This window comes from Capnocytophaga periodontitidis (assembly GCF_016126015.1).
Classification (GTDB): Bacteria; Bacteroidota; Bacteroidia; order Flavobacteriales; family Flavobacteriaceae; genus Capnocytophaga; species Capnocytophaga periodontitidis.
In genome coordinates this window covers 57,672-173,014 of the sequence record NZ_JAEFDB010000001.1, presented here as the reverse complement: position 1 = coordinate 173,014, position 115,343 = coordinate 57,672, and the positions used below count along the sequence as shown (strand labels likewise).

The following is a 115,343-nucleotide window of genomic DNA, read 5'->3' as shown; positions in this document are numbered from 1 at the left end:
TATAAAAGGTTGTGCCCCGCTGGAAGCAGTAGCATACACTACCCAGAAAGTGAGCGCCACTATCACTGCTTTGAAAAGTATAGGCATACTACCAAAGAAATTCTTCAGTTGATCGTTCATATTTTGAGGAAAGAAATGCCATACAAAGCCTATTGCCATTAGTAGAAATACATTTCTATAACCCTCAATAATAGTTTGCCACTTGTGCCAATCAAATTGCAGATCAGCAATATTATTCATCACTGTAAGGGCAATATCAAAGTCTTTTGCTCTAAAAAATATCCAACAGAAAGCCACAAAGTGAAAGGTTATTATCACAAATATTACATTGGCAGTACTACTGAAGAAACCTTTCTTCTCATCTTCTTTTTTAGCAGGGAAAAAGTCCATAAAAGTTTTATGCACAGCCAAGGCAAGTCCGTGAAGAGCTCCCCAAATGATAAAACGCAAATTAGCCCCGTGCCATAATCCTCCTAAGAGCATTGTTGTCATTTGGTTGAAATGGCTACGTACTGATTTTTTTCTATCTTTAGCTACTACTATAGCTAATACAAATACTATTATCGCCCCTGCTACAATGTAAAGCGGTATAGGAGTGGTATCGTACATTTTTACTGCCCAAAATAGTGTAGCCCCAAAAAACAAAGTAGGGAAAAAGTAACCCCAGAAAGTACCTCGTCTGTTTCCTCCTACCGAGAAATACAAATAGTCTTTCAACCACGTTGAAAGTGAGATATGCCAACGTCGCCAAAATTCGGTAATATTTTTAGATTGGTAAGGCGTACGGAAGTTTATAGGCAACGTAAAGCCCATCAGTAGGGCTAAGCCTATCGCCATATCGGAATAACCTGAAAAATCACAATAAATTTGCAATGAATAGCCGTAGACTGCCATTAAGTTTTCAAAAGGAGTATAACTATTAGGAGCCTCGAATACCCTATCTACAAAGTTTAGTGAAATATAATCGGAAATCACAGCTTTTTTGAGCAATCCTCCTATGATAAGGAAAAGAGCCAATGAGGTTTCTTCTTTAGTGAGAGTGAGCTTTTTGTATATTTGCGGAATAAAATCTTTTGCTCTTACAATAGGCCCTGCTACCAACTGAGGGAAGAAACACACGAAGAAAGCAAAGTCTAAAAAGCTCTTAGCAGGTTCTATTTCACGGCGATATACATCAATTGTGTAACTCATCGTTTGGAAAGTATAGAATGAGATACCCACTGGCAATATGATATCCATCAATGCAAAATTGCTTTGGAAAATAGCGTTAAAACTATCGATAAGGAAGTTCGTATATTTAAAATAGAACAATATCCCCAAATTGGTTATCATACTCACTGCCAAGAAGAATTTTCGCGCAGCAGGTTTTTGGGCTTTGTAAATCTGTCCAGCAAAAAAATAGTCTAATACCGAAGAGAGTATTAGTAGTACAAAGTAATTACCACCTGCTTTATAATAAAAAAACAGTGAAAATAAGGTAACATATACCGTACGGAAATGGACGTGTTTTTTAGTGATGATATACACTAAATAAAACACCAAAAATAGCCCCAAAAACAGACTGCTATTAAATAGTAGAGGGTGATTGGGGTTATAGGTAAACCATTGTTTTACTTGTTCAGTTGTGAAGCTAAAATTATCGGTAAACCACTGGGCTAATGCTGCTGTATTCAATTTAAAATGGGTTTTAAAGAGTGTTTGGATTGTTTTTTGTAGTTTAAGTAATTACTCATAAAAGCATCGAAGAAAAGCTCACCTTGTTCTAAGTAACCATCTCTGGTATAATGTACGCGATCACCGGCGATAAGTTTTTGTTGTATAAATCTACTCATTGCTTCATTACCACCTAAGGCACGATAGAGGTCGAACACGCTATAATTATCCTTTACAGCGTTGTCTATCAGTGTATCGGCGTATTCTACGCACAATGAGGTGGTACTTTTTCTTCTATACAAAAAAGGAGGAGGAGTTGTGAGTATGATAGGACAGTTGCCGTACTGAGTGCGTATAGTATTAATAAATTTCATCACCTCGGCATCGTATCTTTCTGGGGCAAGCCTACCATAAGCTTCATTAGTACCTAAGGAAATCACTATCAAATCGGGTTCGAGAGCACTTATCTGTTCAAAGAACAAATCGGATTTGTTGTAATCGGAAAAATGGGCTCCATTTACGCCTATTGTATGATAAATAATCCCTTTTTGGTCATTTTCGAGTACTATGCCATTAAGCGTAAACGAACTGCTTTCGGTATTAGGGGTTAAGTATATTTTATCAGAAACATTCAGATTGTCGTAAGCATAGTAGTTGTAAAGCGAATTGGCCTTGAGGATAGTTGCATTGCTCATATCCACTTTAGTTGCAGGGGCGGGAGCAGGTACAGTACCTGCAATTCCTTTAGCAGAAGCGATGTGTAACACCTGTCCTATACGGATATTACTCCCTTTCAAATGATTGTTTTTCTGCAATAGAGCCACCGTAGTGTGGTATTGTTTAGCAATGCCATAGAGGGTTTCGCCTTGAGTTACCTTATGTGAAATCATCTTAGGAACTGAAGGCTTTAAAGGAGCGGTTACCTTGCCTACATTGGTTGCTAACTCAAACTGACGTTGGTTTTTAGGGGTGATAATTTTAAGGGTATTAAAAGCGTAATCTTTATTTTTTAGGTTTAGTTCTATCACAAAATTTTTCTTATCGGTAGAAAGGGCATAGCCTGTGATTCCTGCCAATGGTGAAGATGTATTTTTCTGAGCTTCCCAAGAGATATTAGAAGTAAAACTCACATTGTGCCCACCGTTAGTACGGATAAGAGAGTATGGAAAGACCAAGCCTAATCCTGCATTGCCAAAACTTTCTTGCAAACGCTGTCTCATCACATTGGGCATCACATCGGCTTGGATGTGTGAGTCGCCTATGTGGACGATATTCAGTTTGCGGTTTTTAGATTTTTCTAAAGTAGCCAATTTTTCAAAAAAAGGAGTTAGCACCGAAGTGTTGTACATATTGTTGTACTCTTTCGGGGCATTGTTTTTGGCATAAACTGAGAGAGTATCTTTGGCAGCCAAAGGGGGGAAAACATTTTTTGCTGAGGTATAGTTAGCTCTTAAATAGAGTGTTACTCCCAATAGCATACAGCTCCCCATTATGATTTTCTTTACCAATTGTTTCTTTTTCATTATAATTGTGTCTTTTTAGTGTGTTATTAGTGTTTTTTTAGTATTACAGCTCGTACAAATCGGAGCTTTTAGGTTTTACTGAATCTTTATGTTGTGCTGCTGGTGCTTGTTGTACAGGATGTGCTGGTTGTTGTCGTGCTGGTTGTTGTCGTGCTGGTTGTTGTCGTGCTGGTTGTTGTCGTGCTGGTTGTTGTCGTGCTGGTGCCGCGGGCTGTACAGTACGTGTAGCTGTCGCAGTAGTGGCAGTAGCAGTGGTTGTTGTGGTTGGTCGCACTTCTTGTATTTCTTTTATTTTTTCACCAAAAACATCGGCTTTCTGACTGTTATGTGGGTCTTTGTAATGTTCATATTCCTCCATCAATTTATTATACAACAAATGAGCAACCTTTTTAGCTCCTCTTGCATTGAAGTGAGTATAATCCTTGCTTGCAAGTGAAGGATTGGCTTCTACCCATTGTTTCATAGAACCTTTTCCTCCCATCAATTCGTACAAATTGATAAAACCAGAATGAGTATTACGCGCGTATTTGTGTTGCGCATTTGCCAAAGGTACTACCGCTTTATCAGTTTGCATTTCCATATTCACCTTAGTTGATTTATCGGCGGTTGAGATGATAAGAATAGAGGTATTAGGAAAACAAGCGCGTATTTGATTTACTACTTTGGTCATTCCCCTTTCGTACCACGAATAATCTAAAGTGCCATAGTTGAGCACATTAGCACCAAAGTGCAACACGATGAGGTCATATCCACCAAGTGCGTCATCAAATCGGTTCATCAAATCTACATTGAAAAGGGAAATAGGTAAACCTGAATTACCACGACTTGAAAAGTTATCAACATACACTCCTTGTCGTTCTCCTGAGCTTACTCCATAAATAGGAATACTATCCGATTTGTAAAAAGTAATGCGTACTGCTTTGGTGTTATGCCCTTCGGTGAGAGGTAGGGCATTCAGTAGTTTATCGGTAGTTAGCGATTTTACCACCTTCACAGTATCATAGGTAATTTCAACTTTAGCTTCCTTGTTGCCCGATGAACCATAATAGAGTACAGGGGCATATAGTTGACTGATATGTTTTTGGTTAGATGATTTATACTGCACCCAAGTGCCATTGCCTTGAGTAAAAAACACTTGTCCGCACACTCCAAAAGGACGTTTGGGGCGTTTTACATTCACATACGACTGTGTTTTCCAAGTATTAGAATAAGAATGCCATACACTTCCGCGAGATTTAGCCGACTCGGAAGCGATGGGCAAAAATCCAATTCCTTGTCCGCCAAAAGCATCTTGAAAGAGGGCTCTTAAATCCTGTACGATTAAGTCACCGTCGGTCATTGAATCGCCGTAGTAGCCTATTCTTATCTTTCCTTTTTTAGTAGTTTCGAGTTCGTATAATTTTTTAAAAAAAGCAAAGAGATACTCATCGGATTTTTTCAATCTCTTAGCAGTAGCCATTGAATCGTTTGCCTGACTGAGCACTTTATCGATTTCCTTACCCGATATAGCTTCTAACATTAAGCTATCTACCACTACATTATCCATTGCTTTGACTTCAGGAAATATGCGTGCTGGCAAAAACTCCTTAAAGCCTATAAAGATGACCGTAGCCAGCAAAACAATAAAAAACGATTGTTTAAAATATGATGTGTTCACAAAATGGTACTTAGTTTTCTTTCAGGGGGCAAAATTACAAAATAATTGTGAACTATGTATCACTATTGAAAAAAAAGTATTACTTTTGCGTACATTAATTTTAGTAAATATGATTGATTACTATAAAACATTAGGAGTAGAAAAAACTGCTACTCAAGAAGAAATAAAGAAAGCTTACCGCAAATTAGCGCGCAAATATCACCCCGATATGAACCCTAACGACAAGACGGCAGAGCAAAAATTCAAAGAAATTAACGAAGCTAATGAGGTGCTCAGTAATCCTGAAAACCGTGCTAAATACGACAAGTACGGAGAACATTGGCAATATGGCGAGGAGTACGAAAAAGCTCAGCAACAGCAACGCGCTCGCGGTGGAGGCTTTGGCGGGTTCGGAGGTTTTGAAGGTTTTGAGGGCTTTAGCGGAGGCAATTACTCTAATGAAGATTATTCCGATTTCTTTAAAGATATGTTTGGCGGACGTGCGGGTGGCTTTGGCAGAGGTTATAGTAGCGCTTCAGGTAAATTCAAGGGGCAAGACCTCTATGCCGATATGTCCCTCCCTTTGCGCGAAGTGGCTACCACTCAGCAACGCACCTTTACTGTAAATGGCAAAAACATACGTATTACTGTGCCAGCAGGAGTATATGAAGGTTTACAAATCAAACTCAAAGGTCACGGACAAGAGGGCTATAACGGAGGTCCTAATGGCGATTTGTACATTACTTTCCACATAGAACCCGACGCTCAATTTGAACGCAATGGTAACGACCTGAAAACAACCGTAAATATTGACCTCTACACTGCTATGTTAGGCGGAGAGGTGCAAATAGATACTTTAAGTGGCAAGGTAAAAATGAAAGTAGCCCCTGAAACCCAAAACGGTACTACGGTGCGACTCAAAGGTAAAGGATTCCCCGTATATAAACAAAAAGACAGCTTTGGCGACCTCTTTGTTACTTACCAAGTGCAGTTGCCTAAGCACCTCACTGAGAAACAAAAAGAATTATTTGAACAACTTAAAAATTCATAGTTATGGAAGAGAGAATATCAAGAGAAGACATCGTTCGTTTATACAATATAGAAGTCACTTTTTTCGACGATTTAGCCTCCAGCGGGCTCATACAAACGGAGGTCATCAACAACACTACTTACCTTCATTATGACCAACTTTCGGATTTTGAACGCTTTACAAATTGGCATTACGACCTTGAAGTGAATATGGCAGGGTTGGAAATCATTCATCACTTGTTACAACAGATTGAAGAACTCAGAGGAGTAAAATTTGAATTAGCAAATTAACAAATTTTCAGAATTGCATTCTTACGCTCAAACCATAGCTTCTTACAAGTGGTAGTGAGGTATATTTTGGGCTATCAATATCATAAGTAGCTATTAACGACATACTAAGGTCATTCAAGCCTTTCATCTCAAATTTTCCCTTAAAATGATAAGTAAGGGCGGCTTCTTGCAAGCACACTTTCTTACCTGAGCGGGCTTTAAACAAGAAATTTAAATCAAAATCATTATAGTTCATTTTTCCACGCCAACCTAATTGTGTATGAGGATAGGTAGCTGCAACAAGTTGGGTCTCCCAATAGAATCCTGGAGTTTTAGGGTAAGGATTGGGTTTTTCGCTAATGTAGCCTAAAACAAGTTCTACACCTTGTTTATTGATTTGATTGCGATAAAAAGTAACCCCAGCAGAGAGACAATCAAACAACCATTTGCTATCTAAACCTATCTCATAACACATAGAGCGTTCTGACTGCCAATCGTAAGGGTCTGTTATTGGGGTATAACCAGCACGCAATTTAGCATAACCTAATGTTCTTTCATTCATATCTAAGAATTGATGCAAGAGCATTGCTATACTTACTGAGGGAGTGAATAGGAGTTTATTATTGTCATAAATATGATTTAAATATTTTTCAGTACGTCCTGAAAGAGTAAGAAACACTTTAGATTGCCAATCCACTTCGGTTACTGCAAAAGCAGCTTGGGTGTTATTTTCTTCGTACAAAGCCCCTAAATGACTCTCTAAGTTGAAATTGGTTGAGAGTTTTTTGCTATAGCCTAAGATGACATCAGCGTATTGTTGTTTATAAGTGGAGTGTGCTGTAATAAAATTGTTATCCATACGGAAATGCCCAGTGAAGGATAAACCTCTACCTACTACATAATTTGCCTTAGCTAAAAACATATAGCGGTCTTTCATTTCAGTGTATTGATTGTGATAACCGCTTGGAGTGCGCTCATACTGATGGATATAATTAGCTGAAAGATCTATGTTCAATTTATCATTCAACAAAGAAGTTGCATTGTGTAAATAGCTATTATAGCGATTATAGGAGTCGTTAGGCACAATACTTGTTGATTCTAAAGAAGCTAAAGAAGCATATATTCTATTTTTTGCTCCTTTCTTAAAGTTTTGTCCTCCTGAAAAACTCACTGCATTTTGGTATACATATCCCGTTCTATAAATATCTTCTGAAGAAAGTGGTTTTAACAACTCGGCTGATGAAGAGAAATTGACATTCAGTTTCTTACTTGTAGATTTTTTAGTGCGAATAAGTACTACTCCATTAGCTGCTGATGCTCCATAAATAGCCGCAGCTTGAGTACCTGACAAAACAGTAAGACTCCTTATATCCTCAGGGTTGAGATCAGAGGGATTGTCTATAGGTACCCCATCTACTATATAACGCACTTTGTTACCTCCTCTTATCTCTAAGGCTTCGTGTTGTAGCTGTATCCCTGCAATCCTACCTTCAAGACTATTGAGAAAATTCATCTGTTTTACTTCTGTAAGTTCTTGTTCTCCTATAGATTGTTGCGGGTAAGTAAATGTTTCTTCCTCTTTCCTTCGTTCGAGTGAAGTGTAGAAAAGTATGCTCATAGGTCCATAACAAACTGTTCCCACACTTTCTTCTTCTAAAACAATTTTAAAGTGTTTTTTCTTAGCTTTACCTTCTATTTTTTTGTATTGTTTTTCATATCCCATAAAGGCAATTTCAAGTACATCACCTTCTTTTGCTTGGAGCTGAAATTTACCGTCTAAATCTGTCATCACCACTTGTGGAGGTTCTGTAGGTGGAGAAGTTTTTACAACTATTGGAACAAAAGAAATTGGATTTCTTTCTTTTGCATCTATCACACGCCCAGTGATATTTTTCACTTGGGCGTGTAAAGTTGCTCCTAATAGAAAAAGCAAAAGTAAGAGGTGATGTTTGTTCAGTTTCATTGTCAATTTTCTGGTGGAAATCTATAACCATTGCCAGTAGCACTATCAAAAGAAGCTCCTGAGGGCAGGCTGATTATAGGCATTCCATAAGACGACCAATCCCAGAGCCCTGTTTCGTCGTCGGTTACCTCTTTGGTATTAAAATCTATTTTTTTGCCGTTGAGAGGCAAATAAAGTTGTAAATCTTTGTTAGTAGGTAAAGTATGCCATAGGTTAGCTTTAAGTTCTTGTTGAGTAAGAGCTCTTCGCCAAAAGCGTAACTCTCTCAAGCGCTGGTTACTACCTGCTATATAGAGATTTCTAAGTTGTACAGCTCCTCCTTGTAACAATTGGGTAGCGACAGTTTTGCCATTTACAAAAGCACGCAAAGTGTTACCATCATAAGTAAACGATAGAGCATACCACTTGTTTACTTGAGGAGCAAAAGCTGTTGTAGGGATTTCGAGAGCAGTAACAGCATTCAGTTGTACTTGTAATTGTCTGTTTTTAAATGCTACTTCTAATGGATTTGCTGTATTTTTATTGAGACCTATGATGGGTACTTCACCAGTAAGACTTTCCACATACACTGTAGTTTCAAAACTCCACTGCTCAAAAACATTACTTGAAGAAAGAATTTCGGTAGAAGTTACCGAAGTTGTGCCCATTTTTAACACTTTACTATATCTGTTAGGACGAATCACCAACAGCAAATGTTCTTGTCCTTCAATTGCTTGTATGCTTTTTCTATTCACAATTTGCAAGGGAAGGGCATACACTTCATCATCATCGAAAATGAGATTTTTTATAGTAATTTTTATAGGAGTTTCTCTTTCACCTTTGCCAAAGACAATAATTTCATCAACTTTGTATTTATCAGCAGGCAACAATTTATAATTTACGCCATAGCGTTCATTATAATCAGCGAGATATTGCGCATCCCCTGTAAGGAGATCTGCAAATAGGTTTTTCTCAGCCGGATAGATGAGTTGAGCTTTTACGTTTTCTAAGTTGTTTTCTTGGTATTCTTGCACAAATACCTCTTGCGATTTATTGCCTACAAAATAAACCTTTTGGTCAATATTAGGATGGGCAATTTTTTCGGTAGTTTCATCTTTACAAGCTACTATTGAGAGTAAGCTAAGTATTAAAAATATTTTTTTCATCATTATAGAATTTTAGAATTGCATTTTTACATTTAATCCGTAACTTCTTACGGAAGGCAACATAAATTTATCATAACCGCTGCCATAAGTACCTACTGAAGGCACTATTTCGGGGTCGAATGGTGCTTTGTTATAGAGCATTAGCAGGTTGCTACCTACTAACGACACACTGAGATCTTTCAATCCTTTCACAATAAAACCTTCTCTAAAGTGATAGGTAAGAGCAGCTTCTTGCAAGCGAATATTAGTAGCCGAATATTGATAATCGGTAGCAGTTCTATTAGCTACAAAAAGAACATAGTTAGCACCGCGATTAGCTGCAGAGGCTTTAGAAACCCCATAACGATCGAAATAACGTTCTGTTTCTGAAAGAACTATCCCACCTAAACGCGCTTTGAACAAGAAATCTAAATCAAAATTTTTGTAGCTCAATTTTCCTTTCCAGCCTAAGAGCCAATCAGGGTTTGTAGAGCCTAATTTATTGCCATTAGCATCGTATATATCGCCTATTTCACCTCCTTCACGCAAGGTGTACATACCATTGGTAATCTCACGAGGTAGGCTCAGTATCTTATTTTTATTAGTAGAAGCAATGATTTGAGTTTCACCTTTCAATGCTCTGTTATAAGTGTATCCAAGTGCTACTTCTACTCCTTGATTTTGTACCTCTCCCGCTTGTTGCCACAAAATGGGAACTAACTGATTGTTAGTACGGGTGTGATAGAATGTAGCATTCAATGAAAGATTGTTAAACCATCGGGTATCTAAACCTACTTCGTAAGAGGTGGTACGTTCTAATTGTAAATCAGCAGGGTAGTTAGGTAAAGTATACGAATCACCTATCCAAGCACGAGAAGTTTCGGCAACGCCTAACCCCGCATAGCTCATAGGGGCGGCTACTTGGCTGTAACCTCCACGCAATTTGGCATCTTTCAATATATCTTTATTTATATTTACAAAATTATATAACGGTATTGCTAATCCTATTGACGGACTGAAGACTGTACTTTCGCTTGTGTAAGGAAAATCGGATGGTTTATCAGCGCGACCTGAGAGAGTGAGGTATAATTTATTTTTCCAATCTATTTCAGCCATTGCAAAGAAAGCAGTATTGCTTCTTTTTCCCCATAACGGGTGAAAAATCGCCGTAGGAGCTGCAATATTGCTTTGAGTGAAATTGTTTACATTTGTCAGATTTCCTCTATAACCATCTACTTGAGTGTCATAGCCTTCATAAGAAGCTCCGAGGTGAGCATCTAAATCCAAACCTAAAACCGTTTTATTATAATGAACGATAACATCGGCATATTGTTGTTTAAAGGTTTCTTTCCAATGAGCATAATAACCGTTAGCAGCCGCATAAGCAGGAAGTGTGGAAGCATAACGCTTGTCGTCCATAGTAGAAGAAGTATTATCCATACGGAAACGAGCTGCCACTTCTAGATTATCCATAATTTTGTAGTTCGCTTTAGCTGAAAACATATAGCGATTTTTAGTAGCAGGACGCAAATTGCGATAGGCAATCCAATAAGGATTTTGGATATTTTCTCCTAAATTAGCAGGAGTATCAGGAGTTCCGGAACCTGCTATCCAATACTGTTTATCATAACCTGCTACAGCATCATAACGCTCAAAATAACGCTCTTGAGCAAATTGTTCACCTCTTGGATATAAATATAAACCTACTATAGGGTTGAAAGCAATGCCCGAAGCAACCTGATTGCGCTCATACTGACGGATATAGTTACCTGAAAGATCTATATTCAACTTCTTTTTTAACAGAGAAGTACTATTTTGTAAATAAGCGTTGTAACGGTTATATACGCTATTAGGCACTATCCCTCCTGACTGCAAAGATGCTACTGAAGCATACGTTTTATTATTGCCACCTTCAAAATTAAATCCACCTGAAACATTTAGTGAATTTTGGTATATGTGACCTGTTCTATAAAAATCATTGATATTGAAATCAGTACCCTTAGGTAAGGCTCGAGTAGAGAGAGAAGTGTATTGTCCTAACTCATTGCCATAGGTTTCTTGGAACTCAGGTTTTGTTAGTTTATTTACAAATTCTACTGAGGAAGACAAGTTTATATTGAGTTGATTGTCATTAGCCTTCTTAGTGCGAATGAGTAGTACCCCATTAGCAGCCGATGCTCCGTAGAGGGCAGTAGCTTGTGCCCCTTGTAGTACTACTACCTCTGCAATGTCTTCAGGATTGAGGTCGGATATACCTTCGCTGGTATCTCTGCCATTGCCTCCAAACCCTCTTTCAGCTTGATTAACTATAGGCATTCCATCCACCACATAAAGCACATTGTTATCACCAAAAAGTGAGCGAGCCCCGCGCATAGTAGCTTTAGTAGCCCCTCCTATACCCGTCGCATTACGCTGGATATGCAAACCCGCAACCCTACCATCAAGGCTATTCACAAAATTTGCTTGTTTGACTTGAGTGAGGTCTTTGCTTGATACAGCTTGTTGTAGATAGGTTAAACGATATGGGACTTTTTGGATCCCCAAAGCCATAGTTTTTGGAGGAATAGTAATAAAAGGGAGGATACAAAGGCCTATTTTTTCCTCTTTTAAAACCACCCTAAAATTGATAGTTTTATTTTTACCCTCTACTTTTCTTTTTTGGGTTTCATAGCCTAAAAAACTAAACTCAAGTATATCACCTACTCTGGCTTTGAGTTCAAATTTACCATCAATATCTGTTGAAACACTTTTAGGATTTTTTGATGAATTTGTGTTTTTAATAATTACTTCAACTGATGGCAGAGGCTCATTGTTCTCGTCGAAAACTTCCCCAGTAATGGTTTTCATTTGAGCTTGGAGGGCTCCTGAAGTTAGGAGCAACAGGGTTAAAAGAAGTTGTATTTTCTGTTTCATAGCGATATATTTATAAATATACCCCGCAAAAATAATACTTCTTAGTTAAAAATACAAAATTTTTATATTTTTTTAACGTTTAAAAATGAATTTTGAGCATCAAACCTGTGTTTTTGGGTGTAGAAGGAGGAGCAGAATAATAGAGCGACACATTGAGAAAATAGGCAACATCAAGCAAACCTCTTAAATTGTAACTAAGCGAAAGTTCTTGTAAGTGTAATTGTGTAGTGTCGGAAGTGAGTAGAGCTGTAAGTTGCCAATTATTATCACTCATATAGGTTTGCCACCCCAAACGCCAAGATGTTCCTATTTCTTTTTCGTTAAATGAAGTGATGAACTTGTTGCGCCAAGTATATTGTTTGTAGTAGTATACCCCTCCTATTCTCATTTCTGCTCCTTCAGTTTGTAAGCGATTGTTGAGTAAGGAAGTATCTTCTAATGAAGTGCGATATAGGGTAGCATCACAAAAGAAACTACCCCACCATTCAGTTTCAAATCCTATTTCATAAGAAGAATCTTCTCCCCAAGTATATGCCCCACGTAATTTACTATTAGTAAGTTTTTTATTTCTCTTTTTTTGTAATTTTTTAAAGATGTGATGTGGTAACACTGAAGCTCCTATCGTAGGTCGCCAATACAAGGCGTTCGCTGAGCTTACTGTAGGAAAATCACGCCTTGCCGAAAAATATAGATAGGCTTTCTCATCATATTCTAAAGAAGTAAGCCCAAAAACAGCTGTTTTATCTCTTTCATAAGAAGTTCCTAAATGAGAATGGAGTAAAAAACCATAATCTAAATAGCATAGATAATTGAGCAACACATCGGTATAATAAGAAAGTTTTTCAGAAGGCAAAGAACGATTGTCTAACCTAAAATGAGTCCCTACATTAAAATCACTCCCATTTCTATAAGTTAGTGCTCCTGAAAAAGCATAGAAATTTTCAGGAGCTACTAATGTTTGTTGATTTTGGTGAGAATACCCCCCTGAAAGATCTAAATTCAACCCCGCTCTACCGATATAACTATTATGGCGAGCAAAGAGTTGATAGCGTTCATAAGGTGAAAATTGATTTTCTCGCCCTGATTGCAAGGAAGTAGCTGATAGATAGGTTTGATGCTCATCATTATTACCCATATATAAACTAATTGCATTTTGTGCAATTGTTTTTCCGTTGCTATAAACGCCCGTAGCCGATGAAAAATTACGTTTTGCTTCCCAGTTTTTTCTTATTTTAGTAGTAATTACAACAGCTCCATTAGATGCCTCACCTCCGTACAAGGCAGCTGCCGAGGCACCAGGCAACACTTCTATTTGTTGTATATTTTGTGGGGTTAGATACGCAATATCATCAGCATTTTGGCTTATAGGAATACCATCAACTACATAAAGCACCTTCCCACCTCGGATTGTACTTGTACTTGCGTTGAAACTCAAGGCGCGTCCTTCCAAAACATCAGTCAATTGAACCGTAGGTAGCTCTCGATAATCTCTTGAATATATATTTTGTCCTTGATAAGGCAAGTTTTCCCAATATTCGCGAACACCAGGTGCTGCTGGAAACATCAATCGTGGAGCCCCTGGAATATCACAAAGCGTTTCAGTCTCTTCCTCTTTGAGAGTAATATTAATTTTTTTAGTATCTTCTTTGATAGTGCGTTCTATCTTTTCATAACCTAAAAAAGAAAATTCTAACACTTCACCTACAGACACTTCTATACTAAAATTCCCATCAAAATCGGCTACAGCTCCACGTTTAGTGCCTTTTACCCACACCGAAGCTCCAAACATAGGGATGTGCTCTTCATCTACTACTCTCCCTGTTACAGTAAGGGTTTGAGCCAATGAAGGTAAAGCAAAAAGCCCTAAAAAAGCAATTATAAGTATATTTTTTAGATTCATAGAGCAGAAATTTAAGGCAAAGATACAAAATAATTAGTAAATTTTAAAAATTAGAAAACTAGCAAATTAGTTTTTTTTTGCTATTTCAAAAAAATATTATACTTTTGCCTGATTTTTAGTTTATAAATAGAAAAAACAAGAATGGCTCGGTCTATTGATTCTTTTAACAAACGACGATTACTCACTTCCTATTTTTCGGTAATAGTGAGCATTACCTTAGTACTCTTCCTATTGGGATTCTTTGGTTTTTTAGTGTTCAGTACTAAAAAGTTAGCCAATCACTTCAAAGAACAAGTAACTGTTACTATCCTCATTAAAGACGAAGCTAAAAGTGCCGATATCGCTCAATTACAAAAAACACTCTCAGTAGCTTCATTTGTAAAATCATTGCGATTTATCTCCAAAGATGAAGCTGCTGAAACCTTTAGCAAGGACATAGGCGAAGATTTTGTGAGCTTCATTGGTACAAACCCCTTACAAAATGTTATCGACTTGAGCTTAAAAGCCGATTATGCTGAACCCGATAAAATGGCAGAAATAAAACGTGAATTAGAACAAAACTCTTTTGTATCGGAAGTAGTATACGATCAATCCCTCGTCGCTCTCATTCACGAGAACGTAAATAGAATAGGACTTATTACTTTAGTATTTAGCGCACTCTTCACCTTTGTATCGGTACTGCTCATCAATGCTTCTATTCGCCTATCTATCTACTCTAAACGTTTTATTATCAAAACAATGCAATTGGTAGGTGCCACCCGTAGTTTTATACGTCGCCCGTTTATCCGCACTAATGTACGCTTGGGTATTTTGAGCGCTTTTCTCGCTATACTGCTATTCTACGGGGCACTCTTAGCAATTGTAAAATCATACCCTGAGTTTTCTATATTATTAGACAACACGATATTATGTGTCGTTTTTATAGGAATTTTCGCTATGGGAATTCTCATCAGTTGGTTGAGCACTTATTTCGCTACACAACGATTCTTAAACTTAAACACAAACGATCTCTACTATTAAATAAACAACAGATATGAAACATCATTCAACTTCTATATTCGGAAAGAAAAACTATCTCATAATGGGAATAGGATTAGCGGTAATCGCTATTGGTTTTATACTGATGAGCGGTGGCGGAAGCGACAACCCCGCAGTATTTGATACGTCGATTTTTAATTTCAGACGCATTCACTTAGCCCCTGCTTTGGTGCTATTAGGCTTTGCTATTGAAATATATGCCATTTTAGTAAAACCTAACGAAGAAGAAAATACAAAAAAAAATGCATAAGGCTATGGTGATTGTGACTCTACAGCGCGAAAAGTGCATAGGATGTAACTATTGTGTAGAGATGGCACCAGAGCAGTTCCAAATGTCTAAAAAGGACGGCAAAAGTGTACTATTACGCTCTACCGAGAAAAAAGGTTTTTTTACACTCAAAAGTTATGACGATAGCATTTTTGAAGATTGTGAAAAAGCTCAAAAGGCTTGTCCTGTAAAGATTATAACTACTAAAAAAATATAATAACAATGAAGAAAATAGTATTATTATCAATATGTTTATTAGCTTCTTATAGTATAGAAGCTCAATATATAGGACTCAAAGCTGGGTACAACTACGCTACCCTAAAAGGCAACGTGAGTGACAGTGCTAGCTTTAAACCTTATCACGGTTATTTTGCAGGAATTACATTAGAGTTCCCGCTCTCTAATTTGTTCTCTCTACAAGTAGAAGGTATTTACAACCGACGTGGAGCAAATATCACCTCCAATACTTATGGCAAAGCTAAACTGAGTTTAGATTATATCTCTTTACCTGTGATGGCGCGCTTCAATGTAGGAAAAGGTATCAACTTGCACATAGGACCTCAGTTAGAATATCGTATCGACAAACCTAACTTTTACTTTGATGCAGGTACCGACCCTGTAACACGTGTAAAAGACGATGCATTAGACATTATCGATGGAGCAATGACTGTAGGCATTGGTTATATGACCGACTCTGGGTGGTTTTTTGAAGCACGCTGGGTACAAGGGCTCACCAGTATTTTTGAGTCAGATGAAACTAGTCTCACTCGCACAGGTATCAGTCCTGATTACAATTTCAAAAATAGGACACTTTCTGTAGGGGTGGGATATAGGTTTTAAGTAACAAATAAATTAAGTAATAGGTTACAGATGATGAGAAAATTTATAATTATTATAATACTTTTTATAGGATTGTGGGGTTGTGAAAAAGAACGACGTGCACGCAATCCTTACTTGGGTGAGGTGCCTATTAATCTTGATGTTACAGAACTTGATATGCTAAGATATCGACTCCAAAGTATTGGTAATAGTGCTTTTATTTCTCAACAAGGGCTCAGAGGCATTTTTGTTACTTGTTATGGTGAAGGACGTTATTTAGCTTGGGAAGCTGCTTGTCCTAATCACTCTTTAGACGGCTGCTACAGCAGGTTATACAGCGTTAAAACCCCTACTGAAGAAGCTAATTATGAACTCCACGATTATACTTATGTAAGATGCTCTTGTTGCCATACAGTTTACAGTCTAACTACAGGTAATCCTTTTGTTTTAGGAAATATTGCTAAACCTTATCCTCTACTCAACTACAATGTTACTGTATCGGGAACCTCTGGTAAATATTCGTTAAAAATCCGCAATAACTAAATGCTCTCAAAATACTTTGAAAATACAAAGCCCATCACCTTTATCATAGTACTATTAGCACTTTTGATAGGCGATGGGCTATATCAATTTCAGATATTACAACAGCCTTTAGAGGTTGGGGCACATCTTTTATTTTTGTCTATCAACCTTACACTACTTCTATTTTCCTTAATATTACTGCACCAAATAGATAGATGGAATGAACTCACCGAAACTAAAAACAGTTATTCTATCGCCTTCTTCAGTATTTTAATAGTGCTCTTTCCTACTCTTTTTGACAATATAAAATTAGTAGGAGCTAACTTACTGATCATCATAGCTCTGTGGAGAGTACTTACCTTAAAAACTGGAGAGGGGATTCCTCAAAAGTTATTGGATACCTCCCTACTCATTATCTGTGCGAGTTTGCTATATCCTTGGGCATTGGTATTCATACTAAATGTATGGACTTCGCTATTGTTCTATGGGGCTGAGAAGCGCCGTTATTGGTTTATCCCCCTCTTAGCTCTTTTAGTAATTGCTTTATTAGGAGGGGCTATACTTATAATATTACAAATACCTTTTTCTTTTGATAGTTATTACAACTTAGTAACTACCGATATAATGCGATTATTACAACTTTCCTCCTACCCTATTGCCACAACAATTGCTTTAATGAGTTTAGGATTGTTATTTTTAGTATCAATAGTAGTGTATTATTTCAGAAGTACTTATCACAGCATTAGCTCAATAGTGGTAGTACAATTTTTATGGGTAGGTTTGCTTGTAGCATTTTTATCAAAAGAAGTGATTTATATTTTTGCCCCCATAGCCATACTTTTTGCATTGTATATCGAAAAAATACGACTATGGTGGCTAAAGGAAACTGTATTATGGATACTATTATCTCTGCCTGCTACAATACTCTTACTCCATTTTATTACCAAAAGCTAAATCGCCTGCATCACCTAAGCCAGGCACTATATAACCGTGATCGTTGAGGAGTGGGTCGATAGTAGCAATCCACAAGTGAGTGGTTTCAGGAAATTTATCTTCTAAATATTCTATCCCTTGTTGTGCCCCAATTACAGCAAATAAGTGTATTTCTTTAGGAGTTCCTAAAGGCTTCAAAGCGTTGAACACATTGGCAAACGAACGACCTGTAGCCAGCATCGGGTCGGCTAAGAAAAGTATTTTACCATCTAAAGAAGGAGAGGCAAGATATTCTACCATTATATCAAAATCGGTTTCGGAAGTGTGTTTGCGATAAGCCGATATAAAAGCATTATCTGCATTGTCAAAATAGTTCATCAAGCCTTGATGCAATGCCAAACCGGCACGCAAAATAGAGCAAATTACAATCTCATCTTTGGGTAATTGTACTTTTTTTTCACCTAATGGGGTAGTAATTACCTCAGTTTTGTAATGTAGAAATTTACTCATTTCATAACACAATACTTCGCCTATACGTTCTAAATTTTTACGAAAACGCATACGGTCTTTTTGGATATTTACGTCGCGCAACTGGGCGATAAATCGGTTTAATACAGAGGGCTCTTCGCCTAAATGGTGTATAATCATTGGTGTGGTAACTTTAATATTTTCAAGCCACAAAAGTAGTATATAATTTATTAATTTCCAAATTTGCTAATTTGCTATTTTATTTTTTGGCACGCTATTTGGGATAATCACAGCGAAACATTAAACAATAATTAAGCGTATGAAAAAAACAATCACTAAATTAACAGCTTTTATTGCTATAATGCTACTCACCACTACTGCTTATGCCCAAGAGTTTCACTTAGGAGCTAAAGCAGGTGCTAACTTAGGAAAATTGGATGGTGTTGCCTATAGTAAAGGCTTCAAATTGGGATACCAATTGGGCGGCTTTGTAGAATATGACTTCAATGACAAATGGGGGCTACAAGGCGAGATTCTATTTAGCCAAACTAATACAAAGTTCCGTGATAGTTATCAATCAGTGTGGGATGAAAAGTTTGATAAAGAAAAGACTTTGAACTATGTAGGCGTACCTTTACTGTTTAAATACAATCCTAGTGGGTTGATTTCATTGCACGCAGGTCCGCAATTTAGTTTTCTTGCTAATAAAGATGATAGCACTTGGGAAAATGGTAAAAAACTTTTCAAAGATACCGACTTCTCGTTAGTTGCTGGTGCCGAAGTAAATTTAGGTCCGCTCTTTGCTTACGGTCGTTATGTATGGGGCTTTTCTGATATTAGCAATACCCTTAAAGAGAAAGCCACTACCCAACAAATTCAACTGGGTGTAGGCGTACGTTTTTAGACTTACGAATATATTAGTTAATTAGAAGATAGGTTTTAAGGATTAACAAGTATCACCTTAAACCCTATCTTGTTTTTTTAATATAGTAGATATTTTTTTCTTACTTCTTTAAATTTTCCTAACTCTTTTTGCCAGGTTTGGCGTATTTCAGCTTCAGTTTTACCTTCTATAATTTGTTTTTTTAGAGCATCGGTACCTGCTATTCTATTGAAAGAGGATGTGAAGAAAGGCATTTTTACCCCCTTACTTTGTTCAAAAGCTTTTTTAAGCCAAGAAAGATTGAGTTGGTTTAAGCGAGGTGTTTTGCTCAAATCTTCACCATAACACAATTTCCCATTAAACTTTGGATTTTTATCTCCTGCATTAGGGTGGGGTGTAAAACTAAATGTACTTTTCGCAAAATAAGGTGAACCATAAATTTGAAACTGCTGAGAAGTACCACGCCCCATACTCACATTAGTTCCTTCAAAAAAACACAAACTGGGATATAAGTTTATTGACACATCATTAGGCAGATTAGGCGATGGTTTTACTGGCAGGCTATAAGGTGTTTGGTGAGTATAATTTGCTAACGGAATCACCTTTAAATCAGCAATAACACCTTCGTGCAACCACTTTTCACCATTAATCATCTGGGCGTATTCACCAATAGTCATTCCGTAGACCACAGGCACAGGATGCATCCCTATAAAACTTTTAAATTGCGGTTTCAACACAGGACCATCAATATAATGAGCATTAGGATTAGGGCGATCTAACACTATTATAGGAATATGTTGTTCGGCACAAGCCTCCATCACATAGTGTAAAGTAGAAATATAAGTATAGAAACGCACACCTACATCTTGTAAATCGAAGAGTACAAGGTCTACCTCTTTCAGTTGTTCAGGGGTAGGCTTTTTATTTTTACCATAGAGTGAAATGATAGGTAAGCCCGTTTTGGAATCTTTGCCATCTTTTACCACTTCACCCGCATCAGCTTCTCCTCTAAATCCGTGTTCGGGAGCAAAAACCTTACTGATATTTATTTTTTTCTTCAATAGTGTATCTACTAAATGTACATAATTGTCTTTTTCAGTCTTCACAATTCCTGTTTGGTTAGTGACTACAGCTATATTTTTTGCACGCAAATCCTTAATATAAAGATACATTCGGTTTGCGCCTACAACTACTTCTTTTGTCTGTTTTTCAGCTTTTTGCACAGAAGAGTAGTCTTGCGATTGTCCATTATTTTTGCACGAAATGAACGTACATAAGAAAAAAAGTGTAATTTTGGCACTTCTAAAAGGCATTATTGTTTTGAATGTTGAATATTTCATAGCAAAAAGAGTTATTTTCTCAAAAGGGGACAAAGGTACAATTTCTTCTCCAATTATCAAAATGGCAATAGCAGCTATTGCTGTAGGAATGGTGATGATGCTCATCGCTATTGCTACGGGTATTGGTTTGCAACAAAAGATTAGAGAAAAATTAGTAGTTTTCCACGGTCACATACAAATTTTCGATTACGGCAGTAATGCTTCACAAGTTACTACCAAACCTATTAGCATACAACAGGATTTTTACCCTAATTTTTCGGCAGTACCCGAAGTTACTCATATTCAAGCAGTAGCAACCAAAGGCGGAATTATCCGTACCGAGAATACTTACGAATCCATTCTCGCTAAAGGTGTAGGGCAAGATTACAACTGGTCACTTATTCGCGATTTTATTACCGAAGGGCGCACTCCTAATGTATCAAGTGAAGAACTGACCGATGAGATACTGATGTCCACCTATTTAGCTAACAGACTACATCTTAAACTCGGCGACCACTGCCAAGCTATCTTCTTAAAAGACGAAGCTGCTCAAGCTCCTAACCAACGCAATTTTAAAATTGTAGGTTTATACAACAGTGGTTTTCAAGAGTTTGACGCATCGTATATCTTCACTGATATTCGTCATATTCAAAAAATCAACAAATGGAAAGCTGATGAGATAGGCAATTTTGAACTTTTTATCAAAGATTTTGATCGTATTGAGGCAGTAGGCAAACAGGTATACGGCAAAATCGGTACTTTCCTCGATTCACAAACAATTATTCAAAGATTTCCTTTTATTTTTGAGTGGCTCAGTATGTTCGATTTTAATATTTACCTCATCATCGGGATAATGATAGTTGTAGGTGGATTTAATATGATTACAGCTATTCTCGTGCTCATTTTAGAGAAAACCCCAATGATAGGAACTCTGAAAAGTTTAGGAGCTTCTGACCGCAGTATTCGCAAGATTTTTTTATATAATGCTACCTATATCATAGGTTTAGGTTTATTATGGGGTAATATTTTAGGTTTCCTACTATTGTGGTTACAGCAGCATTACAGTATTATCAAGTTAGACCCAGCAACCTATTATGTAAGCGAAGTACCTATTGCTTTCATTCCCTTATGGGTAATATTGCTCAACATAGGGGTCTTGTTGTTGTGCTTACTAATGTTGCTCATCCCTACCTACGTGATTACCAAAATATCACCTACTAAATCGATGAAATTCTCATAGTTCCTAATCCCCAACTCCTAATTTCTAAACTTAATTAATTATAATCTATATGAAACACTTTTTGTTAACTTTAGTACTTTTTTCAGTGACAACTTTAGCAATGGCACAAAGCCCAAACATTTTAGATCCTGCTTATCAAAACAGCCGCCCTAATCCTTGGACTTTTGGAGGAAATATAGGCTTTAGCTATTCTTATGGCTTAGGGGTAGATATATCACCACGTGTGGGGTATAAAATCACCGACGATTTAGAATTAGCCGCTATTGTAAATGGTTCACTACAACACAGTGAGTATTTTCGTAGCCTTTCAGTGTCAGTAGGTCCTGCTTTATCATACTATATAGGAAGGGTAGCCTATATAAGCACTAGCTATCAGCATTATTTCATCTCTCAAAAACACAAAACTACAAATATGAAATATAATACCGAAGAGGACGCTCTTTATATCGGGGGAGGATATATGCAGAACTTAGGAGGCAATGTGTATGTGCAAATAGGCGCAAGCTACAATGTGCTCTATAAAAAAGACAAAAGCATTTTTAGCACTGGTTTTATACCCAATATAGGTGTTGTTATAGGGTTGTAATTGGCTAATTGACAAATTATTCATACCTTTGCACCCTCAATCACTATAAATAATGACAAATACAGGAAAAATTGAACTAATGGCTCCCGCTGGAAACTTCGAGTCACTACAAGCAGCAATAGATAACGGTGTCGACTCAGTATACTTCGGGGTAGACCAACTCAATATGCGTGCAAGAGCAAGCATTAACTTCACCATTGCCGACCTTGACGAAATTGCTCGCCGTTGTGCCCCTAAAGGCATCCGCACCTACCTCACCCTCAACACTATCATCTACGACCACGATCTTTCTATTATCAAAACACTACTTGATGCAGCAAAAAAAGCAGGGCTTACTGCCGTTATCGCTATGGATCAGGCTGTCATCGCCTACGCCCGCCAAATAGGAATGGAAGTGCATATCTCTACCCAAATCAACATCACCAATATCGAAACTGTGCGCTTCTACGCTATGTTTGCCGATACGATGGTGATGAGTCGTGAGCTCAGTTTGCGACAAATAAAAAAAATATGTGAGCAAATAGAAAAAGAGCAAATCAAAGGTCCTTCAGGCAATCTAGTAGAAATAGAAATTTTTGGGCACGGGGCACTCTGTATGGCAGTATCAGGCAAGTGTTATTTGAGTTTGCACTCTCACAATTCTTCAGCTAATAGAGGTGCTTGCAAACAAAATTGCCGTAAAAAATACACCGTAATCGACCAAGAAAGCGGTTTTGAAATAGAACTTGACAACGAATATATGATGTCTCCTAAAGACCTCTGTACTATCGACTTTCTCGACCAAGTAATTGATACTGGCGCAAAAGTATTGAAAATTGAGGGGCGTGGACGCGCCCCAGAATATGTAGCTACTGTAATTCGCACCTATCGTGAAGCTATTGATGCCTATTACGCAGGTACTTATTCTAAAGATAAGTTTGAAGGATGGATAGAGACTCTAAAAACTGTATATAATCGTGGCTTCTGGGGAGGTTATTACTTAGGACAAAAATTGGGTGAATGGAGCGAAAACCCTGGTTCTAACGCTACCCAAAAAAAAGTGTATATCGGGCAAGGCAAGCACTACTTCCCTAAAACGGGTATCGCTGAATTTGCTATTGAAGCCTTTGATATAAAAATAGGCGATAAAATCCTTATCACAGGCCCCTCTACTGGTGTGCAAGAGCTTGAGCTTACCAGTATGATGGTCAATGATGTCCCTGCCGAACGTGCTAAAAAAGGGGATTCGTGTACCATTAAAACTGATTTCAGAGTACGTTTATCAGATAAACTTTATAAAATAGTTAAAAATAATTAACAATGAACACACTACAAGCTATTATAATTGCAATTATTGAAGGACTTACTGAGTATCTTCCTATCTCATCTACAGCACATATGGGCTTTACAGCATCCCTTATGGGTATCCCCGATGACGAATATTTGAAAATGTTTCAGGTATCTATACAATTTGGAGCTATTCTCTCAATTGTAGTACTATATTGGCGTAAGTTCTTCAACTTTACTCAATGGCAATTTTATTTCAAATTAGCTTGTGCTGTAGTTCCTGCTCTTATTCTTGGCAAACTATTCGATGATAAAATAGAAGCTGTTTTGGGTAACCAAAAAGCCATTGCTATTACACTTATCATAGGAGGAATAATCCTATTGTTTGTAGACAACTGGTTTAAAAATCCTAACATTCACGATGAGAAACAAATCAGTGTAAAGAAAGCTGTAACCATTGGCTTTTGGCAATGTTTAGCAATGATGCCAGGCACCTCACGTTCAGCTGCCTCTATCATAGGCGGGATGACCCAAGGACTCACACGTAAAGCTGCTGCGGAGTTCTCCTTCTTTTTAGCCGTCCCTACAATGCTTGCTGTAACTGTATATTCTATTTTCTTGAAGAAATGGGGGGGTGCCGAAGAAAAAGGTTACGAGTTGATAATGAAAACTGATGAAAGTTTTTGGTTGTTTATTATAGGTAATGTAATTGCCTTTGTAGTGGCTATGATAGCAGTGAAGTTCTTTATAAATATCCTCACAAAATTCGGATTTAAAGTATGGGGTATTTATCGCATTGTTATTGGAGTTGCATTGCTAATCTATTTTTCTATAAAATAACTACTGATACACCTAAAATGAAAATATTATTTCTGACAATAGCTTTTGTTTGTCTGCTCATTCACTCTATAAAAGCTCAAACAGATAGTTTATCAGTAATGGATGAGCAAGGAATCGTAGCCGACACTCTGGGCAGTGATGCCGAGAAACCACAACTCAAACAAGTAATTTTACCTGCTTCTCTCATTACCTTAGGAGTAATCTCTAATGCTACCTACATAAACCGCTACGTACAGCGCCACGTTTATAATTATTCTGGTGGACATAAGTTGCGTATTGATGACTATATGCAATACGCCCCCATTGCAAGTGTTTTTGCCTTTAGCAACTTAGGCGTAAAAGCTAAACACAGCGTAAAAGAACGATTGATTATAGGGGCTACTGCCTATGCTATAATGGGAGCTTTGGTAAACGGAGTAAAATATACTGCCAAAATACAACGCCCTGATAGTAGTGCTTTCAACTCCTTTCCTTCAGGACATACAGCTACTGCCTTTATGGGTGTGGAAATCCTATGGCAAGAGTACAAAGATGAAAATGTGTGGGTAGGTATCAGTGGTTATGCCATTGCTACTACCGTGGCAACCCTTCGTTTGTACAACAACCGCCACTGGATAGGTGATGTATTAGGAGGAGCTGGAATAGGTATTCTTAGTGCAAAAACTGCGTATTGGCTTTTGCCTTATACTTCAAAACTACTTACACGCAAGGAAAAATCATCAGCACAAATGGCAATCTACCCTGTATATTCTAACGAAATAAAAGGCGTAGGACTCACTTTATTTCGCTAAAAAACAGCTTCTAATGGCAATTATTACCACTATATTAAATAAAGTACCACGCCCTTGGCTCATCAAATTGAGCTATTGGGTACGTCCCTTTTTATCATTATATTTACGAGGTAAAAAATATGAAGACCCCATTGACGGGAAGACTTTTAGAAAATTCTTACCCTATGGCTATGGTAAAGCTCGTCCCAATGTACTCTCCCCTTCTACCCTATCATTAGAACGCCATAGGTTGTTATGGCTTTATCTTACCCGCGAAACAGACTTCTTTACCAAACCCTTAAAAGTACTACACGTGGCTCCCGAGCAAGCCTTCTACAAGCGATTTAAAAAGCAAGCTAACCTCGATTACCTCACAACCGACCTTTATTCGCCTTTAGCCGATGTAAAAGCTGATTTGTGCGCTTTACCCTTTGAGAATGAAAGTTTTGATGTAGTATTTTGCAATCACGTGTTAGAACACATCCCCGATGATACCCAAGCAATGCGAGAACTATATCGTGTAATGAAAAAAGGCGGTTGGGGCATTTTTCAAGTACCACAAGACTATAACCGAGCAGTTACTTTTGAAGACAACAGTATCACCGACCCCGAAGAGCGTACACGTATCTTTGGTCAGTACGACCACGTGAGAATATACGGAATGGATTATTTTAACAAACTCCGTGGCATAGGTTTTGAGGTAGAAGAAATACACTATGCTTCTAAATTATCCACTGAAGAAATTGAACGCTACCGCATTGTAGCAAATGAAATCATTCCTCTGTGTAAAAAGAGGTAATAGAGAGAAAAATAACAACACTTAACTTTCTTGTTGCTAAAGAGTTGTTAAAAATGTTAAGGAAAATATAAAAAATAATTGCAAAAATACTTGCAGATTTAAAAAATAGCTGTATCTTTGCCCTGCATTTATAAAAAAAATGAAATATTTATTATTAAGTATCCCCCTACTTTTTGTAGGTTGCCAAACTGAAAAATTACACTTTATAGAAGGGGAAGCACAAGGTTCTACTTATCATATTAAATATATAAGTAGTAGTAATGAAAACTTACAGCCCGCTATTGATTCTATTTTACAGGTGATAGACCAATCTATGTCTACCTACAAGCCAGATTCTGATATTTCTAAAGTCAACAACGGAGATACCACTGTGGTAGTAGACGAGCACTTTAGAAAAGTTTTTGAAGCTTCTAAACAAATATGGCAAGAAAGTGAAGGTTTGTTCGACCCTACTGTAGGAGTATTAGTAAATGCTTGGGGATTTGGCAAACAAAAAATAGCCGATAAAGATCTCCCTACCGATGAAAAGATAACAGAACTTAAAAAGTATGTAGGCTTTAATAAAGTACAACTTACTGATAATAATCATATCAAAAAGGAGTACCCTGAAATATTGTTTGATTTCAATGCCATCGCCCAAGGCTATACCTCCGATGTAGTTGCCGATTTTCTCAATTCTAAAGGTATTAAAAACTATATTGTAGAAATAGCTGGTGAAATGTTCTTAAAAGGAAAGAATACTATAGAAAATAAAGCGTGGACAATAGGTGTTGAAAATCCTATCAAACCCTTAGATGAAAAAGAATTAATCACCACTATACAGTTTGAAAATCAAGGATTAGCAACTTCAGGTAATTATCGCAAAGTATGGATGGATAGCAACGGACGCAAATATGTACACTCCATCAACCCCATTACAGGGCGTGCTACCCAAAGTGATGTACTCAGTGCCACTGTAGTAGCTCCTTCTACAATGTATGCTGATGGTTATGCCACAATGTTTATGGTAATGGGAATGGAAAAAAGCAAAGCTTTCTTAGCAAAACACCCTGATCTAGCTGTACTTTTAGTATATAGCAACGAAAAGAATCAAGAACTTACTTTTAAAACCCAACCTTTTGAAAAATTAGAAGAGAAACAATAAAATTTAATAGACTAAAATATCAATTTTTAAATATATGCAAATATGAACAGAAAAATTTTAACATTATGCTTGGGGGCTTTGCTCTTATTTTCTTGTGATAACACAAAGAAAACCCCAAAACTTTATGAAGTAGAAGGGAAAGGCGGTAGTGTAGCTTATCGCGTGAAATACATCTCTACCGATAGTACTGACTTGAAGCACAGTATCGATTCTCTTGTGAAAGTAGTAGATCTCTCTATTTCTTCTTACAATCCAGAATCTATTGTATCAAAAATCAATCAAGGGATTGAAACTACTAAAGTAAACGATCACTTTAAGAATGCTTTTGCCACTGCACAAAAAGTATGGAAAGAAAGTGGAGGATTTTATGATCCAACTATAGGAGTTCTTGTGAAGGCTTGGGGATTTGGTAAAGAACTCATTCAACCGGTCTCTAAACTACCTACCGAACGACAAATCGATAGCTTGAAAAGATATGTAGGTTTTGAAAAAGTACATATCAGCGACGACGATTATGTGAAAAAACAAAATCCTGCTATCCAGTTAGACTTAACTTCTCTCCTAAGAGGTTATACCGCTGATGTAATTTCAAACTTTTTAAAATCTAAAGGTATTGAGAATTTCTATGTGAAAGTAGATAGTGAAGGTATTGTGCTTGGTAGGGATATTGTGAACAATACTCCTTGGAAAGTAGAAGCTGAAGATCCTTACGAACTAAATAATAATTACCAAGAAGTAATTCTAAACCTTAATAATGAATCAATTTCTACTGATGAGAACTATCGAAGAGTATGGATTGACGGAAATGGTAAACGCTTTGTACACATTATCAATCCTTTCACTGGTTACCCAATGACAGGAGAAATGCTCAGTGCCACTGTAATTGCTAAAACAGCTGTAGAATCAGATGCTTACTCTACTATGTTTATGATTATAGGTCTTGAAAAAAGCAAAGAGTTCTTAGCTAAACACCCTGAGCTTAAAGCTCTATTAGTATATAGTGATCACAACAATGAGGTTAAAACTTATAAAACTCAAAATATAGAACCTCTTATTGTAGCTGTAGCACAAAATTAATTGAAAGTAAAATAGAAATGAAGGGGACTGCTTGACAACTCAAACAGTCCCCTTCTAAATTGCTAATTATTAATTGATATGATTGGAATTATTGGCGCAATGGAGCTTGAAATCAACACCTTAAAAGCTTCCATTGAAAATTGTAAAGAAACAAAAATAGGGCGCTTTGTATTTTATGGGGGAAAACTCTGCGGTAAAGAGGTAGTGATTTTACTATCAGGGATAGGAAAAGTAAGTGCCGCAGTAGGTACTACCTTGCTTATAGAGCATTACCACCCTTCACTTATCATCAATACGGGAACCGCTGGAGGATTGGACAATACTTCTGTACACGATTTAATCTTAGCTACCGAAGTACGCCACCACGATGTAGATGTAACAGCTTTCGGTTACGAAATAGGACAACAAGCGCAAATGCCTCCTGCTTTCAAAGCTGATGCCCGGTGGAATGAAAAACTAAGAACTGTAGCCTCTGCCCATCAGTACATTTTACATTACGGACAAGTAGTAAGTGGTGATTCATTTATCTCAGACCCTAAACGTTTTGATGAAATTTCACTTAACTTTCCTAAAGCTAAAGCTGTAGAGATGGAAGCTGCTGCCATTGCACAAACTTGTTATATGCTAAATATCCCTTTTGTGATGTTACGCGCTATATCTGATAAGGCAGGCGAGGGCAACGCTATTTCCTATAACGAGTTTGTAGAGGAAGCCGGACGTATTTCAGCTTCTATAGTTGAAGCATTCTTATCAAGCTACTAACATCCTATTTTGTGTAAAAATCAACTGTTTTGCGAATCGCACGTTCACATACAGGGCAAAAACCTTTCGGATCGTTAGATTTCATTCGGCAATCTTGCATAGGGCTATAAACCCCTTTACTAGTATACCCTCCGCCTTCAAAAGCGCCGAGGGTATTTTTGTATTTTGAAGTGCGAGGAGTAGGAATAGGAGTTCCTTTTTTTACCATATCTTTCCACTTGCTCTCAAAATTTACTAAGGTAGTGATGTTTTCTTCCCAAGGCTCTATCTTAGGGGAATAAGTTTCTTGAAAAGTAGGATCCCAATCGTAGTAATATTCATCAGCTAAGCCCACAAAACCGTGTCCAAACTCGTGTATGTATACTTTTTCGGAAAGTTCATTATCAGCTGATGCTAAATTGAGGTGATTATAAAAAGCTCCACCTCCATAAGTAGATGTATTTACCAATACATAAATTTGGTCATAAGGCACAGCTGAGGCAGCATCGGCAATGGCTTGCATACTATTAGTAGTAAGATAACGCTCTTGATTAAACGTATAGAAAGACGCGTTAAATGCTGTATTTTTATAAATATGTTTCCCTGGTACATCGATACCACTTTCTTTAGAGGGCACTGCAATGGCATAGACATTAAAATCTTTTTTGAGTTTATCAAAAGGGGGAATTGTGAACATATAGTCCGTCATACGTTGTGCATCGGCGTAGAATTTTTCAGTTTCAGTAGCTGTATAACCTTCTGCTAAAATCACAATATCCACTTTTTTAGCTGCATTGCCATTGTTGAGCAATTGCTTTATAGGGTAGCTGGGTTGGGTTTCTTCAATAATAAAATAATCATCTGGAGATAATTCTTTAGTAGCAATAGTGTGAAATACTCCTTGTTTATCGCGTTTATCGAGGTGCAAAAGGAGTTTTTTAGTAGGAAAAGGTAATTGCATTGCGTGAGCGAAAAGGCGTTTTTCAGTTTTTGCTTCTTCAAGAGTAGCCCATTCATTAGCTAAAGAATTAAACCCCTTAGAAAATACTAATTGAGTACCATCAAACACTTGCAGACGAAAATTCCCCAAATTAGGAGCAATGAGGTGTGAATGTGAACCTCCCCAATATGGTTCTTTCTTTAGCTGCCCAAAAATTACCTCTGTTTTTTGAGCATCAGAGAGTAAGTTAAAGTCTATACGAAGACTTTTATCGAAGGTAAAAACTGTGCTATTTTGAGCGAAAATAAACTGCGTGAGAAAAAAAAGTAAAAATAAATGCCTCATATTTAGTTGATATTAAAAATTATTTACTACATTTGCACTGATTTTAGTTAGAGATGGTAGCATTTCAGCTGCCAAAGATAATAATAAAAACATTCATACCAAAACAAAATGGAACATATCGCTGTATTTAGAATGTCGGCAATGGGTGATGTAGCTATCAGTGTACCTGTTGTAACGGCTTTTTCAGAGCAATATCCTGACGTAAAAATTACCTACCTCACACGTCCGTTATTTGCTCCAATGTTTTCTCATCTACCTAATGTAGAGGTTTTTAGCCCTGAACTCAACGGTAAACACAGTGGCTTAATGGGTTTGTATAGGCTCTATAAAGAGCTAAAAGCAAAAGGAATTCAGGGAGTGGCTGATATTCATAATGTATTACGCACTAATATCCTTAAACTTTTTTTTAAAGGCTCTAAAATACCTTTTAAACAGATTAACAAAGGCAGAAGAGAAAAGTACGCTCTTACACGCTATAAATTTAAAGTTTTTGAACCGTTAAAACCTTCGTACCAGCGATACGCCGATGTATTCGATGCCTTAGGTTTCCCTATTGATTTGAGCGACGACTATTTGCTCCCTCCTACCCCACTGAGTGAACCTGTAGAAAATTTGCTAAATGGAAGTGAGTTGCACATAGGGGTCGCACCTTTTGCCTCCTTTATAAGCAAACAATACCCTTTTGACAAAATGTGTGAGGTGATTGAAAAACTCTCTCAGCGCTACCCTAATAGTATAATTTACATCTTTGGAGGTGGCAAAGAAGAAGAGCAAAAAGTAGCTCAAATTCAGTTACCTAATACCGAAAATATGGTAGGTAGACTCTCGTTCAAACAAGAATTAGAACTCATTTCTCATTTGGATATAATGATAGGAATGGACAGTGGTAATGCGCACCTATCAGCAATGTATGGAATTCCAACTATTACTCTTTGGGGAGTTACACACCCTTACGCAGGCTTTTATCCGTATGATCAACCTAAAGAGAATGCCCTTTTAGCCGATAGAACACTATATCCGCTCATTCCTACTTCAGTTTATGGAAAAAAATACCCAAAAGGCTATGAAAAAGCCATAGAAACCATTTCAGTAGAAATGATATTAGACAAAGTAGAACAAATATTAAATGTATTATGAAAAAAATTATGACTTTTATGATGACTGCTCTATTAGTAGGAGTAGTGTATTGCCAAAAAAATACTAATGGCGAAAAAGAAATCAAAACTGAAGACCGAAAAGTAGCTACTTATGAGTCAGTCGAAGTATCGGGAGCTTATCATCTTGTGCTCACAGAAGGCGAAGGAGGTGCTTTAAAAGTTAAAGGACAAAAAGAGGTACTTCCGTATTTGAAAACAAGTGTATCAAATAAGGTACTCTACGTCAGTATAGACAATAAATACAAACTAAAAACTTCATTAACAGTATATGTACCCATTAATACTTCTTTGAAAAAGATAGTAACAAAAGGTGCTGTTGATGTTTCTACACAAGGAAAACTAAAAGTAGGTGAGTTACAGCTCAAAATAGAAGGCAGTGGCGACCTCGATGCTACTGTAGAGGCTACCGCTCTTGATGTACAGGTAGCTGGAGCAGGCGATGTAGATATAACAGGTACAGCCGAACGTCTCAATGCCGTAGTAAAAGGAGCGGGCGATATAGACCTTAAAAATCTCATCGCTAAAAAAGCTACTTTGCGTATAGCGGGCGCTGGAAACATTTCAGCTCACGTAACTGAAGAAGTAGACGCTTCTATAGCAGGAGCAGGTGGCATCACTGTAAAAGGAAATCCGCCTGTGTTTAAGAAAAGTGTAAAAGGTATAGGGCGCATCAAAATAGAAGAGTAGGATGTGTTTATGAAAAAAATAATGATTATCAATGGGCCTAACCTCAACTTGTTAGGAACTCGTGAACCTGAAATTTACGGCTCTCAAACTTTTGAAGCGATATTAGCCGAGTTACAAACTAAGTTCCCTCAATGTGAATTGCTCTACTTCCAAAGCAATCACGAGGGAGCTCTTATTGATAAAATTCATGAAATAGGCTTTACTTTTGAAGGAATAGTGCTCAATGCTGGCGCTTATACTCACACTTCTATCGCTTTAGCTGATGCTATCAAAGCTGTTAAAACTCCTGTAATAGAGGTACATATCTCCAATACTTTTGCCCGAGAAACTTTCCGTCATCATTCTTATTTATCAGCAGTAGCCAAAGGTGTGATTGTAGGGTTGGGAATAAAAAGTTATGAATTAGCAATACAAAGCCTTATCGACTAAATGAAGATATATCTACTTAAAACGCTGAAATACTTAGGAATAGTAGCTGGGTTACTATTAGCCTTTGTAATTGTTTTCCCAATGCTCTACCCCGAGTATGTTACCGAAAAAATAAAGAAATTAGCCAACGACAACCTCAACGGTGAACTGAACTTCTCTAAGGCAAATCTCACTTTCTTTACACATTTTCCCTCTCTTACTCTCAACTTAGACGATGTACTCCTCAAAGGGTCAGCTCCCTTTGAGAACGACACTTTAGTATCGGTAAAACGACTCTCTTTAGGGATTGATGTAAAAGAATTGCTTTTCTCTAAGAAAATTGATATAGAGGAGATTTATCTTAAAAATGCTTTTGTACATATTCAAGTTGATAAACAAGGAGGAGCAAGCTATAACGTGTATAAATCATCAGGAGATACCGATGAAGGTGATGACGACGATGCTCGCGTAGACCTACAACGTATTGAACTGAAAAACACCCAGCTGATCTACGACGATAAATCTACAGGAATTTATATCCAAGCCAATGGATTCAACTATTTAGGAAAAGGAGGTTTAGAAGAATCCATTTTTGATTTGCGCACCAAAGCCCAAATACAATCATTAGATTTTATCTTTGGTGGTGAAACTTACCTAAAGGACAAACACGTAAATGCAGAGCTTATCACTCAAATCAACACGCATTCATTATCGTTTATTTTTCAACAAAACGATTTAAAAATAAACCAATTACCCGTAGACTTCAAAGGAAAGTTAGACTTCTTGAGCAATGGTTATAATCTCAATTTTGAAATCAATTCTAAAGATAGCAATCTCAACGATTTCTTTACAGCTTTGCCTCCTCAGTTTACCCAATGGCATAAAAAAGCAACCCTTAAGGGAAAAACTGACATTTTCTTTTCAATGAAAGGAAAATATATTGCTTCACAAAACCTGAGCCCCGATATTTTCTTTAAAATGAAAGTGAGAGACGGCTATGTAGGCTATGAAGGTGTGCCTGCGCCAGCCGAACATCTCTTCCTAAATATAGAGACGAGTCTGCCCTCTTTAGATGTGAATAAAGTAGGGGTTAAACTCGATTCTATCTATTTTACAATTGGTAAAGAATATTTTTCAGGTATCTTGAATTTAAACGGTATCAATCCCCCAGTGATTGATGCTAAAGTACGTGCAAACATCAATGTAGCAAATGTAATGCACTTACTGGATATGAAGGATTTAGAGGTAAAAGGTATGCTTTTAGCCGATATAAAATCTAAAGGAACGTATGCCCCAGAACAAAAGTTATTCCCTATTACCAAAGGCGATTTAGAATTCTCGGAAGGTTATGTAAAAACACCCTATTACCCTAATCCTATCACCGACATACATTTTAAAGGAAAGGTAGAGAACACTGATGGCAGTATGAAAACGCTGGCGTTGAAACTCAATCCTCTCAATTTTCTTTTTGAGAATAAACCTTTTACAGTGAATTTAGCAATGGAAAATTTTGACGACATTCACTATGATATTCAAGCAAAAGGCGAACTCAACATTGCTAAAATTTACAAAGTATTCTCACAAAAAGGCTTGGAATTAGAAGGTTATGCCAATGCTGATGTATCGCTAAAAGGTACACAAAGTGATGCCACCAATGGGCGTTATCACTTATTGCAAAACAAGGGTAGCATTGAACTTCGCAATATCAAAACAACATCAGAATATTTACCAAAACCATTTATTATTCAGCAAGGACTTTTTAGATTTCAGCAAGATGATATGCGCTTTACTAATTTCCGTGCTACTTATGGTAAATCCGATTTTTTGATGAACGGACGAATGAGCAATGTCATTAACTTTTTATTCTCTAAAAATCAGATACTCAGAGGTAATTTTTCAGTATCCTCTAACTATATTGATGTAGATGAGTTTATGTATGCTTCCCCTGCTCCCTCACCTGAAGAAACAAAAGATCAATCTACTACAACCCCAACAGCTACTGTCGCTTCTGAAAAAGGTGTAGTGATAGTTCCTAAACCTTTTGATTTTAACCTGAATGCTAACCTGAAAAAGGTAGTTTTTCAAGGGCTCGATATTCTCAACCTCAAAGGAAGCACCCAACTAAAAAAAGGTACTTTATCTCTGAAAAATGTAAACTTCAACGTTATAGGAGTTACCGCTCAAATCAATGCCAAATACGGCGACGAAACCCCTAAACGCGCTCATTTTGATTTTGATATCAAAGCTGAAAACTTTGATGTGCAACGCGCTTATAAAGAGGTAAAACTCTTTAGAGAAATGGCTTCAATGGCTAAAGATGCACATGGTATTATTTCTTTAGATTATAAAGTAGCTGGAAAACTTAACGATGAGATGTCGCCCATCTACCCTTCACTTAAAGGAGGAGGTGTGCTTTCAGTGAAAGATGTACAAATGAAAGGCTTTAAACTTTTCAATGTGATTAGTGATAAAACAGGTACCGATGCGCTAAGAGATTCTAAACTTTCTACTATCGACATCAAAAGTGAGATTAAAAACAACCTCATCACCGTAGAGCGATTTAAGTTTAAGGTATCAGGATTCCGCCCACGTATTGAAGGACAAACTAGCTTTGACGGGAAACTCAACTTTAAAATGCGTTTAGGCTTACCTCCTTTGGGAATTATAGGGATTCCTATAAAAATAACAGGAACTCAAGAGAACCCAAAAATAGGCTTGGGCAAAAAATCTAAAGATTTAGAAGAAACTGAATATGATGTTAATAGCGAAGCTACCAATGAAGAAAAAGACACTGAAATTATACAAGAAGAAAATCATCACCCCGATAGGAGTGATGATAGCAATGGCAACGGATGAAGCTATTTGTGTATTAGATTTTCTCGACCAAACAACTTGGTATCGAGATCAAGCTGAAGTACTTTTGCGCTTGGAAGCTAAAGATATGGAGCAAGAAAACGCCTTGCTTTTAGAACTCGAAAAGCAACTAAAAGAGTACTTTGCTAAAGAACGCAAAGAGTTTACGTTACCCATTACCTTAGTGGGGACATCCTTTCAAGAAGAAGTGTGGAAGGTATTGCAAACCATTCCGTATGGCGAAACGCGTACTTATAAAGAACAAGCAATTGCTGTAGGAAATCCCAAAGGCGTTCGTGCAGTAGCCAATGCCAATAGTAAAAATCGCCTCTCTATTATCGTACCTTGCCACCGTGTGATTGGCAGTAATGGTACACTCACAGGTTATGCAGGTGGTCTTAGCCGAAAGGAGTTTTTGCTCAATTTAGAAAAAAGTAATTCCTAATACTATAACTATGGATTTTAGAACAATTGTACCTATCTCTAAAACAACAGAAAGCATTACTTACTATACCTCTATAGTGAGTTTAGGTTCGTGCTTTGCTGTGAATATGGCACAAAAGTTCGCTTATTACAAATTTTCTATTACAGTAAATCCGTTTGGAGTGCTCTTTCATCCACAGGCTATTGAGTATATCCTGCAACATACCATTGCACACACTCCTTATACCGCTGAAGATTTCTTCCTTCACGATGAATTGTGGCATAGTTTCTATTTTCATTCGGATATGAGTCGCTCTTCACTCAAAGAGGCTATTCAAGTAGCTAATACCCAACAAACGCAACTACAACAAGCTTTACAAGAGGCGAGTTTTTGTTTTATCACCTTGGGAACGGCTTGGGTATATATCTACAACAGCACCAATACTATCGTAGCAAATTGTCACAAACTACCTGCTCAACACTTCTCTAAACGCTTGCTCTCAATAGAAGAAATCACCGAGAGTCTCAATCATATTATTACACTACTCACACAGCTCAACCCCTCAATAAATGTGATTTTTACTATTTCTCCTGTACGCCATATCAAAGACGGCTTCTTTGAAAATCAGGTGAGTAAATCACAACTCTTCTCAGCTTTATACCCTCTTATCACCAACAACAAGAGCCTTTATTTTCCTGCTTACGAGTTGTTATCAGACGAATTGCGCGACTATCGTTTCTATGCCAACGATATGGTACATCCATCGGAAATGGCAATCGATTATATATGGGAGCGTTTGGTTACTACCTATATAGACTCGGCTACTCAAGCAGATATGAAACAAGTAGATAGTATCCAGAAAGGCTTATTACACCGTCCTTTTCATTCCGATACTGAGAGCCACCAACAGTTTTTAGCCCAGTTGCAACAAAAAGTAGAGGCATTTACTATGAAATATCCCCATATTAGGTTTTAGGAAGTCCTTTCCCCTTCAAGAGATACGAATATCCAAATAGATAGTATTAACTGCTAAAAAAAGAAAACAAAGAAAAATAAAGAAAAACTTTCTTTTATTAAAAAGAAGTTGTATCTTTGTGGCGATATAAGCTATTAAACCTAATGATTATGGATAAAAAGAAATTTATCACTGTTGTAACAGCTGGTTTTGCTCTATTTGCGATGTTTTTTGGGGCGGGCAATTTAGTTATCCCTCCCTATATAGGATTAAAAATAGGAGCTTTAAGTGGTGTGGCTTTTGCAGGTTTCTTTGTATCGGACATACTGCTATCGTTCTTGGCGGTGGTAATGGTAGCCTCCATAGGGCTCACCTTCACCGATTTAGGCAAGCGTTTTCCCCCATTATTCGTCAATGCGCTTGTTTTCATTATCATCGTTACGCTAGGGCCTCTCATTTGTGTGCCACGAACGGGTTCTACTACTTATGAAGTAGCTGTACAACCTTTCTTCCCTCAAATAGACAAGATTACCTTTGGTGTGTTCTACTTTGGTATTACCTTATTGCTTTCTATTTCAAAAGCTAAAATAGTGGATATCATAGGTAAAATCCTTACACCTTTTTTGATTCTTTCGCTTACAATTTTGATAGTTGTGGGTACTCTCAATGCCCCTAAAGAGTTGGCTGATAATGGTTATACCTTTAGAGAAGCCTTTGCTTTTGGTTTTTCGAAAGGGTATTTAACTTTAGATGTGCTGGCGGGGGTTATTTTCTCAGGCTTAATTATTTCATCTATAGTTCGTGAAGGGTACCAAAGAGAGGCTGATAAAAAGCAGGTTACCATACTCTCAGGGATAATATCTGCAGGCTGTTTGGTGTTTATCTACGGAGGACTATTATATTTAGGTGCGACCTCTAATCTTTCCCCTTCAGAAGAAGGCGTTAGTTATATAGATATCCTAAAACACATAGCTTACAATGTATTGGGTAGCAATGGAGGAATTGTTATCTCAGTAGCAGTAGCTTTTGCTTGTCTAACCTCAGCGATTGCTATTGTATCGGCTATGGGTGAGATTTTTGAGAATATCAGCAAAGGGCGTATTCCTTATAAATGGGGGGTATGGATTTGTAGTATAGTATCCTTTGTCCTTTCTATTCAAAGTGTTGAAGAAATCATACATTACGCCGGTTATCTGTTAGATTTTTCATACCCTATCACCATCGCGCTTACGCTGTTTGTACTTTTCTTTGGTAAACAAGTAAAAAGCAATACTCCTTATATAGTAGGAGTGACACTCACCGCTGTATTATCAGGACTTTTTATCATCGGCGATTTGCAGAATATAGAATGGATTATTAAATTCAGAACATTGTTGCCCTTAAGTAGTTATAAAATAGAGTGGTTTTTACCTGCTTTCTTATCGTTTGTCATAACAACAGTGATAATACGAATCCAAAGTTTCCCAAAGAACTAAGCTAATTCTATTTAACTAATATATAAAAAGGCTACCTACAACACTGTAGATAGCCTTTTTTCATTTAGGGATTTTTATAAGACATTATCTTTTTTCTTTGAGTGACCAACCGGTTTTAAGTCCAATAATGAAGTATACCAATAGCAATTCACCTATAGCTAAGAGAGTATCACCAGGTATACGCAACCAACGTATGGTTTGCATCAAATCGGTGTGCATAAATTCCTCAGAACGCGCTGACCAATAGCCGTTTTGAATAGCTTCTACTGCTTGCATAATACCTATAGGGAGCAAGCTCACTACTAACATCACAAGTAATCCGATGTTTATCAACCAGAATGCCCAACCAAGAATCTTGTTATTCCAGTGGCGATCGGGGTATAGACCGCGAAGTACAAACAAGATGAGACCTATACCAAGGATACCATATACCCCAAAGAGGGCGGCGTGACCGTGTACGGCTGTAGTGTTCAAGCCTTGTATGTAATACAAAGCGATAGGTGGGTTGATAGCAAAACCAAAGATACCTGCTCCTAAGAAGTTCCAGAAACACATTGCGATAAAGCAATAGATAGGCCATTTATAGGCTTTAATCCACTCAGTAGATTTAGAAATTTTATAGTTGTGATAAGCTTCAAAACCTATAAGTACTAAAGGTACAATTTCCAAAGCACTGAATGTAGCACCTAAAGCTAATACACCTGTAGGGGTCGCACTAAAATACAAGTGGTGGAAAGTACCTAATATACCTCCTGCTAAAAATACGATAGTAGAGAACAATACTGAAGCACTCGCTACTTTCAAGCGCAACAAGCCCATACGTGAGAATAAGAAAGCAGCTACAACAGTAGCAAACACTTCAAAGAAGCCTTCTACCCAAAGGTGAACTACCCACCAACGCCAGTATTCGGCGATAGCCATATGAGTTTGGCGACCATACATTAAGCCTGCACCATAGAAAGCGGCAATAGCTATAGAAGCCAATACAAAGAGTAATAACAAATGGCGGTTTTCGTCTTTTTTACGCAAAGCAGGCAATAAAGCTCTCACCATTAAGAACAACCATAAGAATAAGCCTACAAGCAATAAGATTTGCCAGAAACGACCTAATTCTATATATTCATAACCTTGGTGACCAAACCAGAAGTTTTCAACCAAGCCTAATTTTTGCATTACACCGAACCATTGTCCTGCTAATGACCCTAATACAACAATCAATAAGGCAATAAAGAGAATGTTTACACCTAATTTTTGGTATTTAGGCTCGTGACCTGATACAGCAGGAGCAATGTAAAGCCCTGTGGCTAACCAAGAGGTTGCAATCCAGAAAATAGCCAACTGTACGTGCCAACTACGTGAAATAGCTTGTGGCAATACCAAATCAAGAGGAATACCAAAGAACCCTTCACCTTCTACGCCATAGTGCGCTGTGATCACCCCAGCCACCATTTGTACTAAAATAAGCAATGATACAATCCAGATGTATTTAAGGGTTGCTTTCATTGAAGGTGTAGGTTTCATACCACGCATAGGATCTTCAGCGGGGAGGTGTTCGTTTTCTTCTTCTTCTTTGTTACTTGCGTGGTAGTACACCAAAAGTCCTACCCCAAATAGCAACATTAGCACACTAAATCCTGACCACATTTGTAGTGAGGTAGATGGATGATTACCTATCACGGGGTCGTAAGGCCAGTTATTGGTGTAGGTTACATCACTATTAGGACGATTAGTGCTACATACCCAAGAAGTCCAAGTAAAGAACGCATTCATTTGTTGCATACGTGCAGGGTCTTTGATTGCATTCTTAGGAATCGCATAATGGCTACGCGTTTTGTCTAACGATGGGTCGTTCATAAAGAGTTTGGTGTAATAAACTGCCAACTCTTTAGCTACTTGCGCACGTTCGGGAGAGAAAGTAATCACTCCTGTACTTTGGTCAAAAGTGTTTGAGCGAAGTTCTTTGCGCAACTGCACTTGGTATTTAGCCTGCTCTTCTTCAGGAAGGTCTTTGTAGACCTTACCATCTTTAGCTGCAAAAATATCCAAGAGCATTTCAGATTCGCGGTGTAGGTAATCAGCATTCCAGTCGGGTGCGATATAAGCACCGTGTCCCCAGATACTACCTACCGTTTGTCCTCCCATTGACTGCCAAACATTCTGACCGTCTTTAATGTCTTGCCCGTTATAGAGCAATTCCCCATCAGTAGTTACAATTTTTTCGGGGAAAGGAGGCGTAGTACGGTATATTTCTACACCGAAAAAAATCAGTACGAGGAATGAGGCAGCTACTGTTGCCCCAAGCCAAATCCATAATTTCTTAGCTGTCATAAATAAAATATATTAGTGTTTTTTTATTATTTGCGGGTACAAAGATATGAAAGATAATTGTATTTAATATAACACTTATAAGTTTTTTTTTAAACATCTAAGCTAATTTAGAAACATTAAAAAAGGTTATCTATTGATTTACAACAGATAACCTTATCTTTTTCTTCTTAATAGTTTTTAGTTATTGCACTAAAATTATTGTGCTTTAGGATTGGTAAGAACTATTAACTTCTCTGTTATCAATTCTTTTAAGTTTTTATCAGAAGGCATTGGTAGATTAGCATTGATGATATTTCCTTTTTCATCTATCAACATATAACGCGGGATACTCCTCAAATCGTACAAATCTTTGAATAATTCCTTTGTTTCAGGAGAGGCATATAGATGAATACCACGAAGTTTCTTTTCCTTTACCATTGCTTTCCACACTTCTTTATCGCGGTCTACCGAAATACTTACAAAGGTAATAGGTAGCGTTTTGTAATCTTCTTGTAAGGCTTCTAAAGCAGGCAACTCCTTACGGCAATCAGGACAATAAGTAGCCCAAATATCTATGAACAGCAATTTACCTTTCAGTGGTAAATACTTGTATTTCACCTCCTTGTCGTTTAAATCGGTGAGAACAGGAAGAGCAGGAAAAGGTTGTCCTGCTTTGAGTTTGTTTAGCAAGTCAATGTGATGGTCAAGCTCGTGTTGAAACTCTATTCCAGACATTCCTTTTCTATTTTTCAGTAACTCTGGCAATAAATCAATAATTTCTTCATTAGTGTCAGTTGCCGAAGTAGGCGATACGCCCTCTATGAGTAAAGGGGCTAATTCCTGCTTGATATTTTCCGATTTAAGCGCTTTGAAATCGGCTAATACTTTGCCCCAAGGGTCGTCAAACTCATATTGTACTTTATGAGAGTAAATACGCCACTGAAAGAGATTGCGTACTAAAATTTGATAATCAGGATAATCGTTAAAATCAGCGGCATTATCTAAATCTACAGTAGCACACAAGGCTTCCAACTCCTTGATAGCAGGAGCTTCTTCTTCGGTATATTTGCGGTGATTCAACAAATATTCCGATACTATAGCCAACTGTTGATAGCGGTTAGCTTTCTCTTCTTTAGCTGCGAAATCTGCTGGTAAGTTTTTCTGTATTTCAGCGTATTGTTGGGCTATTGCCTGCATACTTTGTTTAAAAGCCATAGGAGATTGCCCTAAGAGTTCATTTTGTTTCTCAGCTGATTGTAAACCTATGGTGTCTTTTTGTTGCTGATAAGCCTTTATTGCTTCTTCTGGATTGGAGCACGACACTAAGGCGCATACAAGGATTGCAAATATCTTTTTCATAACACTATGATTTAAAATAATGACAAAGGTACGATATTTTTTGAAATGTTCTCTAATTTTAGCAATTATTCCTATTTTTGCACTTCAAAAATCTTCTAATAGGAAACAATAACTCATTTATGAATATAAACATCGAAGATTTCAGTCTTACTAATTTTATTTCTTCTGTTGAAACTATGCCTTTTGATTATGCTGGTGTAGGAGGTATAGCTGATTGTTTGGGGTATTATATTATCTGCTTTAAGGAAAGAAACAGTGATATTCTCTCTGCTATCAGTTTTGAGGATATTTTACTATACGAAGGACTTACAGAAATAGCTAATCATATTTTACAAAAACTGTGTATTCCTATCCGTTTTGGAGATAATAGTCATCTTGTTGCATCTACCTTAGGTACCCCTTTTTTTATTGATGAAAACCTTTTTACTGACCGAAAAATATGGTATTATTATATCAATGAAGGAAAAGGACTTTTAAGTATTGGTATTAATTCAGTAGATAAAGTTATGAGTTTAGAGATTATCAGTCACTCCACAATTATAAAACAACGAAAAGAAACCTTATCTATATCATAAAAAATCCGACCTATTACTAAGTCGGATTTTTGTATAATGTAGGTAGTTATTAACCACCGAAGTCGTCGAAACGAATGTTTTCATCAGGCATACCAAAGTCTTGTCCCATTTTCTGAACAGCTTTGTTCATCATTGGAGGACCGCAGAAGTACAATTCTATATCTTCTGGAGCTTCGTGTTTGCTCAAATACTGTTCAATTACAGCGTTGTGAACAAATCCTAAGAAGCCATCACCTTCGGTATCATTTATATCTTTTTTCACTTTCCAATTATCTTCTGGCAGTGGTTCAGAAAGTACGATGAAGAACTTAAAGTTAGGGAATTCGCGTTCTAATTCTCGGAAGTGTTCTACATAGAACAACTCACGTTTTGAACGACCTCCGTACCAATAGGTAACTTTCCTATTAGTTTTTAAGGTTTTAAAGAGGTGATACAAATGCGAACGCATAGGTGCCATACCAGCCCCTCCACCTACGTACAACATCTCGGCATTAGACTCGTTGATGAAGAATTCACCATAAGGTCCTGAAATGGTTACCTTATCACCTGGTTTGCGAGAGAAGATGTATGATGAAGCAACCCCTGGGTTTACGTCCATCCAGCCACCTTTAGCTCTGTCGAATGGAGGTGTAGCGATACGTACATTAAGCATAATCTCACGACCTTCAGCAGGGTAAGAAGCCATAGAATAGGCACGTTCAGCAGGTTCAGGGTTTTTCATCACTAATGGCCATAGTTTGAATTTATCCCACTCCATTTTGAATTTATCGGGTTCACCTGGGTGTTCTACAGGGTGTGCGGTAATATCGATATCGGAGTATTTTACTTCACAAGGTGGGATTTCAATTTGGATGTATCCCCCTGGTTTATAATCCATATCTTCTGGAATTTCTACCACAAACTCTTTGATGAAAGAGGCAACGTTGTAGTTACGTACTACAGTAGCTTGCCATTTTTTGATACCAAACACTTGTTCTGGTACCCCAATTTTCATATCTTGTTTTACTTTCACTTGGCAAGCCAAACGCACTCCTTCTTTCAATTCTTTTTTAGTGAAGTGAGGAGTTTCGGTAGGGAGCGCTTCTCCTCCACCTTCGTATACGTGGCATTCACATTGTAAACAAGACCCTTTACCACCACAAGCTGATGGCAAGAAAATCTTTTCGTTACCTAAAGTAGAGAGCAGTGAACCTCCAAGAGGCACTTCAACTACTTTATCATTATTGATAGTAATTTTTACAGGTCCTGATGGCGTTAGTTTCTGTTTTACGTAAAGCAAAATAGCAACTAACAAGAGGATTACAACTAATAATCCTATCACCGTTACTGCAATAGTTGTTAATATTTCACTTGCTAATATCATTGCTTAAATCTTTTGTGTTATGAGCTAATTTATCAGTTTTAACTTCTTGTTGGATAGTAGTCTCTTGTTTAGGAGCATCTTTAGCTTCTTCTTTTTTGCTGCTACCACCTGTAAGCATACCACCAAAGCTCATAAAGCCGATAGCCATAAGCCCTGTTGTGATGAAGGTGATACCTAAGCCGCGCAAAGGTGCAGGCACGTGTGAATAACGTATTTTCTCACGAATAGCAGCTAATGCTAAGATAGCGATAGCCCAGCCCAATCCTGAACTCACTCCATAGGCTACTGAAAGACCGAATGAGTGAATTACTTCAGCACGTGATTGCATAAAGAGAGACCCCCCTAAGATAGCACAGTTTACGGCTATCAAAGGTAAGAAGATACCCAATGAGTTATATAAAGATGGTGAGAATTTCTCTACTATAATCTCTACCAACTGTACCATTGTAGCAACCGTAGCAATGAACAAAATATAAGTAAGGAAGCTCAAATCGTAATTAGCGTACTCTTCGCCTAACCAACGCAAAGCACCCTCTTTGAGTATGTACTCATTAAGCAACCAGTTCATAGGTACAGTAAGGGTTTGTACGAAGATAACGGCAGCTCCTAAGCCTATGGCAGTAGATACTTTTTTAGATACAGCCAAGTACGAACACATACCTAAGAAGGTAGCGAAAATCATATTCTCAACGAATATTGATTTAAAAATCAGTGTTAAATATTCTAACATTTTCTTTTCTTTTTAAATGATTAATGACTGTCTTCTATCAAGGCTTTGTTGCGTGAACGTTGCACCCACACTACTATACCGTAAGTTACTAATGCCATAGGTGCTAACAACATAAAACCGTTGTTTTCATAGCCCCAAGCATATACACCTGTTTTCTTAATAGGATCTCCTAATACTTGGAAACCGAGCAAAGTGCCTGAACCTAATAGTTCACGGAAGAAGGCGACGATAAGCAAAGCGATAGAATAACCACCTGCATTACCAATAGCATCTAAGAACGATTTTCCTGGAGGGTTACCTAAGGCGAACGCCTCAAAACGTCCCATCAAAATACAGTTGGTGATGATAAGCCCTACATATACCGATAGCTGTTTGCTAAGGTCGTACACATAAGCTTTCAGTACAAAGTCCACCACGATTACCAAAGCAGCTGCTACAATTAGCTGGGCAATGATACGGATTTTAGGTGGTATTACATTTCTAAGTAAAGAAATGGTTACATTACCCATTACAAGTACAAAGGTAAAGGAAAGGCTCATTACGATAGCGGCTCTCAATTGGGCTGTAATCGCTAAAGCTGAACAAATTCCTAATACTTGTACCGTTACGGGGTTGTTATCCCATAGAGGGTCGGTTACTAATTTTGTATCTTTTTTTGATAGTCCCATAGTTTCTTATTTGTTTAAACTTTTAATATAGGATATATAAGGCTCTATGCCATCGCGTATCATTGCTTGCACTCCATTACCAGTAAGGGTAGCTCCTGCAATAGCATCTATTTTCCCATCTTCTTTACGTTTATTTTCAGGGTCACCATTGCTTTTTGAAATTTGAATGCTTTGGAAGTTACCAGTAGCATCCAATAAATGTTCCCCAATAAAGTCGTCCATAAAGAAACGTTCTTTTATATTAGCTCCCAAACCAGCAGTTTCTCCCTTGTGGTCGAAGAAAACGCCACGTACGATAAGGTCTTTATCTACGGCTATATATCCCCAAATAGCATCCCACAAACCACGTCCGCTTACGGGAATGATGTAGAGGGTAGTTCCATCTTTTTCACCTACATAAAGAGGCAAACCTTCACGATGACCGTTGAAGTTGATAAGGTCATTAGCACCTTCTACTTTTTCAGCGGTATTCCCTTTGATAAGGTATTGTTCTTTCACATAGTTAGGGAACTCTTTTTCAGCATCAGTTGTAGAAAGAAACTCTACTTTACCTCCTCCGAGCTCACCTTGGTTGTGATTTACCCCCATAGCGTAGAGGATGTTTTGTTTCTTTTCTAACTTTTTATTGTTACTGATATCACTGCTCAATGCTGATGAAATACCAGCGAGCAAAGCTCCTACGATTACCACCATTATAATGGCGAAAATCACTGTATACGAATTACTTTCTGTTTTTACTGCCATAATTTATGCGGTTTTAGTAACTGTTTTTAAACGTTTTTTACGACGAGATACATTAGCTTGTACTACGAAGTGGTCGATAGTAGGAGCTAGTACGTTCATTAATAGGATAGCGAGCATTACCCCTTCAGGATAAGCAGGGTTGAAGCAACGGATAGCAATAGCAATGAAACCAGCTAAGAAGCCATAGATATACTTACCAGTATTCGTTTGTGCTGCTGTAACTGGGTCGGTAGCCATAAATACAGCCCCAAAAGCCAAACCTCCAATGAGCAAGTGCTGATAAGCTGGTACGCTCCAAATAGCGTAGAAAGAAGTGCCTACCATACTTGGTGCTAAAGCGTTGAAAATAGCACCCATTACCCAAGCTCCTATAAACATACTAACCATCACACGCCAAGAAGCGATTTTGGTATAGATAAGGAATAAACCTGCTAAGAGGATAAGGATAGTAGAAGTTTCACCTACTGAACCTGGAATAAACCCGAAAAGGAGGTCAGAATCGGTGTAGTGAATAGGGTGTCCTTGTGCCAAGTTACCTAAGATAGTTTCTCCTGAAACAGCATCTAAGTTTGCTCCAGCAGCAATTTCTTTAGAACGATCTAATACACCTGTTACCCATACTTTATCTCCTGTCATTGAAGTAGGATAAGCAAAGAATAAGAAGGCGCGAATGGTAAGCGCAGGGTTTAAGATATTCATACCTGTACCCCCGAATACCTCTTTACCGATGATTACTCCAAAGGCTACTGCTACAGCAAGCATCCAAAGTGGAATATCCACTGGAACGATAAGTGGCACCAACATACCAGTTACCAAGTATCCTTCTTCTACTTCGTGACCGCGGATAGTAGCAAAGATAAACTCAATGCCCAAACCTACTACATACGACACTACTACCAAAGGAAGTACTTTAATAAAACCAATACAGAAGTTTGTCCAGCTCCAAAAATCACCACTACAGAAAGCTAAGCCTTCAGCAGGATGCGTTAAGTGACCAAAAGCCACTTCGTGCTGGTAACCTGCATTGAAAATACCAAAAATCAAACAAGGAATGAGTGCTAAAACCACCATATTCATTGTTCGTTTTAGGTCGTCGGCAGCCTTAATATGGGTACCTCCGTGAGTTACCTCATTAGGCGTATAGAGGAAAGTGTGGAGCGCATTGAATGTTGTCTCCATCTTCGTTCCTTTATACTTTTCTTTTAATTTATTTAATTTACTTTTTAAACTCATTTTCTTAATGAATAAGTTAATTATTTCTTTTTATTGATTTGCGAATTAGTTTTAAAGCCCAATCGTAATGGCTTGACGTCGATGAAACTAAGTAAGAGCCGAGTGAGGTCGTACCCGTCCAATGATACTTCTTTTTGGTAAAAAGCTCTTCATCTGAGTGTTTCTGTATAAGTTGGAACACTTTATTATGAGAAGCTTCAAAAAGTGAGAGTATCTCAGCAAGTGATACTTTTTGACATTGCTCCCATATTTCTCGGTTGAGTTTAGGAGTGTCAGAAAAAGTATAACCCTCTTTGGGTATTTTAGGTTTTTCACCTCGCATTCCTACCTCATACCAATTTAGGAATAATAAATGCCAATGATACAAGTGTCCTATAACATCGCGAATATTTCTATTCATTGTACCTTCTGGAAAGGGGTCTTCTCGCTGCCCCTCAGGTAGTGTTTCTATCAAAGAAAGTAACTTTTGGTAATTTTCTTTAGCTAAAAACTCTAAATCTTGTTTCGTTGCAGGTCTTGCCATAATTTAAGCTTTTGACTTTAGCATATCGTAAACAGTTTTGTCAATACGCAGATGTACTATAAAATTATCAGAGTCAAACTCTACTTTATCCTTGTTGTTTACTTTAGCTCTTTCATTAGTTACTGAAAGGTAATATTCATTACCTGAAGCAAACAAAGTGAAAACGCTATGACTTTGCTCTTTGCTACTTCTTTGAATCATAGGTTCTAATTGCTCCCAATTACCTTGCTCTGCTTGTTGTTTGAAGCTACTTGCATTTTCTATATAAGAAAAAGCAGGTAATTCTACTTCTTCAAACCACTCGTCAAGAGTTTCGTTGAAAGGATGCTTAGAATGAGGTATTGCTATAAATATGGCTACCCCAATGATAATTAAAAGCTCTATTATCCAAATAATAGTAAGAAAAGTTCCACTCACTACCGCACCTTTAAAGCTCCAAGTTCCATTTTCGTTGATAAATCCTATCAGCTGGAAAAGGTCAAAAGGATTGGATAACAAGTATAAAAGTTGTGATTCTTCACCACTTGAAGTAAGTACTAAATTAGTCCATACCACCCATTGGAAGTAATAAGCAGCAAGTGCAGCAATAAGAGCTAACAAAATTGCAAGCCCATAGTTGCGGACTTTACCCAGTTTAATTACTATCTGCCAAACAGCAATACCTATAGCAAAGCCTAAACCAGCAGTAATTAAAAAGTTGATATACACAAATGGAATATACCATATTAAGTATGCATAGATAGTTGCTAATATAGGCATTGCTATCACACATACCAATAATAAGTATACGAATGATATTGGAGAGAATTTGCCTGAAGGTTTGTAATAATTAGACATTTTTCAATTATTTAAAAACTGTTACTTTTTCTATAATTTTAGGTGTTTATACATAAGACTTTTCTCTTTTTAAATCGGTGATGAGCAGAGGATTGTCCTCTCGCATTTTATTGATAAGCTCCTCCACCTTATAGGTTTTGGGTTCTTGCCAAAGCCAGTCCAATTCCTGTTGTGTAATCCCTACCATTTGCAAAAAAGCTACTTCGCCATTAGAGGTTTCAATAGTGCCCAACTGAGGGTCAGGGGCAAAGGCTATCCCTACTAACTTGGTATCACTCTCCAAACGTATAGGTCCATTAGCTGGAATAAAGTGATAGGCTTCAAACCATTTTTTGCTATCAAATACATAGCGAGCTAAATTCTGCATCATATTCATAACCCAAAAAGGTTCGTTTTTAGTACCCTCCGCATCTTTATCTCCTTCAAAAGGTACCACGCGAAAAGTAAACTCAAAACCCCATCCACTAAATTCATTTTCAGCACTTTCAGGAGAATAATACAACTCACTCATTCCGTAAGAAACTATATGACGGTGGAAAATTTGCTTGTGGTTGTCGTAGATACTAATACCATCAAGTGGGTCTTCTCCTCCCAACATATATTTTAGAATAGTGCCATAGTGGCGAGGTTCTTGCTCAGGATAAACCTTCAATAAAGCCTCATCTATAGCGTCCCACCCTACAGCATCTTCTTCTTCAAATTGTGTTTTGTATTGTTCTTCTGTGTATCTCATCGTTAAAAAGATAAAATTCTTTTTTATAAGCTATTAGCCTAATTCTGCCATCATTAAATCAAGTCCATCTCTGATGATTTGCTGATGTGGTTGTTTAGACACACACACAAATTCAGTAAGGGCAAAATCTTCAGGTGCTACTTCGTAAGCTCCTAAGTTTTCCAACTCGTCTAAATCCTTATACAAGCAGGCTTTAAGCAGTTGCATCGGATAAATATCCAATGGGAAAACCTCTTCGTACATACCTGTTACCACAAAAGCACGTTGTTCACCATTGGTATTGGTATTGAGGTCGTACTTTTTCTTAGGATTTAACCAAGAGAAGGTAAGCGAACGTGTAAGCGAAATCTTGTTGGCTACTGGTTTTGCCCAACCGAACAAATCATAATCATTTCCTTCAGGAATTGCTGTAATTTGATCGTCGTAAAAACCTAAGAAGCCTGTTTCGCTCACCTTAGTACCAGTAAGCACATCGCCGCTAATAATACGGGTTGCAACCACATCTTTTACTTGGCTACCTACGACGCCACTGATTTGAGCTCCAGCAAGGGCTGTAACATAGTGAGGTTTCTCAATGTGCGAACCTGTAAGAGCTACTGTACGGGTGAGGTTCACTTTACCTGTTAAGAAGAGTTCCCCTATCACCACCAAATCTTGAGGAGTTACTACCCATACCACCTCACCTTTGTTAATAGGACTAATCTGTGCAATTTGAGTACTGACGTTCCCAGCAGGGTGAGGTCCAGATACATTGTGCACTACGATGTCCTTAAGGTTGCGGAAAGGCGACAACGAGCTGTCTTTGAAAACAGACACGTGTACTTTACCTGTAGTAAGTTTAGACAAGGCAGTAAGAGCTGTTTGCAGTGCTTGCTCTTTACCTTTAAGCACATAGTCGTAATCGGGAGCGAGCGGATTGGTTTTGCAAGCCGAAACGAAAATAGCTTTAGGCTTTCCGTCGGGATTGGCAATCACGTCGTAAGGGCGTTGTTTGATAAAAGGCCAGCAACCTGAAGAAAGGAGGTGAGCCTTGATGTCTTCGCCCTGCATCTCGTTTACATTTTTCTTTCCATAGTCTTTGAAGGTTTGTTCTTGGGCTGGTGCAATGTGTATTTCCAACACTTTACGACGTTCACCCCGTACAATCTCCTTGATAGTACCACTTACTGGAGAAGGGAACAAAACACGCTCATCACTCTTTGAAAAGAACAGTGCTTCACCTGCTTTCACTTCATTACCCTCACGCAATAAAAGCTTAGGAATAACACCGTGAAAATCACTGGGTTTGATGCCATACAAAGCAGCAAGAGGAAGCTGTTGTGTAGTTTTATCAGCTTCTCCTTCTAAATGTATGTCCAACCCTTTTCGAATGCGGATGTCGTTTGACATATCTAAATAATATTAGTTAGTTTTATTAAATTGGCGACAAATATACGAATAATTCTTTACAAAAAAATAAAGTCTATTTTTTTAAAGCTAAAAAAGAATCATTCTACATTAGATGTGTCTTTTGAAAATCTTGAGACTTTCGCGAGAAAATGTGTAAAATGATTCTTTTTATTTATCAAAAAAAGTTATTATTCTTTAAAGAAGGAATCTACAAACTCGTATTTATTAAAGATTTGCAAGTCGTCTATTCCCTCCCCTACTCCTATGTATTTCACAGGAATTTGAAACTGATCAGAAATACCTATTACGACACCGCCTTTAGCTGTGCCATCGAGTTTGGTAACCGCCAGAGCTGTAACTTCAGTAGCTTTGGTAAATTCTTTGGCTTGTTCAAAAGCATTTTGTCCTGTAGAACCATCGAGCACTAAGAGTACTTCGTGAGGAGCATCTGGCAATACTTTTTGCATCACGCGTTTGATTTTAGAGAGCTCATTCATCAAGTTGATTTTGTTATGCAAGCGTCCTGCTGTATCAATAATTACCACATCGGCATTTTGTTTTACGGCAGAGCTCAGCGTATCGTAAGCTACTGAAGCAGGGTCGCTCCCCAATTGCTGTTTGATCATTGGTACCCCTGTGCGGTCAGCCCATACTTGCAATTGGTCGATTGCAGCCGCACGGAAAGTATCGGCAGCGCCTAATACTACTTTCAAGCCTTTTTTAGCAAACTGACTTGCGAGCTTACCTATAGTAGTGGTTTTACCAGCGCCATTCACACCTACTACCATCATCACATAAGGTTTTTTGTCGGCTGGGAGGACAAAATCAGTTGCCTCACCGGTATGTGTTTCGGAAAGGAGACCTGCTATTTCTTCACGAAGAATGGTATTAAGTTCGGAAGTGCCTAAATACTTATTTTTAGCCACACGCGCCTCAATACGGTCGATAATCTTAAGTGTAGTATTCACGCCTACATCACTGGCAATGAGGACTTCTTCGAGGTCATCAAGCACCTCATCATCTACTTTAGATTTTCCCATAACCGCTTTCCCTAAACGGTCGAAGAAGCTATTTTTAGATTTTTCTAAGCCTTTATCTAAAGTTTCTTTCTTTTCTTTAGAAAAGATATTTTTTAGAAATTGGAATGCCATAACTTATTGTATATATTTAGATATGAGTGCAAAGGTAATAAAAAAGTTTATATATGCAAAAAAGCCGTCTCACGACAGCTTTTTTAGATATGATAAAAATAGAGAAAATTTAATTATTTCTTCTTCAAAAATTCATCAACAAGTTCAGGAGCCATTACGCTTTCTACGAAAGTGTAAGCACCTGTTTTAGGTGATTTCACCATTTTGATAGCTTTAGTAAGCTTTTTAGATTTACCTTGTAGGGTTGCTACTGTTTTCTTTGCCATAACGTTTTAATTATTTAATTTCTTTATGAACAGTTACTTTTTTAAGGATAGGGTTGAACTTTTTAAGCTCTAATCTATCGGGTGTATTTTTTTTGTTTTTGGTAGTGATGTAACGTGAAGTTCCTGGAAGGCCAGATTCTTTATGCTCAGTGCACTCCAAAATAACCTGAATTCTATTTCCTTTTTTAGCCATTTTAGTATTGTTTTAAAATTTAGTTAATATATCCGTTACGTTCTACTTCTTGTAGTACTGCATAGATACCTTTTTTATCGATAGTTTTAATTGCAGCTGCTGAAACCTTGAGGGTAATCCAACGATTCTCTTCAGGGATGAAGAAACGTTTTGTACGGAGGTTTACATTAAATTTACGTTTAGTTTTGTTCATTGCGTGCGACACGTTGTTGCCCACCAATGCTTTTTTGCCTGTTAAGTCACAAACTCTTGCCATTTTTTCTCTATTTATTAATGTGTTATTTATATTCAGGGCGCAAAGGTATAACTATTTTTTGAAATAGCAAAACTTTTTTTGCTCAAAACATACTATTTTTGCTCTTTCTATTTATTTTCCGTTAATAATCAATAGGTTAAATAGTTATTTTTTACAATTCACTGATAATTTTAGCTTTTAAATTCTGGTATTCGCTATCTGAAATTAACTGTTGGTCGTACATTTTTTTCAGCTCAGCCAAGCGTTCTGAAACACTTCTTGTACTGTTGGTTTCGGTAGAGCTTAAAAAGCCTTGGGGGGACACACTGCCATTAATGCCTCCTGATTTTGCTCTAAGCTCTTCTAGACCTCTTATCCGTCGTTTCTCGCGCCATTCCTGCTCCTGTTTTTGTATGTATTTATAGATTTCTTGAGTCTTTTCTATGTCAAAACCTACTAATTTGAAATACAGCATACTCTCATTTTTATCGATAGTAATATCTGTAGAAGTATACTTTGTTATGGTCAAGTCAGCAGCAAAGATACCTCTGTAAAATGATGCCTCATCAATATCCTGCCAACGCAAATCGCTTAGTGAATAGCCTCCGAGCAAGTTGCGTCTCATCCGGATGAAACGCCCTGTAGTAACAGCTATCAAGTCTCTTCTTTTAATAAAAAACTGTGTGCCGCCACCTGTCAAAATAGGAAAAATTGTGAAAAGGCGATGTTGTTCGGCAACTGCAATCAGGCTTTCTCCCTCTACTAAAATTGAGTTTAGGTGGTCTATGGCTTTCTGTATTCTAAAATCTTCCATATTGGTCTTATTTTGGGTGCAAAGGTAGATAAAAACCTGAGATAAACAAGAAAATATATTCAGTTTTTTGCAAAAAACACACCCATTACTAGTTTTTTTATTATCTACCTGTCCGTGCTACGGACTATTTTACTTTTTCAAAAATAACTAATATTGAAAATCAATAATTTACAATTTTATGGTACAAATTTGATTATGATTCACTTACCTGATTTTGTAGAGCCTTCGTACTTGATAATTCCCAATTTGGTCATATTTTTAATATGGTATTTAATTCCATCAAGAGTAATACCAATAAATTGAGCTAACTCCTTTTGAGTGATTTCTGGTTTTGCCTGAATAGCTGCTAATATTTTTTCTTGGGTAGTTTCTTAGGCAGCTATTGGGGGTTTCTTGGGTGTTCCCGCTCCAAATCCTTTCTCAAAATACTTTTGAGAAAAATTCTCCACCATAATAAGTTGGGAGGAGGATATTACCATCAGTACGAATATTAGCAATTTGTAATAAGAGTTTATCATCAACCTACAAGCCTGACAATTCCCCATTGTCCTTGGCACCAATAATGAGATAGCCATTCTTAACAGTTCCTGAAACATCATTTGAGAAAGCACATATTATATTGGTTATATCTTTACACTTTCCATCTTTCTTTAGCGAATGTTTGGTAATTTGAAAGTGTGTTTGTTTATAAAATACTAATACCTTAATTTATTCCAATTGTTTATGTCCAATCTCTCAATGTTAAAATATTCAAAGGCATATTCTAGAAGAATTGTCCGATGCTATTTACCTAATTTAAATTAGCTTCTACAAAAAGTTTCAATAAAGCAAAATCTCTTTTCTTGCATAAAAAACAGGAAGATTCAAGAAAAAAATGTTACATTAAGATATTTGTAAAGTTCTAAGTTTTCATGTTACCAAAAATTGTATGTGATTTAACTGTATTTCTCGAAATGTCTATTATTTTCAAAATAAGTTGAAGTATTTATTTCTTGGATACACACTCTCTCTTAATATCTTAATTGAAATCTATTCAATCATTTAATATTTTGAATGATACGCAAAAAGTTCTGCCTTATTGTTCTTTTTACAAAATCCTTTGATTCTCCCCATGTATCAGATAGATAAGAGTACGTATCTATTAAATTTCCATTAGTATAAGGGAAATCTGTTTCTGTGAGTATCAGCTCCTTAGGAATCTTAGATATTATTTTTCTCCCATTTCCAGATGAAGACATCGCAGAATTAATGGAGAAGAAATAACCATACTCTACAATTCTTTCTATGATATTAATAGGTCCAGAATACCAGTGGAAAATTGCATTTCTAATTCTATTCTTGATAAGCATTTCTAATGTCTCTTTCTCTGCTCGTCGGGAGTGTAAGCTTAAAATCTTATTTTTTGATTTTACACAGTCTAAAACAAACTCAAAACTTTTAATCTGAATTTCCTTTGTTGCAAATCCTTCTCTTGAGAAATCTAATCCAACTTCTCCTATATATGATGTCATATCAAGATATTGTTTGAACTTCGAGTACTCTTTCTCATGTTCTGTTGCTCTCAATGGATGCAATCCTAATGCAAGCCGAATATACCTATACTGTCTTACATGATTTACACCCATTTGAAAATGACTTGGCAAATTTGTCATTCCAATCGTTATAATTTGCCTTTTCTCATTTTCCGAAATATATTTTTCAGGATTTTTTGCCATGTCAAAATGGCAGTGAACATCTATCATTGAATACCTAATTTATTTTTAACCTCAATACTTCCTTTTTCCTTAATCCAGTCTAGAATTTGTTTTCGGGTTCTATAAACCACATTTGCGTATTGCTCCACTTTATCTAATGGTAAAGTTCCATTTATTAAAAGATTCTTTTCAATATCCTCAATTGAGAGAGAATGCTTCATATAATCAAGAAAAGCAGGGATATCAGGTAGTTTCTCCAAAAGATACTTTTGAGGATTAAAAAGATCCGTACCTACAATCTCATTATCCAGTCCTATCTGATGCAAAGAAACTCTTCTGTATATACATGGCATGCAAATTCCACATTGGGGTGCTGTTCTCACATCCCAATATACCTTATGGCCTCTTTTAGCGCAAGAGCAAGAATATTGATATGTAGCAATTAGCATGTCTTTGTCATGGCAATTTTCTAACATTTCACCTTTTGTTTTCATTTCATATTCATTTCTTATAAGATGATTTAGCCCTAATTTGGAAATAAAATCAATAACTTTCGCTATATAATATGGATGCGCCGTTCTTGTACTGCAACTGCTCCGTCTTGAAGGAGTTAAAGGATGATTTAAAGAGATTGTTCCATTCTCTGGGATTAAAACCTCAGTTCCATTACCAATTGAATGGGCAACAAAAATGGCTTGACATAAAAACAAAAAAGAACGACTTCTTAAAGATGGCTCATTCTCTCTTTTATTTCCATTTACATCAGAATTTGACAAATCCACTCGGGTTTGAATAAAATGATAATGAGAATATTTTCTCGACAAGATTTTGTGAATTTTATCTTGGTCGGATTTGGCACCTTTAAATGCAGCATCATAATGAGAAACAAGTACCATCCTATCCTTGGACTTTGCTAATTGGTCTATTACACCAATTAAGGAATCAAGACCTCCAGAAAATAAACTTACTTTTTTAAAAGATTGTCGGTATTTGTCTGTAAATACTTTTGCACGCTGTTTAAACTCATACAATAATGTGACTTCTCTCTTTATAAATGAGACATTCCATTCATCACCTGTTAAAAATGAAAGCAAATGTTCCAATTCTGTTTTCACGTTTTCAAATACTTCGGGCGATTCAACGGGAAACTCAACTTCAATATCTCTTGACCAACCATTTGTTGAAAAATCTTTTCTTGGCAATAAAATATCAATTCCATAAACAAAACAGCCTATTAAAAAAACATCAAATCCGATTCCGTTTTTCTTCCTCGTAAATTCATATAGATTTTGAAAATCAACATTCAATAGAACTTGAATGTCTTCATTCTCTTCATTTTTATATCCAAGTTTTATTTCCGAAAACTTGCCTTTTCGAGCTTTTGGTATAGTAATGTTAACTTTCATAATTCTCAAATGCTTTAAGTGTATCTTCAAAAATATTCTTTACCAGATCATCACCTTCTTTATCAGCCCAACTAATCTTACTAACATCTCGTTTTCGGGCAATATTCTTCACCTTTTCAACAAGAAATTTTTTTAGCTGAATGTAAAAGTTTGATGTTGCTGCTTTTCCTTTTTTTTCAATGAGTTTCTCGTAAAAATCAATAGACAGATGTTCATAAATATAATAAGCATAGTACTTTATCAAAAGTTCCTCGATACCATATTCTTCTATCTTTTCCTCAAAATTCTTCGCTAATTCTTCGAAATCTTTTGCTTCGCTACCTATTTCTTCAAGCAATTGTCTTTCGGCAGCTTTAGCAGCAGTTTCATCTAACGAGGATGCAACGCCAGCACAATACTCCAACAAATAATTTATAGCTTCATTTGGCTTAGTGCTATCAGTTACATCAAAACCAATACCTAATAGAGCAGGCCTAAATCCTTTAGTTTTTACGTCGCTTAAAAAGCCTCCTAATTTTTGTGCTGTTCTTATACCCGCTCGACCTCCGATTTTGGATTTTCCTCTCCCTCCAAAATTTGAGCCTCCTAAAAACTTCGCAAAATTAGAAGTAACATTACTTAAACTATTAATGGAAATAGTTCCTGTTTCGCATGCTCTCGTTACACTACCGCTTAGCTGTGACCAATTGGGATGACCTTTAGCCCCTTCATAAGATTTCGATGTTCCCATTATATTTTTCCTTTTTGTTTAATTTTTACAAATTGGTTGAATTCTGAATGAGTTCCTGTAAACTCCTTTAAAGATTCAATTACCGGAGGGGGTAATTTCCTTCTTACACTTGTAAGAGCTTCAACATAAACAGATTTACAGTCAAATCCCGCTCTTAATGCGATGTTAAATAGGTCGTAATACCTGTTTTTATCAGGTTCTGTAATTATTCGTTGTTTCAACAGACTGAAGAACGCACTTTGATAATTTCCGTTCAAAACCTTTAGTTCTTCATTAAGGATTTTAGTCGTTAATTTTTCTGCCATACCATCTGGTTCTAACTTAGTCATCAATGATTTAACCACTGGCGGAACTAATAGGTTACTTTGCATGGATGACAATTTATCTCTTGAAATCCAATAATAGTCCCGAAGGTCAATTTTAGAAAGCAATGGTTCACTACTCATCCAATTAACAATTTTGGGTTTGTTCCATTCTTTTAAATCGTCTGTGAAAGTTAATTGTACATCGCTTTTCTTACAGCAAATTTCTTCCAGTTTTTCTAATTGAGTAGCAACCCCTTGATTGGATATTTGCCAATTGTATAATATTTCAAAAAGTTTTGGCTCTGCGTATTCCAAAATCATTAGTTTTGCTAATATATCATCTCTGAAATCTTTAATATTAGCAATTGTAGCCAATTTCTTTCTTAGCATGAATGTGTTCAAGAAACGTTTAATCTGACGAGGATTTCCATATAAACTTTCTGAAATTATAGGAGATAGCTTTGCTATTAGAGAAACATTTTGCTCCAGTTTTTCTGTTTTAAGTATATCGCCTACAGCTTCTTTAACTTTAGTAAAATCGAAAACTGAATATCTTTCTTCTTCTCTAAATTTCTTAAACGCTTCCAACACTTTATTAAAATCCTCTGGGGACAAATCATTCTCGCAAAAAAGTAGAGTGATATATGTTTCTACTTCAGAATCTGATAGCTTCGGAAGATTGTAAGGTATTTGAATTAACTTTTCAAGGTAATCATTTACAATTCTATCATTTGCATTTTCAGCATTTGCATCAATAATCTTATCCTTATATCTGTATTCAATTGCATGTCGAACAATCCTTGGATCTGCTCCGATTACAAATGCCGTATTCTTTACATTGAGAAATAATTTTATAGCTTCTAAATTATCAATAATTCGATCTGGAAGACATCTGTCGAGGTCGTCAATAATGATAACAAGTTTCTCAATTTTTGATTTTTCTAATAATTTCTCAAAATCATCTCGAAATTTGCGTACTACATCGAACATAACAGTATTCTCAGGTTCCTTTACGAATTGTTTCAGAAAACTTTCCGTATCATGTTTTTGTATTCTTTCTATTAATTCTTTTGGTTTTTTTGCCGCTTCTTTTAAACTGTTTACTAGTTCAGTAATAATGCTTAAACCTCCCGTCATATAAGCAGCGGCAGCGGGTAATCCAATATTTTTTATTCCAAATCCAATAACTCTCATCCAATTAACAGATTTCGATAGTTTTTTTATATCATCTTTTATTTCTTCACCAAACTTTTTGCTGTCTTCAAATTCTTTCAATATTGTCTCGAGCAAAGCAGCTTTTGCATCATCATATCCTTCAAAAACCCATCCATTGAAGTAGAGGCATACTGTATTAGGTTCTTTTTCTACTTCCTTTTTAATAATTTCTAAAATACTTGATTTTCCGCTTCCCCAATCTCCAAAAAGACCAATAGTAAGAGGTAACATTTTTTCGTCTTTTATGAGTTCTTTTATCAAGTTGGCATGTACATCGAAACCTAAAAAGTCTTTATCTGTAATATTATCTGTCCACATATTAGTTGAATTATATATTTCTTTTTAGTATTAATTAATATTCTTGTATTCTCTTATAACATCTCCACAATTAGTAAGAAGAATTGACAATACTAAAGTTTTTACTGAGTTTTTTGCAAGCGAAGCAAACTTGACTCTTTTTTCTTTGATTCAATTCATAGGTTTATTCAACGCATTCAATGCTCTATTCGATCTTGCAAAAATATGAAATAAAATAACATATAAAGAGGTAATAAAATTTATTTAGAAAAGTACAAATTTTGTGTAAAAAGCCACTATAAACCAAAGATTTATAGTGGCTTTTAATATTCAAATTAATTTTTATTTTACTTCTTCGAAGTCTACATCTTGGACATCGGGACCGTTGTTACCGCCTTGTTGTCCGCCGAATGGATTTGCATCACCAAAAGGATTGGTTGCATTAGGATTTGGTCCTTGTGCTGCACCTCCTTGTTGTGCTTTGTAGATATCTTCAGAGGCTTGTTGCCAAGCAGTGTTGATTTTGCTGAGAGCTGCTTCTACAGCTGGGAGCTCTTTGCTTTCAAAAGCTGTTTTGAGTTCACCAAGTGCTGTTTCAATAGCTCCTCTTTTATCAGCTGGGATTTTATCACCAAACTCTTTTAATTGTTTTTCAGTTTGGAAGATCATCGCATCAGCTTCATTGAGTTTTTCAGCTTTTTCTCTTGCTTGCTTATCGGCTTCAGCATTGGCTTCAGCTTCGCGTTTCATCTTTTCAATTTCTTCTTTAGAAAGACCTGAAGAGGCTTCTATACGGATATTGTGAGATTTACCTGTACCTTTATCGGTTGCTGATACGTTGATGATACCATTGGCATCGATATCAAAAGTTACCTCAATTTGTGGTACTCCACGTGGTGCAGGTGGAATATTATCTAAGTGGAAACGACCGATAGTATTATTATCGTGTGCCATTGGGCGTTCTCCTTGCAATACGTGAATTTCTACGCTTGGCTGATTGTCGGTAGCGGTAGAGAACACTTGTGATTTCTTGGTAGGAATAGTGGTGTTTGCATCGATGAGTTTGGTCATCACACCCCCCATAGTTTCGATACCTAAAGAAAGTGGGGTAACGTCCAAGAGCAATACATCTTTCACATCACCGGTGAGTACACCTCCTTGAATAGCTGCTCCAATGGCTACTACCTCATCAGGGTTCACACTCTTATTAGGTTTTTTACCAAAGAATTTTTCAACGGCTTCTTGTACAGCAGGAATACGAGTAGAACCACCTACTAAGATTACTTCGTTGATATCACTTACACTGAGACCAGCATTTTCTAACGCTTTTTTACAAGGCTCAATAGTACGTTTTACAAGGTCATCGATGAGTTGTTCGAATTTAGCACGAGATAGTTTACGTACCAAGTGTTTAGGTCCTGAGGCTGTAGCGGTGATATAAGGTAAGTTGATTTCAGTTTCAGTAGTTGATGAAAGTTCAATCTTAGCTTTTTCAGCAGCTTCTTTAAGACGTTGCAATGCCATAGGGTCTTTACGAAGGTCGATTTGTTCTTCTTTTTGAAACTCTTCAGCCAACCAATTGATGATTTTTTCATCAACATCATCACCTCCAAGGTGAGTATCACCATCAGTAGCTAATACTTCGAATACACCATCGCCGAGTTCCAAGATAGACACGTCGTGTGTACCACCACCAAAGTCGAATACAACAATTTTGTGGTCGCTATGGTCTTTATCCAAACCATAAGCCAAAGCAGCAGCTGTAGGTTCATTGATGATACGTTCTACTTTCAAACCTGCGATTTCACCAGCTTCTTTAGTAGCTTGACGTTGAGCGTCGTTGAAGTAAGCTGGTACAGTGATTACTGCGCTTGTTACTGTTTGTCCTAAGAAATCTTCGGCAGTTTTCTTCATTTTTTGAAGAATCATAGCTGAGATTTCTTGTGGTGTATATAAACGTCCGTCTATATCCACACGAGGGGTATCGTTGTCGCCGCGTACTACTTTATAAGGTACACGAGCGATTTCTTTTTCTAATTCTGAAAATTTGTTACCCATAAAACGTTTGATAGAATATATCGTGTTTTTAGGGTTGGTAACTGCCTGACGTTTAGCAGCGTCACCTACTTTTATTTCACCACCTTCGGTAAAAGCTACCACTGAAGGAGTTGTGCGTTTACCTTCGGCATTGGTAATTACCACTGGGTCATTACCTTCCATTACAGAAACACAAGAGTTTGTGGTTCCTAAGTCAATACCTATAATCTTACTCATATTAATTAATTATCGTTTTTTAAGTTCAACATTATTTTTTGTAAGCCTTACGCTTACGTAATCAGTAATAGTCAATGATTGTGCCAAAGGACTAAAAACTGACAAATTGTCAGAGTTAAAGGTTGGAGATAGGTTTTAGGAGTTAGCCATTGTTACTAATGACTGACAACTAACTCCTAAATTCCCTAATTCCTTGTTAATTATTCTCTGATTTTTGATTTCTAAATACCAATTGGTTATCAAAAGCATCTAATAAGATGACTGCATCACGTTGTACCGTACCGCTCAATATTTCTTTAGAGAGTTTATTGAGCACTTCTTTCTGAATGATACGTTTCACTGGACGAGCACCAAACTGAGGGTCGAATCCTTTTTGTGCTAAGTAATCAATAGCCTCATCGGTAGCATCGAGCAAGATGCCTTCTTTGGCAACCATACGGAACACTGATTGCAATTGCAAACGCACAATACTACGGATATCTTTGGCGTTGAGCGGTGTGAACATTATAATGTCGTCTATACGGTTCAAAAACTCAGGACGTACAGTTTGTTTGAGGAGTTGTAACACCTCGTCACGTGACTCGTCGATAGCGCGCTCGGTATCCTTAGGATACTTCTCAAAAGTTTCCTGAATGATATGGCTACCCATATTGGAGGTCATAATGATAATCGTATTCTTAAAGTCGGCGGTACGACCTTTGTTGTCAGTAAGACGACCTTCGTCAAGCACTTGCAACAAGATGTTGAAAGTATCGGGGTGAGCTTTTTCAATTTCATCCAAAAGGATTACAGAATACGGACGACGACGCACAGCTTCAGTAAGCTGACCACCTTCGTCATAACCCACATATCCTGGAGGTGCACCTACCAATCGGCTAACAGCGTGTTTCTCTTGGTATTCACTCATATCTATACGCGTCATTGCATTTTCATCGTCGAATAGATACTCGGCTAAGGCTTTGGCAAGTTCGGTTTTACCTACCCCCGTAGTTCCTAAGAAAAGGAAAGAACCTATAGGACGACGTGGGTCTTGCAAACCAGCACGACTACGGCGTATGGCATCGGAAACTGCCTCGATGGCTTCTTCTTGACCTACTACACGGCGGTGCAATTCTTTCTCTAAGTTCAAGAGTTTTTCGCGTTCGCCTTGTAACATTTTAGCTACAGGTATCCCTGTCCATTTTGCTACTACTTCAGCAATATCTTCAGCTGTTACTTCTTCTTTTACAAGAGCATTTTCGTGAGATTTGCTATCTAAATTCTTTTGTAATTCCGCTAATTTGTCTTCCGCTTCTTTGATTTTGCCATAACGCAATTCGGCTACTTTACCGTAGTCGCCTTCGCGTTCGGCTCTATCGGCTTCCAAACGGTATTTCTCAATAGCTTCCTTAGTGGTTTGCACTTCATCAATTACGCTTTTTTCACTCTGCCATTTAGCATTGATGGCGTTACGTTCTTCTTTAAGATTTGCCAAATCTACATATAGCATTTTGAGCTTATCTTCGTCTTTTTCACGTTTGATAGCCTCAATTTCTATTTCGAGTTGCATTATCTTGCGGTCGAGTACGTCTAACTCTTCGGGTTTAGAATTGATTTCCATACGGAGCTTAGCAGCTGCCTCGTCCATTAGGTCTATTGCCTTATCGGGTAAGAAACGATTAGTGATATAGCGTTCAGAAAGTTCTACTGCCGCGATAATCGCTTCGTCTTTGATACGCACTTTGTGGTGAGTTTCGTACTTTTCTTTGATACCACGCAATATTGAGATAGCACTTTCGGTATCAGGTTCGTCTACCATTACCTTTTGAAAACGACGTTCGAGAGCTTTGTCTTTCTCAAAGTACTTTTGGTACTCATCGAGAGTAGTGGCACCAATGGCACGGAGTTCACCACGAGCTAAGGCAGGTTTTAGGATATTGGCAGCGTCCATCGCACCTTCTCCCCCACCCGCTCCTACAAGGGTGTGGATTTCGTCTATAAACAGAATAATATTACCATCGGAAGAGGTTACCTCTTTCACTACCGATTTGAGTCGTTCTTCAAACTCACCTTTGTACTTTGCACCTGCGATAAGAGCCCCCATATCGAGTGAGTAAATCACCTTGTCTTTTAGGTTTTCAGGTACGTCACCTTTCACAATACGGTGCGCTAAGCCTTCGGCTATAGCCGTTTTACCTACCCCAGGTTCACCCACCAACATAGGGTTGTTCTTGGTACGACGTGAAAGAATTTGCAATACACGACGTATTTCCTCATCACGACCAATCACAGGGTCGAGTTTCCCACTATCAGCTAACTGATTGAGGTTTTTGGCGTATTTGTTGAGCGAATTGTAAGTATCTTCAGCCGAAGCCGAAGTTACGCGTTCGCCTTTGCGCAATTCTTGAATAGCTTTCTCCAACTCTTTTTCACTCACGCCTTGGTTTTTGAGAGCTTGAGCGATTTTACTGTTTGATTTGAAGATAGCCAATATAAGGTGTTCTAAGGATACATACTCGTCGTTCCATTTTTTAGCGATATTGACAGCTTCGTTCAGCATAGAGTTTGCTTCGCGTGAGAGCCCCATATCGCCACCGCTTACTTTGGCAAAGCCTTGTAGAGCAGTTTCTAATTGTTTATTTAATTGCTCGCGGTTGATATTCAATTTTTTGAATAGGAAAGGCAATACGTTCTCATCTACTTGTTCAATAGCTTTGAAGAAATGTTCGTTTTGCAATTCCTGGTGCCCGTACTGCTGGGCAATTTGCTGAGCGGTTTGTACCGCTTCTTGCGCTTTGATAGTAAAGTTATTAAAATTCATATATCTTTGAATTAACAATTTGGGTTAAACATTTTCAGCAAGAGAAAGACAAGAGTTATGCCAAATAGATTTAACTGACAAAATGACAGTTTTTAAAACTTTTTGACAGGGTTATTTCTTGATTTTTTAAAGGTATTTCAAATTAAAGAAATCATTATCAGTTTTTTAAATCTAATTTTAATCACTGACAATATGTCAGTGATTAAAATTATAGAAAAGTATTACTTCAGTCCGCTATTGCTTTCCATCGTTGTATTACCCTTGTGTAGCAGCCTATAAAGACCAAAGTTAAACAGAAGGATACACAAAAATTTTTGTTAGAAAGCTCATCACGAGACCTATCTAATAACATATTCTCCATAATACTGTCTACTATATAGTACATTACCATAAGCGAAAAAAGAAGCACTGTATTTACCACAATGCCTATAAACTTCTTTGGTATGTGAATTTCCTTACTCACAGAAACATATACAAGTGCAGCATAAACCAATAAAAACAACAATTTATTGCCTATAAAAGATAATATAATTAAAAGAATCCCTATAAAAACAATAGTAAGTAGCAGAATTTGCACATTGGTAATACGCACACAGTACACGAGTGTCGCTATAACAAAAGCAATACTCAAAAGGAAATTTAATAGGTATATCACATCAGAAGTATTGCTAAAAGGATACTTCCCTAAGCCTTTAACAATTGCATAAGGCAGTACAAAGGACACTGAGGCAAAGACGATAAGAAAATAAAGTATCCATTGCAAGAAGAGTTTTTCTTCAGGGAAAGGATAGAAATGCTTGAAAGCGTTGTTTCTACTGAGATACAGCAACCAAACTACTAACAACAATATAGAGATAACAAGATGTAACAATAATGGAAACCCTATAAAATCTGCCATTATAGCATTAAAAGCATAGTAATTGAAGTCTTCATTTTTTGCTGCCCAACCTAATAAGATAAAGAAGATATGTCCACAGCTCGCAAGAGCTAACATTGGGAGCAAGCGAGTATTCCACACAAGCGGGTAACGTTCTAAAAGATATTTATCCATAAGTAGATTTGTCAATTTGGCAATTTGTCAATTTGCTGATTTTACGCGACAAAGATATAAAATAATTTGTCAATCCAGAATTATTTTGTAGTTTTGTACTCACAATATCATTTCTATGAGTACCATATACAAACTATTTATTACTATCTCGCTATATTTTAGCTTTTTACCTGCTTTTTCTCAAGAGGAAAGCATTCGTCACGACGATCTTATAGGCTCGTGGACGATTGAATCTCAAAGCTTAGACAACTTAGAGATTACCCTCGACGATTGTGAAAAGCAGAGTACTTTTATATTTACTAAAAACGAAATTATTGAGAATTACTACAAAAAATATAATGGTAATTGTGTAATTCTCAACAGTAATAAAGATTTCTATACCGTAGAGGGCAATCACATTATTCGCAAGGAAGAAAGTGATTTAAACAACACTTTCGTAATAAAAGGTGAAATTCTCACTCTTTCGTTTGCGGGAAAAGATGAAGACAACGAGGAACACATTGCTGTGATTGTGTGTAAAAGGGCTAAACCTATCGAATATATTAAATGATGAAAAAAAAACTCTTCTTACTTTGCTTGCTACCTTTTTCAGCAGTAGCTCAGAAACTTTGGACGCTCAACGATTGCATAGCGTATGCCAAAGAACACAACCTTTCTATTAAACAATCGGAAATAGACTTGAAATCCACTGATATAGAAGTATGGCAAACAAAAGCTAACTTTCTGCCTTCTATCAACAGTGAAGCTGCTTATAATTGGAATACAGGAAAGAATATCAATCCTGTGAGCAACCAGTTTGAAAACACTACTTTTGAATCGGCTTCAGGTGGTATCAGTATGTCAATGCCTTTGTTCTCCGGCTTGCAGAATTGGCGTAAATTGCAACAAGCAAAATGTAAACAATTGGCGACTCAATACCAATTGGATATGAAGAAAGATGAGATTATCTTAATGATTATCAATGCTTACACTGAAGTATTGAGCAACAAAGAAAAGATCAAGATTCAAAAAGCACAATTAGAAATATCAAAAGAAAGCGTTGCACGTACGCGTGAGCTCATCAATGCGGGGTCGTTGCCCAAAGGTGATATTTATGAAAGTGAAGCTCAACTATTTTCGCTTGAGCAGAAAATTATAGAAACAGAAAGCGCTCTTTTCATCGGAAAAATGGGATTAGCTCAATTGCTTTTACTGAAGAATTACAAAGATTTTGAGGTAGCCGATAACACATTTGAAGTTCCCGTAGCCGATATACTAAACAAAACTCCTGAAGAGATTTACCAAAGTGCTAAAGAGATAATGGGTGAAGTGAAATTAGCAACTGCCAATGTACAATTAGCTGAAAGTAGTTTGCGCTTAAGTCAGTCGGCTTTTTGGCCTCGTCTTTCTGCGCAATGGGGGTATAGTTCGCGATGGAGTAAGAACCAAGTAATGGATTTCTGGAAACAGTTAGACACTAACAAAGGTATGTACGCTGGTTTATCGCTCAGTATTCCTATTTTCAATCATTTTTCCGTACTCAGTAATGTTAAAACTCAAAAGTTAGCCTTACAGAAAATGCAATTAGCAAAGGAACAAACTGAATTGAGTACTGAAAAAAATATTTATCAAGCCTACAACGATGCTGCTAATGCCAAAAAACTGTACGAAGCAAGTGAAAAAACAGCTCAAGCTAAAGAACAATCTTTTAGTTATGCACAAGAACGACACAATGTAGGCTTAATGAATACCTTTGACTTCAATCAATCTAAATACGAATATGAAAATGCTCAAAATGATGTGATAAAAGCTAAATATCAGTACATTTTTAAACTAAAAGTACTCGAATATTACTTTAGTCACTAATTAGGCATCAGTCTAACGTAACGTATATAGCCTTTGCCCTCAACTTTAGTGTTAAGGTTTTCTTTTTTGAGTTCTATTTCAGCGTCTTTAGCATAGTAATAGTCATCTTCTACTGCTGTTTCAAAGCGTATCTTATACCCTTTATCAAACTTGCTCTCATCAAGGGTGAGCACTTTTACGGCGCGCTCTCCCCCACTGATGGTCGCTCCTGTAATCCCATCAATTGTTTGGCGTTTGCCATAGAACTTCCACCATTCAGTAAGATCGTCATACCATTCGGGGTCGTCGCCCAATACTTGCAATGTTTGCTCATATTTTCCTTGCGGATTGATGAGTGAAGCTACTATATAAGCCCCCTCCCCTTTGTAGTTAGTAAGCTGGATAAGGCATTTGTATTTCTTAGTAGTAGCTTGTTGAGCGACAAATGAAACTGTAAGCAGGGCAACTACCACAGCTACAGTAAGTAAGAGTTTCTTTTTCATCTTCTTTCTTTTATTTTAAAAATTCTATATTCATTCCTTTTAAGGCTTCATTTTCTTGAGCCAATTCGTAAACTGTTTCACCCAAATCAGTAGTGAGATTTTTATCAGCCCCTTTGTTGAGCAAGAAGCGTACTACATCTAAGTTTTTAGCGGTCATCACAGCCATTTGTAGAGGGGTAAGACCGTTGCTATTTTTTTGATTGATATTGATAGGATAGAGTGAAAGTTTTTCTAAAATTTTTATATCACCGCGTTTTACAGCGTAGTGATAAAGTGTATTTTCTTCCTTGTCTACTACTTGAACATCTGCATTTTTTAAGAGTAAAAAATCTATTACTTCAAGAGTATTGTTCTCTACTGCCAAGGTCAAAGCCGATAATCCTTGTTTATTTTGTGTGTTGATATCTTTGGTCTTGGTGAGTAAAGCTGTTATTACAGATATATTATTGCTGATTGCTGATTTCATCAATGGGTTATTTCCTTCTTTATCAATCTGATTGGTATCATTTCCTTTTTCTAAGAAATAGTTAATCACTTTTTCATCTTTGTTCTTTTCAGCTAACACAAAAAGAGGAGAAAGTCCATCTTTATTCTTTTGATTAAGTGAAAGCCCCAATTGTTCTAAATACTGAAAAGTATCAAGCTTGTTATAATTTTTTCTAAAACCACGAGCGGCACCAAAAATAGCACTCTCACCCTTGTTATTCAGTTTTTTAACATTAATTTTATTCTTCATCAAAGCCTCAATTATAGCGCGATTACCTGTTGTTGCTGCATAGTAAATAGCATTGTTACCTTTGTTATCGATAGCTGTAAGTTTAAGTCCTTTTTTTAGAAAATAATCAGCTTCTTTAAGGTCTTTGAGGTGAGGGAGTAACAGCAAAAGGGCATTTGCACCATCGGCATTAGTATCTTTTAAGTTAGCGCCGTGTTTCAGTAACAATTCATAAATTGCGTTATTGCTTCTTCCCCCTACAGCGGCGAATAACAAGGGGGTAAGTTGATGTGATTCAGTAATATTCACCTTAGCTCCTTTCTTGAGAAGGTATTCCATCACGGGCACATTGTCCTGATAGGCAGCCCAAAAGAGGTAAGTGCGTTTGTCGTGAGTCAGTTTATCTACTCCATTTCCTTCTAAATCAATAAGATAAGTAATAGTTTCATAGGGAGCTCCGTTTAAGATAGCTAAAGTTGTTGCATCGAAAGCACGGCTATTCAAAGCTGTAGCACTATTACCTTGATTGATAGCCTGTTCTACTTGAGCCACAGAGGGCTTTTGTTTCCAATACTCATTAGTGAGGAAAACATTTTCTTGTGCGTGAACTTTCCCTATTAGAAGTGTTGTAATAACAAACAAAAGTTTTTTCATAAAAGGTGCTTATTTAGAATGATTCGGGGCAAAGATACTAAATAATTATAAACCACAAATTATTTGTGGTAAAGTTGTTATAAAATAATTTTCTATAACAATTGATTATCAATTATTTATAAAGAAAGTGTTATGTGTCAAACAAAAAAGTTTGATAAGTATTTGTTTTTATAATAGTTTTTCCTTAATTTTGTGGCGTTGAATATAATTTATAATGTTATGTCAGAAGAAATCATAAACAGACCTACTCCTATCAACAGAGAAGTTGTGTGGGATAAAACAAAAACCATTATCAGTACTACTGATAAGTATGGTACTATTACTGACGTAAACCAAACGTTTATAGACGTTTGTGGCTATTCAGCAAGTGAGTTGCTCGGCAAACCTCACAATATTATCCGCCACCCCGATATGCCTAAAATCATATTCAAAATTACGTGGGATAATATTTTAGTGGGTAGAAACTTTCACGCTATTATCAAAAACTTAGCTAAATCGGGGGAATATTATTGGGTTATCACCGATTTTGAGGTAGGAAGAAATATTATGGGTGAAGTGGTAACCATTATGGCACGCCGTCGTGCTTTACCTCAATATGTAATTACCGACCATATTGAACCTTTGTACCAAACACTCCTAAAACTCGAAAAGATTGGTGGAATGGAGCTCAGCAACCGCTATTTTAAAAGTTTCTTAGAAAAACAAGGTAAATCGTATGTTGAGTATATAATGGACATCTTAGATGAAAATAAACGCACAGCTGCGGCTACTCATCAGGATATCGTATTTGAGCCTGTATCCAATACTCATCACACTGAAGGTACTAACTTTGGCGACTATGAAATTTCAGATGAAATCTTCAGTGAAGAGCACCCTGAAGAAGAAAGTATGATGCAACGCAAAAGTTTCTTTGCGAGATTATTCTCTACAAATTAATTGTAATACTTATAGTATAAAAAAAGAGTGTATCTCAAAAAATAGATACACTCTTTTTTTGTGAGTATTTTTTAGCATTAAGCTTCTTTTTTCTCTACTTCTTTCTTGTCGTCTCTCAATCTAATGGATAGTTCCATAGAGATAGCCGAACGTTCAAATTTTATTTTACCTGCAAGGGTTTCAATCACACAAGTATCATCGGTAAGTTCTACAATGCGACCGTGCATACCACCTTTGGTAATTACTTTATCACCTTTCTTCATTGATTGTATGAAGTTTTTTTCTTGTTTTTGTCGCTTCGCTTGTGGACGAATCATTAAAAAATACATTACCACAATCATCAATGCGATAATCAAAAAATTGTTACTCATCAAATTTTGCATATATACTTAATTTTAGTTTTTAATTTTGTTACTTACAAAAGTCCTCTTCCAATCTTTTTAATAAGTTCTTTTTCACTGAGTTCCTTGTGTACTACATTCAGTACCCCATTGATGAACAAACTACTTTTAGCAGTAGAATACTCTTTAGCAAGCTCTAAGTACTCGTTGATAGTTACTTTCACAGGAATACTTGGGAAGTGCAAAAACTCACAAATAGCCATTTTCAAAAGAATAAGGTCTAACACTGCCACGCGTTCCTTGTCCCAATTGGTGAGTTTATCCTCTACAAAACTCTTAAGTTTAGCATCGTTAAGGGCAGTTTTCTTTAGCAAATCTACTAAAAACTCTTTTTCTTCACTGTTGTTGTAGAGAGGAGGAGAAAAATACTTTTCAGGAGGATTCGGGCGTAAATTTTTAAACTCTCTTACTATAAAGGTGTTTACAATAGGAAAATCATCCATCCACGTAAGGTTATAGTCCTCTATATATTCATAAAGCCCTTCATCAGGAGCAATGAATTCTTCAAAAATTTCAATTAAGAATTTTTTGTCGGCTTCAAAACTTGCTTTTTGTTTACTATAAGCTTGGTAAGTATCGCTTTCCACAATACGTTTATAGAGCGTTCTCACATATTCTTCTTGGATATTCCAAAAATTGATATGAGCTTCAGCAATAGCCTTTTGTAACATTTCATTAGTAGCAATAAGTGAAAGTAGCTCGTTGTCTTTCATTTTTTGGTGTAGGAGCTTATCAGTAGGAGTTGCTAAGTATTTTTTTTGTGCTACTTCGTACTGATTTACCGCCAAAGAATGAAGCTCTGTAAGGAGTGCCATTAGCAAGAGATATAGATTTTCCATCTCATTGGCACTATTTTGCAAGAATTTCAATTCTTTGTCTAAATCCTGACTTTGGCTTTGCTGCATTGCATAGACTGATTGCATCACTTTAGCCCTAATATGTCGTCGTGTAAGCATAATTTATAAGAACCTTATTTACTTTATTTTTGAGGGTGCAAAAGTAGGAAAAAAGCTTTAACGAGCAAAGAAAAAGGGGTAAAAAAGTGTTTAAAATGTTAATTTTTTACTAAAATCGCATTTTTTTTTGTTTTATCTTTGCTATAAACAAATATATTACTACCTTTGTACCAAGTTAACTATATTATACAATTTATAATATGAACAAAACAGAATTAATCGATGCAATTGCTGCAGAAGCTGGCTTAACAAAAGCTGATGCTAAAAAAGCAGTAGAAGCGTTCTTTTCAAGTGTTGAAAAGAGCCTTAAACAAGGTAAAAAGGTAGCTATCGTAGGCTTCGGATCTTGGTCAGTAGCTAAGAAAGAGGCAAGAGATGCAAGAAATCCTCGTACTGGTGCTGTTATCAAAGTTCCTGCTAAGAAAGTAGTAAAATTCAAAGCTGGGACTGAACTTTCTGAATCAGTAAACAAAAAGTAATTGCACTAAAAAGTCCCTTTCTCATTAAGAAAGGGACTTTTTTTTATTTACTAATTTTCTAATCTGTTAATTATTATGACAAATCTAATGAACGAACAAGAGTTTACTCAGCTATATATTGATGCTTTGAGAGAGACTTTCCCCGATATTACTATAAATAGCACAGCGGTATTGGAGGTAAGCACAATAACCCCTGATGACCAGCGAGAAGTAAAGCATTTTTTGGATAATTGTTTTAATGAATATCTAACCAATCCGAATGATTTAAATGATATTTTAGACAAATATCTCGCTCCATTGGTTAGAATATACAAGCCTGAGGAAGCAACAGCAATCACTGATTGTATCTTTCCTACAATCAAAGATACAACCTATATAAAGAAATTGAAGAGTATAGTGCCGGATGCTGAAGAGTTGCCAATGGTATATGAGAAGTATAACGATGAGTTGTATGTGTTTTACGGGGTAGATGACGGCGATAGTATAGGCTCTTTGTCTACTTCGGACTTTGAGGAGTTAGGAATGAGTATTGAAGCTCTACGAGAGTTGGCTCTCAACAATTTAACTAACACCTTAGAAATAGAAGCACAAGCTGATGAACATCTCATTTTTCTAACAGCAGATGGCAATTATGAAGCAAGCCTTATTCTTCTGACGGATATATGGACAAAAGAGAATTTTCCAGTAGAAGGAGAGATTGTAATAGGAGTTCCTGCACGCGATGTATTGGTAGTTTGTGGCAGTGAAGATGCAGAAGGTTTGGCACAACTTGAGTCGGTTATCAGTGATATATATAGTGGAGGGGATCATATTATCAGCGATAAGAAATTCGTTTTTAGAAACGGGAAGTTTGAAGTATTTTTATAATTTATAACTCACATTACCAATGAAAAAGAAGAAAATAGTAGTCCTTACAGGAGCTGGTATCAGTGCTGAAAGCGGCGTGAAAACCTTTCGCGATGCCGATGGTTTATGGGAAGGGCACGACATAGAACAAGTGGCAACCCCTTACGGATTTAACAAAAATCCTGAACTAGTGTTGAACTTCTACAACGGCTTGCGCAAACAGCTAAAAGATGTGCAACCTAATCCTGCTCACCTATTGCTTGCCGAGCTTGAAAAAGACTATAATGTGGTAGTTATCACGCAAAATGTAGACGATTTGCACGAACGTGCAGGCAGCAGCAATATTATCCACCTGCACGGTGAACTCTTAAAAATGCGTGGAGTTGACGACCCTTACACTTTTTACGACTGCACTGAAGATATCAAAGTAGGTGACCTAAGCCCCAGTGGCGCACAATTGCGCCCTCATATCGTGTGGTTTGGCGAGGATGTACCAATGATTGTAAAAGCTGCCGAAGAAGTTGAAACTGCTGATATAGTACTCATTGTAGGGACTTCACTACAAGTGTATCCTGCTGCCGGACTGATGAATTGTGCTGAAGAAGACACTCCTATATATTATGTAGACCCGCGCCCAAGTATCAGCAATAAAAATAATATTACTGTAATTAAAGACGTTGCCTCTACGGGGGTAGCTAAAGCTATTGAACTAATAAAAGAATTAAAATGAGTAACTTCCCAAAATTTATTTTAGGTGACAACACCGATATGCCTGACGCTATGTTCGTAGTGCATTTAGAGTATCCACGCTTCGTATTGAATTTAGATAACGACGAAGTTGAATGGCTTGAAGAGTTTGATGAAGAGGACACTAAAGAATTAGAAGCTGAAAGTGAGAACCTTATAGCAGAAGCTATCGCTTTCTACGAACGTGAAATTACCCGTATAGAAGAAAATGACTATTAAGCAACTCATCCAGCAAATCAAATCAAAGCAATCGCTATTATGCGTGGGGTTAGACACTGATATAACCAAAATTCCTCCTCACTTACTTGAGGAGGAAGACCCTATTTTTGCTTTCAACAAGGCAATTATAGAAGCTACCCACCGCTTTACAGTAGCCTATAAACCCAACACTGCTTTCTACGAAGCTCACGGTGAAATAGGGTGGCGTGCCTTAAAAAAAACGATTGACTACCTCAACCGCCACCACCCCGATATTTTTACCATTGCCGATGCTAAACGCGGAGATATAGGCAACACCTCAAGTATGTATGCCAGAGCTTTTTTTGAGGATATGCAATTTGATAGTGTGACTGTTGCCCCCTATATGGGTAGGGATTCAGTAGAACCTTTCTTAGCTTTTGAGAACAAACACACCATTCTATTAGCGCTAACATCTAACGAAGGGGCTTTTGATTTCCAAACACAGAAACTCAGTGATGAGGAATTGTACAAAAAAGTATTACGCACCTCACTCACTTGGCAAAACAGCCAAAACCTAATGTATGTAGTAGGAGCAACCAAAGCTGAATTCTTAAAAGAAATACGCCAAATTATCCCTGAACACTTTCTATTAGTCCCTGGAGTTGGTGCACAAGGAGGTAGCTTAGAAGAAGTTTGTCACTATGGATTTAACGAACATTACGGACTGCTCATCAACTCATCACGTGGTATTATCTATGTCTCTAAAAGTGAAGATTTCGCTAAAATAGCAGGTGAAAAAGCTGAGGAATTACAACAGAAGATGAAATTAATGCTTAAAAGTGGTAAATGAATAGTAATGAAAAGGAGCAAGAGAAATGACAAGTGTGAGAAGTAATAGGTATATCAACTTTGTACAAGTTTAAAACTTTGGCAGAATATGGTGATTAAAAACTAGTAAACTAATGACTAACAACTAAATAATATGATTACATTTTTAAATAAAAGCAACATTACCCCAACCATTGAAAAAGATGCCGCTCGCTTGTTCTCATTGTTGAGCAGGCGTTATCAGCAACCCTTATCAAACCTTTTTAATGATGAAGCTCAGGCTCCTTATGTAGTAGGTTATATAGAAGACGGTCGCCTACACGGAATGGCTTCTATGGCTATCTACAGAGTGATTTCAGGCTACAAAGGTTGGATAGAAGATGTGGTGGTAGACGAGATGGCACGTGGTAAAAAAATAGGGACTCAGCTCATACAACTTCTTATCGCCAAAGGCAAAGAATTGGGCTTAGGAGAAATATTGCTCTTTACCTCGCCTACTAACGAAGCAGCTATTAAGCTCTATGAAAATGAAGGCTTTAAACGTAAAGGTGCAGAGGTATATGTGAACGCTCTCAAACAAATGTATCCCCCTGAATCTTGATATATTGTGATTTCTTTGTATTTTTGCGCCCTTTAAAAGAAAACTCAAAATACTATGGAATTAGTTCACAAGAATCTTGTATTGCCTAACAATGGCAAAAAATTATTGTTACACACTTGTTGTGCACCTTGTTCAGGTTCAATTATACTATCTATTCAGGGGTCGGGGATCGACTTTACTATATTTTTTTACAACCCTAATATTCACCCTAAAAAAGAATACGAAATCCGTAAAGACGAAAATATTCGTTTTGCCGAAAAGTGTGGCGTACCTATTGTAGATGCTGAATACGACACCGATAACTGGTACGCACGTGCCAAAGGTATGGAATTTGAACCTGAACGCGGTAGCCGTTGTGCAATGTGTTTTGATATGCGGATGGAACGCACCGCTTTATATGCTCACGAAAATGGCTTTGATACCATTGCTACTTCTTTAGGTATCTCACGCTGGAAAGACCTCAACCAAGTGAATGAAGCAGGCAAAAACGCTGCTAACAAGTATGAAGGTCTTACTTACTGGGACTACAATTGGCGCAAAAACGGAGGCTCTGCCTGCAATATGGAAATCTGTAAGAATGAAAAGTTTTACCAACAAGAGTATTGTGGTTGTGCTTTCTCATTACGCGATGCTAACAAATGGCGTGTTGCCAATGGTAGAGAGAAAATACGCATAGGAGAAAAATACTACGGAAATTAACTAATTTGCTAATTTCTAAATTTGCTAATGAATATGATAACTCCAGAAGAATTTTCAGAAGGTCGTATCTTGCTTATTGATAAACCCTTACAATGGTCGTCGTTTCAAGCGGTGAACAAAATCAAATGGGCAATACTCAAACACTATAAGCTCAAGAAAATAAAGATAGGGCACGCAGGAACATTAGACCCGCTTGCCTCTGGTTTATTGGTAATTTGTACCGGTAAATTTACCAAAAAAATCACTGAAATACAAGATGCTGTAAAAACCTACACGGGCATTATCACCTTGGGAGCTACTACCCCTTCCTATGATATGGAAACTGAAATAGATGCTCGCTACCCTACTAACCATATCACTCCTGAACTGATAGAACAAGTGCGAAAACAGTTTATGGGTGAGCTTGTGCAAACCCCACCTGTATTTTCGGCTATAAAAAAAGAAGGCAAACGCCTCTACGAATTTGCTCGCGATGGCAAAGAAATAGAAGTACCTCAGCGCACTATTTACATTCACAATTTCACTATTGATGCAAGTCAGTTTCCTGAGTTGCACTTTGAGGTGGTATGCAGTAAGGGTACTTATATACGTTCTTTAGCAAACGATTTTGGTAAAGCCTTAGGCTCAGGAGGCTATCTATCAGCTTTGCGACGTACCAAAATAGGTGATTTTTCAGTAAGTGATGCCATAAGTCCTGAAGAGTTTGTCAGTACTCATATTCCTGACCTCAGGAAACACCCCCTTCCTCCTATTATTCTTACTACTGTGGTAGGTGAACCACAAGAAAAGAAAGTTCTCAACGACCGTTTTGCCGATCGCAATAAAACCATCAACAGTCAGTTTGAACGTGAAGAAACACCTCCCTCCCACCCTACTGGCGAGTTGAATATGGAGGCTATATTTCCAAGACGAAAAGCTCAAAAAACTTCTGGGTTACAGTATGAATTACGCGCTTTTATGCGAATGTTCACTAATACTGATAAGGCAATTACTATCACTTTGCTCATACTCTTCTGTACTGTACTCACCCTTATGGTAATACAATTGAGCGACAAGAAGAAAGAAATAATGATAGAAATGGCACTTACCCCTGATGATTTACCTCAAGAACCTCCACAACCTGAAGAAACCTCTCCTAATGCCGATGTTCCTACTAACAATACCAAACTCACTACCAATGCTTACAACCAAGCAGATGCTTCCTTACAACACACTGATGATTTCAAAACTTTAGACGAAATTATGGCTGAACGTGCTGCTCAGGAAATGGCAGCTGCCAAAGAAGAATTAGTAGCCAACCAAAAAATGGCAGGCGACCTCATTATCACCGATCACAGTTTGCAAAACACAACTAATACTCCTAAAATAAGTGACAAAGTGAATAAAAACACTTTAGTAAAATACGCCTTAGCTGGTAGAGTAGGAAATATTCCGAATCCTGTATTTACTTGTGAACGTGATGGAAAAGTGGTGGTAAGTATCACTGTGGACGAAGCAGGGCGTGTGACTAAAACAGCTATTGATAGAGCTAATTCTACAACTACCGATGATTGTTTATTAGAAAACTCATTACTCTACGCTCAAAAAGCTAAATTCAATGCGGTGAGTGGCAAAAAAGAACAAACAGGCACTATTACTTATATTTTTCAGAGCAAAAGATAACAAATTATGACTATATTTCCACGATTTTTATACCTCATCCTGCTTGCAATAGCAGTGGTAGCTTGCAAAAATACGCCTAATGACGGCAAAGATTTTAACATAGAAATCTTTCCTAAAAAGAAAGAATACCACTTAGGTGATACTCTTGTGGTGAAAATCACACACCCAAAATTCAGTGAGGCAATTACCAAAACTTCTTTTCAATTTCATCAACAGCATTTAGAAGCTCAAGGCGATACTATTGTACTGCACGCTCTTCTGCCGTTAGGCAAACAGCAACTAAAAGTTACTGCTCATACTACTAACGGACAACAGTACACCGTACAAAAACAACTATTGTTATTAGCCAAAGATGCTCCTAAAATCTATACATACAAAATCATCAATGAGTATGCACACGACAAGAAGGCTTATACACAAGGATTAGAATTCATAGGTGATACGCTTGTAGAAAGTACAGGGCAATACGGCGAATCATCTATACGCAAATGGAATCCATTTACAGGGGAAGTCTATAAAAATGTACCTTTACAACCTTCATACTTTGGCGAGGGCGCTACTGTTTTTAAAGGTAAAATACTACAACTCACTTGGAGAGAACAAGTAGGAATGGTATATGACAAGGATTTGAATTTTCAGAAGACCTTCACTTATGGCAAAAGTAAAGAAGGTTGGGGGCTCTGCCATAACGGAGAAGACAAACTCTACAAAAGTGATGGTAGTGAAAAAATTTGGTTACTCCATCCCGAAACTTATACTGAGATTGATAGCTTACAACTCTGCACTAATAAATCGCTCTACACTTATGCTAATGAATTAGAATTTGCTAACGGAAAGATTTATGCCAATACTTTCTTAAAGGACGGCATAATGATTATCAATCCCGAAAATGGTGCTATTGAAGGTGTGATAGATGTACGCGGACTCAAAAATAAAGTAGAGCAAACTCCTGATGTGGATGTACTCAATGGCATTGCCTATCACCCTAAACGTCAAACTTTTTTCATTACGGGTAAGAATTGGAGTAAAATTTTTGAAGTAGTTTTCTTACCTTCTAACAACTAAACAGTAACAACTATACTGCTCTTTCCATTGCCTTTCTTTTGTACTACTACTTTCACAGCAATGCGCTCTACCATTTCTTGTACGTGAGAGATAACCCCTACTTTTTTCCCTTGATTTTGTAGGCTTTCCAATGCATCTATAGCTACTGAAAGCGTTTCGGAGTCTAAGGAGCCAAAACCTTCATCTATAAAGAGGGTTTCTACATTCATTTTAGTAGATGAGAGTGAGGAAAGTGCCAAAGCCAAAGCCAGAGATACTAAAAATGATTCTCCTCCTGAAAGTGAATAAACCGAACGCACCTCAGCACCCATATCGTTATCTACCACCTGCAAACTTAAAGAATTAGGAATGCGTTGCAAAGTATAACGCCTATTGAGATAGCGCATTTGCACATTGGCGTATTGCAAGAGCATATCAAGAGTATATTCCTGAGCATACTTACGGAATGTGTTACCTGTACTACTTCCTATAAGGTCGTTGAGCAAACTCCAGCGATGGGTGAGTTTTTCCTTTTCTTCTTTAGCTATATGCAATGTTGCAGCGGTAGCACGCTGCTGACTATCAGTTAAAAGCCTACTTTTTTGAGTAACTACAGCCTCACGTAATATATCTTCTTCAGCTGTTTGAGCTACCAATTGCTGTATGGTAGCTTCTTCTGTAAGGTCAAGTGGTCGTTTTTCTTTTAATTGTTCAAGAGCCTGTTGTTTTTCTGTAGCAATAGTATTGTATTGGGCTATGCGCTCGTTTAACGATTGAAGGGCTTGCCTTTCTGATTGTAGCCATTCGTGAGAGCGATTTGCCCACTCTAACATCTTTCTTCTTATAAAGTCTATTTGCTCAGAAGGGTAGGCAGTAAGCCATTCTTCTATTTTAAGAGTTGCCTCAGTTATATGAGTTTGCGATTGCTGTTGTTGCGTTGTTAGAGTTTCTAAAGTCTTTTCATTAGCCGTCAGTTTTAGTAAAATAGCATTGTATTGCTGTTGGTTTTGCTCCAACCGAGATGTTAATTCATTTATTTGTTTCTCAAAAGTAGCCTCTACCTCTTGAGCCGATTTTCCTTCTAACAAATTGTTACGTTCTTCTTTCATTTTTTGCAACTGAATTTGCTCTTTAGTAATACGCTCTGTCAATTCAGTGAGTTCTTGCTGGAGTGCTTGAGCCGAAGAAGAAAGCTCTGTGCGCTCTTGTGTGAGTTCTGCAAGGCGTTTTTTGTATTTTTCGAGACAAGCCGAATGTGTTTCCCAATCGGTTTTAGCTGTGGTAACTTTATTTTGAAATTGTGCAATATCTGTTTGCCAAAGATTAAGCCAAGCAGCCGAAAGTTGCAAATTTTGCAACTGCTGAAAGTATTTTTGGCTTTGTTGTTCGCAATTCTGAGTGTCTTTTGCAAGAGTATTCAACTCATCGGTGAGTGATTTAAGTTTATTAAGCACTTCAAAAAGCGTTTCAGTTTCTACTAAAAGGTGCTCTATTTCAGAGATTTTACTTGTGATATAAGGCTCTATTTCGGCAATAGGATAAGCCATATAGTAATACACCGATTGTGTTAAGCGTTCGTACTCTTGGGTGTATAATGTTGCGTATTCAGCATTTTGTGTGGTTTGCTGTGCTATGCGTTTTTGCAGTTCTTTAAGCTCTGTTTCTTTGGTAATTAAGTCTTTTGTAAGCGACTCTAAATGCTTTTTAGCATTGAGGAATTCTTGATATACCGTATTGATAAGATGTTCGGCAACAGCCTTGTGAGCATTGGGGTGGTGTAGCGACCCACATACAGGACAAGCCTCCCCCTCCACCAAATGTTCACGTAAAAACGCTACATCTTTGGTATTTTCTATTTGTGCTTTTTGGTAAATACGCTCAGCAGTGTCACAAGCGATTTTGGCTTCTGCCTGAGCTGTTTGCAATTGTGTTATAGCCTCTTCCGTTTGATTTTGTGTATGTTGCAACTCCTGTAAGAGCGATGCTCCTTGTATTTTCTGTGCTTCATATTGCATCATTCGTTTTGCCACTTCTCTATCCAATTGATACATTTGCAAAGCTGTGAGATAATCCTTTTGTTGTTTAGCAAGAGCCTCTACATCTATTGAGGGGAGATTTTCAATAGCGTGTTGAGCTTTCAGGTCGTTGAGTTGTTGTGTAAGGCGTTCTTCCGTTTGCTTGTAGGCAGTTAGTTTTTCGTTGAGCAGTTGCTGGTCGGTTGCGAGTTGCTCTAACCACAGCGCATTGCGGTACAATTGAGCCTCATCGGGGTGAGTATTGAGCCATTGTTCTTCAGTTTGAATGTAACTCTCCCCTTTTTGGATATGTTCCACTACTTTTTCAAGTTCTGTTTCTTTAGTTTGTAAAACAGATTTTTTAGTGTCGTACTGTTGCTGATATTGCAATAGCACATTTTGTTGTTCTGTGAGACGAATATCCAGTTCCTTTGCTTTAGCGATAGCAGGTTTGGCTATTTCATAAGTTCTTTTGGCTGTTGTCAAATCCTTTTCGATAGCCTCTTTATCACTGAAAATAAGAGCCTTATCGGTAGTAAGTTGTTCTTTTTCTAAAGTAGCTTGCTCTAATTGTTGTGTGGTGAGTGCTAATTTTTCGCTTTCCTTTTGCTGGGTGAGGATATCCCCTTTTACAGCTTGCAACTGCTCCACCATTGCAAGTTGAGCAAAACGTTCTGACTGAGAGATTTTCTCCTGCTCGGCTATTTGTTTATTTTCAAGAGCCTCTTGCCATTGTTGTGTGTACAATTTCTGATTGTCAAACCACTGTTGTTGAGCTCTTAAGGCAGTAAGCGACGACTGCAAATTGTTTAATTGAGCTTCATCAGCAGCGAGTTGGGTAGATAGCGTTGTGCGTTCATCTTCCGTTAGGAAAACAATATTTTCAAGCTGTTTTTCTAAGAGTTGAAGTTCGTTTTTGTGTTGTTTATGAAGTTCGTGTATCTGTTTAGAAACACGTGTATAAATCTCAGTACCTGTGAGTTTCTCTAAAATATCCGAACGTTTATCGTCGTTTGCTTTTAAGAAAGAAGTAAAATCGCCTTGTGCTAAAATCACCGATTTAGTAAACTCATCAAAAGTTAACCCTACGCATTCGCGAATCTTTTCGAGTACGAGTGTTTTGCGATTTTCGGCAATTAAGTGGTTATCAGTTAAGCAAGTGAGTTGCATTTTCTCGTTTTGGATAGCCCCCGAGGGTTTGTTGTAAGCGCGGCTCACCTGCCATTCGGCTTCGTAAATCTTACCATCAACCGCCTGAAATACTACTTTGGCATAGCCCAAAACAGCCCCTTTGCGCAAGAGGTGTTTCACGTTGTTAGCCTTTACCTCTACCCCACTATCGGTAATAGCAACGGAACTCTGGGTAGCAGCCAATCGAGGAGTATCGTTGTAAAGGGCGAGGCAAATAGCATCTAAAATAGTTGATTTTCCTGCACCTGTAGCCCCAGTAATAGCGAATAACCCCACCGATTTGAGGGGTTCAGCTTCCAAATTGAGGGTAAAAGGGCCTTCGATAGAGGCAATATTATGGAGAGAGACGGAGAGTATTTTCATAAGAAAAAAACCTCCTTAAGGGGAGGTTTTTAGAAGTTGCTATGTTATTTTTGGAACTTAGCGTATTTGTTTTTAAACTTATCAATACGTCCGGCTGTGTCAATAAGTTTAGATTTACCTGTGTAGTAAGGGTGAGAAGTGCGAGAAATTTCCAATTTCACTAATGGATACTCAACCCCATCTACTTCAATAGTCTCTTTAGTTTCTACGGTAGACTTTGTGATGAAGATATCGTCGTTAGACATATCTTTGAAAGCCACCAAACGATAAGATTCTGGGTGAATTTCTTTTTTCATTGCAATGTTAAATTTTTATTACGTAATTTTTTCAGGGCGCAAAGGTACGATTATTTTTTTAAATGGCAAATTTTAAGGAATAGTTTTTAGAAATCAGAGCTTGGAGACTAACAAGCTGAAGAAGATAGAGTTTTAAAAATCAAACGATTACAACATATTGATTTACAAAGAATTTTAAAGTGTATTGACAAGCATTGAACGGAAAGAGCTGATAGTTAAGGTTTAAAAACTTGCTAATTGACAAATTATTTGTATATTTGCACTCTATAATAATTAGAAAACTACATCTCAATGAAAACAGAACAAGAATTAGCAGAATTTTACGAGCGATTGAAAAACGAACTTTTAGAAACAAGTTTGTGGCCTACTCGCTACCTCTATAAATTTATCATCCCTAAAGACGAGGCTAAATTAGCGCAATTAGAGGATGTTTTTAAAGATACTGATGCCGAAATTACCACACGCCCCTCAGCAGGCAATAAATACACAGGAGTTTCGGTAAGCCTCACCGTAAAAAATCCCGATGAGGTAATTGCTTTTTACAAAGAAGCTGGCAAAGTAGAAGGAATTTTATCACTATGACAACCTTAGAATACAATACCGAACGCCCGCATTTGCACATCCCTGAATACGGGCGACACATTCAAAAAATGATTGAAAAAGCGGTACTTTTAGAAGACCGGGATGAACGCAACCGCACAGCTCGCAGCATCGTTGCTGTAATGGGTAACCTATTCCCCCACTTGCGCGATGTACCCGACTTTCAACACAAATTGTGGGATCAATTGTTTATAATGTCGGGCTTTCAGTTAGATGTAGATTCTCCTTACGAGAAACCTACTCCCTCTACTCTACACAAGCACCCCGACCGCTTAGAATATCCACAACACCGACTCAAATATCGATTTTATGGCAATATCATCCTTAGGCTCATCAATACTTGTGTGAAATGGGAAAAAGGCGATTTACGAGAGGCTTTGGAGTATTCCATCGCTAACCATATGAAAAAATGTTTCCTCACTTGGAACAAAGAAGCGGTAGACGATAGTGTAGTGTTTGAACACCTTTACGAATTGAGTAAAGGACGGATAGATTTGCGCAAAAGGAAAGAAGACCTTTGGGACAGTCAAGCATTGATACGTACCAAAATGAACCTCACTCGCCGTTCTATACCGCAGCAGAACCAAAATCAACCCCATCAGCAACATCAACAAAACAAAAAAGTTTTTACTAATAAATTTAATAAAAAGAATAACAATGGGCGTATTTAAGATAGAAGGAGGACATATTCTTAAAGGAGAAATTACTCCTCAAGGTGCTAAAAACGAGGCATTACAAGTGCTTTGTGCTGTTCTACTCACCGACCAAAAAGTTACTATTCACAACATCCCCGACATTCAGGATGTGAATAAACTCATTTCTTTACTCGAAAATTTAGGTGTAAAAATTCAAAAAGTAGGAAAAGGCTCTTATAGCTTTCAGGCAGATGAGGTGAATATCGATTACTTAAAATCGGAGTCTTTTCATACCGAAGGGCAAGCCTTGCGCGGCTCTATTATGGTGGTAGGGCCGCTACTCACGCGTTTTGGCGTAGGTTATATTCCTAAACCTGGAGGAGACAAAATAGGTCGCCGTCGCCTCGATACCCACTTCGATGGCTTTATCAAATTAGGCTCCCATTTTGAATATGACGAGAACAACTATACTTATAGTGTAGTAGCCGAAAAACTACACGGTACTTATATGCTTTTGGAAGAAGCCTCTATTACAGGTACTGCCAACATTATTATGGCAGCAGTATTAGCTGAAGGTACTACCACCATCTACAACGCTGCTTGTGAGCCTTATGTACAACAGCTTTGCCGTATGCTCAATGCTATGGGGGCTGATATACAAGGTATTGGCTCTAATCTCATAACTATCAACGGGGTAGAACGCTTGGAGGGTTGTACTCATACCATTTTGCCCGATATGATTGAAATAGGTAGCTGGATAGGTTTGGCCGCTATGACCCGCAGCGAGATTACTATCAAAAATGTGGGATGGGAACATTTGGGTATTATGCCTACTATTTTCCAAAAGTTAGGTATTTCCTTCGAAAAGAAAAACGACGATATTCATATCCCTGCTCACACTAATGGCTATGAGATTCAGAACTATATCGATGGCTCTATCCTTACTGTAGCCGATGCTCCTTGGCCTGGTTTTACTCCTGACTTATTGAGTATTGTGCTGGTAGTCGCTACTCAAGCACGTGGTGAGGTGCTCATTCACCAAAAGATGTTTGAAAGCCGACTCTTCTTTATTGATAAACTGATAGATATGGGTGCTAAAATTATATTGTGTGACCCACACCGCGCAACAGTTATTGGCAACGACTTCAAATCGCCTTTGCGCGCTACCCTAATGACTTCCCCCGATATACGTGCTGGTATTGCCCTACTCATCGCAGCCTTATCAGCCAAAGGTACTTCTACCATCTATAATATAGAACAAATAGATAGAGGGTATGAAAATATTGATGGGCGACTCGAAGCTTTAGGTGCTAATATTGTGAGAGTGAATTAAAAAACAATAATATGGAAACATTAGCAAAAACCATAAACCCTATTATTTGGGGAAAAGCGCAATCTTATGCTCAAGAGAATGGTATAGATCTTTTAAACTATATAGAAAAGCAACTGAAGAGTTTGTACATTCAAGAAGAGATTTTTCCTAAAAAAAGAAAAGATAGAGATATCAATGTTCTTTTGGACAGTATTACAGGTGTTCTACCCGAAATGACTGATGAAGAAGTAAAAGAAGAATGCGCCAACTGTATTGAAGAAAAATACTTTGCTTTAGGATGAAAAGAATTTTTATAGACACCAATATTTTATTAGATTTGGTGATGAAAAGACATAGTTTTTTATCAAGAAGCTAAAAAATTATTTGATTATTGTGAGCAAAGAAACATAAAAACTTATATCTCAGCAATTTCTATTGCAACAATAAATTACTTATTATCAAAATCCTATAGAAAAGATGAAGTAAATAGAATATTGGAAATTATTTATGATATTACTGAAATACTTCCTTTTTATAAAGAAATTATTTTTACAGCTCATCATTCTAATTTTAAAGATTTAGAAGATGATTTTCAATATTTTACAGCTAAAGAAAACAATATAAATATCATCATAACACGTAATCAAAAAGATTTTAGGGTAGATGATATTTCAATACTAACACCTAAACAATTTTTGAGAACTTTTTAACTAACAACTAAAGACTAATGAATTACAATTTTGACGAAGTAGTTTGTAGAAAACATACAGATGCCTTAAAATTAGAGGCATTAGCTCCTCGCTGGGGGCGCACCGATTTGCTACCAATGTGGGTAGCCGATATGGATTTTAAAACACCTCCTTTTATTGTAGAGGTGATGAAAAAACGTATGGAATGCGAAATCTTTGGCTATACTGCTAAGCCTGAGAGTTGGTATGAGGCAATCATCAGTTGGCAAGCTCGTCGCCACCAATGGACAATTGCTAAAGAAATGATTTCATTCGTTCCTGGGGTAGTTCCTGCTTTGGCTATGGCTGTGCAATCCTTTACTGAGCGCGGTGAAAAAGTAATGATTCAACAACCGGTATACAATCCTTTTGCTCAGGTGATTCGCAACAACCACCGTGAATTAGTGAACTGTCCGCTTGAATTAAAAGACGGACAATATCACATCAATTTTGAAGTATTTGAAAAAAAGATAAAAGGTTGCAAGCTCTTCCTTTTCTGTCATCCTCACAACCCTGGTGGACGCGTATGGACACGTGAAGAATTACAGAAAGTAGCTGCTATTTGTGCTCAAAACAATGTAATAGTAGTTGCCGATGAAATCCACGCTGACCTTACCTTATCACCATATCAGCACATCCCATTTGCTACTGTAAGTGAAGAAGCTGCACAAAACTCGGTAGTATTTGCCTCTCCGAGCAAAGCATTTAATATGGCAGGTTTAGCTACCTCGTATGCCGTGATTGCCAACCCTACCCTACGCCGACGTTTTGAAAGTTATGTAGAGGGGAATGAATTAGCCGCAGGAAATGTTTTTGCATTCAACACTGTGGTAGCAGCCTATAACAAAGGTGAAGAATGGCTACAACAAATGCTCAACTATGTACAAGGAAATGTTGATGAAGTAATACATTACATCGAAAAATACATACCACAATTAAAAGTGATTGTACCCCAAGCATCTTACTTAGTATTTATAGATTTCAGCGCATTACAACTCAGTCAGAAAGAAATTGTAGCCCTATGCACTGATAAAGCACATTTAGCCCTAAATGATGGAGCTATCTATGGGGAAGAAGGCAAAGGTTATATGCGTATAAATTTAGCTTGTCCGCGAAGTGTGGTAAAACAAGCCTTGATACAACTAAAAGAAGCGGTTCGGTCTATAAACTAATAATAAAAGACGAGGTTTTTACACCTCGTTTTTTATTATAACTATTGATTTTTCTTAGGCTTCAAAATATCTATCATTACTGCAATAATAATGAGTAGCACTCCTATAATAAGATTTGTTGTAAGACTTTCTTGCTGGAATATCCAAATACTGATAGCTACTGCTACAATAGGTTCCATTACCCCGATGATAGCTGTAGGAGTAGAACCTATCATTCTGATAGCATAAATAAGGGTGATGATAGAAAACAAGGTAGTTACTATACCGAAACTTGTAAGTAGTAAACTCATTTTTACTTCTGGAATGGGGAGAGGGGTACCTATAACCCATAGTTTTACAAGAAAATAAACTGAAGAAAATAAGGTAGAATAAAACGACACTTTTATTCCTGAAGCCGATATTTTTGATTTATTAACAATGAGCATATAGAGTGCATACGAAATTGCTCCAAGTAGTGATACGCCTGCCCCTATATAGTTGATTGAAAAGTTTGTTACATCTTTTACACTGAGTAAGAAAACACCTATTAATACAACAATGAGGGCTATCATTGTGCGAAAGGTAATATGTTCTTTGAAAAAAACACCCAAAGCAAGTGCTACTATTAGCGGATACATAAAAAATATAGTAGAAGCTATACCTGGGGAGAGCAAATCGTAGGCAAGAAAGAGAAATTCAGCTGAAAGGGCGTACAACAATCCTAAAATAAGGAAGATAAACACTTCACGCGGGATAATATGCAGTGTTTCCTTTCGGTAGAAAAGATACCCCATAATAAAGAGACTTGTTGTAATGAAACGATAGAAAAGTGCCGCATCTACCGAAAAACCTTGCTGCTTGATAGGAATCATAAACAGCGGAATCATACCATAAGTAACCGCTGAAATAAAAGCTGCTAAATACCCTTTTACTATATCTTTCATAGTAAAAATTAAAAGAGTCCCATTACATAGGGATAATAGATGATACAGAGCACAATGCTTACAGGTATCACAGCAAAGCCTACACTTCCGGCAGCAACATCTTTGATAATCCCAATAGTTTTATGATGATCGGGGTGGATGAAGTCGCAGAGTTTCTCAACGGCTGTATTGAGTCCTTCGACTGACAGTACTATAGCGATACACAACAGTTGTACAATCCATTCATTGGTAGTAATGCCGAAACAAAAGCCTAAAATCACCCATACTAAAGAGATGACGATGTGTACCATCACTGGGGGTTCATTCTTTATTAAATAAAACAAACCTTGAAATACGTATTGTAAGCTTTTGAGTCTTTTTCTTATAAATTCCATAATTCTTTATGCTGATTTATTTCTTAAATCGCATTCCGATAACGCCAAAGATAGCTTCACGGATAATGCTTTTATTCATTTTTGATTTTCCTTTAGTTCTATCGGTAAAGATAATAGGTACTTCAATGATTTTAAACTTCTTGAGGTAAGCGCGATACTTCATCTCTATTTGAAAGGCATAGCCTACAAATCGGATAGTATTCAGGTCGATGCTCTCTAATACCCTTCGGTGGTAACACACAAAGCCAGCAGTAGGGTCTTTAATTTTCATTCCCGTAATCACCCTCACATAGATAGAAGCCCCATAGGATAACAAGATGCGTTGCAAAGGCCAGTTCACTACATTCACCCCTTTTACATAACGGGACCCTATCGCAACATCAGCACCTTGCTGACAAGCCTCATAAAGTCGTAAGAGGTCAGCAGGGTTATGAGAGAAATCGGCATCCATCTCAAAAATATATTCATAGTCGCGTGCTAATGCCCACTGAAATCCGTGAATATAAGCTGTTCCTAAGCCTTTTTTCTCTGTGCGTATCTCTAAAAAAAGTCGGTTAGGGTAAATATTTTGTAATTCGCGTACCTTATCGGCAGTACCATCAGGAGAATTGTCGTCTACAATAAGAATATGAAACTTATCACTTTGGGCAAATACTGCCTTTATGATAGCTTCTATATTTTCAATTTCGTTATATGTAGGGATAACAATTAACAATTAACGATTAACGATTAGCAATTAATAATGAACAAGGTGGAGATACACAAAAACTTTGCCAAAGTTGGTCGTAGCATAGTAAGCTATCTCACTTTGGCAAAGTATTTTTATATAAAATATTCAGTTTATCATTATTGTTAGCTGAATTACATATCTCCCATTTCTTTAGTAAGTTCAGCATTCATAGCGCGGTATACACCTGTTTCGAGTTTCTCACGAATCGCTGAGAATGCTTCCAAAGTACGGTCAATATCTTCTTTACTATGTGAAGCGGTAGGGATAATACGCAAGAGTATCATTCCTTTTGGAATCACAGGATAAACTACAATAGAAAGGAAAATACCGTAGTGTTCACGTAGGTCGTTTACCATCGCCATTGCTTCAGGAATACTACCGTGCAAGAATACAGGCGTTACGCAAGTATTGGTATTACCGATATTGAACCCACGCTCTTTAAGTCCGTTTTGCAAACGATTTACGTTATCCCATAACTTTTGTTGTAGTTCAGGCATTGTTTCCATCATTTCCAAACGTTTCAAAGCACCTTTTACATAAATCATCGGAAGTGATTTAGCAAACATTTGAGAGCGGAGATTGTATTTAAGATAATCTACTACTTTGGCATTTCCAGCTACGAAAGCCCCAATACCTGCCATTGATTTAGCAAAAGTAGAGAAATAAACATCAATTTCATCTTGTACACCTTGGTGAACTCCTGTTCCTTCTCCACGAGGACCTAAGGTACCAAAACCGTGCGCATCGTCTACCAAAAGGCGGAAAGGATATTTCTTTTTAAGGGCTACAATTTCTTTAAGTTTGCCTTGTTCGCCACGCATCCCGAAAACACCTTCTGAAATCACCAAGATACCGCCTCCTGTAGTTTCAGCTAATTTGGCAGCACGCTCTAAGTTTTTCTCAAAGCTCTCCATATCGTTGTGTTGATAGGTATAGCGTTTACCAAAGTGCAAGCGTACCCCATCGATGATACAAGCGTGTGCATCAACATCGTATACAATCACATCGTTTTTGGTAACCAAAGCATCAATAATAGACACCATTCCTTGGTAACCGAAGTTGAGCAAATAAGATGCTTCTTTGTGTACAAATTTGGCTAAACGTTTTTCGAGTTCTTCGTGCATAGTAGTATGCCCGCTCATCATACGAGCCCCCATAGGGTAAGCTGCACCATACTCGGCAGCTGCTTCGGCATCTACTTTGCGGACTTCAGGGTGGTTTGCAAGTCCTAAATAGTCGTTGATACTCCAGTTGAGGATTTCTTTTCCTTGAAATTTCATATGAGGGCCTAATTCGCCTTCCAATTTAGGGAATACATAATACCCCTCGGCGTGGTCAGACCAGCGCCCTATACTTCCTTTATTTGCATAAATATGCTCAAATAAATCTTTCATTCGTTCTTTATCTTATTTTGTTAATTGATAATTGTTAGTCAATAAATCCTTGTTTTTTCATCCAGTCGTCGCTGTAGATTTTGTTCATATAGCGCGAACCGTGATCGGCGAGGAGGGCAACTACAATACTATTTTCGTCGAATTTACCTGCCTCGGCATATTGTTTTACGGCTTGCATTGCTGCTCCACTGGTGTAGCCCATAAAAAGTCCTTCAGTACGTGCCAATTCACGAGCGGTGAGTGCCGCATCTTTATCGGTTACTTTGATGAACTCATCAATAACATCGAAATCAGTAGCAGTAGGAATCAAGTTTTTACCCATTCCTTCTATTTTGTACGGATATACTTCGGCAGGGTCAAACTCTCGGGTTTCGTGATATTTTTTAATCGCTGAACCATAGGCATCTACCCCTAATACTTGCACTCTTGGGTTTTGCTCTTTTAGGTAGTGGGCAATACCTGAAATGGTACCGCCTGTTCCACTACATACCACCACGTGAGTAATCTCGCCTTGTGTTTGTTCCCATATCTCACGACCTGTCTGGTAATGAGCCTCAGGGTTTAGTGGATTGAAATACTGATTGATATAGATAGAATTAGGAGTTTCGTTGTGGATGCGTTTGGCTACTTCGTAGTAAGAGCGAGGGTCATCGGGAGCAACATTTGAAGGACACAAATGCACTTCAGCTCCTAAAGCTTGTAGCATTTCCACTTTGTCGTGAGAAGATTTATCGCTAATTGCAATGATACAGCGGTAGCCTCTTAGAGCACTTATCATCGCCAAACTGTAGCCCGTATTACCCGAACTAGTTTCTACAATAGTATATCCTGGTTTGAGAAGTCCTTTGCGTTCGGCATCTTCAACGATATATTTGGCTACTCTGTCCTTGGCAGAATGACCTGCGTTAAAGGCTTCGAGTTTAGCAAAATAGCGACCTTTAAGATTTTTGGTAATTTTGTGCAATTCCAATAGAGGTGTATTGCCAATGAGTTGTAGTAAGCTGCTATGTACGTTCAATGATTCGTTTATTTTCATTGGTTACTTGCTTTATTTTTGAGTGGCAAAAGTACGAATAATTTGTCAATTAGCAAATTTGTCAATTATCAAATTTCAATGAGCCCTTGAAAGTTGAGTTTATAAGGTTCATCTTTATATAGAGGGAGGGTTTCATCTGTTACATTGCTAAGCCCTACACCTGCATAGAAAGTGCGAGCGTTATGTTTTTCGGCGTGTTTGCGCACCACTTCCATAAATACCATATCGTACTGAGTAGGGTCGTCGCCATAGGGTACTGCCCGCACAATGATAAAGTATTTTTGGTTGTTCTTGTCTACACATACAAACTGAGGGTCGCGCTTGAGTTCACTATTCACTAATAGAAATTCCCATTGTAGTTCCTTTTGTAAGGCTTCACCTACAATGTTCATCGCTAAATTGTGGAGTTCTTGACCTGTAAGGGGCGTCATATTCACTTTTTCTTTATATAAGGTTGATCAATTTTTATTTTAGGATAATTTAAACGGGTAACCTTATACCCTTCTGTTGTTTTCTCTAATAGTACCTCATAGTTAGTATACCCTTCTTGAAATTCTCTATAAATTTTAAGAACTATGCCTTTTGAAGTCCTCACTGCATTCATCACCTCATCTAAAAAACCATCATTGTCACATAGTTCAAAAAATTGAAACATTTTTCTATTAATACCAAGTGAATTATTTTCCCCTATTGGTACTAATCCCTTAAAACCTGTATTTGTAATTAATATGGCAGGTTGATAAGGTTCTCCGCAAAAAGTTAATCCATCATCATCTGATACAGGTGTACCATAATAGGCAGTTCTGAAAAATTGTATGCGTTCACCGTTGTCAAAGGTTTTATCAATCAGTTTATCAGTTGTTCTAAATACATTTCTTCCATCTACAATGAGAGAATCAGTATTATTCAACACTATTTTTATATAATGAAAGGCTGTACAATTATCTTTTGTGAAATTGTATAAGGTATCTGAAACTCCCACTATTGCTACCCACTTTGTATCAAGATCAGTACGTTTTTCTTTTAGAAAACCTTTATGGTTATAAATAGGAATTGAATCTCCTAACAAAAAAGCTTCTTTTTTATCTGGCAAAAAGATTAAATTCTTATTTTCATCAGGGAGATGCAAATCATAACGACTTACAAATTCACTATCTTCAGAAGGATCTTTTCTCACTGATAAATCTTCCTCAGCACATACAACTACTGTATCTTTTTCTACTGAAATATCATCTCTATCAATAGAAGTAGTATTATGACAATTGAATAGCCATAACATAACTAAAAAATAAAGTGTTTTCATAAGTTTACAACTAATAAATTATTGATTATCAAATTAATAAATTTTGTTAAAGTGTAGTAATAACTATTTTGCCAATTGTTCTAAACCATATACGATGAGGTCTTCTACTACTTTTTTAGTATCCTTAGTGAAAGTACCTGTAGGGCGATTGGCAATGATAGCATTGAGCGAAACAGCTTGGTGCCCTAAGAGTTTAGAAAGCCCATAGATGGCAGAGGTTTCCATTTCGAGGTTCGTCATACGATGCCCATTGTGATTGAAACTATGTAGTTTATCATTGAGTTCAGGGTCTTGCACTGGCAAGCGCAATACGCGTCCTTGAGGACCATAAAAACCTGGAGCAGTACCTGTAATTCCCTCAAATACTTTATCGGTGAGGAGGCGTTTTTTGAGTTCTTGTCCGCAAGCGATGATATAAGGGCGACCTTTGAGAGGATTCCAATTTGTATGAGCAATAAAAGCCTCTTCCATAGCGAGTTCACGTACCTTAGGACTATCCTTATACGAATGGAACATATTGTCCATACCTAATCCGTGAGAAGAGAGCACAAAACTATCAACAGGTATATCGGCTTGTAGAGAGCCTGAGGTACCGAAACGCACTATATTGAGCGAAGTGAGCTGCTCTTTGGGCTGGCGCGTATGCAAATCGATGTTGGCAAGAGCATCGAGCTCGTTGATCACAATGTCGATATTATCAGGACCTATACCAGTGGAAATTACAGTAAGGCGTTTACCTTTATAAGTACCTGTATGGGTACAGAATTCGCGTTTTTGGGTGCTAAATTCTATATTATCAAAATAAGCGCTCACACGAGGTACACGATTAGGGTCGCCTACCAAAATAACAGTATCGGCGACTTGTTCAGGTCGCAAATTGATGTGGTAAATACTACCATCGGGGTTTAAAATAAGTTCAGATTCTTGAATCATAATTTATAGTTCTATTAATTTTTTAAGATATTGTTCTATCGCTGGGCGACATTCGTTTTCAAATAGTTGTTCTAAAGTATGGATTTGTCCGTGCAATTCAGTAGGCACTTCTTCCAGCACTTTGTTGAGAATGATAAGTATTTCGGACTCGCGTTTGGCGTTGATTTGTGCAAACATTGTAGTCATTTTATGAGCGATTGCCTTAATACCTTTATAGTCTTCGCGATCGGCAAGGAGTTTAAGTGTTTGTATATTTTCGCTGCTTTCTTTTAAGAAATGTTCGTAAATACCTATGATGCCTTCGCGGTCGTCCCCCATAAAGCTTTCTAATATTTCAGGGGTATAGCCTCCTACTATGTTGTTACTCACCATAATAGGTTTATGTTCTACTTCGGTATCGAGTTTAGGGAAGAAGATTTTCAGTTTTTGGTAGAACTGTTCGGGGGTGAATGGTTTGGGCAAAATGCCAGAGAAGCCACTCTTCATATAGAAACTTTCAGGCACATCACGTCGTCCTGTAATTGCTAATACAGGCAACGGATTGTTTTTGTATTGTTCGTTGAAGAGGGTTACAAAATGGAAACCATTCATTTCAGGAAGCTGAATATCAGTTATTACCAAATCGAAATTGAAATCTTCCATTTGTTCAAACGCTTCTTTACCATTGTTGAAAGTAATGGTATTGATATGTTTTTGTTTTAGCAATTCTTCTATGAGTGAAAGGATAGAGAGGTCGTCATCTATTACTATAATGGTAATTAAATCAGGGGTTTTATCATTGGTAATGATTTGAGGTGCTTTGGTACGTTCTACTACTTTCTCAGCCAAGAAGCGCAAAGTGAAAGTACTACCTTTGTTCTCATAGCTTTCCAAATAAATTTTACCGCGCAATAGATGTGCTAATTTTTGAGAGATGTGCAAACCGAGACCTGAACCGCCATAACGTTTAGAAATTTCGTCGTTTGCTTGGGTAAACTCATCAAAAATGTGTTGTTGTTGTTCTTTTTTTATACCGATACCTGTATCGGTAACCGCAATACCTATTTCATATTCATCACCATTGAGCTGACGTGCATCGGCCTGTATGTGTACCGTTCCGCGTTCTGTAAATTTAAAGGCGTTAGAAATAAGGTTGTACAATATCTGTTTGATACGATAAGCATCACTTGAAAAATTGAGATTGTTCACCGTTTCGGAGAAACTGAGAGAGAGGTTGATTTCTTTTGTTTTGTAAGCCGATTTGACATTATTGGCAACCTCATCAATAATTTCGGTAGTATTAAAAGGTACTTTTTCGATTGTAATTTTACCAGCCTCAATACGGGTGTAATCTAAAAGTTCGTCTACTAATTTAGAGATATACTCAGAAGAATACTTGATATGAGAAAGGTAATTTTTACCTTTTTCTGATATATCTTGTTTGCTAAGCAGTTCGGAATAGCCTACAATGGAGCTCAATGGCGTACGCAAGTCGTGGCTCACCATAGAGATAAGCTGTTCACGGTTCTTGAGTAGATTGTTAGATTTCCTATTGGCAGCTTCCAAACGACGACGATAGCGCTGTGAGGTGACAAAATCGTTGATAATCACAATAGATGAAATCACAATAATACCTAAAGCTACTAAGAAGGCAATCATCAGTAGATTTTTGCTATTTTCAAAAATTTGTTTGCGTTCCAAGCTTAATCTTTGAGAATTAGCTAATACTTCTTCTTCAAAATTATGTAGTAAGTCATCTAATTTTCGCGAAATCTGGACATCATTTTGCCAGAGTTTTTGCATTTTTTCATTTATCTGACTTTTAGATTCTTCAGTATCCTCATTTATCTTGTTTAGGAGAGAAAGTGTTTCTAATACGACCTTATCAAATTTAGTATTTTTAAAGGTAGTAGGAATTTTTATATTTTTATACTTTTTTAGGATAGAAGCGATATCGGGAGGAGCTTTTTCAGGAGTTGTTCTTCTTCTATAAGTTTCTTTACTATAAAGTTCATAGCCTAAGTAAGGTTCTAAGCTTGAGAGTTTTCGTATAGCGCTACGTATGATAATAGAAGTACTATCGGTTTCTTGAAAGGCTTTTAACTCTTGTATATTTTCACTTTTTAAGTTGAGCAAAGAGCGAATTGTATCAAGTGTGAAGACTTGTTTTTCGGAGCTAATATCACGGCGAAACTTAAGTATTTCGGTTTGCAAATAGACGTTTTTTTCTAAAAAGAGTTGCAAGGCTTCTCTATCGTCAGTACGCATAGCGATACGTCCTGCACTTTCGGTATCGTTTACTAAAGAGAGGATTTTGCTGATTTGTATAATTTTATTTCTATCTTCTTGATTTATCTTTTCTTGATGGGATAGCTTTTGTATTTCTTTGAAGATTACATAGCCCGCTACTACCGATACCAAGAAAAGTAGTACATAACTCGCTATAACTTTGATAGTTATTTTATTTGTTTTCATCTTGAGTATTTAGTGTTGTGAACAGATATAAACTAACGCACAAAAGTACGTTTTTATTTTGGAATAAACAAATTTTAATATTATTCCTTATAAAAAACTGTTCTAAAAGGTCATCTTTAACCTTTTAGAACAGTTTTTATCATAAGATCTTAGAAGAAGTTTTTTTACTTCAATTGAAAAGTAGCTTTTCGTGCTAATTGACGAGCTCTAGGAGAGTTTTTATCTACGCTATTATCTACTCCTTTGCCTTGAGCTGTGATGCGATTAGCATCGATACCTGCTTTTACGAGCAAGTTTTTGACTGCATCAGCACGTTTTTGAGAAAGGGTAGCGTTGTAGTTAGTACCACCTAATTCATCGGCGTAACCATTTACGGTGATGTGAGCATTAGGATTTTCTTTCATATACTTACCTACGAAATCAATAGACCAAGAAGAAGATACTTGAGGTTCTGATGAATTGAAATCGAAGTAAGCGCTGATATATCCTTTTCTGATAAGATCGGCGGCTACATCACCAGAGGCAACATCGTTATCGCCAGTTGCTGCATTAGCAGCCTTAGCTTGATAGTTGTCGTTTAGGTAACTTTCAATCTCATCGGGAATACGGTTGCCATTAGCATCATTCATTTTGTTTTGTTTGTTAGCTACTTCGCCTTTCAAATCGGCAACGTTGCTTTCTAAAGCAGCGATACGTTGGGTAACATCCTCTTCTTGTTCACGTACATCAGCCCCTGCCCAATCGGCGTGTTTACCTTGTTTACCTATAGCGATATTCAAACCAGCAGTGAGAGTAAAGTGATTTCCTTGGAATCCTTTTTGACCATTAGCTGATTTGGTATCATAAGTAAGTTGCTGTTTAGTATTAATGTACATAGAACCATCTAACAAGAAAGCGATGCGGTTAGAGATTCTCAATTGAGGAGTAAGCCCTACTGTAAGGAAGGCGATTTTATCGGGTTTAGAGATTGCATCACTTTTTAGTTGAGAATATCCTAAACCAGCGTGCAATAGCAATCCTAAATCGCTTGTCCATTCTTCAAAACTCAACACGCGAGCTAAGTTAGCTACTCCTTGTAAGTTTACATTCCAAATATTAGATTCGAAAGCAGGGCTATCATCATCGTTTTTGAATACGTCGTAACCACCAGCCAAGCGAATACCAAATTTGTTGTTTGCCATATAGCGAACCCCTACATTAGCGCTCCAAAAGTTTGGAGTACTTGTGCCATAACCAGCAGTAAAAGGTGTAGTAGCTTTGTTCACACCTCCGTTTACATCTACAGACCATCGGTTATAGTCTACTTGTTGAGCTTGAACACCTAAAAAGGCTAATGAAGCTAAAGCGAGAATATTTTTTTTCATTCTTTTAATAAGTAAATAAAATTATACAATAAAAACTGGGGCAAAGGTATGATTTAAATTTTACTTACTCTTTAAAAAAGAAGAATATTAACAAAACATTAACATTTTAATTAATGTTTATCTTTGTGTTTTAAAAGCATTCTTTCCAATGGAGTGATAGCGCTATCGATTCCTTCTTCGAAAGTTTTAAATTGTTTTTTTACGACGAGGCTTTCACCTGGTATATGCACTTTTACTTCCACTATTTTATTTTCTTTAGTGGTGGTATTATCTAACTTCAAATGTACGTCCGCTTCAATGATACGGTCGTAGAAATTGTCTAACTTATCCAATTTTTTTTGGATGAACTCTACTAATTTGTGGTCGACAGTAAAGTCTACTGGGTGTACGTGTACTTTCATAATGTTTAGAAATTTTAAGGTTTAACAATTCTATTTATTATCATCCTCTTCTCTGCGTTCGGCTCTTGGATGGGCTTTTTTGTACTGTTTTTTAAGTTCTGCTAAACTTGTATTGGTGTATACTTGTGTAGAAGCTAAACTGGAATGCCCCAGTAATTCCTTAACAGTGTTCAAATCGGCACCATTATCCAACAAATGACTTGCGAAAGAGTGGCGCAATACGTGAGGACTTACGTCTTTCTTAGGTGTAACAGCGCTAAAGTATGAATTTATAATTCGATACACAAGGGTAGAATACAGTTTTTTACCATTTTTAACTAAGAATAAATAGTTTTGACTTTTTTCATTTGCTATTTCCTCTCTTAATTTTAAGTATTCTTTAAGCGTTTCTTCTAATTCTGGTATGATGGGGATATATCGTTCTTTATCGCCCTTACCTGATACTTTGAGTTGTTTTTGAGCTAAATCGACATCGGATAAGCGGAGATTTGCCAACTCGGAGCGTCGTACACCTGTGGCGTACAACATTTCGATTACGGCTCTATCTCTGACTTCATCGAAAGAGCTTTTGCTTGAGAAATAAGATAGTACTTTTTCTATTTCGGCTTCAGAAAAGGGTAATTTTTGTCTTTTTTCTGTTTTTAACAAGAAAATTCCCTTTTCAAACGGGCTCACTTCTATTTGTTTTGTTTTTTTTAGAAAGGTGTAATAGGTTTTCAAGGCGGACAATTTCCGGTTGATACTTCTAAAGGACATTTCCTGTTGGGATAATTGGATAATCCATTTTTTGATATCCTCTTGATCTGCTCTTTCTAAAGGGCATTCCTCTTCCTTATCTTCATATTCACTTTTGATGAATTTCTCAAAAGCCCTTAAATCGTGCTTATAAGCTTCCACCGTATGAATAGAATATTTCATTTCTATTGAAAGATAAATGATAAAGGCATTGATTGACATAGCTTCATTTTTTGTTGATTAAATAAAAAGATATAATCTAAAAACAGAGTGATACTCTTTTTATCATATAGCAAAATAACTAATTATTCTTGAAACTAAATGTTAAATAAGTGTTAAATTTTCAGATTTAAAGTTAAATATTTTATTTAACCTTATAAATGAGATAGTTATATTGCTTTTTTCCATCCTCAATCTCGCAGAATCCTCCTCCTTTCTCTATTTACTTAATTTCAGTGAAGATGTTCGTTTTCGTGAGCAAATGTACAAATAATATTTTGAATCACAAAATAAATTCAATTAAAATACCAATTATTTTTTTTCTAACGAGTATTTTCTTATTTATTTAAAAGTTTTTCTTTTTCCTTACGGATTTGTATTAAGCGATAGTTTTCAGTAGCTACTGGATAGGCTGATAACTTGTGCTTTTCTAAGAAACTTTTGAGCTCATTTACTATGCTCTGTGCTGAATAAGCATCGCGTATTTTATGTATCACCCACCAAGTTTCATCAGCTTTGTAGACATCGGTGGAGAGAGTGAGCACTTCGGATATAGATTTGAGTTTTTCGATAAGAGTTTCTCTTAATTTTTCGCGCATTTCGGGGGTTGTACCTGTAATCACTACCTTCCATAACGTAGCTTTATCATCGGGGACATATTCCTCATTAGCGACATCTTTCAGTTCTTCTAATAAGTTTTTTGCTTCTTCACTTTCGGCTGTAGCTGGATAGTTAGTTGCTATTTGTTGCAACTGAGCCTGATAAGGAGCTAATCCTTCTAAGCGAGCTGTAGTTTTAGCCTGCAAAAGAGCTATTGCAGGAGCTGCTGCCGTTTCACGATACTGCAATCCTTCTTCTTGCAATCGGCGAGCGGTTTCTACAAATTCACCTCTATTATACTGAGCTGTGAGACTATCAACAAATACTTGAGCAATTTTGTTGCGCTCGTGCTGGGTAGTTTCCCCTCCTTGCAAAAGTTTTGCATAATCGGTATTAGGATAATTTGCTAACAGACGACTTTTTGTAGCTTCAGCTTTAGAATTGTGAGTGTCAGTATAATTTTTCTGCAATTCGTAGAGGGTAGCAGATTCGATTTCGGGAGTAGGATTGCTGGCAAGCACACGCTCCAAGCGCTGAATAGCCAATTCATTCTCTTTGAACTTAGCTCGATAGAGGACACCTAATTGGTATAGCACCTCATTGCGATTGGTTACAAGCTGATTAATTTCAGTTTCTGTTTTAGGAAGTTTTGCCAAATAGTTATCAGGGGTTTCGACTTGCTTTTCTACAGTTTTTGTTGTAGTTGTTGAGGCTGTAACATTGGCTACTACCCCACTCCCCACTGATGACCAGCGCCAATTGTCTTCTAACTTTCTATCCCCCCAATACTGTTCAAACTGCTGTTTGCCATACGCCACGCTCATAGGGTTATAGAAATAGAATTTACCTCCTTTTTCTGGAGCAACATCAGGAGTAGAAAATCCCATACCCGTATTTTTCACTTTGCTTGTTTGCTCTTTTTGAGTACGCAACGCTGCTATTTGCTGCATAGAGTCGATATGCTTTTGGTAATAGGCACGACGTTCGGTTTCGGGCATACGGACTACTTTTAGCACACTGTCGTTCTTTCTTACAACATACTCTAATTCGGCTATTTTAGCTAAATTATCTCTTTTTCGGCGTACATATAAGTGTTCAAAAGTGTTTTCGGGGGTATAAGTAAGGGTACTATCCAAATGTTGATAAGCACCTATATAGTCTTTTTGGTCAAAAAACAGTTCAGAAAGACGTGTATGAGCTTTTGCTTTTAGCGGATTATTATCTTTATTATTATGTAAAGACTGACGGTAGTAATCGGTAGCGACTTTTTTCTGGTCGTTTTTTAACAATTCGGCGTGGGTATAGTAAAGTACATCGAGGTAGTTTTTGTGTTCATAACGATTTTCGAGTTTACGCAAATAGGCTAAAAACTCTGTTTTTTCTTCGGGAGTGAAAGTTTTGTTACGCGCTTTACCCGCTTGAGCTTCTACCCATAATTTACGCGGAATTTTCCAATTCTGTTTTACAACTTTCTCAAAAGCTACCTCAGCTGAATCTTTTTGATGTTGCTTTTCATAGAGTTGTGCAGCGATGAAATAGTAGCGACCGCGCAATGCTTTGTTACGTGTGTATTTACCTGCATTATAGAGGGCATCGGCTGCTTGGGGGTATTGTTCTTGATTGATATAAGCTTGTCCTAAAGTAGCATAAGCCTCAGCCCTATCGTTGCGACGCAATTTAGGATTTTCTTTAAAAAAGTCAGTAAGTTTTTCAATCGCTATTTTGTCTTTACCAAGACGAAGATTGGTTTTTTGTGCCCATACAGCAGCTTCGGGGATGCGTTCACTTTTACCATAATTGGTAAGGAGGTGATTGAATGCCTCTAAAGCAGGGAAGAAACGCTCGTCGTAATAACGCGCTTTTCCCAAAAGCATATAAGCATCATCTATTTTATAGTTGCGTTGCACCCCTTTGAAGACCATAGAGTGACGCTGGATAGTTTTGATTGCTTTATCTTCAGCACGCTCAAAATTAGGATTTCCCATACCATCTAACTGTACCTTACCACTGAGCCCAATGGGTTCTACAGGCAAGACTTCACTAAAGTTATCTTGGTATTTTTCGCGTAGTTCGTTAAGCCCTTTAGCATACGCCTCTTCACCATTGAAAAGCACATTGTACTTAGTAACAATAGGTTGCATTTGGCGGTTGTAGTAGGTGTTAGCATTAGGGGTACAAGCTATTACAAGCCCTATAAAAACCCCTACAAAGGTGCTATATAATAAGATTTTTTTCATTATATTTAGTGCTGTAAGAATGGGCGAAGATACTACTTTTTTTGTAAAGTATGAAATCTTTAACACTAATTTATATTTTTGTAGTAGGCACTTCGCCTATTATAAAAGTATGCTTCCCTTTGTCGGCTATCTTAGTGATAGTCTCTAAATACTGGAAAAATTTAATATTTTCATCTCCTTTCATCAGTTCAGAAGCGTTTTTAAGAGCTCGAGCAGTAGCTACTGCTGTGCGTGCATTTTCGAGTTCGGAGGTAGCACGTATTTTGCTTTCTAATACTCGTGAGAAGAGGTCTTGTACACTTTTAGGGAAAGTAATATCTATCAGCTGTGCTTTTATTATTTTAAGCCCAAAAGTAGCTACTTCGTTACAGAAATCTTCTTCTTTAAAGTCAGTAATATCTTCTCGGCATTCATTTAGTTTTTCACTATTGAAAGTGGCGATTTTCTGACGTAGTAACACCTGTGCAGCGGCTACTATTTGCTGTTCAGCTACAGTAAAATTATCGGCTTCAACCCCGAAATTATCTACAAACAGCTTAGTGTTATCGAGTTTGTAAGCCAAGTAAAAAGAAAAGCGCAATGCGATATTATCAGCAGTCAGTACCTCCTGATTTACCACCCTTACACTTCTTAATTTTTGCGATAGTGATATGATATGCACTTTCTCCCACGGACTAAATTTATAAATACCCGCAGATAGTTCTTGCTGAAAAACATTCTTTTTGAATAGGAGTCCCACAGAGTTAGGAGCTACCTCTAATTCTTTGTAAAACATATAGATACAATTGATAATTCGTAAAATAAGAAAGAGAAGACCTCTAAACAGAGGGAAAACCAATTAAGTCTCTCAAAAAGCGAAAGGCGGTATCCTCAGCTTTGCAAGCTTTGTTTAGAGTGAGCCACAACTCTGTCTTGTCTTTCTTCCCAATAATAATGAATTAAATGGAGTCATTCCCCTTTCGTTGTTCCGCAATACCTTATTTTGTGAGGGGAAGACGGTTTATATAATAAGTGGCGGTTTGTTGTTTCTAAATCTCCTACTCCCCCCAATAACAATATTAATAGGAGAAAGTCCTATATATCTATAGCTTGTGGGGGTAAATATAGTTCATAAAATCAACTAAATATAAAGTTAACAATTCTAGCAGCTGCTTTTTGAGTTGCTTCTTCGATATCTTTCTTTGTCCATTTATCTTTAGGATAGTTGATTAAAGCTATTGCAATAGCATACTTACTATCTTTATATCCTGATTTATAGATTACAGAGGTTTGCTTCTTTGTCTTAAACCATTCATTTCCTATGGATTTGTTAATATCCTCTTCAAGAAGAATTTTATTACCTAACTTATTCACTAAATTGTTAAACTCTTCTTTACTACTGATTTTTGCATCTTGCTGTATAGTAGGTATATTTCTACCACTAGTAGGCATTATATGTTCGATATTTACATTCTCAGCAAAATCAAATTTTAATCCTTTCTGTTTGGTATATATGTATTCATTGAGGTAGACTAACAAGTTTTTATCATACTCGTCAATAGCCTCTTTTAGTTCTTCTTCATTCCAATTGGCTCTAATATGTTCTTGAAAATCATTTTTTATAGTATCAATAGAAACTTTTTTATCTACTAACTTAATAGCTTCTCCAAAAAGGAATGTCTTGAATTTAGCACTTGAATAACCAATATCACTTAACTCTAAAATAGTGAATATTTTGAGCAAAGATTCAGCTATTTCTAATAAACTTGCTTCGGTAATTTCTTCTACTTTATAACGATATAGATAAGCAGATAAAAATAACTTAGCATTTTCATTATATTTCAACAATAATTTAACTATAGGATAGTCTTTTATATGATTCCAAATGTAAGCTATTTTGGTAAGCTTTTGACAGAGAACTAAAGGTTCTTCTAATAATTTTCGCTCAATATCAGTGTAATAACGTCTTAACCCAGGAGTAGCTACATCAATAGAAATATTTCCATCTTCTTTAGTACTTAAGTAATCTTGGTTTACAGCTCGATTGATGTACATAAATTGCTGTAAAATACCATCTATATTAGTTATTTTACAATTATTCAATTCATTAGAAAGTTTGCTTATATTTTCCCATTGCTCGTTAAAAACAGTTTTATCTCCTTTAGTTTTAGAGTATAATTGGGCTGAAATAATATCAGCATCAGAAAGTGGTAAGCCTGTAGAGTTTAAAGAATTAAACATCGTGATAGCTTGTTCTATTTGCCAACTGCGAATCTCTATTACTTCACATTTGGTCAAAAATATCTTAGCAAACTTATTGAGCTGTGTTTCTGACTTCTCTCCTAACTTAATGAAAAAGTATTTAAAGTTACGAAAATGACGAGTATATTTGTTATCCTTTTGCTTCCTTTGAATTTTCTCTACATTTCTTTCAGCTTCTACATAATCACTTGCTTCAATAATTTTTTTTATTTCATTATTATAGAGCTCATTAATAGATTTGTTTTCTAAAATGAGTATATTTTTAGTCTTATCAGGATCTTTAAGCATTGAAGGAATATCTTCAGCTTCAGCTTTATATAGTATTCCCATAATTTGATTGCGTCTTGCTTTAAGTCCCGCTTTAAGCTCCTCGGAATCTTCATCATTAGGTACTTTAGCTATTGCTTCATTGAGTCTTATAAGCATTGCCTTAAGCAATAACAAAAAGGTAGTAGTTCGCTGTTGTCCATCAATAAGACTGAACTTATCAGATAGAGAGCAATCTACGATAATTGTACCAAAAAAATAAGGATCTTCAGCATCTGATTCTATGAAGTTTTCTATATCCTGCCATAGTTTATCACATTGAGCTATATCCCACGAATAACCACGTTGGTATTCAGGAATAACAAAATTTTCAGACTTTTTTAATCGTAAATAACTGCTTATTAATTTTAAAGTTGGTTCAATATTCTTTGCCATAATACTATTAAATTTGTATTCTAAAATTTCTGCAAATATACAACTAAAAACCAAAAAGGCAAGCCCACGCTTGCCCTTTTAGTTTTTTATTTTGAAAGATACATCTTCCTCCTTGTATAAATATCGTAGAAAGCATCATCTTTAAGGCTATCTATAAACAAAATACTTTCGCCAGTAGATTTCATTTCAGGTCCTAGCTTCTTATCTACATTCGGGAATTTGTTAAACGAGAACACAGGTTGCTTGATAGCAAAGCCCTCTAAATGCGGATTGAAATGGAAATCAGTGAGTTTCTTCTCGCCGAGCATTACCTTGGTAGCATAGTTTACATACGGCTCTTGGTAAGCTTTAGAGATAAATGGCACTGTACGCGAAGCACGTGGGTTTGCCTCAATGATATACACTATATCGTCTTTTACAGCAAACTGCACATTGATAAGTCCTACTGTGTTCAGTGCTAAGGCTATCTTATGCGTATGGTCTTTTATTTGTTGGAGTACAAATTCACCCAAGTTGAACGGTGGCAAGGTAGCGTTACTATCGCCTGAGTGGATACCACAAGGCTCTATATGCTCCATAATACCAATGATATACACATTCTCGCCATCACAAATAGCATCAGCTTCCGCTTCTATGGCGCCGTCAAGATAATGGTCGAGTAGGAGTTTGTTGTTAGGTATCTTGCGCAAGAGGTCTACCACGTGGGCTTCCAACTCTTCTTTGTTAATCACAATCTTCATTCCTTGTCCTCCCAATACATACGAAGGACGTACCAATAATGGGAAGTCAAGTTCATCAGAGAGTTTGAGCGCCTCATCGGCTGTTTCGGCTACCCCAAAACGCGGATAAGGAATATTATTCTCTTTCAGCAGGGTTGAAAAACTACCTCTATCTTCTGCTAAATCTAGCGACTGGAAGCTAGTACCTATAATTTTAATGCCATATTTATCCAATTTCTCAGCCAATTTGAGCGCTGTTTGTCCGCCGAGCTGTACAATTACCCCTTCTGGTTTTTCGTGTTGAATAATATCATAGATATACTCCCAGAACACAGGTTCAAAATAGAGTTTATCAGCTGTGTCAAAGTCTGTGGAAACAGTCTCAGGGTTACAGTTTATCATTATGGTTTCATAACCACATTCTTTAGCCGCTAATACCCCGTGCACACAGCAGTAGTCGAACTCAATACCTTGCCCTATACGATTAGGACCTGAACCGAGTACTACTACCTTTTTGCGGTCGGTTACTACACTGTCGTTGGCTACGTATTCCTTGCCGTCAGCAGTGCGGATAGGTGCCTCAAAAGTAGAATAATAATAAGGGGTTTGCGCCTTAAACTCGGCAGCACAAGTATCTACTAATTTAAACACACGACGTATGTTGAGCTCTTCGCGTTTCTTGTGTACTTCGCTCTCCCAACAGCCCACCATATAAGCAATTTGTCGGTCAGCAAAACCTTTTTGTTTAGCTTCAAAAAGGAGTTCTTTAGGTATAGTGTCTATTTTGTAGTGCGATATTTCTTTTTCGAGCGCACATAACTCTTCGTATTGTTTGAGGAACCACATATCTATCTTGGTGATTTCGTGGATACGGCTCAGTGGAATACCCATCTGTACCGCATCGTATATCACAAACACCCTATCCCAGCTGGGGTAGGTGAGTTTCTCGATAATCTGTTCGTAATTTTTATAGCCTTTGCCGTCAGCTCCTAAACCATTGCGTTTGATTTCGAGCGATTGGGTAGCTTTCTGTAATGCCTCTTGGAAAGAACGCCCTATACCCATTACCTCACCTACCGACTTCATTTGCAAGCCAATAGTGCGGTCAGACCCCTCAAATTTATCGAAGTTCCAACGCGGTATTTTTACAATCACATAATCTAACGTAGGCTCAAAGAAAGCAGAGGTAGATTTGGTGATTTGGTTTTGCAGTTCGTCTAAATGGTAACCGATAGCCAGTTTGGTAGCAATCTTAGCAATAGGATAACCTGTAGCCTTAGACGCCAAAGCTGAAGAGCGCGATACACGTGGGTTGATTTCAATAGCGATAATATCTTCCTTTTCATCAGGCGACACTGCAAACTGCACATTACACCCCCCCGCAAAATCGCCTATACTGCGCATCATCTTAATAGCCATATCGCGCATACGTTGGAAAGTGCGGTCAGATAGAGTCATCGCAGGGGCTACCGTAATAGAATCCCCAGTGTGGATACCCATAGGATCCATATTTTCGATGGTACAGATAATGGCCACATTGTCATTCTTGTCGCGCAAAAGCTCAAGTTCGTACTCCTTCCAGCCTAAAAGGGCTTTGTCGATAAGCACCTCGTGGATAGGCGAGGCTTCCAAACCGCGATTGAGGAGCATATCAAAATCCTCTTTTTTATAGACGATAGATGCCCCTGTACCGCCCAAAGTAAAGGACGGACGTATTACTAACGGAAAACCAAAGCGTTGCGCGATTTCTTTCCCTTTGAGGAAAGAAGTAGCTGTTTCAGAAGGTGCCATTGGGATACCAATCTGGCCAAGCAGTATCCGGAACTTCTCGCGGTCTTCAGTGATTTGTATCGCATCGATATCTACCCCGATGATTTCTACTCCAAAGTCTTTCCAGATACCTTTTTCGTCAGCCTCAATACAGAGGTTGAGCGCTGTTTGTCCCCCCATTGTAGGAAGTACCGCATCTATTTCGGGGTGAGCTTTTAGAATTTCCACTAATGATTTAGTGGTGAGAGGTTTCAGATAGACCACATCCGCCATAGAGGGGTCTGTCATAATCGTAGCAGGGTTAGAGTTAATAAGTATGGTTTTGATACAGTCTTCGCGCAAAGAGCGCAATGATTGCGAGCCTGAGTAGTCAAACTCGCAGGCTTGTCCGATGATAATAGGTCCTGATCCTATGAGCAGAACACAATGTAGGTCGTTTCTTTTAGGCATTTTATATAGATATTGCTGTGTTTTTAGTATTTACAAGTGCTAAATTTTGTTGTATGGTTAGCATTATTACGGTCTTACGGATAATATTCTAATTCTCGTTTTTCTTCTATTTGAATATCATTCCCTTTAAAATTCTTAACTTTCCCAGATGATTCTTCTGCTATCAAGACTTTTAGGATTAGATTTCCCATCTTATCATAAGTAAGCTGATAAACTTTTGTAAAAGAAGGTTTTACACCAGTTTTATCCTCGTAATACTCTTCTCTTATTTGATGTGTAGTATTGTTATAAATGTATTTCGTCCTCCCCCTAAAATTTCCTAATATATACTCTTGTTTAGATACAAGTACGCCACCCTTATAGTCTTCTATCAGTTCTATTTTCCCATCAGTATCATATTGAGTATGTTTTTTCAGTTGCCCGTTAGTATCGTATTGATATACCTCCATATTGTCTTTCTCGCTATAACTCCCTCCAAAAGAGTCTTTCCTTTTTTTCATATAGGCGAGGTCGTATTGCTTTACCAAAAGTCTGCCCGCACTGTCGTATTCATAAAGCTCTTTGTAGTTGATACCATCATAACCTCCCTTCGTTTTCCTCTCCTTAGAAAGCAAATTTCCTTTGCTATCATACGTATAAAGGTAAGTCTCACCCGCCTTGATACCACTTATATTTACAGTTACTGTCTCTTGCAGCACATTGTTAGGCAACTGAGTAAATACCGACAGAGACTCATCGCTTTTCATCGTTTTTAGTTTGCCATCATCGGTATACTCAAACATAATTTCCTTTACCTTATTCCCGTCACTGCTATACGTTTGATAACTCACAAGCTGCCCTTTTTTATTGAAATAATACCTTGTTGAAGAGCCATATTCGTTATATTCTATAAGCGTTTTAACCTTCCCTTTAAGTCCATATTGGTTGAGGAAAGGCTTATATCCGCCCGATGTATGTTGCCCGCGTACAATGGTAAGAGATAAAAACATAAATAATAAGAGTGTTTGCTTCATAGTGATAAAAAAATAGCTACATTTTTCAAAAGAAAAATATAGCTATTGTACTATTAGAAAAGAATATACCACTGTATCTCTTGAGAGTACTGCTTAAAGGGGTACAAGGGAGGGCTTGTGGCGTGATATTCATTTAACAATTAATCATTAAAAAGAGCGAAAAACGGGTCTCGAACCCGCGACCTCAACCTTGGGAAGGTTGCGCTCTACCAACTGAGCTATTTTCGCGTATTATTTATGGCGCAAAGATACAACAAAATTTAATTCCTACAAACTTTTATTCGCTTTATTTTGCGAAAGAGAATCAAACCTTACAGCATCAATATCTATATTCATTTACTTGGAAACAATTTCATCAAGTTGTTTGAAAATAGGATTCATATCAATGTGTTTTGTCTTCTCATTCCACTCTTTTTTATAAAATTCTCCTAACTCACGTTCATTCAAAATATTATTTTCTGAGTAACGCTTGGCTTTTTCTAAAACTATTGGATTTATTTTTTAAGCGCTCATAACAATTGATTTTATGAGACAAAGACACTAATTATTTTAAAAATAACAGAAAAATAGTAGTTAGTTTTTAGTGGTTAGTCGTTAGCAACTAATAACTAATGTCTAAATTAAGAAATAATTATTATTTTTGCAACGTTTGGCGCAATATTTGATTATCACAATCTGCTTATTACAAATCAACTAATTGCTAAATTTACTCATTTTACTAATTAACTTATGGTTCATATCGACGAAAAAATATATCTTTGGCTCATAGCGATACTCATTCCGCTATTTATCATTTTTGCCTTTTCAATGCTTCGCAAACGCCGATTGCAAAAGCAATTTGCTTCCTCATCAACTCTTAGACGTTTAGCCCCCGACCGATCCCGCTTCAAACTGTGGGTGAAGTGGAGTGTTTTGGCTGTAGTGTTCTTACTGCTGAGCATTGCTTTGGCTAATCCTAAAATAGGCACTAAAATTGAGACTGTAAAACGCGAAGGAGTGGATATCGTTTTTGCTATCGATGTCTCTAAAAGTATGCTTGCTGAAGATGTAGCTCCTAACCGTTTAGAAAAAGCGAAACGCATTGCTTTTGAGACTATTAGTCAGCTAAAAGGCGACCGCGTGGGCATCGTGGCTTATGCAGCGAGTGCTTACCCTCAATTAGCGCTCACAACCGACCATTCGGCGGCAAAAATGTTTCTCCAAGGTATGAATACCGATATGCTTTCCTCACAAGGTACTGCTATTCAAGAGGCAATACGTATGGCAAGCAATTATTTTGACGACAAGAGCCCTACAGCCCGCTTGCTCTTCATCCTCAGCGATGGCGAAGACCACGAAATGGGTGCTACTGAAATTGCTTCGGAAGCACAAGAAAAAGGGGTACACATTTATACCATAGGTATTGGTACTGAAAAAGGAGCTCCTATCCCTATAAAAGAAGGAGGCGGACAAACTTATAAACGCGACAGCAATGGCGAAGTAGTAATTACCAAGCTCAACCCCGAACTCTTGCAACAGATAGCGAGCAATGCAGGAGGTGAATACCTCAACGGTGATAACACTCAAAAAGCAGTAAACCAAATTAATAAAATATTAGACGGTACTGAAAAAAGTCAGTTCGATACCCAAAAGTTTGTAGATTTCAAAGACCAATTTCAGTGGTTTTTAGGAGGTGCTTTACTATTACTTCTATTAGATCTTACTATTTTTGAACGCAAAACACAATGGGTGAAGAAATTGAATCTATTTAATGAAAGAAAAAAGTAAAATGAAAAACATTCTATACATATCATTATCCTTACTCTCTCTCTCTGCTTTTGCTCAAAACAAAGCAGAAAAAGAAGCTCTAAAAGCAATGGCTAACTCTAAAAAATACACTTATGAAGGCAATACTGCTCTCAAAAGTGATAAACCTATACAAGCCGAAGTGGAATATCGCAAAGCAATAGCCGAAGATAAAAACAATGCTACTGCCCAATATAACCTCGGCACTATGTATTACCAACAAAAAAGTTATGACGAGGCTTTCTCCCGACTCAAAAACGCTTCTGCTTCCGATAAGATTAGTGAAGATGAAAAACACAGGGCGTTCCACAATTTGGGCAATGCCTTTATGAAGAAAAAAGAATACGAAAAGGCTGTTCTTACTTATAAAGAATCTCTTCGCCATAACCCTAAAGACGAAGAAACTCGTTATAATTTAGCTGTAGCCAAAGAAATGCTCAAACAAAATCCTCCACCTCCACAAGACAACAAGAATAATAAAGATAAAAATAACCAACAAAATCAGAACAATCAGCAAAATCAACAAAACCAAAACAACCAGCAAAATCAACAAAACCAGAATAACCAAAACCAGAATAACCAAAACCAAAACAATAAAAATAACCAGAACAACCAAGATAATAAGGACAACAAAGATCAAGGCGATAACAAGCAAGATAAAAATAAGGATAAGGGTAACGATCAAAAAGACCCTAATCAAAACAATCAACAAGATAAAGACCAAAACGGACAAGGGCAAGGTAGACAACAGCGTCCTTCATCTCTTTCTCCACAACAAATGGAGCGCATTTTAGAAGCTATGAACAACGAAGAGCGCAAAACTCAAGAGAAAATCAATGCTCAAAAAGTAAAAGGACAACGCGCTAAATCTGAAAAAGATTGGTAATAGAAGTGAATAACAATTCACCTTTTTAACAAATAATAATAAAAAATGAAATACAAGATTATATTTTTTATAACTTTCTTAATCCAAAGTCTCTATGCACAACAAGTAGAGTTTAAAGCCGAAGTGAGTAAAAATCAATTAGGAGCTAACGAACGCTTGCGTATAGAGTTCTCTATGAATAAAGACGGAGATAACTTCACCCCACCTAATTTTCACGGATTTACAGTGGTAATGGGTCCCTCTCAATCAATTTCTAAATCGTGGATTAATGGAGTAAGCAGTTTCTCCAAAACCTATGTCTATATCTTAGAACCTAAAAACAAAGGTAACTTTACTATCGGGCAAGCAAGTATAGAGATTGACGGTAGGACTTACCGCACTAATCCTATTACTATTACTGTTACCGATGCTGTAAAAACTCCTACAATGGAGAAGAATAGCAATGATTATGCTCGTGAAGGCTTATTCCTCTTAACCGAAATATCCAACCCTAATCCTTACCTAAATGAGGCAGTAATTGTTACTTATCGCTTGTACGTAGGTAGAGGTATTGCGGTGAATAACTTCCAAGAATTGAACACTCCTAAATACCCTGAATTCTGGACTCAAGAGATTAGAGCGAACGACTACCAAGTAGAAGAACGCACCTATAAAGGTCAGGTGTATCGTACTGTTGTGATGAGACGCAGAATGATACTCTACCCTCAAAAAACAGGTAGCATCACCTTAGAACCCTTGAATTTGAACGTATTACTCACTGCACCTACAGGGCAACGCGATTTCTTTGGCGGTCTTGTATACGAAAGTATGGAGCGAAAAGTTTCTTCAGGTAGTGCAGTAATCAATGTAAAACCATTGCCTGAGCAAGGTAAACCAGATAACTTCTCTGGGGCTGTAGGTGATTTTTCATTTGCAGTAAACCTTACCCAACCTACCCTCAAAGCTAATGAAAGTACCCAGTTGAAAATAGAAATATCAGGTAACGGAAACTTCAAATTATTTGATTTGCCTAAGCCTAATTTTCCATCATCATTAGAAGTGTACGCACCTGAACAAAAAGACGATGTACTCCCTTCACTTAATAGTGGGATGAAAGGTCGATTAGAACAAACCTACACTATTGTACCTGAGTACAAAGGTAAATATCCTATCTCTGGACTCTCTTTTTCGTACTTTAACCCTAAAACACAAAAGTATGAAACTGTAAAAACAAACGATTTATGGATAGACGTAACTGAAGGTCCTACCCCAAATAGTGACACTACAGCCAACGAACTAACTACCGCTCCTAAAACTTTAGGCGGCTTGCAAATGAATGCCGACCTCCAAGATATACATACATCTGTATTCTTCGGTTCTACCAGCTACTATTTGTGGTTACTCTTGCCATTATTGCTCATCCCGATAGCTCTTATTTGGTGGCATATCAAAATGCAAAGAGCAAGTGATATAGAAGGAAATAAAGTGAGGGCAGCTAACAGATTAGCAAAGAAATATTTAGGAGAAGCCAAACGCAAATTAGGTGATAAAGGTACGTTCTACGAAGCCTTAGAGCGCGCTTTACACAACTATTTAAAAGCTAAATTGAAGATTGAAACTGCCGAGATGAGCAAGGATAAAATTACTGAATTATTGCTCAACCAAAAGGCTAGTGAAGCTACTGTAACACAATTTATGGCATTACTCGCTAATTGTGAAATGGCACGATACTCACAACACCACACCGATGCCTCTATGGAAAAAGATTTTGGAGATGCTGTAGAAGTGATTTCAGCACTCGACAAACAAGTGAAAAATAAGTAATCGCTAAACAAAATGAAAAACAATATTTTTATCTATATCCTTCTATTAGTTTCTGTGCAACTTTTTTCTCAAGATAACAATATCAATCTGTTTGAAAAAGCTGCTCAGCTCTATCAACAAGGTCAATACACTGAAGCTATTGAGCAATATAAAACTATATTGGCTCACGGGAAAGAATCGTCTGCCTTGTACTACAATTTAGCAAGTGCTCACTACAAATTAAATCACGTACCTGAGAGCATTTATTATTACGAGAAAGCCCTCCAGCTCAACCCCGATAATCAGCAGGCTAAGGACGGACTTCTATTGGCAAACCAAATGAAAGTAGACGCTATTGTTCCGCTTCCCAAAACGTGGTTGCGCCAATTCTCTGATGCCGTTACAGGTTTGTTTAGCTTGCAAACGTGGGCTGTACTCTCTATTATAGGTGTCATCGCATTTGTGTTGAGTTTTTTCTGTTACTATTTTTTAGAACAGACTTCTCTCAAACGACTCTTTTTCACCCTGATGTTCATATCAGTAGCGATAGCTGTGGGCACTTATTTTATTGCTAACTTTCACAAAAAACAAGTAGATGGTGAAAAGTATGCTATATTGTTTAATAAAACCGTAAGGGTATTTTCAGAAGCTAATGCCTATAGCAGTGAAGTGTTACAACTACACGAAGGCACCAAAGTTGAAATTACTGAAAAAACAAACGATTGGGTAAAAATACGTTTAGCCAATGGAAAAACTGGCTGGACTAAAGTGAGTAGTTTGAAAGTATTGTAAGTATTTGCTGCAAACTTTCCTCTTTAGTTAGTCCGTCCATCGCGAGGCTATGTGTAGCTTGTGTATAGAAAGTATTGCGCTCAAAGAGATGTTTGCGGATAAAATCTTCTAAATCCTCCTTTTTTAGTTCCTTTAGTAAGGGACGGAAAGTGGATTCAGCTAAGCGTTTAGCCAAGCTTTTAGGAAGATATTTCAGGTAAATAGAAACATTTCCTTCAGCTTTTATCAATTCCATATTATTGCCAAAACAGGGGGTACCTCCCCCTAATGAAAGTATACAATCACCTTCTCTTTGCAGGATTTCTTGCAAATAGAAGGTTTCTTTTTTGCGGAAATATATCTCTCCTTTGGTAGCAAAAATATCTTGTACACTCATTTTTTCGGCGGTAGCTATATAAACATCAAGGTCTACAAAAGGTACATTTTTAGCAGCAGCTAAGGCTTTCCCAAGGGTAGATTTACCACTTCCCATATAACCGAGTAAAATTATTTTCATTTGTAATCTATTGGATAGTAAGGGGTTGAAAAATACTTTTAAAATAAAATGCAAAAATAATACTTTTTTTCTTGCTACGTAATAAAAATGTTATATCTTTGCACCCGCAAACAAGAAAATACTGATTGTCATAATGACTCGGTAGCTCAGCTGGTAGAGCACGACACTCTTAATGTTGGGGTCCAGGGTTCGATCCCCTGCCGGGTCACAGGGTTATACAATTATTGTTATTTTTTATAGGACTTGGTAGCTCAGTTGGTAGAGCACAACACTTTTAATGTTGGGGTCCTGGGTTCGAGCCCCAGCCAGGTCACAAGGGTTATACAATTTGTTTTTTTATTTTTTTAAGGGACTTGGTAGCTCAGTTGGTAGAGCACAACACTTTTAATGTTGGGGTCCTGGGTTCGAGCCCCAGCCAGGTCACAAACACGTTAGCCTACGTGGAGAAATTGGTAGACTCGCCATCTTGAGGGGGTGGTGCTCGTTAGGGCGTGCTGGTTCGAATCCAGTCGTAGGCACTTTGGGGATAAGGATTTATATATAAAAAGAGACTATTCAACATTTTGAATAGTCTCTTTTTTATTGCTTCTCTTTTCTTTATTAAAGTTTAAATATATGTATTTATTTCCTATTTTATGAAACTGCTACACAAACTTTCTCTTCAAAAAATCTCACCTCTCCCCTCCCCTTCTCAAAAAACTTTTTATACGCCTTCTCAAATTTAACTACAAAACCTCATTCATAAAAATATTTTATTAACATAGCCAATGATTGCATAAATATTTTATTTTATATCGCCAAAGATTACAAAAAAATTATCTTTCTAAATAATTATGTTTTTATGCTGATTTTCAGCTACATATTATCAAACAAAAGATAAAATATCTAATTCGTAATAAAAAAATAAGTTAAAATCCTTGTCAATTGTTAAAATATTCTTAACTTTGCCTCGTAATAATAATTTTAATTATATTATATATGAAGGTAAAAATATTAATGTTATTTATCTTTGTGTGTTGTGGCAGCTTGCTATGGGCACAGGAGAAAACTGTAACGGGTGTCGTTACTGATGAAAGTAAAACTCCTTTACCAGGGGTGAACGTAGTTATTAAAGGTACTACGCGTGGTGTTTCAACAGATTTTGACGGGAAGTATACGCTTCGCGCTAAAGCTAACGAAACAATTGAATTTAGTTCTATAGGTTATGTTACCCAAACTAAAAAAGTAGTAGGCAATGGTAACAACCTTGTTATCAATGTACTGTTAAAAGATGAAACGCAACAGCTCACCGAAGTTGTAGTAACGGCTTTGGGTATCAAGCGCGAACAAAAAGCCTTGAGCTACAACGTGCAACAAGTGAAAGCTGAAGAGCTTACCAAAGTGAAGGACGCAAACTTCGTGAACAACCTCAATGGTAAAGTTGCTGGGGTGAACATTCAGCGCAGTGCTTCTGGGGTCGGAGGGGCTACCAAGGTGATTATGCGTGGTGCTAAATCTATCACAGGTAGCAACAATGCCCTTTATGTGGTAGATGGTATTCCGCTCAACAATGCTTCTTCTGCTTCCGATGGCGGAGATTTCGGTACTCCTGGAGGTGGTGAAAGTATCTCAGACTTTAACCCCGAAGATATCGAGAGTATCAATATCTTAACAGGCCCTTCAGCTGCTGCCTTATATGGTGCAGCAGCTGCCAATGGGGTGGTGATTATCAACACTAAAAAAGGTAAAGAAGGCAAAGTTTCCGTAAACTTCAACTC

Annotated in this window: 108 protein-coding genes, 5 tRNA genes and 1 pseudogene (2 of these 114 cut by a window edge); 53 read left to right on the top strand and 61 right to left on the bottom strand. The window is 37.2% G+C overall.

Annotation, left to right across the window (positions count from 1 at the left end; all coding sequences use genetic code 11):
- The 3 genes in view from I7X29_RS00795 to I7X29_RS00785 are tightly spaced (at most 43 nt apart) and all read right to left on the bottom strand, a layout consistent with a single transcriptional unit that may run on beyond the window.
- Positions 1-1,674, bottom strand: the 5' portion of a protein-coding gene (locus tag I7X29_RS00795) for an MBOAT family O-acyltransferase (protein ID WP_198472470.1). 15 nt of this gene lie to the left of the window's left edge; the window shows 1,674 of its 1,689 coding nt (coding positions 1-1,674); the start codon lies at positions 1,672-1,674; its stop codon lies off the left edge, out of view.
- Positions 1,671-3,176, bottom strand: a complete 1,506-nt coding sequence (locus I7X29_RS00790) for a LysM peptidoglycan-binding domain-containing protein (protein ID WP_198472469.1) — start codon at positions 3,174-3,176, stop codon at positions 1,671-1,673. The genes I7X29_RS00795 and I7X29_RS00790 overlap by 4 nt, the downstream gene beginning before the upstream one ends.
- A 43-nt stretch (positions 3,177-3,219) precedes the next feature.
- Positions 3,220-4,833 (bottom strand): GDSL-type esterase/lipase family protein, encoded by a 1,614-nt coding sequence (locus tag I7X29_RS00785; RefSeq protein ID WP_198472468.1) that lies wholly within the window; start codon positions 4,831-4,833, stop codon positions 3,220-3,222.
- A 109-nt stretch (positions 4,834-4,942) separates the two neighbouring features.
- Between I7X29_RS00785 and I7X29_RS00780 the strand changes: the two genes are divergently transcribed.
- Positions 4,943-5,863, top strand: coding sequence for a DnaJ C-terminal domain-containing protein (locus I7X29_RS00780; RefSeq protein ID WP_088595317.1), 921 nt, complete (start codon positions 4,943-4,945; stop codon positions 5,861-5,863).
- Between the two features lie 2 nt (positions 5,864-5,865).
- Positions 5,866-6,132: a chaperone modulator CbpM gene (locus tag I7X29_RS00775; protein WP_009414023.1), complete on the top strand. Its 267-nt coding sequence runs from the start codon at positions 5,866-5,868 to the stop codon at positions 6,130-6,132.
- A 7-nt stretch (positions 6,133-6,139) separates the two neighbouring features.
- Here I7X29_RS00775 and I7X29_RS00770 read toward each other — a convergent pair whose 3' ends face one another.
- The 4 genes from I7X29_RS00770 to I7X29_RS00755 all read right to left on the bottom strand — a co-directional run bounded on the left by I7X29_RS00770 (position 6,140) and on the right by I7X29_RS00755 (position 14,011).
- Complete coding sequence (locus tag I7X29_RS00770; RefSeq protein ID WP_198472467.1) at positions 6,140-8,074, bottom strand: carboxypeptidase-like regulatory domain-containing protein; 1,935 nt, start codon at positions 8,072-8,074, stop codon at positions 6,140-6,142.
- 2 nt (positions 8,075-8,076) lie between these two features.
- Entirely contained in the window at positions 8,077-9,219 is a 1,143-nt protein-coding gene (locus tag I7X29_RS00765; RefSeq protein WP_198472466.1) for a BT_3987 domain-containing protein, read from the bottom strand.
- 12 nt (positions 9,220-9,231) lie between these two features.
- The gene (locus I7X29_RS00760; protein ID WP_198472465.1) at positions 9,232-12,111 is read right to left on the bottom strand and encodes a SusC/RagA family TonB-linked outer membrane protein; all 2,880 of its coding nucleotides are present in this window, start codon (positions 12,109-12,111) and stop codon (positions 9,232-9,234) included.
- A gap of 79 nt (positions 12,112-12,190) precedes the next feature.
- Entirely contained in the window at positions 12,191-14,011 is a 1,821-nt protein-coding gene (locus tag I7X29_RS00755; RefSeq protein WP_198472464.1) for a carboxypeptidase-like regulatory domain-containing protein, read from the bottom strand.
- Positions 14,012-14,152: 141 nt separating this feature from the next.
- Between I7X29_RS00755 and I7X29_RS00750 the strand changes: the two genes are divergently transcribed.
- The 6 genes from I7X29_RS00750 to I7X29_RS00725 are packed head-to-tail and all read left to right on the top strand — an operon-like array spanning position 14,153 to position 17,612.
- Entirely contained in the window at positions 14,153-15,031 is an 879-nt protein-coding gene (locus I7X29_RS00750; protein ID WP_198472463.1) for a cell division protein FtsX, read from the top strand.
- 13 nt (positions 15,032-15,044) lie between these two features.
- Positions 15,045-15,299 carry a DUF3098 domain-containing protein gene (locus I7X29_RS00745; protein ID WP_009414016.1) on the top strand — a complete coding sequence of 85 codons (255 nt, stop codon included), beginning with the start codon at positions 15,045-15,047 and terminating at the stop codon, positions 15,297-15,299.
- A 4-nt stretch (positions 15,300-15,303) separates the two neighbouring features.
- Entirely contained in the window at positions 15,304-15,534 is a 231-nt protein-coding gene (locus I7X29_RS00740; RefSeq protein WP_002680813.1) for a ferredoxin, read from the top strand.
- A gap of 5 nt (positions 15,535-15,539) precedes the next feature.
- Positions 15,540-16,157, top strand: coding sequence for a porin family protein (locus I7X29_RS00735; RefSeq protein ID WP_009414014.1), 618 nt, complete (start codon positions 15,540-15,542; stop codon positions 16,155-16,157).
- Between the two features lie 33 nt (positions 16,158-16,190).
- Entirely contained in the window at positions 16,191-16,679 is a 489-nt protein-coding gene (locus tag I7X29_RS00730; RefSeq protein WP_225883633.1) for a hypothetical protein, read from the top strand.
- Positions 16,680-17,612 (top strand): hypothetical protein, encoded by a 933-nt coding sequence (locus I7X29_RS00725; protein ID WP_198472462.1) that lies wholly within the window; start codon positions 16,680-16,682, stop codon positions 17,610-17,612. It abuts the gene before it with no gap.
- On the opposite strand, the gene upp is transcribed toward I7X29_RS00725, so the two are convergent.
- Entirely contained in the window at positions 17,586-18,239 is a 654-nt protein-coding gene (gene upp, locus I7X29_RS00720) for a uracil phosphoribosyltransferase (RefSeq protein WP_009414011.1), read from the bottom strand. The genes I7X29_RS00725 and upp overlap by 27 nt on opposite strands.
- Positions 18,240-18,378: 139 nt before the next feature.
- Here upp and I7X29_RS00715 point away from each other — a divergent pair, with 139 nt between their 5' ends.
- On the top strand, positions 18,379-18,963 hold the full coding sequence (locus I7X29_RS00715) for a porin family protein (protein ID WP_088594532.1): 585 nt from the start codon (positions 18,379-18,381) through the stop codon (positions 18,961-18,963).
- A gap of 77 nt (positions 18,964-19,040) precedes the next feature.
- On the opposite strand, the gene I7X29_RS00710 is transcribed toward I7X29_RS00715, so the two are convergent.
- Positions 19,041-20,282: an exo-beta-N-acetylmuramidase NamZ family protein gene (locus I7X29_RS00710; protein WP_394368684.1), complete on the bottom strand. Its 1,242-nt coding sequence runs from the start codon at positions 20,280-20,282 to the stop codon at positions 19,041-19,043.
- Between the two features lie 61 nt (positions 20,283-20,343).
- Between I7X29_RS00710 and I7X29_RS00705 the strand changes: the two genes are divergently transcribed.
- From I7X29_RS00705 to I7X29_RS00665, 9 genes are all read left to right on the top strand, one after another.
- A complete protein-coding gene (locus tag I7X29_RS00705) occupies positions 20,344-21,501 on the top strand; it encodes an ABC transporter permease (protein WP_198472461.1) in 1,158 nt (385 codons plus the stop codon).
- A gap of 49 nt (positions 21,502-21,550) precedes the next feature.
- Entirely contained in the window at positions 21,551-22,087 is a 537-nt protein-coding gene (locus tag I7X29_RS00700; RefSeq protein WP_198472460.1) for a hypothetical protein, read from the top strand.
- A 52-nt stretch (positions 22,088-22,139) separates the two neighbouring features.
- A complete protein-coding gene (locus I7X29_RS00695) occupies positions 22,140-23,384 on the top strand; it encodes a peptidase U32 family protein (protein WP_198472459.1) in 1,245 nt (414 codons plus the stop codon).
- 2 nt (positions 23,385-23,386) lie between these two features.
- On the top strand, positions 23,387-24,193 hold the full coding sequence (locus I7X29_RS00690; RefSeq protein WP_198472458.1) for an undecaprenyl-diphosphate phosphatase: 807 nt from the start codon (positions 23,387-23,389) through the stop codon (positions 24,191-24,193).
- A 17-nt stretch (positions 24,194-24,210) separates the two neighbouring features.
- Positions 24,211-24,984: a phosphatase PAP2 family protein gene (locus I7X29_RS00685; protein ID WP_198472457.1), complete on the top strand. Its 774-nt coding sequence runs from the start codon at positions 24,211-24,213 to the stop codon at positions 24,982-24,984.
- 13 nt (positions 24,985-24,997) lie between these two features.
- Positions 24,998-25,762, top strand: a complete 765-nt coding sequence (locus I7X29_RS00680; protein ID WP_198472456.1) for a class I SAM-dependent methyltransferase — start codon at positions 24,998-25,000, stop codon at positions 25,760-25,762.
- Between the two features lie 139 nt (positions 25,763-25,901).
- Positions 25,902-26,906, top strand: a complete 1,005-nt coding sequence (locus I7X29_RS00675) for an FAD:protein FMN transferase (protein ID WP_198472455.1) — start codon at positions 25,902-25,904, stop codon at positions 26,904-26,906.
- A 42-nt stretch (positions 26,907-26,948) separates the two neighbouring features.
- Positions 26,949-27,983, top strand: coding sequence for an FAD:protein FMN transferase (locus tag I7X29_RS00670; protein WP_198472454.1), 1,035 nt, complete (start codon positions 26,949-26,951; stop codon positions 27,981-27,983).
- Positions 27,984-28,061: 78 nt separating this feature from the next.
- Positions 28,062-28,745: a 5'-methylthioadenosine/adenosylhomocysteine nucleosidase gene (locus I7X29_RS00665; protein ID WP_198472453.1), complete on the top strand. Its 684-nt coding sequence runs from the start codon at positions 28,062-28,064 to the stop codon at positions 28,743-28,745.
- Between the two features lie 4 nt (positions 28,746-28,749).
- On the opposite strand, the gene I7X29_RS00660 is transcribed toward I7X29_RS00665, so the two are convergent.
- The gene (locus I7X29_RS00660) at positions 28,750-30,009 is read right to left on the bottom strand and encodes a M64 family metallopeptidase (RefSeq protein ID WP_198472452.1); all 1,260 of its coding nucleotides are present in this window, start codon (positions 30,007-30,009) and stop codon (positions 28,750-28,752) included.
- A gap of 108 nt (positions 30,010-30,117) precedes the next feature.
- On the opposite strand from I7X29_RS00660, the gene I7X29_RS00655 reads away from it, so the two are divergent.
- The 7 genes from I7X29_RS00655 (at position 30,118) to brnQ (ending at position 37,968) form a co-directional block, all read left to right on the top strand.
- Positions 30,118-31,146 carry a glycosyltransferase family 9 protein gene (locus I7X29_RS00655; RefSeq protein ID WP_198472451.1) on the top strand — a complete coding sequence of 343 codons (1,029 nt, stop codon included), beginning with the start codon at positions 30,118-30,120 and terminating at the stop codon, positions 31,144-31,146.
- On the top strand, positions 31,143-31,853 hold the full coding sequence (locus tag I7X29_RS00650; protein WP_198472450.1) for a head GIN domain-containing protein: 711 nt from the start codon (positions 31,143-31,145) through the stop codon (positions 31,851-31,853). The genes I7X29_RS00655 and I7X29_RS00650 overlap by 4 nt, the downstream gene beginning before the upstream one ends.
- Positions 31,854-31,862: 9 nt before the next feature.
- Positions 31,863-32,282: a type II 3-dehydroquinate dehydratase gene (gene aroQ / locus I7X29_RS00645; protein ID WP_198472449.1), complete on the top strand. Its 420-nt coding sequence runs from the start codon at positions 31,863-31,865 to the stop codon at positions 32,280-32,282.
- Entirely contained in the window at positions 32,283-35,117 is a 2,835-nt protein-coding gene (locus I7X29_RS00640) for an AsmA family protein (protein ID WP_198472448.1), read from the top strand.
- On the top strand, positions 35,095-35,559 hold the full coding sequence (locus tag I7X29_RS00635) for a methylated-DNA--[protein]-cysteine S-methyltransferase (RefSeq protein WP_394368693.1): 465 nt from the start codon (positions 35,095-35,097) through the stop codon (positions 35,557-35,559). The genes I7X29_RS00640 and I7X29_RS00635 overlap by 23 nt, the downstream gene beginning before the upstream one ends.
- A 10-nt stretch (positions 35,560-35,569) precedes the next feature.
- The gene (locus I7X29_RS00630; RefSeq protein WP_198472446.1) at positions 35,570-36,514 is read left to right on the top strand and encodes a GSCFA domain-containing protein; all 945 of its coding nucleotides are present in this window, start codon (positions 35,570-35,572) and stop codon (positions 36,512-36,514) included.
- Between the two features lie 149 nt (positions 36,515-36,663).
- A complete protein-coding gene (brnQ, locus tag I7X29_RS00625) occupies positions 36,664-37,968 on the top strand; it encodes a branched-chain amino acid transport system II carrier protein (protein ID WP_034555890.1) in 1,305 nt (434 codons plus the stop codon).
- Between the two features lie 84 nt (positions 37,969-38,052).
- Here brnQ and I7X29_RS00620 read toward each other — a convergent pair whose 3' ends face one another.
- Positions 38,053-40,296: a nitric-oxide reductase large subunit gene (locus tag I7X29_RS00620; protein ID WP_198472445.1), complete on the bottom strand. Its 2,244-nt coding sequence runs from the start codon at positions 40,294-40,296 to the stop codon at positions 38,053-38,055.
- A gap of 195 nt (positions 40,297-40,491) precedes the next feature.
- Positions 40,492-41,634 carry a TlpA family protein disulfide reductase gene (locus I7X29_RS00615; protein ID WP_198472444.1) on the bottom strand — a complete coding sequence of 381 codons (1,143 nt, stop codon included), beginning with the start codon at positions 41,632-41,634 and terminating at the stop codon, positions 40,492-40,494.
- Positions 41,635-41,753: 119 nt separating this feature from the next.
- On the opposite strand from I7X29_RS00615, the gene I7X29_RS00610 reads away from it, so the two are divergent.
- The gene (locus I7X29_RS00610; RefSeq protein WP_198472443.1) at positions 41,754-42,209 is read left to right on the top strand and encodes a hypothetical protein; all 456 of its coding nucleotides are present in this window, start codon (positions 41,754-41,756) and stop codon (positions 42,207-42,209) included.
- A 49-nt stretch (positions 42,210-42,258) separates the two neighbouring features.
- Here the strand turns inward: I7X29_RS00610 and nqrF are convergent, their stop codons facing one another.
- From nqrF to I7X29_RS00495, 24 genes and pseudogenes are all read right to left on the bottom strand, one after another.
- Entirely contained in the window at positions 42,259-43,572 is a 1,314-nt protein-coding gene (gene nqrF / locus I7X29_RS00605) for an NADH:ubiquinone reductase (Na(+)-transporting) subunit F (protein ID WP_198466514.1), read from the bottom strand.
- Positions 43,556-44,302, bottom strand: coding sequence for an NADH:ubiquinone reductase (Na(+)-transporting) subunit E (nqrE, locus tag I7X29_RS00600; protein ID WP_198472442.1), 747 nt, complete (start codon positions 44,300-44,302; stop codon positions 43,556-43,558). Before nqrE ends, nqrF begins: the two co-directional genes overlap by 17 nt.
- 20 nt (positions 44,303-44,322) lie before the next feature.
- A complete protein-coding gene (locus I7X29_RS00595; protein WP_009410220.1) occupies positions 44,323-44,970 on the bottom strand; it encodes an NADH:ubiquinone reductase (Na(+)-transporting) subunit D in 648 nt (215 codons plus the stop codon).
- Positions 44,971-44,976: 6 nt separating this feature from the next.
- Complete coding sequence (locus I7X29_RS00590; protein ID WP_009413846.1) at positions 44,977-45,714, bottom strand: Na(+)-translocating NADH-quinone reductase subunit C; 738 nt, start codon at positions 45,712-45,714, stop codon at positions 44,977-44,979.
- A 3-nt stretch (positions 45,715-45,717) separates the two neighbouring features.
- On the bottom strand, positions 45,718-46,947 hold the full coding sequence (locus I7X29_RS00585; protein WP_198472441.1) for an NADH:ubiquinone reductase (Na(+)-transporting) subunit B: 1,230 nt from the start codon (positions 46,945-46,947) through the stop codon (positions 45,718-45,720).
- A 16-nt stretch (positions 46,948-46,963) separates the two neighbouring features.
- The gene (locus tag I7X29_RS00580; RefSeq protein WP_198466516.1) at positions 46,964-47,470 is read right to left on the bottom strand and encodes a ClbS/DfsB family four-helix bundle protein; all 507 of its coding nucleotides are present in this window, start codon (positions 47,468-47,470) and stop codon (positions 46,964-46,966) included.
- A gap of 3 nt (positions 47,471-47,473) precedes the next feature.
- A complete protein-coding gene (locus I7X29_RS00575; RefSeq protein ID WP_198472440.1) occupies positions 47,474-48,307 on the bottom strand; it encodes a hypothetical protein in 834 nt (277 codons plus the stop codon).
- Between the two features lie 46 nt (positions 48,308-48,353).
- Entirely contained in the window at positions 48,354-49,040 is a 687-nt protein-coding gene (locus I7X29_RS00570; protein WP_198472439.1) for a suppressor of fused domain protein, read from the bottom strand.
- Positions 49,041-49,073: 33 nt separating this feature from the next.
- Entirely contained in the window at positions 49,074-50,429 is a 1,356-nt protein-coding gene (locus I7X29_RS00565) for a Na(+)-translocating NADH-quinone reductase subunit A (RefSeq protein WP_198472438.1), read from the bottom strand.
- Between the two features lie 188 nt (positions 50,430-50,617).
- On the bottom strand, positions 50,618-51,580 hold the full coding sequence (ftsY, locus tag I7X29_RS00560; protein ID WP_198472437.1) for a signal recognition particle-docking protein FtsY: 963 nt from the start codon (positions 51,578-51,580) through the stop codon (positions 50,618-50,620).
- Positions 51,581-51,693: 113 nt separating this feature from the next.
- Entirely contained in the window at positions 51,694-51,846 is a 153-nt protein-coding gene (locus I7X29_RS00555) for a DUF4295 domain-containing protein (RefSeq protein WP_002680984.1), read from the bottom strand.
- 10 nt (positions 51,847-51,856) lie between these two features.
- Positions 51,857-52,039, bottom strand: coding sequence for a 50S ribosomal protein L33 (gene rpmG, locus I7X29_RS00550; RefSeq protein ID WP_002672545.1), 183 nt, complete (start codon positions 52,037-52,039; stop codon positions 51,857-51,859).
- A 19-nt stretch (positions 52,040-52,058) separates the two neighbouring features.
- Positions 52,059-52,295, bottom strand: coding sequence for a 50S ribosomal protein L28 (rpmB, locus tag I7X29_RS00545; protein WP_002680811.1), 237 nt, complete (start codon positions 52,293-52,295; stop codon positions 52,059-52,061).
- Between the two features lie 151 nt (positions 52,296-52,446).
- Entirely contained in the window at positions 52,447-53,088 is a 642-nt protein-coding gene (locus I7X29_RS00540) for an SHOCT domain-containing protein (RefSeq protein ID WP_198472436.1), read from the bottom strand.
- 200 nt (positions 53,089-53,288) lie between these two features.
- Positions 53,289-53,444 (bottom strand): annotated as a pseudogene (locus I7X29_RS00535) (winged helix-turn-helix domain-containing protein); the annotation flags it as partial.
- Positions 53,445-53,459: 15 nt separating this feature from the next.
- Positions 53,460-53,663, bottom strand: a complete 204-nt coding sequence (locus I7X29_RS00530) for a hypothetical protein (protein WP_198472435.1) — start codon at positions 53,661-53,663, stop codon at positions 53,460-53,462.
- A complete protein-coding gene (locus tag I7X29_RS15695) occupies positions 53,611-53,757 on the bottom strand; it encodes an RNA-binding domain-containing protein (RefSeq protein ID WP_353936339.1) in 147 nt (48 codons plus the stop codon). The genes I7X29_RS00530 and I7X29_RS15695 overlap by 53 nt, the downstream gene beginning before the upstream one ends.
- 368 nt (positions 53,758-54,125) lie before the next feature.
- Positions 54,126-54,830 (bottom strand): TatD family hydrolase, encoded by a 705-nt coding sequence (locus I7X29_RS00525; protein ID WP_198472434.1) that lies wholly within the window; start codon positions 54,828-54,830, stop codon positions 54,126-54,128.
- A complete protein-coding gene (gene qatC, locus I7X29_RS00520) occupies positions 54,827-56,188 on the bottom strand; it encodes a Qat anti-phage system QueC-like protein QatC (RefSeq protein ID WP_198472433.1) in 1,362 nt (453 codons plus the stop codon). The genes I7X29_RS00525 and qatC overlap by 4 nt, the downstream gene beginning before the upstream one ends.
- Entirely contained in the window at positions 56,178-56,918 is a 741-nt protein-coding gene (locus I7X29_RS00515; RefSeq protein WP_198472432.1) for an NUDIX hydrolase, read from the bottom strand. The genes qatC and I7X29_RS00515 overlap by 11 nt, the downstream gene beginning before the upstream one ends.
- Complete coding sequence (locus I7X29_RS00510) at positions 56,918-58,756, bottom strand: KAP family P-loop NTPase fold protein (protein WP_198472431.1); 1,839 nt, start codon at positions 58,754-58,756, stop codon at positions 56,918-56,920. The genes I7X29_RS00515 and I7X29_RS00510 overlap by 1 nt, the downstream gene beginning before the upstream one ends.
- A gap of 321 nt (positions 58,757-59,077) precedes the next feature.
- Positions 59,078-61,009 carry a molecular chaperone DnaK gene (gene dnaK, locus I7X29_RS00505; protein ID WP_088594558.1) on the bottom strand — a complete coding sequence of 644 codons (1,932 nt, stop codon included), beginning with the start codon at positions 61,007-61,009 and terminating at the stop codon, positions 59,078-59,080.
- Between the two features lie 196 nt (positions 61,010-61,205).
- Positions 61,206-63,809 (bottom strand): ATP-dependent chaperone ClpB, encoded by a 2,604-nt coding sequence (gene clpB, locus I7X29_RS00500; protein WP_198472430.1) that lies wholly within the window; start codon positions 63,807-63,809, stop codon positions 61,206-61,208.
- Positions 63,810-64,035: 226 nt separating this feature from the next.
- Positions 64,036-64,860, bottom strand: coding sequence for a hypothetical protein (locus I7X29_RS00495; protein WP_198466524.1), 825 nt, complete (start codon positions 64,858-64,860; stop codon positions 64,036-64,038).
- 115 nt (positions 64,861-64,975) lie between these two features.
- Between I7X29_RS00495 and I7X29_RS00490 the strand changes: the two genes are divergently transcribed.
- Together I7X29_RS00490 and I7X29_RS00485 are read left to right on the top strand one after the other, a co-directional pair.
- Positions 64,976-65,410 carry a lipocalin-like domain-containing protein gene (locus tag I7X29_RS00490; protein WP_198472429.1) on the top strand — a complete coding sequence of 145 codons (435 nt, stop codon included), beginning with the start codon at positions 64,976-64,978 and terminating at the stop codon, positions 65,408-65,410.
- Entirely contained in the window at positions 65,407-66,705 is a 1,299-nt protein-coding gene (locus I7X29_RS00485) for a TolC family protein (RefSeq protein ID WP_198472428.1), read from the top strand. Before I7X29_RS00490 ends, I7X29_RS00485 begins: the two co-directional genes overlap by 4 nt.
- On the opposite strand, the gene I7X29_RS00480 is transcribed toward I7X29_RS00485, so the two are convergent.
- Together I7X29_RS00480 and I7X29_RS00475 are read right to left on the bottom strand one after the other, a co-directional pair.
- The gene (locus tag I7X29_RS00480) at positions 66,702-67,187 is read right to left on the bottom strand and encodes a DUF2271 domain-containing protein (RefSeq protein ID WP_198472427.1); all 486 of its coding nucleotides are present in this window, start codon (positions 67,185-67,187) and stop codon (positions 66,702-66,704) included. The genes I7X29_RS00485 and I7X29_RS00480 overlap by 4 nt on opposite strands.
- Positions 67,188-67,197: 10 nt before the next feature.
- Complete coding sequence (locus I7X29_RS00475) at positions 67,198-68,556, bottom strand: ankyrin repeat domain-containing protein (protein ID WP_198472426.1); 1,359 nt, start codon at positions 68,554-68,556, stop codon at positions 67,198-67,200.
- Between the two features lie 219 nt (positions 68,557-68,775).
- On the opposite strand from I7X29_RS00475, the gene I7X29_RS00470 reads away from it, so the two are divergent.
- Positions 68,776-69,492: a PAS domain-containing protein gene (locus tag I7X29_RS00470; RefSeq protein WP_034555837.1), complete on the top strand. Its 717-nt coding sequence runs from the start codon at positions 68,776-68,778 to the stop codon at positions 69,490-69,492.
- A 77-nt stretch (positions 69,493-69,569) separates the two neighbouring features.
- Here the strand turns inward: I7X29_RS00470 and yajC are convergent, their stop codons facing one another.
- Together yajC and nusB are read right to left on the bottom strand one after the other, a co-directional pair.
- Entirely contained in the window at positions 69,570-69,875 is a 306-nt protein-coding gene (yajC, locus tag I7X29_RS00465; protein WP_009412350.1) for a preprotein translocase subunit YajC, read from the bottom strand.
- Positions 69,876-69,907: 32 nt separating this feature from the next.
- Positions 69,908-70,849, bottom strand: a complete 942-nt coding sequence (gene nusB / locus I7X29_RS00460) for a transcription antitermination factor NusB (protein WP_198472425.1) — start codon at positions 70,847-70,849, stop codon at positions 69,908-69,910.
- A gap of 200 nt (positions 70,850-71,049) precedes the next feature.
- Here nusB and I7X29_RS00455 point away from each other — a divergent pair, with 200 nt between their 5' ends.
- From I7X29_RS00455 to I7X29_RS00415, 9 genes are all read left to right on the top strand, one after another.
- On the top strand, positions 71,050-71,328 hold the full coding sequence (locus I7X29_RS00455; protein ID WP_009412348.1) for an HU family DNA-binding protein: 279 nt from the start codon (positions 71,050-71,052) through the stop codon (positions 71,326-71,328).
- Between the two features lie 75 nt (positions 71,329-71,403).
- Positions 71,404-72,195, top strand: a complete 792-nt coding sequence (locus I7X29_RS00450; protein ID WP_198472424.1) for a DUF1444 family protein — start codon at positions 71,404-71,406, stop codon at positions 72,193-72,195.
- A gap of 19 nt (positions 72,196-72,214) precedes the next feature.
- Positions 72,215-72,904, top strand: a complete 690-nt coding sequence (locus I7X29_RS00445; RefSeq protein ID WP_009412345.1) for an SIR2 family NAD-dependent protein deacylase — start codon at positions 72,215-72,217, stop codon at positions 72,902-72,904.
- Positions 72,901-73,140 carry a hypothetical protein gene (locus tag I7X29_RS00440; protein WP_009412344.1) on the top strand — a complete coding sequence of 80 codons (240 nt, stop codon included), beginning with the start codon at positions 72,901-72,903 and terminating at the stop codon, positions 73,138-73,140. Before I7X29_RS00445 ends, I7X29_RS00440 begins: the two co-directional genes overlap by 4 nt.
- The gene (gene pyrF / locus I7X29_RS00435; protein WP_198472423.1) at positions 73,130-73,951 is read left to right on the top strand and encodes an orotidine-5'-phosphate decarboxylase; all 822 of its coding nucleotides are present in this window, start codon (positions 73,130-73,132) and stop codon (positions 73,949-73,951) included. The genes I7X29_RS00440 and pyrF overlap by 11 nt, the downstream gene beginning before the upstream one ends.
- Positions 73,952-74,083: 132 nt before the next feature.
- A complete protein-coding gene (locus tag I7X29_RS00430; protein WP_198472422.1) occupies positions 74,084-74,530 on the top strand; it encodes a GNAT family N-acetyltransferase in 447 nt (148 codons plus the stop codon).
- 54 nt (positions 74,531-74,584) lie between these two features.
- Complete coding sequence (locus I7X29_RS00425) at positions 74,585-75,229, top strand: epoxyqueuosine reductase QueH (protein ID WP_009412341.1); 645 nt, start codon at positions 74,585-74,587, stop codon at positions 75,227-75,229.
- Positions 75,230-75,262: 33 nt separating this feature from the next.
- A complete protein-coding gene (gene truB / locus I7X29_RS00420) occupies positions 75,263-76,891 on the top strand; it encodes a tRNA pseudouridine(55) synthase TruB (RefSeq protein ID WP_198472939.1) in 1,629 nt (542 codons plus the stop codon).
- 6 nt (positions 76,892-76,897) lie between these two features.
- Complete coding sequence (locus I7X29_RS00415) at positions 76,898-77,956, top strand: glutaminyl-peptide cyclotransferase (RefSeq protein ID WP_198472421.1); 1,059 nt, start codon at positions 76,898-76,900, stop codon at positions 77,954-77,956.
- Here I7X29_RS00415 and I7X29_RS00410 read toward each other — a convergent pair.
- Both I7X29_RS00410 and I7X29_RS00405 read right to left on the bottom strand, forming a co-directional pair.
- Positions 77,953-81,504 carry an AAA family ATPase gene (locus tag I7X29_RS00410; RefSeq protein WP_198472420.1) on the bottom strand — a complete coding sequence of 1,184 codons (3,552 nt, stop codon included), beginning with the start codon at positions 81,502-81,504 and terminating at the stop codon, positions 77,953-77,955. The two genes, I7X29_RS00415 and I7X29_RS00410, sit on opposite strands and share 4 nt — an antisense overlap.
- Before the next feature lie 44 nt (positions 81,505-81,548).
- Positions 81,549-81,800: a type B 50S ribosomal protein L31 gene (locus I7X29_RS00405; protein WP_002680810.1), complete on the bottom strand. Its 252-nt coding sequence runs from the start codon at positions 81,798-81,800 to the stop codon at positions 81,549-81,551.
- A 291-nt stretch (positions 81,801-82,091) separates the two neighbouring features.
- Here I7X29_RS00405 and I7X29_RS00400 point away from each other — a divergent pair, with 291 nt between their 5' ends.
- From I7X29_RS00400 to I7X29_RS00375, 6 genes are read left to right on the top strand one after another with little or no spacing between them, the layout of a single operon-like run.
- Positions 82,092-82,382, top strand: a complete 291-nt coding sequence (locus I7X29_RS00400; RefSeq protein WP_009412336.1) for a DUF493 family protein — start codon at positions 82,092-82,094, stop codon at positions 82,380-82,382.
- Positions 82,379-83,071, top strand: coding sequence for a DUF4290 domain-containing protein (locus I7X29_RS00395; RefSeq protein ID WP_009412335.1), 693 nt, complete (start codon positions 82,379-82,381; stop codon positions 83,069-83,071). The genes I7X29_RS00400 and I7X29_RS00395 overlap by 4 nt, the downstream gene beginning before the upstream one ends.
- A complete protein-coding gene (gene murA, locus I7X29_RS00390; protein ID WP_198472419.1) occupies positions 83,058-84,368 on the top strand; it encodes a UDP-N-acetylglucosamine 1-carboxyvinyltransferase in 1,311 nt (436 codons plus the stop codon). Before I7X29_RS00395 ends, murA begins: the two co-directional genes overlap by 14 nt.
- Positions 84,369-84,379: 11 nt before the next feature.
- Positions 84,380-84,649 (top strand): hypothetical protein, encoded by a 270-nt coding sequence (locus I7X29_RS00385; RefSeq protein ID WP_198472418.1) that lies wholly within the window; start codon positions 84,380-84,382, stop codon positions 84,647-84,649.
- 51 nt (positions 84,650-84,700) lie between these two features.
- Positions 84,701-85,057 (top strand): PIN domain-containing protein, encoded by a 357-nt coding sequence (locus I7X29_RS15690; RefSeq protein ID WP_353936345.1) that lies wholly within the window; start codon positions 84,701-84,703, stop codon positions 85,055-85,057.
- 17 nt (positions 85,058-85,074) lie between these two features.
- The gene (locus I7X29_RS00375) at positions 85,075-86,247 is read left to right on the top strand and encodes a MalY/PatB family protein (protein WP_198466538.1); all 1,173 of its coding nucleotides are present in this window, start codon (positions 85,075-85,077) and stop codon (positions 86,245-86,247) included.
- 41 nt (positions 86,248-86,288) lie between these two features.
- Here I7X29_RS00375 and I7X29_RS00370 read toward each other — a convergent pair whose 3' ends face one another.
- The 18 genes from I7X29_RS00370 to I7X29_RS00285 all read right to left on the bottom strand — a co-directional run bounded on the left by I7X29_RS00370 (position 86,289) and on the right by I7X29_RS00285 (position 108,073).
- Positions 86,289-87,170 (bottom strand): DMT family transporter, encoded by an 882-nt coding sequence (locus I7X29_RS00370; protein WP_198472417.1) that lies wholly within the window; start codon positions 87,168-87,170, stop codon positions 86,289-86,291.
- Positions 87,171-87,178: 8 nt separating this feature from the next.
- Positions 87,179-87,544 (bottom strand): diacylglycerol kinase family protein, encoded by a 366-nt coding sequence (locus I7X29_RS00365; protein ID WP_009412330.1) that lies wholly within the window; start codon positions 87,542-87,544, stop codon positions 87,179-87,181.
- A gap of 16 nt (positions 87,545-87,560) precedes the next feature.
- Entirely contained in the window at positions 87,561-88,259 is a 699-nt protein-coding gene (locus I7X29_RS00360; protein WP_198472416.1) for a polyprenol monophosphomannose synthase, read from the bottom strand.
- A gap of 146 nt (positions 88,260-88,405) precedes the next feature.
- The gene (locus I7X29_RS00355) at positions 88,406-89,668 is read right to left on the bottom strand and encodes an aminotransferase class I/II-fold pyridoxal phosphate-dependent enzyme (RefSeq protein ID WP_009411789.1); all 1,263 of its coding nucleotides are present in this window, start codon (positions 89,666-89,668) and stop codon (positions 88,406-88,408) included.
- A 34-nt stretch (positions 89,669-89,702) separates the two neighbouring features.
- Positions 89,703-90,704: a PLP-dependent cysteine synthase family protein gene (locus I7X29_RS00350; protein ID WP_198472415.1), complete on the bottom strand. Its 1,002-nt coding sequence runs from the start codon at positions 90,702-90,704 to the stop codon at positions 89,703-89,705.
- 68 nt (positions 90,705-90,772) lie between these two features.
- On the bottom strand, positions 90,773-91,135 hold the full coding sequence (locus I7X29_RS00345) for a Na(+)-translocating NADH-quinone reductase subunit F (RefSeq protein ID WP_096089136.1): 363 nt from the start codon (positions 91,133-91,135) through the stop codon (positions 90,773-90,775).
- 2 nt (positions 91,136-91,137) lie between these two features.
- Positions 91,138-92,007, bottom strand: coding sequence for a hypothetical protein (locus tag I7X29_RS00340; RefSeq protein WP_198472414.1), 870 nt, complete (start codon positions 92,005-92,007; stop codon positions 91,138-91,140).
- A gap of 63 nt (positions 92,008-92,070) precedes the next feature.
- Positions 92,071-92,940 carry a nucleoside phosphorylase gene (locus tag I7X29_RS00335; protein ID WP_198472413.1) on the bottom strand — a complete coding sequence of 290 codons (870 nt, stop codon included), beginning with the start codon at positions 92,938-92,940 and terminating at the stop codon, positions 92,071-92,073.
- Between the two features lie 3 nt (positions 92,941-92,943).
- Positions 92,944-95,394, bottom strand: a complete 2,451-nt coding sequence (locus tag I7X29_RS00330; RefSeq protein ID WP_088594587.1) for an ATP-binding response regulator — start codon at positions 95,392-95,394, stop codon at positions 92,944-92,946.
- A gap of 164 nt (positions 95,395-95,558) precedes the next feature.
- A complete protein-coding gene (locus tag I7X29_RS00325) occupies positions 95,559-96,758 on the bottom strand; it encodes an OmpA family protein (RefSeq protein ID WP_088594588.1) in 1,200 nt (399 codons plus the stop codon).
- Between the two features lie 110 nt (positions 96,759-96,868).
- A complete protein-coding gene (hpf, locus tag I7X29_RS00320) occupies positions 96,869-97,159 on the bottom strand; it encodes a ribosome hibernation-promoting factor, HPF/YfiA family (RefSeq protein WP_002682031.1) in 291 nt (96 codons plus the stop codon).
- Positions 97,160-97,189: 30 nt separating this feature from the next.
- Positions 97,190-98,116, bottom strand: a complete 927-nt coding sequence (locus I7X29_RS00315) for a tyrosine-type recombinase/integrase (protein ID WP_088594589.1) — start codon at positions 98,114-98,116, stop codon at positions 97,190-97,192.
- A 335-nt stretch (positions 98,117-98,451) separates the two neighbouring features.
- A complete protein-coding gene (gene porW / locus I7X29_RS00310; protein ID WP_198472412.1) occupies positions 98,452-100,950 on the bottom strand; it encodes a type IX secretion system periplasmic lipoprotein PorW/SprE in 2,499 nt (832 codons plus the stop codon).
- 70 nt (positions 100,951-101,020) lie between these two features.
- Positions 101,021-101,725, bottom strand: a complete 705-nt coding sequence (locus tag I7X29_RS00305; protein ID WP_198472411.1) for a slipin family protein — start codon at positions 101,723-101,725, stop codon at positions 101,021-101,023.
- A gap of 341 nt (positions 101,726-102,066) precedes the next feature.
- Positions 102,067-103,893, bottom strand: coding sequence for a DUF262 domain-containing protein (locus tag I7X29_RS00300; protein ID WP_198472410.1), 1,827 nt, complete (start codon positions 103,891-103,893; stop codon positions 102,067-102,069).
- An 86-nt stretch (positions 103,894-103,979) separates the two neighbouring features.
- Positions 103,980-106,832: a carbamoyl-phosphate synthase large subunit gene (carB, locus tag I7X29_RS00295; protein WP_198472409.1), complete on the bottom strand. Its 2,853-nt coding sequence runs from the start codon at positions 106,830-106,832 to the stop codon at positions 103,980-103,982.
- Between the two features lie 74 nt (positions 106,833-106,906).
- Complete coding sequence (locus I7X29_RS00290; RefSeq protein WP_198472408.1) at positions 106,907-107,821, bottom strand: hypothetical protein; 915 nt, start codon at positions 107,819-107,821, stop codon at positions 106,907-106,909.
- A 179-nt stretch (positions 107,822-108,000) separates the two neighbouring features.
- Positions 108,001-108,073: transfer RNA gene (locus I7X29_RS00285), tRNA-Gly, on the bottom strand.
- Between the two features lie 501 nt (positions 108,074-108,574).
- Here I7X29_RS00285 and I7X29_RS00280 point away from each other — a divergent pair.
- Genes I7X29_RS00280 through I7X29_RS00265 form a run of 4 tightly spaced genes read left to right on the top strand, consistent with a single transcriptional unit; the run spans position 108,575 to position 113,090 of the window.
- Entirely contained in the window at positions 108,575-109,612 is a 1,038-nt protein-coding gene (locus I7X29_RS00280) for a vWA domain-containing protein (RefSeq protein WP_198472407.1), read from the top strand.
- A gap of 1 nt (position 109,613) precedes the next feature.
- Positions 109,614-110,516, top strand: a complete 903-nt coding sequence (locus tag I7X29_RS00275; protein WP_198472406.1) for a tetratricopeptide repeat protein — start codon at positions 109,614-109,616, stop codon at positions 110,514-110,516.
- Positions 110,517-110,561: 45 nt separating this feature from the next.
- A complete protein-coding gene (locus tag I7X29_RS00270; RefSeq protein WP_198472405.1) occupies positions 110,562-112,319 on the top strand; it encodes a BatD family protein in 1,758 nt (585 codons plus the stop codon).
- A 12-nt stretch (positions 112,320-112,331) separates the two neighbouring features.
- Positions 112,332-113,090 (top strand): SH3 domain-containing protein, encoded by a 759-nt coding sequence (locus I7X29_RS00265; RefSeq protein WP_198466556.1) that lies wholly within the window; start codon positions 112,332-112,334, stop codon positions 113,088-113,090.
- Here the strand turns inward: I7X29_RS00265 and I7X29_RS00260 are convergent.
- Positions 113,062-113,586, bottom strand: a complete 525-nt coding sequence (locus I7X29_RS00260) for a shikimate kinase (protein ID WP_198472404.1) — start codon at positions 113,584-113,586, stop codon at positions 113,062-113,064. The two genes, I7X29_RS00265 and I7X29_RS00260, sit on opposite strands and share 29 nt — an antisense overlap.
- A 135-nt stretch (positions 113,587-113,721) precedes the next feature.
- Here I7X29_RS00260 and I7X29_RS00255 point away from each other — a divergent pair.
- The 5 genes from I7X29_RS00255 to I7X29_RS00235 form a co-directional block, all read left to right on the top strand.
- Positions 113,722-113,794: transfer RNA gene (locus I7X29_RS00255), tRNA-Lys, on the top strand.
- Between the two features lie 32 nt (positions 113,795-113,826).
- A tRNA-Lys gene (locus I7X29_RS00250) sits at positions 113,827-113,899 on the top strand.
- A 37-nt stretch (positions 113,900-113,936) separates the two neighbouring features.
- Positions 113,937-114,009 (top strand) — tRNA-Lys (locus tag I7X29_RS00245).
- Between the two features lie 11 nt (positions 114,010-114,020).
- Positions 114,021-114,104: transfer RNA gene (locus I7X29_RS00240), tRNA-Leu, on the top strand.
- A 460-nt stretch (positions 114,105-114,564) separates the two neighbouring features.
- Positions 114,565-115,343, top strand: the 5' portion of a protein-coding gene (locus tag I7X29_RS00235) for a SusC/RagA family TonB-linked outer membrane protein (protein WP_198472403.1). The gene runs 2,266 nt beyond the window's last position; the window shows 779 of its 3,045 coding nt (coding positions 1-779); its start codon is at positions 114,565-114,567; its stop codon lies off the right edge, out of view.

What these genes read in the sequence shown, in the direction of transcription:
- I7X29_RS00780 (WP_088595317.1), top strand. Translation starts at nt 4,943, where the DNA reads ATGATTGATTACTATAAAACATTAGGAGTAGAAAAAACTGCTACTCAA.
- I7X29_RS00510 (WP_198472431.1), bottom strand. Translation starts at nt 58,756, where the DNA reads ATGTGGACAGATAATATTACAGATAAAGACTTTTTAGGTTTCGATGTA.
- I7X29_RS00685 (WP_198472457.1), top strand. Translation starts at nt 24,211, where the DNA reads ATGAAAATATTATTTCTGACAATAGCTTTTGTTTGTCTGCTCATTCAC.
- I7X29_RS00490 (WP_198472429.1), top strand. Translation starts at nt 64,976, where the DNA reads ATGAGTACCATATACAAACTATTTATTACTATCTCGCTATATTTTAGC.
- I7X29_RS00290 (WP_198472408.1), bottom strand. Translation starts at nt 107,821, where the DNA reads ATGTTTTTATCTCTTACCATTGTACGCGGGCAACATACATCGGGCGGA.
- I7X29_RS00450 (WP_198472424.1), top strand. Translation starts at nt 71,404, where the DNA reads ATGACAAATCTAATGAACGAACAAGAGTTTACTCAGCTATATATTGAT.
- I7X29_RS00315 (WP_088594589.1), bottom strand. Translation starts at nt 98,116, where the DNA reads ATGTCAATCAATGCCTTTATCATTTATCTTTCAATAGAAATGAAATAT.
- I7X29_RS00410 (WP_198472420.1), bottom strand. Translation starts at nt 81,504, where the DNA reads ATGAAAATACTCTCCGTCTCTCTCCATAATATTGCCTCTATCGAAGGC.
- I7X29_RS00615 (WP_198472444.1), bottom strand. Translation starts at nt 41,634, where the DNA reads ATGAAAAAGATATTTGCAATCCTTGTATGCGCCTTAGTGTCGTGCTCC.
- I7X29_RS00515 (WP_198472432.1), bottom strand. Translation starts at nt 56,918, where the DNA reads ATGGGAACATCGAAATCTTATGAAGGGGCTAAAGGTCATCCCAATTGG.
- I7X29_RS00405 (WP_002680810.1), bottom strand. Translation starts at nt 81,800, where the DNA reads ATGAAAAAAGAAATTCACCCAGAATCTTATCGTTTGGTGGCTTTCAAA.
- I7X29_RS00590 (WP_009413846.1), bottom strand. Translation starts at nt 45,714, where the DNA reads ATGGCAGTAAAAACAGAAAGTAATTCGTATACAGTGATTTTCGCCATT.
- I7X29_RS00440 (WP_009412344.1), top strand. Translation starts at nt 72,901, where the DNA reads ATGAGTAACTTCCCAAAATTTATTTTAGGTGACAACACCGATATGCCT.
- I7X29_RS00570 (WP_198472439.1), bottom strand. Translation starts at nt 49,040, where the DNA reads ATGAGATACACAGAAGAACAATACAAAACACAATTTGAAGAAGAAGAT.
- I7X29_RS00270 (WP_198472405.1), top strand. Translation starts at nt 110,562, where the DNA reads ATGAAATACAAGATTATATTTTTTATAACTTTCTTAATCCAAAGTCTC.
- I7X29_RS00725 (WP_198472462.1), top strand. Translation starts at nt 16,680, where the DNA reads ATGCTCTCAAAATACTTTGAAAATACAAAGCCCATCACCTTTATCATA.
- I7X29_RS00370 (WP_198472417.1), bottom strand. Translation starts at nt 87,170, where the DNA reads ATGAAAGATATAGTAAAAGGGTATTTAGCAGCTTTTATTTCAGCGGTT.
- I7X29_RS00480 (WP_198472427.1), bottom strand. Translation starts at nt 67,187, where the DNA reads ATGAAAAAGAAACTCTTACTTACTGTAGCTGTGGTAGTTGCCCTGCTT.
- I7X29_RS00485 (WP_198472428.1), top strand. Translation starts at nt 65,407, where the DNA reads ATGATGAAAAAAAAACTCTTCTTACTTTGCTTGCTACCTTTTTCAGCA.
- I7X29_RS00740 (WP_002680813.1), top strand. Translation starts at nt 15,304, where the DNA reads ATGGTGATTGTGACTCTACAGCGCGAAAAGTGCATAGGATGTAACTAT.
- dnaK (WP_088594558.1), bottom strand. Translation starts at nt 61,009, where the DNA reads ATGAGTAAGATTATAGGTATTGACTTAGGAACCACAAACTCTTGTGTT.
- aroQ (WP_198472449.1), top strand. Translation starts at nt 31,863, where the DNA reads ATGAAAAAAATAATGATTATCAATGGGCCTAACCTCAACTTGTTAGGA.
- I7X29_RS00335 (WP_198472413.1), bottom strand. Translation starts at nt 92,940, where the DNA reads ATGATTCAAGAATCTGAACTTATTTTAAACCCCGATGGTAGTATTTAC.
- I7X29_RS00540 (WP_198472436.1), bottom strand. Translation starts at nt 53,088, where the DNA reads ATGGAAGATTTTAGAATACAGAAAGCCATAGACCACCTAAACTCAATT.
- I7X29_RS00475 (WP_198472426.1), bottom strand. Translation starts at nt 68,556, where the DNA reads ATGAAAAAACTTTTGTTTGTTATTACAACACTTCTAATAGGGAAAGTT.
- I7X29_RS00400 (WP_009412336.1), top strand. Translation starts at nt 82,092, where the DNA reads ATGAAAACAGAACAAGAATTAGCAGAATTTTACGAGCGATTGAAAAAC.
- I7X29_RS00355 (WP_009411789.1), bottom strand. Translation starts at nt 89,668, where the DNA reads ATGAAAGATTTATTTGAGCATATTTATGCAAATAAAGGAAGTATAGGG.
- I7X29_RS00325 (WP_088594588.1), bottom strand. Translation starts at nt 96,758, where the DNA reads ATGAAAAAAAATATTCTCGCTTTAGCTTCATTAGCCTTTTTAGGTGTT.
- nqrE (WP_198472442.1), bottom strand. Translation starts at nt 44,302, where the DNA reads ATGTTAGAATATTTAACACTGATTTTTAAATCAATATTCGTTGAGAAT.
- carB (WP_198472409.1), bottom strand. Translation starts at nt 106,832, where the DNA reads ATGCCTAAAAGAAACGACCTACATTGTGTTCTGCTCATAGGATCAGGA.
- I7X29_RS00275 (WP_198472406.1), top strand. Translation starts at nt 109,614, where the DNA reads ATGAAAAACATTCTATACATATCATTATCCTTACTCTCTCTCTCTGCT.
- I7X29_RS00375 (WP_198466538.1), top strand. Translation starts at nt 85,075, where the DNA reads ATGAATTACAATTTTGACGAAGTAGTTTGTAGAAAACATACAGATGCC.
- brnQ (WP_034555890.1), top strand. Translation starts at nt 36,664, where the DNA reads ATGGATAAAAAGAAATTTATCACTGTTGTAACAGCTGGTTTTGCTCTA.
- I7X29_RS00345 (WP_096089136.1), bottom strand. Translation starts at nt 91,135, where the DNA reads ATGACGCCCCTTACAGGTCAAGAACTCCACAATTTAGCGATGAACATT.
- truB (WP_198472939.1), top strand. Translation starts at nt 75,263, where the DNA reads ATGATAACTCCAGAAGAATTTTCAGAAGGTCGTATCTTGCTTATTGAT.
- pyrF (WP_198472423.1), top strand. Translation starts at nt 73,130, where the DNA reads ATGACTATTAAGCAACTCATCCAGCAAATCAAATCAAAGCAATCGCTA.
- I7X29_RS00395 (WP_009412335.1), top strand. Translation starts at nt 82,379, where the DNA reads ATGACAACCTTAGAATACAATACCGAACGCCCGCATTTGCACATCCCT.
- I7X29_RS00525 (WP_198472434.1), bottom strand. Translation starts at nt 54,830, where the DNA reads ATGATAGATGTTCACTGCCATTTTGACATGGCAAAAAATCCTGAAAAA.
- I7X29_RS00585 (WP_198472441.1), bottom strand. Translation starts at nt 46,947, where the DNA reads ATGAGTTTAAAAAGTAAATTAAATAAATTAAAAGAAAAGTATAAAGGA.
- I7X29_RS00705 (WP_198472461.1), top strand. Translation starts at nt 20,344, where the DNA reads ATGGCAATAGCAGCTATTGCTGTAGGAATGGTGATGATGCTCATCGCT.
- I7X29_RS00690 (WP_198472458.1), top strand. Translation starts at nt 23,387, where the DNA reads ATGAACACACTACAAGCTATTATAATTGCAATTATTGAAGGACTTACT.
- clpB (WP_198472430.1), bottom strand. Translation starts at nt 63,809, where the DNA reads ATGAATTTTAATAACTTTACTATCAAAGCGCAAGAAGCGGTACAAACC.
- I7X29_RS00305 (WP_198472411.1), bottom strand. Translation starts at nt 101,725, where the DNA reads ATGTTTTACAAAGAATTAGAGGTAGCTCCTAACTCTGTGGGACTCCTA.
- I7X29_RS00650 (WP_198472450.1), top strand. Translation starts at nt 31,143, where the DNA reads ATGAAAAAAATTATGACTTTTATGATGACTGCTCTATTAGTAGGAGTA.
- I7X29_RS00680 (WP_198472456.1), top strand. Translation starts at nt 24,998, where the DNA reads ATGGCAATTATTACCACTATATTAAATAAAGTACCACGCCCTTGGCTC.
- ftsY (WP_198472437.1), bottom strand. Translation starts at nt 51,580, where the DNA reads ATGGCATTCCAATTTCTAAAAAATATCTTTTCTAAAGAAAAGAAAGAA.
- I7X29_RS00470 (WP_034555837.1), top strand. Translation starts at nt 68,776, where the DNA reads ATGTCAGAAGAAATCATAAACAGACCTACTCCTATCAACAGAGAAGTT.
- I7X29_RS00265 (WP_198466556.1), top strand. Translation starts at nt 112,332, where the DNA reads ATGAAAAACAATATTTTTATCTATATCCTTCTATTAGTTTCTGTGCAA.
- I7X29_RS00565 (WP_198472438.1), bottom strand. Translation starts at nt 50,429, where the DNA reads ATGTCAAACGACATCCGCATTCGAAAAGGGTTGGACATACATTTAGAA.
- upp (WP_009414011.1), bottom strand. Translation starts at nt 18,239, where the DNA reads ATGATTATACACCATTTAGGCGAAGAGCCCTCTGTATTAAACCGATTT.
- I7X29_RS00425 (WP_009412341.1), top strand. Translation starts at nt 74,585, where the DNA reads ATGGAATTAGTTCACAAGAATCTTGTATTGCCTAACAATGGCAAAAAA.
- nqrF (WP_198466514.1), bottom strand. Translation starts at nt 43,572, where the DNA reads ATGATATTAGCAAGTGAAATATTAACAACTATTGCAGTAACGGTGATA.
- I7X29_RS00775 (WP_009414023.1), top strand. Translation starts at nt 5,866, where the DNA reads ATGGAAGAGAGAATATCAAGAGAAGACATCGTTCGTTTATACAATATA.
- I7X29_RS00575 (WP_198472440.1), bottom strand. Translation starts at nt 48,307, where the DNA reads ATGTCTAATTATTACAAACCTTCAGGCAAATTCTCTCCAATATCATTC.
- I7X29_RS00630 (WP_198472446.1), top strand. Translation starts at nt 35,570, where the DNA reads ATGGATTTTAGAACAATTGTACCTATCTCTAAAACAACAGAAAGCATT.
- I7X29_RS00635 (WP_394368693.1), top strand. Translation starts at nt 35,095, where the DNA reads ATGATAGCAATGGCAACGGATGAAGCTATTTGTGTATTAGATTTTCTC.
- murA (WP_198472419.1), top strand. Translation starts at nt 83,058, where the DNA reads ATGGGCGTATTTAAGATAGAAGGAGGACATATTCTTAAAGGAGAAATT.
- I7X29_RS00710 (WP_394368684.1), bottom strand. Translation starts at nt 20,282, where the DNA reads ATGAAATATTCAACATTCAAAACAATAATGCCTTTTAGAAGTGCCAAA.
- I7X29_RS00530 (WP_198472435.1), bottom strand. Translation starts at nt 53,663, where the DNA reads ATGGCTATCTCATTATTGGTGCCAAGGACAATGGGGAATTGTCAGGCT.
- I7X29_RS00790 (WP_198472469.1), bottom strand. Translation starts at nt 3,176, where the DNA reads ATGAAAAAGAAACAATTGGTAAAGAAAATCATAATGGGGAGCTGTATG.
- I7X29_RS00735 (WP_009414014.1), top strand. Translation starts at nt 15,540, where the DNA reads ATGAAGAAAATAGTATTATTATCAATATGTTTATTAGCTTCTTATAGT.
- I7X29_RS00750 (WP_198472463.1), top strand. Translation starts at nt 14,153, where the DNA reads ATGGCTCGGTCTATTGATTCTTTTAACAAACGACGATTACTCACTTCC.
- I7X29_RS00555 (WP_002680984.1), bottom strand. Translation starts at nt 51,846, where the DNA reads ATGGCAAAGAAAACAGTAGCAACCCTACAAGGTAAATCTAAAAAGCTT.
- I7X29_RS00760 (WP_198472465.1), bottom strand. Translation starts at nt 12,111, where the DNA reads ATGAAACAGAAAATACAACTTCTTTTAACCCTGTTGCTCCTAACTTCA.
- I7X29_RS00580 (WP_198466516.1), bottom strand. Translation starts at nt 47,470, where the DNA reads ATGGCAAGACCTGCAACGAAACAAGATTTAGAGTTTTTAGCTAAAGAA.
- I7X29_RS00385 (WP_198472418.1), top strand. Translation starts at nt 84,380, where the DNA reads ATGGAAACATTAGCAAAAACCATAAACCCTATTATTTGGGGAAAAGCG.
- I7X29_RS00660 (WP_198472452.1), bottom strand. Translation starts at nt 30,009, where the DNA reads ATGAGGCATTTATTTTTACTTTTTTTTCTCACGCAGTTTATTTTCGCT.
- I7X29_RS00300 (WP_198472410.1), bottom strand. Translation starts at nt 103,893, where the DNA reads ATGGCAAAGAATATTGAACCAACTTTAAAATTAATAAGCAGTTATTTA.
- I7X29_RS00675 (WP_198472455.1), top strand. Translation starts at nt 25,902, where the DNA reads ATGAAATATTTATTATTAAGTATCCCCCTACTTTTTGTAGGTTGCCAA.
- I7X29_RS00765 (WP_198472466.1), bottom strand. Translation starts at nt 9,219, where the DNA reads ATGAAAAAAATATTTTTAATACTTAGCTTACTCTCAATAGTAGCTTGT.
- I7X29_RS00280 (WP_198472407.1), top strand. Translation starts at nt 108,575, where the DNA reads ATGGTTCATATCGACGAAAAAATATATCTTTGGCTCATAGCGATACTC.
- I7X29_RS00730 (WP_225883633.1), top strand. Translation starts at nt 16,191, where the DNA reads ATGAGAAAATTTATAATTATTATAATACTTTTTATAGGATTGTGGGGT.
- hpf (WP_002682031.1), bottom strand. Translation starts at nt 97,159, where the DNA reads ATGAAAGTACACGTACACCCAGTAGACTTTACTGTCGACCACAAATTA.
- I7X29_RS00695 (WP_198472459.1), top strand. Translation starts at nt 22,140, where the DNA reads ATGACAAATACAGGAAAAATTGAACTAATGGCTCCCGCTGGAAACTTC.
- I7X29_RS00610 (WP_198472443.1), top strand. Translation starts at nt 41,754, where the DNA reads ATGAATATAAACATCGAAGATTTCAGTCTTACTAATTTTATTTCTTCT.
- I7X29_RS00665 (WP_198472453.1), top strand. Translation starts at nt 28,062, where the DNA reads ATGATTGGAATTATTGGCGCAATGGAGCTTGAAATCAACACCTTAAAA.
- rpmG (WP_002672545.1), bottom strand. Translation starts at nt 52,039, where the DNA reads ATGGCTAAAAAAGGAAATAGAATTCAGGTTATTTTGGAGTGCACTGAG.
- I7X29_RS00340 (WP_198472414.1), bottom strand. Translation starts at nt 92,007, where the DNA reads ATGAAAACACTTTATTTTTTAGTTATGTTATGGCTATTCAATTGTCAT.
- I7X29_RS00620 (WP_198472445.1), bottom strand. Translation starts at nt 40,296, where the DNA reads ATGACAGCTAAGAAATTATGGATTTGGCTTGGGGCAACAGTAGCTGCC.
- I7X29_RS00260 (WP_198472404.1), bottom strand. Translation starts at nt 113,586, where the DNA reads ATGAAAATAATTTTACTCGGTTATATGGGAAGTGGTAAATCTACCCTT.
- I7X29_RS00640 (WP_198472448.1), top strand. Translation starts at nt 32,283, where the DNA reads ATGAAGATATATCTACTTAAAACGCTGAAATACTTAGGAATAGTAGCT.
- qatC (WP_198472433.1), bottom strand. Translation starts at nt 56,188, where the DNA reads ATGAAAGTTAACATTACTATACCAAAAGCTCGAAAAGGCAAGTTTTCG.
- I7X29_RS00595 (WP_009410220.1), bottom strand. Translation starts at nt 44,970, where the DNA reads ATGGGACTATCAAAAAAAGATACAAAATTAGTAACCGACCCTCTATGG.
- I7X29_RS00445 (WP_009412345.1), top strand. Translation starts at nt 72,215, where the DNA reads ATGAAAAAGAAGAAAATAGTAGTCCTTACAGGAGCTGGTATCAGTGCT.
- I7X29_RS00430 (WP_198472422.1), top strand. Translation starts at nt 74,084, where the DNA reads ATGATTACATTTTTAAATAAAAGCAACATTACCCCAACCATTGAAAAA.
- I7X29_RS00455 (WP_009412348.1), top strand. Translation starts at nt 71,050, where the DNA reads ATGAACAAAACAGAATTAATCGATGCAATTGCTGCAGAAGCTGGCTTA.
- I7X29_RS00745 (WP_009414016.1), top strand. Translation starts at nt 15,045, where the DNA reads ATGAAACATCATTCAACTTCTATATTCGGAAAGAAAAACTATCTCATA.
- rpmB (WP_002680811.1), bottom strand. Translation starts at nt 52,295, where the DNA reads ATGGCAAGAGTTTGTGACTTAACAGGCAAAAAAGCATTGGTGGGCAAC.
- I7X29_RS00655 (WP_198472451.1), top strand. Translation starts at nt 30,118, where the DNA reads ATGGAACATATCGCTGTATTTAGAATGTCGGCAATGGGTGATGTAGCT.
- I7X29_RS00770 (WP_198472467.1), bottom strand. Translation starts at nt 8,074, where the DNA reads ATGAAACTGAACAAACATCACCTCTTACTTTTGCTTTTTCTATTAGGA.
- I7X29_RS00330 (WP_088594587.1), bottom strand. Translation starts at nt 95,394, where the DNA reads ATGAAAACAAATAAAATAACTATCAAAGTTATAGCGAGTTATGTACTA.
- I7X29_RS00415 (WP_198472421.1), top strand. Translation starts at nt 76,898, where the DNA reads ATGACTATATTTCCACGATTTTTATACCTCATCCTGCTTGCAATAGCA.
- I7X29_RS00495 (WP_198466524.1), bottom strand. Translation starts at nt 64,860, where the DNA reads ATGGATAAATATCTTTTAGAACGTTACCCGCTTGTGTGGAATACTCGC.
- nusB (WP_198472425.1), bottom strand. Translation starts at nt 70,849, where the DNA reads ATGCTTACACGACGACATATTAGGGCTAAAGTGATGCAATCAGTCTAT.
- I7X29_RS00715 (WP_088594532.1), top strand. Translation starts at nt 18,379, where the DNA reads ATGAAAAAAACAATCACTAAATTAACAGCTTTTATTGCTATAATGCTA.
- I7X29_RS00700 (WP_198472460.1), top strand. Translation starts at nt 21,551, where the DNA reads ATGAAACACTTTTTGTTAACTTTAGTACTTTTTTCAGTGACAACTTTA.
- yajC (WP_009412350.1), bottom strand. Translation starts at nt 69,875, where the DNA reads ATGCAAAATTTGATGAGTAACAATTTTTTGATTATCGCATTGATGATT.
- I7X29_RS00670 (WP_198472454.1), top strand. Translation starts at nt 26,949, where the DNA reads ATGAACAGAAAAATTTTAACATTATGCTTGGGGGCTTTGCTCTTATTT.
- I7X29_RS00350 (WP_198472415.1), bottom strand. Translation starts at nt 90,704, where the DNA reads ATGAAAATAAACGAATCATTGAACGTACATAGCAGCTTACTACAACTC.
- I7X29_RS00365 (WP_009412330.1), bottom strand. Translation starts at nt 87,544, where the DNA reads ATGGAATTTATAAGAAAAAGACTCAAAAGCTTACAATACGTATTTCAA.
- I7X29_RS00755 (WP_198472464.1), bottom strand. Translation starts at nt 14,011, where the DNA reads ATGAATCTAAAAAATATACTTATAATTGCTTTTTTAGGGCTTTTTGCT.
- porW (WP_198472412.1), bottom strand. Translation starts at nt 100,950, where the DNA reads ATGAAAAAAATCTTATTATATAGCACCTTTGTAGGGGTTTTTATAGGG.